At 59.4% G+C, this 115343-nt stretch carries 90 protein-coding genes, 1 other RNA gene and 1 other annotated feature (2 of these 92 running past the window's edge); of the genes, 36 read left to right on the forward strand and 55 right to left on the reverse strand.

From position 1 onward, the window contains the following. On the forward strand, positions 1-317 hold the 3' portion of the coding sequence (gene fldB / locus KOL70_RS20375) for a flavodoxin FldB (RefSeq protein ID WP_010616927.1). Its footprint begins 202 nt before the window's first position; 317 of the gene's 519 nt are visible here — the last part of the coding sequence; its start codon lies off the left edge, out of view; it ends in the stop codon at positions 315-317. On the opposite strand, the gene KOL70_RS20380 is transcribed toward fldB, so the two are convergent. Both KOL70_RS20380 and sdhE read right to left on the reverse strand, forming a co-directional pair. Further along, the gene (locus tag KOL70_RS20380) at positions 314-733 is read right to left on the reverse strand and encodes a protein YgfX (RefSeq protein WP_215481482.1); all 420 of its coding nucleotides are present in this window, start codon (positions 731-733) and stop codon (positions 314-316) included. The two genes, fldB and KOL70_RS20380, sit on opposite strands and share 4 nt — an antisense overlap. Continuing rightward, entirely contained in the window at positions 708-974 is a 267-nt protein-coding gene (gene sdhE / locus KOL70_RS20385; protein WP_010616925.1) for an FAD assembly factor SdhE, read from the reverse strand. The genes KOL70_RS20380 and sdhE overlap by 26 nt, the downstream gene beginning before the upstream one ends. A 228-nt stretch (positions 975-1202) precedes the next feature. On the opposite strand from sdhE, the gene ygfZ reads away from it, so the two are divergent. After that, a complete protein-coding gene (ygfZ, locus tag KOL70_RS20390) occupies positions 1203-2186 on the forward strand; it encodes a tRNA-modifying protein YgfZ (RefSeq protein ID WP_215481483.1) in 984 nt (327 codons plus the stop codon). A gap of 52 nt (positions 2187-2238) precedes the next feature. Here ygfZ and KOL70_RS20395 read toward each other — a convergent pair whose 3' ends face one another. Further along, on the reverse strand, positions 2239-2892 hold the full coding sequence (locus KOL70_RS20395) for a hemolysin III family protein (RefSeq protein WP_215481484.1): 654 nt from the start codon (positions 2890-2892) through the stop codon (positions 2239-2241). Positions 2893-3068: 176 nt separating this feature from the next. Between KOL70_RS20395 and KOL70_RS20400 the strand changes: the two genes are divergently transcribed. Both KOL70_RS20400 and KOL70_RS20405 read left to right on the forward strand, forming a co-directional pair. Further along, on the forward strand, positions 3069-3800 hold the full coding sequence (locus KOL70_RS20400) for a MurR/RpiR family transcriptional regulator (RefSeq protein ID WP_058757092.1): 732 nt from the start codon (positions 3069-3071) through the stop codon (positions 3798-3800). A gap of 124 nt (positions 3801-3924) precedes the next feature. Beyond that, a complete protein-coding gene (locus KOL70_RS20405; protein ID WP_058757093.1) occupies positions 3925-5364 on the forward strand; it encodes a 6-phospho-beta-glucosidase in 1440 nt (479 codons plus the stop codon). A 60-nt stretch (positions 5365-5424) separates the two neighbouring features. On the opposite strand, the gene KOL70_RS20410 is transcribed toward KOL70_RS20405, so the two are convergent. From KOL70_RS20410 to KOL70_RS20445, 8 genes are all read right to left on the reverse strand, one after another. Continuing rightward, positions 5425-6168, reverse strand: coding sequence for an SDR family oxidoreductase (locus tag KOL70_RS20410; protein WP_215481485.1), 744 nt, complete (start codon positions 6166-6168; stop codon positions 5425-5427). Between the two features lie 73 nt (positions 6169-6241). Further along, positions 6242-9115 (reverse strand): aminomethyl-transferring glycine dehydrogenase, encoded by a 2874-nt coding sequence (gene gcvP, locus KOL70_RS20415; protein WP_021506667.1) that lies wholly within the window; start codon positions 9113-9115, stop codon positions 6242-6244. Between the two features lie 98 nt (positions 9116-9213). After that, positions 9214-9600 carry a glycine cleavage system protein GcvH gene (gene gcvH / locus KOL70_RS20420; protein WP_215481486.1) on the reverse strand — a complete coding sequence of 129 codons (387 nt, stop codon included), beginning with the start codon at positions 9598-9600 and terminating at the stop codon, positions 9214-9216. 22 nt (positions 9601-9622) lie between these two features. Then, complete coding sequence (gcvT, locus tag KOL70_RS20425; protein ID WP_215481487.1) at positions 9623-10720, reverse strand: glycine cleavage system aminomethyltransferase GcvT; 1098 nt, start codon at positions 10718-10720, stop codon at positions 9623-9625. Between the two features lie 555 nt (positions 10721-11275). Then, the gene (gene ubiI / locus KOL70_RS20430; protein ID WP_215481488.1) at positions 11276-12478 is read right to left on the reverse strand and encodes an FAD-dependent 2-octaprenylphenol hydroxylase; all 1203 of its coding nucleotides are present in this window, start codon (positions 12476-12478) and stop codon (positions 11276-11278) included. A 20-nt stretch (positions 12479-12498) separates the two neighbouring features. Next, on the reverse strand, positions 12499-13677 hold the full coding sequence (gene ubiH / locus KOL70_RS20435; RefSeq protein WP_215481489.1) for a 2-octaprenyl-6-methoxyphenyl hydroxylase: 1179 nt from the start codon (positions 13675-13677) through the stop codon (positions 12499-12501). After that, positions 13674-14996: a Xaa-Pro aminopeptidase gene (gene pepP, locus KOL70_RS20440; RefSeq protein ID WP_021506662.1), complete on the reverse strand. Its 1323-nt coding sequence runs from the start codon at positions 14994-14996 to the stop codon at positions 13674-13676. Before pepP ends, ubiH begins: the two co-directional genes overlap by 4 nt. Before the next feature lie 50 nt (positions 14997-15046). Continuing rightward, on the reverse strand, positions 15047-15628 hold the full coding sequence (locus KOL70_RS20445) for a YecA family protein (RefSeq protein ID WP_031279479.1): 582 nt from the start codon (positions 15626-15628) through the stop codon (positions 15047-15049). Positions 15629-15798: 170 nt separating this feature from the next. Between KOL70_RS20445 and zapA the strand changes: the two genes are divergently transcribed. The 3 genes from zapA (at position 15799) to KOL70_RS20460 (ending at position 17027) form a co-directional block, all read left to right on the forward strand. Further along, positions 15799-16128 carry a cell division protein ZapA gene (gene zapA, locus KOL70_RS20450; RefSeq protein ID WP_021506660.1) on the forward strand — a complete coding sequence of 110 codons (330 nt, stop codon included), beginning with the start codon at positions 15799-15801 and terminating at the stop codon, positions 16126-16128. A 39-nt stretch (positions 16129-16167) separates the two neighbouring features. Next, positions 16168-16351, forward strand: a non-coding RNA gene (ssrS, locus tag KOL70_RS20455) — 6S RNA. Positions 16352-16421: 70 nt separating this feature from the next. After that, positions 16422-17027: a 5-formyltetrahydrofolate cyclo-ligase gene (locus tag KOL70_RS20460; RefSeq protein WP_058771549.1), complete on the forward strand. Its 606-nt coding sequence runs from the start codon at positions 16422-16424 to the stop codon at positions 17025-17027. A 30-nt stretch (positions 17028-17057) separates the two neighbouring features. Here the strand turns inward: KOL70_RS20460 and serA are convergent, their stop codons facing one another. Together serA and rpiA are read right to left on the reverse strand one after the other, a co-directional pair. Further along, on the reverse strand, positions 17058-18296 hold the full coding sequence (serA, locus tag KOL70_RS20465) for a phosphoglycerate dehydrogenase (RefSeq protein ID WP_021506658.1): 1239 nt from the start codon (positions 18294-18296) through the stop codon (positions 17058-17060). Positions 18297-18575: 279 nt separating this feature from the next. Beyond that, positions 18576-19235, reverse strand: a complete 660-nt coding sequence (gene rpiA / locus KOL70_RS20470) for a ribose-5-phosphate isomerase RpiA (RefSeq protein ID WP_021506657.1) — start codon at positions 19233-19235, stop codon at positions 18576-18578. Positions 19236-19417: 182 nt separating this feature from the next. Here rpiA and KOL70_RS20475 point away from each other — a divergent pair, with 182 nt between their 5' ends. Next, positions 19418-20323 (forward strand): LysR family transcriptional regulator ArgP, encoded by a 906-nt coding sequence (locus KOL70_RS20475; RefSeq protein ID WP_021506656.1) that lies wholly within the window; start codon positions 19418-19420, stop codon positions 20321-20323. A gap of 115 nt (positions 20324-20438) precedes the next feature. Here the strand turns inward: KOL70_RS20475 and KOL70_RS20480 are convergent, their stop codons facing one another. Further along, on the reverse strand, positions 20439-21170 hold the full coding sequence (locus KOL70_RS20480; RefSeq protein ID WP_215481490.1) for an oxidative stress defense protein: 732 nt from the start codon (positions 21168-21170) through the stop codon (positions 20439-20441). A 219-nt stretch (positions 21171-21389) separates the two neighbouring features. On the opposite strand from KOL70_RS20480, the gene KOL70_RS20485 reads away from it, so the two are divergent. Continuing rightward, the gene (locus KOL70_RS20485) at positions 21390-22697 is read left to right on the forward strand and encodes an MFS transporter (protein ID WP_166710971.1); all 1308 of its coding nucleotides are present in this window, start codon (positions 21390-21392) and stop codon (positions 22695-22697) included. Here KOL70_RS20485 and KOL70_RS20490 read toward each other — a convergent pair. Next, positions 22684-23382: an IclR family transcriptional regulator gene (locus KOL70_RS20490; RefSeq protein ID WP_021506653.1), complete on the reverse strand. Its 699-nt coding sequence runs from the start codon at positions 23380-23382 to the stop codon at positions 22684-22686. The genes KOL70_RS20485 and KOL70_RS20490 overlap by 14 nt on opposite strands. A 61-nt stretch (positions 23383-23443) precedes the next feature. Between KOL70_RS20490 and KOL70_RS20495 the strand changes: the two genes are divergently transcribed. Beyond that, positions 23444-25720: an FAD-dependent oxidoreductase gene (locus KOL70_RS20495; protein WP_371824679.1), complete on the forward strand. Its 2277-nt coding sequence runs from the start codon at positions 23444-23446 to the stop codon at positions 25718-25720. Here the strand turns inward: KOL70_RS20495 and argO are convergent. The 6 genes from argO to tkt form a co-directional block, all read right to left on the reverse strand. Beyond that, positions 25699-26322: an arginine exporter ArgO gene (gene argO / locus KOL70_RS20500; RefSeq protein ID WP_021506651.1), complete on the reverse strand. Its 624-nt coding sequence runs from the start codon at positions 26320-26322 to the stop codon at positions 25699-25701. The genes KOL70_RS20495 and argO overlap by 22 nt on opposite strands. A gap of 129 nt (positions 26323-26451) precedes the next feature. Then, the gene (gene mscS, locus KOL70_RS20505; protein WP_021506650.1) at positions 26452-27327 is read right to left on the reverse strand and encodes a small-conductance mechanosensitive channel MscS; all 876 of its coding nucleotides are present in this window, start codon (positions 27325-27327) and stop codon (positions 26452-26454) included. Between the two features lie 188 nt (positions 27328-27515). Continuing rightward, positions 27516-28595: a class II fructose-bisphosphate aldolase gene (gene fbaA / locus KOL70_RS20510; RefSeq protein WP_058757103.1), complete on the reverse strand. Its 1080-nt coding sequence runs from the start codon at positions 28593-28595 to the stop codon at positions 27516-27518. A 104-nt stretch (positions 28596-28699) separates the two neighbouring features. Further along, positions 28700-29863 (reverse strand): phosphoglycerate kinase, encoded by a 1164-nt coding sequence (gene pgk / locus KOL70_RS20515; protein WP_215481492.1) that lies wholly within the window; start codon positions 29861-29863, stop codon positions 28700-28702. 51 nt (positions 29864-29914) lie between these two features. Beyond that, a complete protein-coding gene (gene epd / locus KOL70_RS20520; RefSeq protein WP_104093684.1) occupies positions 29915-30934 on the reverse strand; it encodes an erythrose-4-phosphate dehydrogenase in 1020 nt (339 codons plus the stop codon). Between the two features lie 399 nt (positions 30935-31333). Next, positions 31334-33325: a transketolase gene (gene tkt, locus KOL70_RS20525; protein ID WP_215481493.1), complete on the reverse strand. Its 1992-nt coding sequence runs from the start codon at positions 33323-33325 to the stop codon at positions 31334-31336. A gap of 273 nt (positions 33326-33598) precedes the next feature. Here tkt and KOL70_RS20530 point away from each other — a divergent pair, with 273 nt between their 5' ends. Next, positions 33599-34354, forward strand: coding sequence for a M48 family metallopeptidase (locus KOL70_RS20530; protein WP_021506645.1), 756 nt, complete (start codon positions 33599-33601; stop codon positions 34352-34354). Between the two features lie 137 nt (positions 34355-34491). Here KOL70_RS20530 and speB read toward each other — a convergent pair whose 3' ends face one another. From speB to speA, 7 genes are all read right to left on the reverse strand, one after another. Next, a complete protein-coding gene (gene speB / locus KOL70_RS20535; protein WP_021506644.1) occupies positions 34492-35412 on the reverse strand; it encodes an agmatinase in 921 nt (306 codons plus the stop codon). Between the two features lie 133 nt (positions 35413-35545). Beyond that, positions 35546-36769, reverse strand: a complete 1224-nt coding sequence (locus tag KOL70_RS20540; RefSeq protein ID WP_371824680.1) for an HlyD family type I secretion periplasmic adaptor subunit — start codon at positions 36767-36769, stop codon at positions 35546-35548. Beyond that, positions 36769-38952 carry a type I secretion system permease/ATPase gene (locus KOL70_RS20545; RefSeq protein ID WP_021506642.1) on the reverse strand — a complete coding sequence of 728 codons (2184 nt, stop codon included), beginning with the start codon at positions 38950-38952 and terminating at the stop codon, positions 36769-36771. The genes KOL70_RS20540 and KOL70_RS20545 overlap by 1 nt, the downstream gene beginning before the upstream one ends. Continuing rightward, positions 38949-40400: a TolC family outer membrane protein gene (locus KOL70_RS20550; protein WP_031279469.1), complete on the reverse strand. Its 1452-nt coding sequence runs from the start codon at positions 40398-40400 to the stop codon at positions 38949-38951. The genes KOL70_RS20545 and KOL70_RS20550 overlap by 4 nt, the downstream gene beginning before the upstream one ends. A gap of 71 nt (positions 40401-40471) precedes the next feature. Next, on the reverse strand, positions 40472-53455 hold the full coding sequence (locus KOL70_RS20555) for an Ig-like domain-containing protein (RefSeq protein WP_215481495.1): 12984 nt from the start codon (positions 53453-53455) through the stop codon (positions 40472-40474). A gap of 200 nt (positions 53456-53655) precedes the next feature. Next, positions 53656-54351, reverse strand: coding sequence for an EAL domain-containing protein (locus tag KOL70_RS20560; protein WP_058776232.1), 696 nt, complete (start codon positions 54349-54351; stop codon positions 53656-53658). A 706-nt stretch (positions 54352-55057) separates the two neighbouring features. Then, complete coding sequence (gene speA, locus KOL70_RS20565) at positions 55058-57037, reverse strand: biosynthetic arginine decarboxylase (RefSeq protein ID WP_215481496.1); 1980 nt, start codon at positions 57035-57037, stop codon at positions 55058-55060. Between the two features lie 796 nt (positions 57038-57833). On the opposite strand from speA, the gene metK reads away from it, so the two are divergent. The 8 genes from metK to ruvX all read left to right on the forward strand — a co-directional run bounded on the left by metK (position 57834) and on the right by ruvX (position 65213). After that, on the forward strand, positions 57834-58985 hold the full coding sequence (metK, locus tag KOL70_RS20570; protein WP_215481497.1) for a methionine adenosyltransferase: 1152 nt from the start codon (positions 57834-57836) through the stop codon (positions 58983-58985). A gap of 520 nt (positions 58986-59505) precedes the next feature. After that, positions 59506-60900 carry a sugar porter family MFS transporter gene (locus tag KOL70_RS20575; RefSeq protein ID WP_031279461.1) on the forward strand — a complete coding sequence of 465 codons (1395 nt, stop codon included), beginning with the start codon at positions 59506-59508 and terminating at the stop codon, positions 60898-60900. A 104-nt stretch (positions 60901-61004) separates the two neighbouring features. Beyond that, the gene (locus KOL70_RS20580) at positions 61005-61517 is read left to right on the forward strand and encodes a SprT family zinc-dependent metalloprotease (protein ID WP_088517903.1); all 513 of its coding nucleotides are present in this window, start codon (positions 61005-61007) and stop codon (positions 61515-61517) included. Positions 61518-61594: 77 nt separating this feature from the next. Continuing rightward, complete coding sequence (gene endA / locus KOL70_RS20585) at positions 61595-62302, forward strand: deoxyribonuclease I (protein WP_127834530.1); 708 nt, start codon at positions 61595-61597, stop codon at positions 62300-62302. Positions 62303-62375: 73 nt separating this feature from the next. Next, the gene (gene rsmE / locus KOL70_RS20590) at positions 62376-63107 is read left to right on the forward strand and encodes a 16S rRNA (uracil(1498)-N(3))-methyltransferase (RefSeq protein ID WP_021506632.1); all 732 of its coding nucleotides are present in this window, start codon (positions 62376-62378) and stop codon (positions 63105-63107) included. Between the two features lie 96 nt (positions 63108-63203). Then, positions 63204-64148: a glutathione synthase gene (gene gshB / locus KOL70_RS20595; RefSeq protein ID WP_021506631.1), complete on the forward strand. Its 945-nt coding sequence runs from the start codon at positions 63204-63206 to the stop codon at positions 64146-64148. An 85-nt stretch (positions 64149-64233) separates the two neighbouring features. Continuing rightward, a complete protein-coding gene (locus KOL70_RS20600) occupies positions 64234-64797 on the forward strand; it encodes a YqgE/AlgH family protein (protein WP_021506630.1) in 564 nt (187 codons plus the stop codon). Next, positions 64797-65213 carry a Holliday junction resolvase RuvX gene (ruvX, locus tag KOL70_RS20605; RefSeq protein WP_058757113.1) on the forward strand — a complete coding sequence of 139 codons (417 nt, stop codon included), beginning with the start codon at positions 64797-64799 and terminating at the stop codon, positions 65211-65213. Before KOL70_RS20600 ends, ruvX begins: the two co-directional genes overlap by 1 nt. A gap of 66 nt (positions 65214-65279) precedes the next feature. Here the strand turns inward: ruvX and KOL70_RS20610 are convergent, their stop codons facing one another. After that, positions 65280-66272, reverse strand: coding sequence for a type IV pilus twitching motility protein PilT (locus KOL70_RS20610; RefSeq protein ID WP_215481498.1), 993 nt, complete (start codon positions 66270-66272; stop codon positions 65280-65282). A 16-nt stretch (positions 66273-66288) separates the two neighbouring features. On the opposite strand from KOL70_RS20610, the gene KOL70_RS20615 reads away from it, so the two are divergent. From KOL70_RS20615 to hemW, 4 genes are read left to right on the forward strand one after another with little or no spacing between them, the layout of a single operon-like run. After that, the gene (locus tag KOL70_RS20615) at positions 66289-66996 is read left to right on the forward strand and encodes a YggS family pyridoxal phosphate-dependent enzyme (protein WP_021506627.1); all 708 of its coding nucleotides are present in this window, start codon (positions 66289-66291) and stop codon (positions 66994-66996) included. Positions 66997-67008: 12 nt separating this feature from the next. Then, positions 67009-67563, forward strand: coding sequence for a YggT family protein (locus tag KOL70_RS20620; protein ID WP_021506626.1), 555 nt, complete (start codon positions 67009-67011; stop codon positions 67561-67563). A gap of 20 nt (positions 67564-67583) precedes the next feature. Next, positions 67584-68177, forward strand: a complete 594-nt coding sequence (locus KOL70_RS20625) for an XTP/dITP diphosphatase (protein ID WP_215481499.1) — start codon at positions 67584-67586, stop codon at positions 68175-68177. Further along, positions 68170-69300: a radical SAM family heme chaperone HemW gene (gene hemW / locus KOL70_RS20630; protein WP_058757116.1), complete on the forward strand. Its 1131-nt coding sequence runs from the start codon at positions 68170-68172 to the stop codon at positions 69298-69300. Before KOL70_RS20625 ends, hemW begins: the two co-directional genes overlap by 8 nt. 70 nt (positions 69301-69370) lie before the next feature. Here the strand turns inward: hemW and KOL70_RS20635 are convergent, their stop codons facing one another. The 4 genes from KOL70_RS20635 to trmB form a co-directional block, all read right to left on the reverse strand. Next, positions 69371-71626 (reverse strand): Ig-like domain-containing protein, encoded by a 2256-nt coding sequence (locus tag KOL70_RS20635; RefSeq protein ID WP_215481500.1) that lies wholly within the window; start codon positions 71624-71626, stop codon positions 69371-69373. 210 nt (positions 71627-71836) lie between these two features. Further along, the gene (locus tag KOL70_RS20640; protein ID WP_058757118.1) at positions 71837-72553 is read right to left on the reverse strand and encodes a DUF2884 domain-containing protein; all 717 of its coding nucleotides are present in this window, start codon (positions 72551-72553) and stop codon (positions 71837-71839) included. Between the two features lie 288 nt (positions 72554-72841). Further along, positions 72842-73168: a YggL family protein gene (locus KOL70_RS20645; protein WP_021313105.1), complete on the reverse strand. Its 327-nt coding sequence runs from the start codon at positions 73166-73168 to the stop codon at positions 72842-72844. After that, positions 73168-73887, reverse strand: coding sequence for a tRNA (guanosine(46)-N7)-methyltransferase TrmB (gene trmB, locus KOL70_RS20650; RefSeq protein ID WP_021506621.1), 720 nt, complete (start codon positions 73885-73887; stop codon positions 73168-73170). Before trmB ends, KOL70_RS20645 begins: the two co-directional genes overlap by 1 nt. Before the next feature lie 154 nt (positions 73888-74041). On the opposite strand from trmB, the gene mutY reads away from it, so the two are divergent. The 3 genes from mutY to mltC are packed head-to-tail and all read left to right on the forward strand — an operon-like array spanning position 74042 to position 76533. Then, positions 74042-75127, forward strand: coding sequence for an A/G-specific adenine glycosylase (gene mutY, locus KOL70_RS20655; protein WP_215481501.1), 1086 nt, complete (start codon positions 74042-74044; stop codon positions 75125-75127). Beyond that, on the forward strand, positions 75127-75399 hold the full coding sequence (locus KOL70_RS20660; protein ID WP_010617014.1) for an oxidative damage protection protein: 273 nt from the start codon (positions 75127-75129) through the stop codon (positions 75397-75399). The genes mutY and KOL70_RS20660 overlap by 1 nt, the downstream gene beginning before the upstream one ends. 54 nt (positions 75400-75453) lie before the next feature. Next, positions 75454-76533, forward strand: coding sequence for a membrane-bound lytic murein transglycosylase MltC (gene mltC / locus KOL70_RS20665; RefSeq protein ID WP_021506619.1), 1080 nt, complete (start codon positions 75454-75456; stop codon positions 76531-76533). Between the two features lie 67 nt (positions 76534-76600). Here mltC and KOL70_RS20670 read toward each other — a convergent pair whose 3' ends face one another. Continuing rightward, complete coding sequence (locus KOL70_RS20670) at positions 76601-78748, reverse strand: ornithine decarboxylase (RefSeq protein ID WP_215481502.1); 2148 nt, start codon at positions 78746-78748, stop codon at positions 76601-76603. A gap of 560 nt (positions 78749-79308) precedes the next feature. Here KOL70_RS20670 and KOL70_RS20675 point away from each other — a divergent pair. Next, positions 79309-80301 (forward strand): MDR family oxidoreductase, encoded by a 993-nt coding sequence (locus KOL70_RS20675; RefSeq protein ID WP_159377886.1) that lies wholly within the window; start codon positions 79309-79311, stop codon positions 80299-80301. Between the two features lie 10 nt (positions 80302-80311). Here the strand turns inward: KOL70_RS20675 and KOL70_RS20680 are convergent, their stop codons facing one another. Genes KOL70_RS20680 through KOL70_RS20700 form a run of 5 tightly spaced genes read right to left on the reverse strand, consistent with a single transcriptional unit; the run spans position 80312 to position 86347 of the window. After that, positions 80312-81091 (reverse strand): heme ABC transporter ATP-binding protein, encoded by a 780-nt coding sequence (locus KOL70_RS20680; RefSeq protein ID WP_104188374.1) that lies wholly within the window; start codon positions 81089-81091, stop codon positions 80312-80314. Further along, positions 81084-82085, reverse strand: coding sequence for an iron ABC transporter permease (locus tag KOL70_RS20685; RefSeq protein WP_215481503.1), 1002 nt, complete (start codon positions 82083-82085; stop codon positions 81084-81086). Before KOL70_RS20685 ends, KOL70_RS20680 begins: the two co-directional genes overlap by 8 nt. After that, positions 82078-82902 (reverse strand): hemin ABC transporter substrate-binding protein, encoded by an 825-nt coding sequence (locus KOL70_RS20690; protein WP_215481504.1) that lies wholly within the window; start codon positions 82900-82902, stop codon positions 82078-82080. The genes KOL70_RS20685 and KOL70_RS20690 overlap by 8 nt, the downstream gene beginning before the upstream one ends. Next, positions 82899-83930, reverse strand: coding sequence for a hemin-degrading factor (locus KOL70_RS20695; protein ID WP_215481505.1), 1032 nt, complete (start codon positions 83928-83930; stop codon positions 82899-82901). The genes KOL70_RS20690 and KOL70_RS20695 overlap by 4 nt, the downstream gene beginning before the upstream one ends. Before the next feature lie 50 nt (positions 83931-83980). Continuing rightward, on the reverse strand, positions 83981-86347 hold the full coding sequence (locus KOL70_RS20700) for a TonB-dependent receptor domain-containing protein (RefSeq protein WP_215481506.1): 2367 nt from the start codon (positions 86345-86347) through the stop codon (positions 83981-83983). 342 nt (positions 86348-86689) lie between these two features. On the opposite strand from KOL70_RS20700, the gene KOL70_RS20705 reads away from it, so the two are divergent. After that, positions 86690-86977 carry a SelT/SelW/SelH family protein gene (locus KOL70_RS20705; protein WP_021506610.1) on the forward strand — a complete coding sequence of 96 codons (288 nt, stop codon included), beginning with the start codon at positions 86690-86692 and terminating at the stop codon, positions 86975-86977. A 5-nt stretch (positions 86978-86982) separates the two neighbouring features. On the opposite strand, the gene KOL70_RS20710 is transcribed toward KOL70_RS20705, so the two are convergent. From KOL70_RS20710 to dnaK, 4 genes are all read right to left on the reverse strand, one after another. Further along, positions 86983-87522, reverse strand: coding sequence for a PadR family transcriptional regulator (locus KOL70_RS20710; RefSeq protein ID WP_021314062.1), 540 nt, complete (start codon positions 87520-87522; stop codon positions 86983-86985). Between the two features lie 85 nt (positions 87523-87607). Then, positions 87608-88381: a siderophore-interacting protein gene (locus KOL70_RS20715; protein ID WP_215481507.1), complete on the reverse strand. Its 774-nt coding sequence runs from the start codon at positions 88379-88381 to the stop codon at positions 87608-87610. A 376-nt stretch (positions 88382-88757) separates the two neighbouring features. Further along, entirely contained in the window at positions 88758-89894 is a 1137-nt protein-coding gene (gene dnaJ / locus KOL70_RS20720) for a molecular chaperone DnaJ (RefSeq protein WP_021508663.1), read from the reverse strand. A gap of 103 nt (positions 89895-89997) precedes the next feature. Then, entirely contained in the window at positions 89998-91908 is a 1911-nt protein-coding gene (dnaK, locus tag KOL70_RS20725; protein WP_021508662.1) for a molecular chaperone DnaK, read from the reverse strand. A 297-nt stretch (positions 91909-92205) separates the two neighbouring features. On the opposite strand from dnaK, the gene satP reads away from it, so the two are divergent. Further along, a complete protein-coding gene (satP, locus tag KOL70_RS20730) occupies positions 92206-92766 on the forward strand; it encodes an acetate uptake transporter (RefSeq protein WP_058757128.1) in 561 nt (186 codons plus the stop codon). Between the two features lie 42 nt (positions 92767-92808). Here satP and KOL70_RS20735 read toward each other — a convergent pair whose 3' ends face one another. The 3 genes from KOL70_RS20735 to tal all read right to left on the reverse strand — a co-directional run bounded on the left by KOL70_RS20735 (position 92809) and on the right by tal (position 95898). Further along, positions 92809-94119: an MFS transporter gene (locus KOL70_RS20735; protein WP_058757129.1), complete on the reverse strand. Its 1311-nt coding sequence runs from the start codon at positions 94117-94119 to the stop codon at positions 92809-92811. 113 nt (positions 94120-94232) lie between these two features. Further along, positions 94233-94820: a molybdopterin adenylyltransferase gene (gene mog, locus KOL70_RS20740; RefSeq protein WP_058771520.1), complete on the reverse strand. Its 588-nt coding sequence runs from the start codon at positions 94818-94820 to the stop codon at positions 94233-94235. Between the two features lie 124 nt (positions 94821-94944). Beyond that, the gene (gene tal / locus KOL70_RS20745; protein WP_058757131.1) at positions 94945-95898 is read right to left on the reverse strand and encodes a transaldolase; all 954 of its coding nucleotides are present in this window, start codon (positions 95896-95898) and stop codon (positions 94945-94947) included. A 212-nt stretch (positions 95899-96110) separates the two neighbouring features. Here tal and yaaA point away from each other — a divergent pair, with 212 nt between their 5' ends. Then, entirely contained in the window at positions 96111-96884 is a 774-nt protein-coding gene (gene yaaA / locus KOL70_RS20750; protein WP_058757132.1) for a peroxide stress protein YaaA, read from the forward strand. Positions 96885-97003: 119 nt separating this feature from the next. Here the strand turns inward: yaaA and thrC are convergent, their stop codons facing one another. From thrC to KOL70_RS20775, 5 genes are all read right to left on the reverse strand, one after another. Continuing rightward, positions 97004-98287 carry a threonine synthase gene (gene thrC, locus KOL70_RS20755; protein ID WP_021508656.1) on the reverse strand — a complete coding sequence of 428 codons (1284 nt, stop codon included), beginning with the start codon at positions 98285-98287 and terminating at the stop codon, positions 97004-97006. Between the two features lie 3 nt (positions 98288-98290). After that, complete coding sequence (thrB, locus tag KOL70_RS20760; protein WP_031279903.1) at positions 98291-99220, reverse strand: homoserine kinase; 930 nt, start codon at positions 99218-99220, stop codon at positions 98291-98293. Between the two features lie 2 nt (positions 99221-99222). Beyond that, positions 99223-101685, reverse strand: a complete 2463-nt coding sequence (gene thrA / locus KOL70_RS20765) for a bifunctional aspartate kinase/homoserine dehydrogenase I (protein WP_058781607.1) — start codon at positions 101683-101685, stop codon at positions 99223-99225. Positions 101686-101711: 26 nt separating this feature from the next. Then, positions 101712-101835: a sequence feature (Thr leader region), on the reverse strand. Continuing rightward, positions 101771-101842, reverse strand: coding sequence for a thr operon leader peptide (thrL, locus tag KOL70_RS20770; protein ID WP_128601299.1), 72 nt, complete (start codon positions 101840-101842; stop codon positions 101771-101773). It overlaps the preceding feature by 65 nt. A 171-nt stretch (positions 101843-102013) precedes the next feature. Then, positions 102014-102733: a tRNA/rRNA methyltransferase gene (locus KOL70_RS20775; RefSeq protein ID WP_215481508.1), complete on the reverse strand. Its 720-nt coding sequence runs from the start codon at positions 102731-102733 to the stop codon at positions 102014-102016. Between the two features lie 609 nt (positions 102734-103342). On the opposite strand from KOL70_RS20775, the gene arcA reads away from it, so the two are divergent. Then, positions 103343-104059: a two-component system response regulator ArcA gene (gene arcA / locus KOL70_RS20780; protein ID WP_021508652.1), complete on the forward strand. Its 717-nt coding sequence runs from the start codon at positions 103343-103345 to the stop codon at positions 104057-104059. A gap of 50 nt (positions 104060-104109) precedes the next feature. On the opposite strand, the gene creA is transcribed toward arcA, so the two are convergent. Then, positions 104110-104583: a protein CreA gene (gene creA / locus KOL70_RS20785; RefSeq protein WP_022548913.1), complete on the reverse strand. Its 474-nt coding sequence runs from the start codon at positions 104581-104583 to the stop codon at positions 104110-104112. A 193-nt stretch (positions 104584-104776) separates the two neighbouring features. On the opposite strand from creA, the gene robA reads away from it, so the two are divergent. Continuing rightward, complete coding sequence (gene robA / locus KOL70_RS20790; RefSeq protein ID WP_215481509.1) at positions 104777-105652, forward strand: MDR efflux pump AcrAB transcriptional activator RobA; 876 nt, start codon at positions 104777-104779, stop codon at positions 105650-105652. A 356-nt stretch (positions 105653-106008) separates the two neighbouring features. On the opposite strand, the gene gpmB is transcribed toward robA, so the two are convergent. Then, on the reverse strand, positions 106009-106656 hold the full coding sequence (gene gpmB, locus KOL70_RS20795; RefSeq protein WP_058781605.1) for a 2,3-diphosphoglycerate-dependent phosphoglycerate mutase GpmB: 648 nt from the start codon (positions 106654-106656) through the stop codon (positions 106009-106011). Between the two features lie 51 nt (positions 106657-106707). On the opposite strand from gpmB, the gene yjjX reads away from it, so the two are divergent. After that, the gene (gene yjjX, locus KOL70_RS20800) at positions 106708-107226 is read left to right on the forward strand and encodes an inosine/xanthosine triphosphatase (RefSeq protein ID WP_021508686.1); all 519 of its coding nucleotides are present in this window, start codon (positions 106708-106710) and stop codon (positions 107224-107226) included. On the opposite strand, the gene trpR is transcribed toward yjjX, so the two are convergent. Beyond that, positions 107227-107535, reverse strand: coding sequence for a trp operon repressor (trpR, locus tag KOL70_RS20805; protein WP_021508685.1), 309 nt, complete (start codon positions 107533-107535; stop codon positions 107227-107229). A 43-nt stretch (positions 107536-107578) separates the two neighbouring features. Continuing rightward, positions 107579-109498, reverse strand: coding sequence for a murein transglycosylase (gene sltY, locus KOL70_RS20810; RefSeq protein WP_058757134.1), 1920 nt, complete (start codon positions 109496-109498; stop codon positions 107579-107581). Between the two features lie 256 nt (positions 109499-109754). On the opposite strand from sltY, the gene atzF reads away from it, so the two are divergent. The 3 genes in view from atzF to KOL70_RS20825 are tightly spaced (at most 9 nt apart) and all read left to right on the forward strand, a layout consistent with a single transcriptional unit that may run on beyond the window. Continuing rightward, positions 109755-111551 (forward strand): allophanate hydrolase, encoded by a 1797-nt coding sequence (gene atzF / locus KOL70_RS20815; RefSeq protein WP_211726654.1) that lies wholly within the window; start codon positions 109755-109757, stop codon positions 111549-111551. A gap of 2 nt (positions 111552-111553) precedes the next feature. Further along, complete coding sequence (gene uca / locus KOL70_RS20820) at positions 111554-115171, forward strand: urea carboxylase (protein WP_215481510.1); 3618 nt, start codon at positions 111554-111556, stop codon at positions 115169-115171. Positions 115172-115180: 9 nt separating this feature from the next. Next, positions 115181-115343, forward strand: the start of a protein-coding gene (locus KOL70_RS20825; protein ID WP_021506818.1) for a GntR family transcriptional regulator. 539 nt of this gene lie beyond the right edge of the window; the window shows 163 of its 702 coding nt (coding positions 1-163); it begins with the start codon at positions 115181-115183; its stop codon lies beyond the right edge, outside the window.

Here is a 115343-nt window from a genome sequence, read left to right on the forward strand (position 1 = left end):
TGTGGCAACAGCTGCCGGCGCTCAACCTGCAGGGAAAAATTGTGGCGCTGTACGGCATGGGCGACCAGGTCGAGTACAGCGAATGGTTCCTTGATGCGCTGGGTATGCTGCACGAACTGCTGCTGCCGATGGGCGTGCAGTTTGTCGGTTACTGGCCGCTCGACGGCTACCAGTTTACCAGTAAAAAACCGCTGACCGCCGATGGTCAGCAGTTTGTCGGTCTGGCGCTCGACGACGTTAATCAGTTTGAGTTGAGCGAAGAACGCGTCGAGCAGTGGTGCGAACAGATTCTGACCGAAACCGCCGCGCTGCTTTAATGCGGCGTCGCGCCATCCAGCAAAAAACAGCGGGCGCGTAACGCGCGCCACGCGTCGGGCGGCATGCTGTCGTGCAGCAGCCATAGCCGCCAGCGTTGCCCGCGCCGGTTACGCAGCACCAGCAACACGCCCCACGGTAGCCAGTCCGGCTGCCGTTGCGCCTGCCAGCGCTCACCGCGCCAGTACCAGTCACCCTTGTCATCCAGCATGAGCGCTCCGCAGCGCTGCTGCAGGCGACGCGCGTTACGCCAGCACTGCAGGGTCAGCAGGATCACTACCGCGACCTGAACCCAGCCCCAGCCCGCCGGCCAGCGGCAGCTCAGCAACAGCGCGCCACACAGCCCGAACAGCGTCACATTCAGCGCCCGCGCGCTGCGTGACGCGTGCAGATTACATTGCCACCGGCCCGCGTTCACGGTTGCGCTGCTGAATCAGTTTCACCATGCGTTTGAACTCGGGATCGGCCGGTTCGCCGTGGTTCATCATCCAGTTAAACAGGTCCGGATCGTCGCTCTTCAGCAGCGCGACAAACACCTGCTTGTCGCTGTCGCTCAGCGAATCATACTCATATTTAAAGAACGGCATGATCGAGACATCCAGCTCCAGCATGCCGCGACGGCATGCCCACTGGACGCGCGCTTTGTCATGAATATCCATGTGTCTTCTTCCACAGCTGATAACAGTGGCGCTCAGTGTACCTGCTTTTTCGCCGCGCTGCAGGCGTGCAACCGGACGCTGCGCGCGGTGACGCACAGCAATGCCACCGGTTACAGGGTTATCACGCGATTTGTGCGCCAGATTCCGCAAACAGGTTGCAATGGCGCACTGCTCTTTTAACATTGGTAAGCATATTACTGAATAAACCTTATTGATCAGGACGGACTCATGCCGATTTTCACCCTTCCGCCTCGCCAGCCCGCTGCGGCGTCGCGCCTGCCTTTAACGCTAATGTCGCTCGACGAGTGGGCGCTGGTATCGGTGCAGGGCAAAGACAGCACCTCTTATCTGCAGGGTCAACTGACGCTGGACGTGGCGGCGCTGGACGCAGCGCAGCATCGCCCGGCGGCGCACTGCGATGCCAAAGGCAAAATGTGGAGCAATCTGCGTCTGTTCCATCGCGGAGAAGGTTATGCCTACCTGGTGCGTCGCAATCTGCGCGAGCAGCAGGTGACCGAACTGAAGAAGTATGCGGTGTTCGCCAAAGTGACCATTGCGGCCGATGATGACGCGGTCCTGCTCGGCGTTGCCGGTTTTCAGGCGCGCGCCGCGCTGGCTAACGTTTTCGCCACGCTGCCGGATGCCACAACCCCAGTGGTGCAGCAGGATGACACCACCCTGCTGTGGTTCGCCGAGCCAGCCGAGCGTTTTCTGCTGGTCACCACGCCGGCGCAGGCCGAAGCGCTGCAGCAGAAGCTGGCCGGGGAAGCGCAGCTGAATGACAGCACGCAGTGGCTGGCGCTGGATATTGCGGCGGGCGTGCCGGTGATCGACAGCGCCACCACGGCGCAGCTGATTCCGCAAGCCACCAACCTGCAGGCGCTGGATGCCATCAGCTTTAAAAAAGGCTGTTATACCGGCCAGGAGATGGTGGCGCGCGCCAAATTCCGCGGCGCCAACAAACGTGCGCTCTACTGGCTGGCGGGCAGCGCCAGCAAAGTACCGGACGCGGCCAGTTCGCTGGAGTTGCAGATGGGCGACAAATGGCGTCGCACCGGCACGGTGCTGAGCGGCGTACAGCTGGATGATGGCAGCGTGTGGGTGCAGGCGGTGCTGAACAACGATCTGGAGCCGGACAGCGTGCTGCGCGTTGAAGGCGATGAAAGCGGTAAGCTGACCATTCAGCCGCTGCCCTATTCGCTGGGAGAGTAACGATTACGGCTGGTACGCCGCAGGGTCGCCATCAGCGGCGACCCTTGCCTTGTTACATCACGTAAAAATAGATGGCGCAAAAGTGCAGCACGCTGCCGCCCAGCACGAAACCGTGCCAGATGGCATGATTGTACGGGATACGGCGCGACACATAGAAAATCACCCCGAGTGAATAGACAATCCCGCCCGCCGCCAGCAGCCAGACGCCGCCGGCCGACAGTTTGTTTGCCAGCTGATAAATCACCACCAGTGACAGCCAGCCCATGCTGAGATAGGTCACCAGCGACAGCACTTTAAAGCGATGCGCAATGGTCAGCTTAAAGATGATGCCCGCCAGCGCCAGACTCCAGATCACCACCATCAATCCCTGCGCCAGCGGCGATTGCAGCCCGACCAGCAGAAACGGCGTGTAAGTCCCGGCGATCAGCAAATAGATGGCGCAGTGGTCAAATTTCTTCAGCCAGTATTTGGCGCGCTGGTGCGAAATGGCGTGATACAGCGTCGAGGCGAGGAACAGCAAAATCATGCTGCCGCCGTACAGGCTATAGCTGGTGATGGCGGTGATATTCGCCTGCATTTCAACGGCCTGGGTCAACAGCAACACCAGCCCCACGATGCCAAACACACAGCCCAGGCCGTGGCTGATGCTGTTGGCGATCTCTTCGGCCAGTGAATAGCCCTGGGCAATAAGTCGGTTCTGTACCATGGCGTCGGATTCCTGAACATCGTAACGAAAGTTGTGCTTTTTCTGTGCACCAGAGTAACGAAGAACAATTTCAGAGTACACATGTACGCTAAAATTATTCTGTGAAGAGGTGTGACAACCCAGCGGCAAACCAATCTGTTACACTGAGGCTTCTTTTTGCCGTGAGCGCCGCCCGAATGTTTTCACACAGCGACCTGTCCCGTTTGAATGACCTTGAGATGCAGGTTTATCACTTCATCATCAAACACCGGGAAAGTGTCAGTTATATGACCATCCGAGAACTGGCGGCGCAGGCGGGCGTCTCGACCACCACGGTGCTGCGCTTCTGCCGCAAAATGCACTGTGACGGCTGGTCAGAATTCCGTATCCGTTTTCGCCTGGCGCAGGAGCAAAGCGCGCCGGTGCTGCTGCCCTCCGGTGTCGGTGAAATGCTGAGCTTTTTTAAAAGCATCAATAACGCAGAATTTGATCAGCAGATTGCCACCGCGGCGCAAATGATTATTGAGGCTGAGCACATTTTCTTTATTGGTGCTGGTACTTCAGGCAGCCTTGGCAAATATGGTGCGCGCTATTTTTCTAATATTGGCAAATTCAGCCATCACATCGATGATCCTTATTACCCGGTGAGTAAGAGCGCCTGGGAAAATGCGCTGGCGATTATTTTATCCGTCTCTGGCGAAACCGAAGAGATCCTGCGCTTTGCCAGTCAGTTCAGTCTGCATCACTGTAAAATCATCTCCATCACCAATCACGACAACTGCTCGCTGGCGAAAATGGCGGATTTCAATCTCTCCTATCATGTGCCGCAGGAGAAACTGCCTGACCGCTACGATATTACCACTCAGGTACCGGTGATTTATATTCTGGAGACGCTGGGCCGTTATATTGCCCGCCTCACGCAGGTATAAAACAGCCTGTTTTTCGGCGGTAACAAGTCACATTTCCGCGCCGGTGTTATAGCGTGACTTTGCTATTTCAGTTGTTACACTGCGGGCAGTATTATTTTCGCCAACAGCGTGACGAGGTATTGAAATGAGTGAAGGATTGCAGTTACCCAGCGGATTTCTCTGGGGCGGCGCGGTGGCAGCCCATCAGGTTGAGGGCGGCTGGGATCAGGGCGGCAAAGGCGTCAGTATCGCCGATGTTCTCACCGGCGGCGCACACGGCGTAGATCGCGTCATCACGCCCGGCGTTCAGCCCGGCCAGCACTATCCCAACCATCAGGCGGTGGAATTCTATTCGCACTACAAACAGGACGTGGCGCTGTTTGCCGAGATGGGTTTCAAATGCTTCCGCACCTCGATTGCCTGGACGCGCATTTTCCCCAACGGCGATGAACTGCAGCCCAATGAAGCCGGCCTGCAATTTTACGATGACCTGTTTGATGAACTGCTGAAATATGGCATCGAACCGGTGATTACCCTGTCGCACTTTGAGATGCCTTATCATCTGGTTAAAGAGTACGGCGGCTGGGCTAATCGCAAAGTGGTCGATTTCTTTGTGCGCTTCAGTGACGTGGTGATGACGCGCTATCGCCACAAGGTGAAGTACTGGATGACCTTCAATGAAATCAATAATCAGCGCAACTGGCAGTATCCGCTGTTCGGCTACTGCTGCTCCGGCGTCGTGTTCACAGAGCATGAAAAGCCGGAGCAGACGATGTATCAGGTGATGCATCACCAGTTCGTTGCCAGTGCCAAAGTGGTGAAGCGCGGCCACGAAATCAACCCGGATTTCCAGATTGGCTGCATGATCGCCATGGTACCGGTCTATCCGTTCTCCTGCCATCCGGATGACGTGATGCGCGCGCAGGAGTCGATGCATCAGCGCTACGTGTTCAGCGACGTGCAGATGCGCGGCGCGTACCCGGCTTACACGCTGAAAGAGTGGGCGCGCAAGGGCTATCACATTGCGATGGAAGCCGATGACGCCGAAACGCTGCGTCAGGGCTGCTGCGACTACATCGGTTTCAGCTACTACATGAGCAACGCGGTGGACACCAAAGCCAGCGGCGTCGACGACCCGATCACCGGCTTCGACGGCGTAGTGCCTAACCCGCATGTGAAAGCGTCTGACTGGGGCTGGCAGATTGATCCGGTCGGCCTGCGCTACGTGCTGAATGCGCTGTATGAGCGCTACCAGAAGCCGCTGTTTATCGTTGAGAACGGCTTTGGTGCCATTGATAAAGCCAATGCTGAGGGCGTGATCGAAGATGACTACCGCATTGATTATCTGCGCGCGCACATTGAAGAGATGAAAAAAGCGGTGGCGCTGGATGGTGTCGATCTGCTGGGCTATACGCCGTGGGGCTGCATCGACTGCGTCTCCTTTACCACCGGCCAGTACAGCAAGCGCTACGGCTTTATCCACGTCGATAAAAACGATGACGGCAGCGGCAGCTTTGCCCGCTCGAAGAAGAAGAGTTTCGCCTGGTATCAGCAGGTGATTGCCAGCAATGGTGAAGTGTTGTAACCGCTAATGGCGCGCGACGTATAGATGTGCGCCGCGCGCAGACAGGCTGTGAAGTGCGGCTCAACGGCCGCCTGATGCATCAATAAAGCTGCCGGTGACGTATGAAGCGGCGTCACTGGCCAGCCAGGCGATGGCGGCAGCGACCTCCTCCGCCTGGCCGCCGCGCTGCATCGGCAGCGATGCCGCGAGACGATCAACGCGCCCCGGCTCGCCGCCGTCGGCATGCATATCGGTGTAGATCAGCCCTGGCCGCACGCTGTTGACGCGAATCCCCTGCGCCGCCACTTCCAGTGACAATCCTCTGGTCAGCGTGTCCATCGCGCCTTTCGACGCCGCATAATCGACATACTCATTGGGCGAACCGGTACGCGCGGCCGCTGACGAGACGTTAACAATGGCGCCGCCCTGACCGCCGTGTGCGGTGCTCATGCGTTTTACCGCTTCGCGGCAGCAGATAAACGTGCCGGTGACGTTAGTTGCCAGCACGCGCTGAATGCGCGCAGCATCCAGATCCTCAACCCGGCACTGGGAGAAGAGAATTCCGGCGTTATTCACCAGCACGCGCAGCGCGCCCGGCTGCTGATCCAGCTGGCGGAACATGCGCACCACCTGCGCTTCATCGGCAATATCCGCCTGTAAGGCAAACGCGCTGCCGCCCTGCGCTTCGATATCTGCTACTACCTGCAACGCTTCTGCTTCGCGCTGCCGGAAATTGATTGCCACGCGATAACCTGCCTGCGCCAGCAGCAGCGATGTTGCCCGTCCAATTCCGCGGCTACCGCCGGTGACCAGTGCCAGATCCATATGCTTCTCCCATAAAAAAAGGCCGACAAATCGGCCTTGAGTATTACTGAAGGGTTTGGATTATGCCTGCTGATTACTGGTATTCGCTCATCGGAACGCATGAACAGAACACATTGCGATCGCCAAACACATCGTCGAGACGCTTAACGGTCGGCCAGTATTTGTTGGCGCTGCCGGCCGGGAAGACCGCCAGCTCGCGGCTGTACGGATGAGTCCAGTCGCCGACGATTTCCATCTGGGTATGCGGTGCATTCACCAGCGGGTTGTCGTCAGCCGGCCATTCACCGTCGGCCACGCGATCGATTTCCATGCGGATCGCCAGCATCGCGTCAATAAAGCGGTCCAGCTCGATTTTGCTCTCAGATTCGGTCGGCTCGACCATCAGCGTGCCGGCGACCGGGAACGACATGGTCGGCGCATGGAAGCCATAGTCGATCAGGCGTTTCGCGATATCCAGCTCGCTGATGCCGGTCTGCTCTTTCAGCGGACGAATGTCGAGAATGCACTCATGCGCCACGCGGCCGTCGCGGCCGGCGTACAGAATCGGGTACGCCGACTGCAGCCGGCTGGCGATGTAGTTGGCGTTGAGAATCGCCACCGAGCTGGCCTGCTTCAGCCCTTCGGCACCCATCATGCGAATGTACATCCAGCTGATGGGCAGAATAGATGCGCTGCCGAACGGCGCCGCAGAAACCGCGCCCTGCTGGGTCAGCACGCCGTCAATCTGCACCACGCTATGGCCCGGTACGAATGGTGCCAGATGCGCTTTTACCCCGATAGGTCCCATGCCCGGACCGCCACCGCCGTGCGGAATGCAGAAGGTTTTGTGCAGGTTGAGATGCGACACGTCAGCGCCAATGTAGCCAGGCGTGGTGATCCCGACCTGCGCGTTCATGTTTGCGCCGTCGAGGTACACCTGGCCGCCGTACTGATGCACGATCTGGCACACTTCGCGAATGGTCTCTTCGTAGACGCCGTGCGTCGACGGGTAGGTCACCATGATGCACGACAGCGCGTCACCGGCCTGCGCTGCTTTTTCACGCAGATCGCCGAGATCGATGTTGCCCTGCTTATCACAGGCCACCACCACGACTGCCATGCCCGCCATCTGCGCGGACGCCGGGTTGGTACCGTGCGCCGAGCTCGGAATCAGACAGATCGTGCGGCCCGCTTCATTACGGCTCTCATGATAGCGACGGATGGCCAGCAGACCGGCGTATTCGCCCTGCGCACCAGAGTTCGGCTGCATGCACAGCGCATCGTAACCGGTGAGCTGGACCAGCCACTGGGACAGCTGACCGATCATCTGCAGATAACCGCTCGCCTGCTCTGCCGGACAGAACGGGTGCAGTTCAGCGAATTCCGGCCAGGTGATCGGAATCATTTCGGCGGCGGCATTCAGTTTCATGGTGCATGAGCCGAGCGGGATCATCGCCTGATTCAGCGCCAGATCCTTTTTCTCCAGGCTGTGCATGTAGCGCATCATCTCAGTTTCGCTGTGATGACGGTTGAACACCGGATGGGTAAGGAATTCGCTGGTACGCTGCTGGCCTGCCGGAATAGCGCTGTTTTCCGCCGCCACCGCGGCGTCCAGCGCCTCGATATCCTGACCGTGCGCGTCACCCAGCAGAATGGCAAACAGCGCCAGCACGTCTTCACGCGTGGTGGTTTCATCCAGCGTGATACCAACCGCATTGAGGATATCGCTGCGCAGATTGACTCCGAAGCTCAGCGCACGGTTTAGCACCGCCGCTTTGTCCGCGACTTCAACGGTCAGCGTATCGAACCAGCTGTGATGGCGCAGCTTCAGGCCGCCGTTTTGCAGGCCTGCTGCCAGAATCGAGGTCAGGCGGTGAATGCGCGAGGCGATGCGCTTCAGTCCAGCCGGGCCATGGTAAACCGCGTACAGGCCGGCGATATTCGCCAGCAGCACCTGGGAAGTACAGATGTTGGAGTTGGCTTTCTCACGGCGGATGTGCTGTTCGCGCGTCTGCATCGCCATGCGCAGCGCGGTGTTACCGGCGGCATCGCGTGACACGCCGATGATACGGCCCGGCATGGAGCGCTTGTGCTCATCACGGCTGGCAAAGAAGGCCGCGTGCGGACCGCCGTAGCCCATCGGTACGCCAAAGCGCTGGGCGGAACCGAAGACGATATCAGCACCCTGTTTGCCCGGCGCTTCCAGCTGCACCAGCGCCATGAAATCCGCCGCCACGCTCACCACCACTTTGCGGCTTTTCAGCTCAGCAATCAGTTCACGGTAGTCGTGCACTTCTCCGCTGGTACCGACCTGCTGCAGCAGCACGCCAAACAGATCGTCGTGCTCGCGGGCTTTTTCGGCGCGATCGATAATCAGCTCAAAGCCAAAGGTTTCGGCGCGGGTGCGCACCACATCCAGCGTTTGCGGATGGATGTCATCGGCGATAAAGAATTTGGTCGCGTTTTTCAGCTTGCTGACGCGTTTAGCCATCGCCATCGCTTCGGCGGCCGCGGTGGCTTCATCCAGCAGCGAAGCTGAAGCAATATCCAGCCCGGTGAGATCGAGCGTCAGGGTCTGGAAGTTGAGCAGCGCTTCCAGACGGCCCTGCGAAACTTCCGGCTGATACGGCGTGTACGCCGTGTACCAGCCCGGGTTTTCCAGCATGTTGCGCAGAATCACCGGCGGGGTGATCACGGCGCTGTAACCCATTCCAATCCAGGATTTGTAACGCTGATTCTGGCTGGCAATGGCTTTCAGCTCTGCCAGCGCCTGCTGTTCAGTCGCGGCATCGCCTACCGCCGGCGGGCCTGGCAGCTGGATATCAGCAGGCACAATTGAAGCGATCAGCGAAGCCAGCGAGCTGGCACCAATCGCTTCCAGCATGGTGGCCTGCTGCGCGGCATCAGGACCGATATGGCGCTCAATAAAAGCACCGTTATGTTCGAGCTGGCTGAGAGTCTGGGTCATTTACAGTACATCCTGAATCGGGCTGGGTGACAAAATGGCATTAAATCAGGCAGATAAAAAAGAAGGCACCGCAGTGCGGCACCTTCAGAAACTACCGGTTACTCGTCGATGGACTTTTTATAGGCCTCGGCATCGAGCATCGCGTCGAGCTCGGACTCGTCGCTGGCTTTGATGCGGAACAGCCAGCCGGCGGCGTACGGTTCGCTGTTCACCAGCTCCGGGGCATCGCCCAGCTCTTCGTTGACCGCCACGATTTCACCGCTCAGCGGGGCATAGATATCCGATGCCGCTTTCACGGATTCGGCTACCGCACAGTCGTCACCGACGGCAAAGCTGGCGCCCACGTCAGGCAGGTCGACAAACACCATGTCGCCCAGCAGTTCCTGCGCGTGTTCGGTGATGCCCACGGTAAACGTACCGTCAGCTTCTTTACGCACCCACTCGTGGCTATCACGGTACTTCAATTCATTTGGCACATTGCTCATCGCCATTTCTCCTGAAAAAAAATTACTGAGCGACCGGCTTGCCGGCGCGAACAAAAATAGGTTTAGTCACTTTCACCGGCATTTCACGATTGCGGATTTCAACATTCGCCTGCTCACCGATACTGGCCGGCACGCGCGCCAGCGCAATGCTGTAGCCCAGCGTTGGCGAGAAGGAGCCGCTGGTAATGATGCCCTGCTGCGGCTGGCCCTGCGCATCGGTAAAGCGCACCGTCAGACCGTTACGCAGCACGCCTTTTTCGGTCATCACCAGCCCGACCAGTTTTTCCGTGCCGTTCTCGCGCTGCGCTTCCAGCGCTTCACGGCCAATGAAATCACGGTCGCCGGGCTCCCAGCTGATGGTCCAGCCCATGTTGGCGGCCAGCGGCGAAACGCCTTCATCCATCTCCTGACCATACAGATTCATGCCAGCTTCGAGACGCAGCGTATCGCGTGCGCCCAGTCCGGCTGGTTTCACGCCCGCGGCCAGCAGCTGCTGCCAGAAATCTGCGGCCTGAGCGGCAGGCAGGGCGATTTCATAACCGGCTTCACCGGTATAACCGGTCGTGGCGATAAACAGATCGCCGGCCTGTACGCCAAAGAACGGCTTCATGCCTGCAACCGCGTCACGATGTGCCGCGCTAAACAGGCTCTGTGCTTTTTGCTGCGCGTTCGGTCCCTGTACGGCGATCAGCGCCAGATCGTCACGCTCGGTGAGCGCAACCCCAAACGGCTGCGCATGCTCAGCGATCCACGCCAGATCCTTCTCGCGCGTGGCGGAGTTGACCACCAGGCGGAAGAAATCTTCGCTCATAAAGTAAACAATTAAATCATCAATGACGCCAGCTGAAGCATTCAGCATGCCGGTATAGAGGGCTTTGCCGGGCTGAGTCAGTTTGGCGACGTCGTTGGCTAGCAGGTAACGCAGAAATTCACGGGTGCGCGCGCCGTGCAGATCGACAATGGTCATGTGGGAAACGTCAAACATTCCGGCATCGTTGCGCACCGCATGGTGCTCATCCATTTGCGAGCCGTAGTGCAGCGGCATCATCCAGCCGTGGAAGTCCACCATGCGGGCACCGCAGGCCTGATGCTGTTCGAATAGAGGCGTTTGCTGAGTCATAACCATCCTGTGAAGACAAGTGAGTGTGACGCGCCTGCGCCGTCAGTTTTGAGCGACGCAAACGTTCTCTTTACGCTGAAGTTACCACCGAATCCGGCAATTAACCATAAGGAAAACGAGGGTGAAACCTTATCATCCTTTGGGCTGCCCCGGCAGTGACACCAGCACATCTCACTGCATTTATGTGATTTACCGCGCATATAATTCACCTGTCGCGCAGTAATTCAGCCGAATAATGGAACCTGTGCCGCAGACAAGGGAAATGGTTCGGGAGCAAAAAGCATTTTGGATTAGTTAAAGTAATGCGAATTGAGACCTGAAATTAGAATAAATCAAATGAAGGGCAATTTGGGTGCAGCGATGCACAATAATGGTGCCGGGGCGGGTTTTGCAGTGGCGTTACCGGGTGCGCACAGGGTCGCGATGGATGGCGACAACGCTGTGCAGTTCGGTGATTCATGAGCGGCAGCCGACTGCCACGCCCACCCTTGAGGGCGATCGCGTAACGTCAGTGCAGGAAAAACGGCACCTGAAAGGGTGCCGTAATAAGGAGGGTTAGCGGATCCAGCCGGGCAGGTCGTTGAGGCCCATGGCCTGCTTCAGCAGTAACGGCTTCACGCCAGGCAGCGTGTCGGCCAGCTTCAGCCCGACGTCGCGCAGCAGTTTTTTCGCCGGATGGTGCCCGGCAAACAGCTCACGGAAACCCTGCATTCCAGCCAGCATCAGCGCTGCGCTGTGCTTGCGGCTGCGTTCATAACGCCGCAAATAGAGATGCTGGCCGATATCTTTGCCCTGCTGATGCAGACGGCGGATTTCGCCAATCAGCTCGGCGGCATCCATAAAGCCGAGGTTAACCCCCTGCCCGGCCAGCGGATGGATGGTATGCGCCGCATCGCCCACCAGCGCCAGCCGGTGCGCAGCAAAGTTGCGGGCGTAACGCGCCATCAGCGGGAAAGTTTTCCGTTCGCTTTCCACCTGGCACAGACCAAGGCGCATATCGAATGCCACCGACAACTGCTGGTTAAACAGCGCTTCCGGCATGGATTGCAGTCGCGTCGCTTCCTGCGGTGACAGCGACCAGACGATGGAGCACAGGTGCGGATCCTGCATCGGCAGGAAGGCCAGAATGCCGTCGCCGTGGAACACCTGGCGCGCAATGGCATCGTGCGGCATATCGGTGCGTACGTTGGCCACCAGCGCGTGATGTTCGTAATCCCAGAAAGTAATCGGGATATCCGCTTTGTCACGCAGCCACGAGTTGGCCCCGTCCGCAGCAATCAGCAGGCGCGCGCTCATCATGCTGCCGTCCTGCAGGGTAATAAAGGCTTCGTTATCGCCAAACGCCACCTGCTGCAGCTGAGCCGGTGCAATCAGCGTCACCTCGTTGCACTGGCTGGCGCGCTGCCACAGCGCACTGTGAATCACCTCGTTTTCAATGATATGTCCGAGGTGCGACAGCCCCTGCTGCTCGTCATCAAAGCTGATCGAGCCAAAGCTGTCCTGATCCCACACTTCCATGCCGTGATACGCGCTGGCGCGCAGCGCGAGAATGGTGGACCAGACATCGAGTTTTTGCAGCAGACGCTCGCTGGCGGCGTTGATGGCCGAGACGCGAACCGACGCTGGCGCCGCCGCATCAAATTGTGGCTCAGGCGCTTTTTCCAGCACCGCAACGCGCAGGCCGCTGCCCTGTAAGCCACAGGCCACCGCCAGACCGACCATGCCGCCCCCGGCAATCGCCACATCAAATGTTTGCATTGCTGCCCCTTAATTCATGCTTAACGCTTAACCCAGCCGAGCGTGCGCACGGCAAGTGGGTTTCGCAGCCATGGCAGGTGGTCCATTGCCACCAGCCCAAGATTTCGTCCTGCCACCAGCGGGGCATAACGGTTGGCGAATAGCCGCACCAGACCGTCGGTGACGCCAATGGTCGCCGCGCGATCCGGCTGGCGGCGCGCAGCAAAATGGTGCAACACCGCGTGGCTGCCCGGATCCTGCTGGTGACGATGCGCCGCCGCAAGGGTTTCCGCCAGCGACATCACATCGCGCAGTCCGAGGTTAAAGCCCTGCCCGGCGATCGGATGCAGCGTCTGCGCCGCATTGCCGACCAGCGCCAGCCGGTGCGTCACCTGACGCTCTGCGGTCTGTAGCGCCAGCGGATAGATTTCGCGCTGGCCGGCGTGAGTAAAGCGCCCCAGCCGCCAGCCAAAGGCGCGCTGTAATTCATGCAGGAAGGTGGCATCGTCCCACTGCTTAACCGTGGCTTCGGCCGTCGCCGGATGACACCACACCAGCGACAGACGGTTGCCGGACATCGGCAGCAGCGCCAGCGGGCCATGCCGGGTGAAGCGCTCAAACGCGCGGCCCTGATGCGGCAACTGCGTCGCGACGTTGGCAATCACCGCCAGCTGCTGGTAGTCGTCGCGCTGCCAGCGCATGCCGCAGGATGCCGCCAGCGGCGAGCGTGCGCCGTCAGCGGCCACCAGCAGCGCGCCCTGTAACGTTGCGCCGCTGCTGAGCGTCGCCTGCACGCTATCGGCGCTGCGGGTTACTGAGGTCACGTGATCCGGGCAGCACAGCGTCACGCCGGGTGCCTCACGCAGACGTTTAAACAGGCGCTGTCCCACGTCATACAGCTCGACCACGTTGCCCAACGCCGACAGCTGATAATCCTCAGCCTGCAGCTGAACAAACCCGCTGTGCCCGCGATCGGAAACGTGGATGTGGGTAATGGGCGTGGCGCAATCCGCCAGCGAACGCCACAGGTCAATTTCCGCCAGCTGCTGACATGTGCCCGCCGCCAGCGCGATGGCGCGCCCGTCAAAGCCCGGGTGCGCGCGGCTGTCCGGCTGATGACGTTCAATCAGCGTCACCGGCAACTGGCCCTGCGTCAGATGCGAAATCGCCAGTGCCAGCGTGGCGCCGGTCATACCGCCGCCTGCAATCAGGATACTCATACGCTGCGCGCCGCCGCCATCAGTGCTTCGATCGCCTCAGCGTCTTTTACCACGCTGTCGGTCAGGTTTTCATTACCGTCGGCGGTGATGACGATGTCGTCTTCGATACGGATACCGATGCCGCGATACTGCGCCGGCACTTTGGCATCCGGCGCGATATATAGGCCCGGTTCAACGGTGAGCACCATGCCAGGCTCAAGCAGGCGGTCGCGGCTGGGCGTGCCGTAGTGGCCGACGTCATGCACGTCCAGCCCCAGCCAGTGACCAAGGCCGTGCATAAAGAACGGACGGTGCGCCTGCTCTTCAAACAGCGTATCGATATTGCCTTCCAGAATGCCCAGATCGACCAGACCGGTGATCATGATACGCACCACTTCGTCGTTGACTTCATGGATGCTGATGCCCGGGCGGAACATCGACAGCGCCTTATACAGCGAGGCGAGCACGATGTCGTAGATCTCGCGCTGCGGCTGGCTGAATTTACCGTTAACCGGGAAGGTGCGGGTAATATCGCCGGCGTAGCCATGGAATTCGCAACCGGCATCAATCAGCACCAAATCGCCGTCGCGCATTTCGCTTTCGTTTTCGGTGTAGTGCAGAATGCAGCCGTTCTCACCGGAGCCCACAATAGTGTTGTACGACGGAAAGCGCGCGCCGTGGCGGGTGAATTCGTGATGGATTTCGCCTTCCAGCTGATACTCAAACATGCCGGGACGGCACGCCTGCATCGCGCGGGTATGTGCCAGCGCGCTGATTTTTCCTGCGCGGCGCAGAATGGCGATCTCGTCTTCGCTTTTAAACAGGCGCATCTCATGCACCCAGGGACGCCAGTCGGTCAGCGTCGCCGGCGCGCTGAGGTTTTGCCGGAAACCACGGCGCAATTTCTCCAGCGCGCTGAACACCAGCGTATCCGCTTCCGCGTATTCACCCTGTGCGTGATAGACCACATCGAGTCCGTTGAGCAGTTGGTGCAGCTGCTCGTCAATCGCATCCCACGGCAGCGCGCGGTCAACGCCCAGCTTCGCCGGTGCGGCTTCCTGACCAAGCCGACGCCCGAACCAGATCTCTGCCGTCAGGTCGCGTACGCGGTTAAACAGCACGCTGTGGTTATGATTGTCATCGCTCTTGATTAATACCAGCAGCGCCTGCGGCTCGTTGAAGCCGGTGAAGTACCAGAAATCGCTGTTCTGGCGAAAGGGATATTCGGTGTCGTTGCTGCGCGTCACTTCAGGTGCAGCAAAAATCAAAGCCGCGCTGCCGGGCGCCATGCGGGCGATCAGCGCCTGACGACGTTGCCGGAAGGTTTCCAGTGTAATCATATTTGCACTCCCTGTAGAAAACGGGCAGCGACCTGCCCACGATGACGCGCTTAGTGTAGCGTAGGTTTTTGTACTTCCGGTGCGGTCGGCGTGCGTGGCCGGGTGAAGGTGTCATGGCACAGCAGCGCGGCAACGCGTACGTACTCAATCACCTCTTCCAGCGACTGTTCGAGCTCTTCCTGATCTTCATCTTCATCGTAGCCAAGTTGCGCAATGGTGCGCAGATCGTCAATCGCTTCGCCGGTCTCACCGGTCACTTTTTCCAGCTTCGGCTGCGTCACGCCCAGGCCCAGCAGGAAGTGATTGACCCAGCCGGCCAGCGCGTCAGCACGATCGAACACCGTGATGTCCTCCTCATCCGGCAGCATCAGCTGGAACAGGAAACCCTCTTCATCCAGCGTGTTGGCCAGGTTTTCATGCAGCGCCTGCAGCGGCTGCGACAGGCTTTGCGAGAACGCCATGCCCTCGTTAGTCAGGTCGTGCACCAGGGTTTTCCAGCTGCTGTCCTGATTGCCGCCGCACAGAATGCCACACAGCAGTCCGTGCATCTCGGCGGGCGTCATGCCTACGCCCTGCTGGGAAAGTGCCGCGGCCAGCGCGTTGTAAGTGGGTGTTGCGTTCTGTAAAGACATAAGCTTTGGTCGTCGTTGGCAGAATAAGTTCGTGTTATGCTACCACCAGGTGCCTCAGGGTTTCCAGAAAAGGGGTTGTAACTTATCACGCGGGTCTATATAGTTGCGCACCTCCCAACCCATTGACAGGTAAGGGAGATGCGAACGAAGTAATCAGTCAGGATGGTGGCATGTCTGCACAACCGGTAGATATTCAGATTTTTGGTCGTTCATTGAGAGTTAATTGTCCGCCTGAACAGCAAGATGCGCTGAATCTGGCCGCAGAGGATCTCAATCAACGGTTGCAAGATTTAAAAGTTCGCACTAGAGTCACAAATACAGAGCAGCTGGTGTTCATCGCCGCGTTAAACATTTGCCACGAGCTGGCACAAGAGAAAGGTAAAACGCGCGATTACGCAGCCAATATGGAACAACGCATCCGTATGCTGCAGCAGACCATTGAGCAGGCATTAGTTGAGCAAGGTCGCATAACTGAACGTCAGGGCCCTAAATTCGAATAACACTTCATGGTACTCGTGTTAGAGTAACGGTGAAGTCAATTTTCTCTGAGATGTTTGCAAGCGGGCCAGTCCCCTGAGCCGATATTTCATACCAACAGAGTGTGACGCTCTGTAACCTGTGAGCATGCTCGGTCCGTCCGAGAAGCCTGATGGTTACGACGGCATACTCACCTTGAACCAAGGGTTCAAGGGTTACAGCCTGCGGCGGCATCTCGGAGATCTCCTCTTAGTTCCACCCTGTTATTCCCGGTGTGATAATGTGGCTATCAACAGCCTTATCAGCCGGGGACATCATGCCAGCACCTTCTCTTCTCGACCGACAGGATATTCGTCAGCATGTGCGCCATCTGCGTCGCAATCTTACGCCTGAGCAACAGGTTGAGGCCGCCGATCTGCTGGCTGAACATGCCATCAATTTTGCCCCGCTGGCCAGCGCACAACGCATCGCGCTGTTTCTCTCCGTCGATGGCGAAATCAATACACGACCGCTGATTGCCAAACTGTGGCAGCAAAAGAAGCAGGTCTTTCTGCCGGTGCTGCATCCGTTTGCGCCCGGTCACCTGCTTTTTTTGCGCTACACGCCAGAAACCCCGCTGCGACCTAACAAGCTGCGCATCCCTGAGCCGCCGCTGGATATTACGCAGCTGGCCACACTCGATCAGCTGGATGTGATGCTGGTACCGCTGGTGGCGTTTGACGCGCAGGGACAACGCTTAGGCATGGGCGGGGGTTTTTACGATCGCACGCTACAACACTGGCAGCAGCATGGCTTTTTACCGCTGGGTATTGCGCACGACTGCCAGCGCGTCGATGCGCTGCCGGTGGCGGCCTGGGATGTGCCATTGCCGGCGATTCTGACGCCGTCAAAGCTGTGGCAGTGGGAAACGCTGGCAGGATAAAGACAGGGCGCCCAGCGGCGCCCTGCACTGTCAGTACAGCAGACGGGCGCGCATGGTGCCCGGAATCGCCTTCATCAGCTGCAGCGCTTTCTCCGCCACATCCTCTTCGGCATCAATATCGATAACCACATAACCCATCACTGGCGAGGTTTGCAGATACTGAGCGGCAATGTTGATGCCCTGCTCGGCAAAGATCTGGTTGATGGCGGTTAGCACGCCCGGGCGGTTCTCATGGATGTGCAGCAGGCGGCTGGCGCTGGCGGCGTGCATCGGCAGCGAGACTTCCGGGAAGTTTACTGCGGAGAGCGTCGAGCCGTTGTCAGAGTACTTGGCCAGCTTGCCAGACACTTCCAGACCAATGTTCTCCTGCGCTTCCTGCGTTGATCCGCCGATGTGCGGCGTCAGGATCACGTTGTCGAATTCGCACAGCGGCGAGTTAAACGGATCGCTATTGGTTGCAGGTTCAACCGGGAAGACGTCGATGGCGGCACCAGCCAGGTGCTTGCTGGCCAGCGCATTACACAGCGCCGGGATGTCGATCACGGTGCCGCGCGCGGCGTTGATCAACAGCGCACCAGGCTTCATCAGCGCCAGCTCTTCGCTGCCAATCATGTTCTGCGTGGACGGCGTTTCCGGCACGTGCAGGCTGACCACATCACTCATGTTCAGCAGGTCAGAGAGATGGCGCACCTGGGTGGCATTGCCCAGCGGCAGCTTGTTTTCGATATCGTAGAAAAATACGTGCATACCGAGGCTTTCCGCCAGCACGCCGAGCTGCATCCCGATATGGCCGTAGCCAATGATCCCCAGCTTCTTACCACGCGCTTCGTACGAACCGGTGGCGATTTTATTCCAGATGCCGCGGTGTGCTTTGGCGTTGGCTTCCGGAATGCCGCGCAGCATCAGCAGCATTTCGCCGATTACCAGTTCCGCGACCGAACGGGTATTGGAGAACGGGGCGTTGAACACCGGCACGCCGCGTTTCGCTGCCGCGCTGAGATCAACCTGGTTAGTACCAATACAGAAGCAGCCAACCGCCACCAGCTTTTCAGCCGCCGCGAAGATCTCTTCAGTCAGTTGGGTACGGGAACGGATACCAATGAAGTGGGCATCGCGGATGGAGGACTTCAGCGTCTCAGCATCCAGTGCGCCTTTGTGGAACTCGATGTTGGTGTAACCTGCGGCGCGCAGATTATCCAGCGCACTCTGGTGAACGCCTTCCACCAGCAGGAACTTAATCTTGTCTTTTTCCAGTGATACCTTTGCCATTTCCCGACCCTATTCAGAATTCAACGAGGACTACCATAAGGTAGCCTTCTGTCAAAATATCAAAATTTTCCGGCGCGGCAATACAAACGATTGCCTGCACGCCAGCACGCGCCCACGTGCAGACAACACAAATCCACACAAAATCGTGAGATGACGAGAGCGCAAAGTACGAACCTGCTGTTGATGAATCATTTGTGACATAAGTCACCAAATTTCACTGCAGCAAGAAAAGATGTTTTGCGGATGGAAATAACCGGCGCTGGCGGCGCGCCGGTGAGATCAATTGGTGATGGTTTTCACGCCGTCCGGCGTGCCAATCAGCGCAATATCCGCTCCGCGTGCGGCAAACAGCCCCACGGTGACGACGCCCGGCAGCGCATTGATGGTTTTTTCCAGCGCAATCGGGTCAAGGATGCGCAGATTATGTACGTCGAGAATAATGTTGCCGTTATCCGTAACCACGTGCTGACGATACTCCGGCAGGCCGCCCAGCTTTACCAGCTCCCGCGCCACATAAGCGCGCGCCATCGGAATCACCTCCACCGGAAGCGGGAAGTTGCCCAGCACATCGACCTGCTTGGACGCATCCGCGATGCAGATAAATTTCTGCGCCACCGCCGCGACAATTTTCTCGCGCGTCAGCGCCGCACCGCCGCCCTTGATCATCTGCATCTGTGGATTGATCTCATCAGCCCCGTCGACATACACCGACAGCGCATCCACGTTGTTGAGATCGAACACCGGAATACCCAGCGATTTGAGCTTTTCGGTTGAGGCTTCCGAACTGGAAACCGCCCCCTCGATCTGATCCCTGATCGTACCAAGCGCGTCAATAAAGTGCGCCGCCGTTGAACCGGTGCCTACGCCAACAATGGTGCCTGGCTGCACGTACTGCAGCGCTGCCCAACCTACCGCTTTTTTCAGTTCATCCTGGGTCATGGTATGTTTAAAACCTGTGCGACATCGAAGTGCGCGTAGTATAAAACAAGGCGCTGTCAAAAAGCGCGGCTGACCGACGTTGGATGTAAGCCTTTGGAAGCCAGCCCGCAAAAACGCGTCGGCCGCACAGCTTCGCCGTTTTATGGCATAGTAGTTTCCACCCTGAACGAGAGAGAACAACAATGAAACGCCCGGATTATCGAACGCTTCAGGCGCTGGATGCTGTGATTCGCGAACGCGGCTTTGAGCGTGCCGCCCAAAAGCTGTGCATCACGCAGTCTGCGGTGTCGCAGCGCATTAAACAGCTGGAAAATTTATTTGGTCAGCCACTGCTGGTGCGTACCGTGCCGCCGCGACCGACCGAGCAGGGACAAAAATTGCTGGCGCTGCTGCATCAGGTGGAGCTGCTGGAAGAGGAGTGGCTGGGCGATGATAACGGTGGCACCACGCCGCTGCTGCTGTCGCTGGCGGTGAACGCCGACAGTCTTGCGACCTGGCTGCTGCCGGCGCTGAAAGATGTGCTGGCCGACTCGCCGGTGCGCCTGAATCTGCAGGTGGAAGATGAAACCCGTACGCAGGAGCGTTTACGGCGCGGTGAAGTGGTCGGCGCGGTGAGTATCCAGCCGCAGCCGTTGCCAAGTTGCCTGGTGGATCAGCTGGGTGCGCTGGACTATCTGTTCTGCGCCTCGCCGGAATTTGCCGCGCGCTATTTCCCCAATGGCGTGACGCGCTCGGCGCTGCTGAAAGCCCCGGCGGTGGCGTTTGATCACCTCGACGATATGCATCAGGCCTTTTTGCAGCAGAACTTTGATTTATCGCCGGGCAGCGTGCCGTGCCACATCGTGAACTCGTCAGAGGCTTTTGTGCAGCTGGCGCGTCAGGGATCGGTGTGCTGTATGATTCCGCACCTGCAGATTGAGCGCGAGCTGGCGCAGGGAGAGCTGGTTGATTTGACGCCGGGTCTGTATCAGCGCCGGATGCTGTACTGGCACCGTTTCGCGCCGGAAAGCCGTCTGATGCGCAGCGTGACCGATGCGCTGATTGCCCACGGCCACCGCGTATTGCGCCAGGATGAAGTTGCGGCTTAGCGCCCTTCAGATTAGCGCACAATAGTCGTAGCTGCGCGATTCATCGCGCGTTTTAACAGCGGTTCTGCTGCTGGAAAGCGCGATGAATCGCGCCGCTACAATTTTACAGGCTAACTTACTGCGCCGTATTCGGTTTGATTTCGAACACCACATCCACCTGATCGTCAAAATGGATGCTCTGTTGTTCGTAGGTCTGCTGCGCGGTGGTGTCCGCTGCGGCACCGGCCGCTTTGTACATGCGCGCCATCGGCATCGGCTGGTAGTTAGCCACGTGATAGCGAATGCTGTACACCGGGCCCAGTTTGGCATTGAAGCCTTCCGCCAGGGCGCTCGCCTGCTGTGTGGCATTGGCAATCGCCGCTTTACGCGCCTGATCTTTGTAGCTGTCTGCGTTAGCCACGCCCAGCTCGACAGAACGAATCTCATTCAGGCCCGACTTCAGCGCGCCGTCCAGCAGCTCATTCAGCTTATCCAGCTGGCGCAGCGTCACTTCCACCTGACGCACCGCACGGTAGCCTTTCAGCACCGATTTACCCTCTTTGGTGTAGTCATACTCCGGCTGGGTGCTGAGATTAGCCGCATCAATATCTTTCTTCTCGATGCCGTTCTTTTGCAGGAAATCAAAATATTGCGCCACGCGGTCGTCAGCCTGTTTTTTTGCATCCGCCGCGTCTTTCGACGAAACATTCACCACGATGGAGAGCGTAGCCATATCCGGACGGGCATCCACGCTGGCCTGTCCTGATGTCACCACGTGCGGTCCGTTCGGCACTTCTCCCGCCTGGACCAGACCGGACAGTGCGCCCGTGTTCATTACGGCGGCCAGCGCCAGTGCTTTCAGTTTCACGAAAGTCCTCCTTGAAGGGTTCAATTTGCAGGTCGCCACTATGGCGAAACCCAAAACACATTACTATGCGTGATGGTCTGAGTTTGAAATTAGCAAAAAGTTCGGCTTTGCTCAGGTTTAACGTATCCGCGATCGCAAATTTATCGCTACAGATTCGCTGAAAAGCGCCGCCTGCGTTTCTATTAAAGAAACACTTCTGCCCCTCGGGAGAGTTGTATTATGACAGAACAGCCACTTAGCCAAAGCGCGGTCAGCGTGCGAGCCGGACGCACACGCTTTATGATGCTGGCACTGGTGTTTATCAACATCATCATTAACTACATGGATCGCACCAACCTGTCGGTGGCCGCCACGCAGATGGCCGGTGAACTGCGCTTCTCGCCGCTGGAGATGGGGCTGATCTTCTCGGCGTTCGGCTGGATCTATGCGGCGCTGCAAATTCCCGGCGGATTCCTGATCGATCGTCTCGGTGCGCGGCTGGTATACGGCGCGGGGCTGTTTGCCTGGTCGCTGATCACCGCGCTGCACGCTTTTGCCAGCAGCTTCGGCGCGCTGTTCGGTCTGCGCCTCGGCGTCGGCGCCTTCGAGGCACCGGTGATGCCGGCTAACAATCGGGTGATTTCCAGCTGGTTCCCCGAGCAGGAGCGTGCCAGTGCAATTGGCATCTACTCGTCCGCACAGTTTGTTGGCCTCGCCTGTATGACGCCGCTGCTGTTTCACGTGCAGGCTGCGTTTGGCTGGCGCGGGCTGTTTCTGATTACCGGCGTGGCGGGCATGATTTGGGCGCTGGTGTGGTATCTGCTGTATCGCGAGCCGCACCAGCACAAAGGTGTATCAGAGGCTGAACTTAACTATCTGCGTGACAACGGCGCACTGCTGGAAAATCGCCAGGGCAGCCAGGCGCCGCGTGCACGCTGGGCCGATCTGGCGCAGATGTTTCGCAGCCGCAAGCTGGTCGGCATCTATATTGGCCAGTTCACCATCTCCGCCACCTTCTGGTTTTTCCTAACCTGGTTTCCCACCTATCTGGTGGAGTATCGCCACATGGACTTTATCAAGAGCGGCTACGTGGCGTCGCTGCCCTACTTCGCGGCGTTTTGTGGTGTGCTGCTGGCTGGCTTTGCCTCAGACCGCATGATCCGGCGCGGCGTGTCAGCCAGCGTGGCGCGCAAGCTGCCGGTGATCCTCGGCCTGTTCCTCACGCTGTTTATTCTGGGTGCTAACTACACCGAAGATTCACGGCTGATCATCCTTTTTATGTCGCTGGCGTTTTTTGGTAATGGCCTGGCGACCATCACCTGGGTGTTTGTTACCGCGCTGGCGCCGCGCCATCTGATCGGTCTGGCCGGCGGCGTATTTAACTTTACCGGCGCGCTGTCATCAATCGTGGTGCCGATCGCCATCGGCGCCCTGATTGACGGCAGCAACTTCGCGCCGGCGCTGGCCTTTATCGCCGTGCTGGCCGCTATTGGCATCTGCAGCTATCTGTTTGTGGTAGGAAAAATTGACCATGTCAGCGCGCGCTGATGAGCCGTTTCGCCAGCGCGTGCAGCTGTTGCAGACGCTGCGCCAGCTGGGCTTCATCGGCCTGCCAGATTTTGGCGAAGGCCAGCGCCGCACGATTGTTATTGATCGGCTGCGCCATACTGATTTCGCCGTCCTCGCGATGCCACACCAGATAATCCCCGGTGCGTTTGCGCGCCAGCAGCGGCGCAATCTGCGCCCACTGTTCGTCACTGAAGCGTGGCCGCAGCACCTCGTCACTCTCCGCCGCCAGCAGCGCGACGCCAATCACCGACTGCCACGCGGGCAGCATGCGGAATCCGGCCAGCGCCTGGCTGGTACTGGTGCGCTCGCCGGGCTCCGAGTGCCAGATGTAGATGACCTGGTCCTCCCACAGCACGCCAAGCGCCACCACGATATCGCGCGGCGCGTGCGCCTCCAGCTGCGGCAGTGCCGAAGCAAACAGCGACGATCCACGAATGGCCTGCGCCGCCAGCGCATGAATGCCCGGGCCCGGCAGATAGCGCCGGTGTTCATCCTGAATCGTCAGGCCGATGGACGCCATGGTCATCAGCAGACGATTTACCCGCGTGCTGTTCATCCCCATCTGGCGCGCCAGTTCACGGCCGCCGACCGCTTTGTCACTGGAGACCAGATATTGCAGGCAGCGAATTCCGTCAATCAGGCTCTGGTTGGGTTGCGAAGACATAAATCACCTTGTGACGGTAAAAATTCAATCTTAGCAGCCTTCAGGCGGGAGTAACCTCATGATGCAAACTTTCTCTTCTCAGGCCGCGCGTGCCTTTCCGTTGCAGTCGTTACACGCCGATGTGCTGGTCGCCGGTGGCGGTCTGGCTGGCGTCTGCGCCGCGCTGGCTGCGGCACGCGCGGGCCAGCAGGTGGTGCTGATTCAGGATCGCCCGGTGCTCGGCGGCAACGCCTCCAGCGAAGTGCGGCTGTGGGCCAACGGCGCGACGTCGCATATGGGTAATAACAACCGCTGGGCGCGTGAAGGCGGCATCATGGGCGAGATCATGGAGGAGAACCTGTGGCGCAACAAAGAGGGCAACCCGGTGCTGTTCGACATGGTGCTGCTGGACATCGTGCAGGCGCAGCCGCGCCTGACGCTGCTGCTCAATACCGTGGTCAGCGACATCGAAAAATCCGCGCAGCGCCTGCAGGCGGTTCAGGCTTTCAACGCCATCAATCAGACCCGCTATCGCGTGACGGCCGACCAGTTTATCGATGCCAGCGGCGACGGCGTGCTCGGCTATCTGGCCGGGGCAGCGCACCGTGTCGGCGCAGAATCACCGCAGGAGTTTGGCGAAAAAATGGCGCCGGGCGAGCAGTTTGGCCACAAGCTCGGCCACTCGATTTATTTTTATACCAAACGCAGCGCGCAGCCGGTGCGCTTTGTACCGCCATCCTTCGCGCTGAAAGAGATCACCGCCATTCCGCGCTATAAACGCCTGAGCTCCGATCTCAACGGCTGCGATCTGTGGTGGCTTGAGTGGGGCGGCCGGCTGGATACCGTGCATGAAAGCGAAACCATCAAGTGGGAGCTGTGGAAGATTGTCTGGGGCGTGTGGGATTACATCAAAAACTCCGGCGAGTTTGCCGATGCCGACACGCTGACCATTGAATGGGTCGGGCTGATTCCCGGCAAGCGTGAGAGCCGACGCTTTCTCGGCGATGCCCTGCTGTGTCAGCAGGATATCATCGCGCAGCGCGACCACTACGATGCGGTGGCCTACGGCGGCTGGTCGATTGACCTGCATCCGGCCGACGGCGTGTACAGCGCTCACGACGGCTGCCGCCAGTTCCACAGCAAAGGCACTTACACCATTCCGTTTCGGGCGCTGTACAGCCAGTCGCTGGATAATCTGCTGCTGACCGGCCGGCTTATCTCTGCCACGCACGTAGCCTTTGGCAGCGCGCGCGTGATGTGCACCTGTGGCGTGCTGGGCGAAGTGGTGGGCCGCGCGGCGGCGCTGTGTCAGCAGCATAACCAGACACCGCGTCAGCTGGCGCAGCCGGAGCATATTGGTCAGCTGCAGCAACAGCTGCTGCGCCACGGCGCGTACATTCCGCGTCAGCAGCTGGCGCATCCGGCCGGTGCCGCTCAGGTCAGCGCCAGCAGCACCTTCGCGCTGCACGCCCTGCCCGCGGATGGCGGCTGGCACGCCCTTACCTCACGCTGCGCCCTGCTGCTGCCGCTTAAAGCCGGAGAACGCCTGCCGGCGCTGACGGTGCGGCTGCGGGCGTCATCCGCGCAGACGCTGCAGGTTTCACTGCTGACCAGCGACAATCCGGCCAATACCTGCGGCGATCGGCTGCTGGCCACACACAGCCTGCAGATTAGCGGTGAAGAGGCGTATTCGCTGCCGTTTGACTACCGTGCGGAGTGCGATCGCTACCTGTTTATCGCCTTTGAAGAAAATCCGGCGGTTGAAGTGGCGCTCACCCGCCAGCGCCTGCCGGGCATTATGATGGTATTTAACAGTCTCAATCCGCGCGTCGCGAAACGCACCCGACAGATAAACGACGGCGATTACGGCGTGGATGAGTTTGATTTCTGGCTACCGCGCCGCGCGCCTAATCAGATCCTGATCGCGTTTAGTCTGGCGACGCCGCTGCGGCTGTGGCACTGCGACTATTTGCTCAACGGTAAACTGCGGCCGGAAAGCCACACCAACGGCTGGCTGCCGGCGGCGGACGATCGCCAGCCGTGGGTGTGCTGGCAGTGGCCGGACGCGCAGCGCGCCAGCCAGATTACGTTGCTGTTCGATAACGATTTCGATCATGCGATGGAAACGGTGCAGATGGGCCATGCGCAGGCGGTGACGCCGCACTGCACTACCCACTATCGCCTGTGGCTGGATGACAGGCTGCTGGCCGAGGTCAGCGATAATCATCACTCGCTGTGCCATCATACGCTGCCCCCGGATACCGCGTTCCGCCAGATTCGGCTGGAGCTGCTGGCCAGCGCAGGCGCCCTGCCCGCGTTTTACGGCCTGCATGTGCATCACCAGCCGGCGATGCCCTGACGCGCCAGCTGCAGGGCGATAAACCACATCACGCCGCCCACCAGCAGATTTATGATGCGCTGCGCCCGCACGGTGCGCAGGCGCGGCGACAGCCAGGCGGCCAGCAGCGCCAGACCGAAAAACCACAGCAGCGAGGCGCTGGCGGTGCCGAAAGCGAACCAGCGGCGCGCCTCCGCCGACGGCAGCTGACTGCCGAGGCTGCCGAGCACCACGAAGGTGTCGAGATAGACATGCGGATTGAGCCAGGTCACCGCCAGCATAGTGGCGACAATGCGCCAGCGCCCCTGCTTCAGTGCCGCCTCTGACGCCAGCGTGACATCGCCCTGCCAGGCACTGCGCAGCGCGCCCCAGCCGTACCACAGCAGAAACGCCACGCCAGCCCAGGTGATCAGCATCAGCAGAACCGGCGACTGCTGCAACAGCGCGCTGCCGCCAAATATTCCACCACAGATCAGCGCAATATCGCTCAGTGTGCACAACGATGCGGTCATCAAATGGTAATGGCGCTTAATGCCCTGGTTCAGGACAAAGGCGTTCTGCGGGCCTAACGGCAGGATCAGCGCAGCACCAAGGGCAAGCCCTTGTAAGTAAACAGATAACACAGAAGAGTTCCTGAAAAAGTGGTGTTGCTGTGCAGTATAGTGAGGCGCGGATATTAGCGGAAATGGAAAGAATTAATCGGTCATTAGCGGAACTGATAAAACAAGGGCACCCGCCGGTGCCCTGATAACTTACTCGCTGCGCGCAGGCTGCTGCGCCTCGCTCTGCACCTGATGCAGGTGCACGTCCATCTGCGGATAAGGAATACCGATACCGTGCGCATCCAGCGTGCGCTTGAAGTTCTTCATCAGATCCCAGTAGACGTTTTGCAGATCACCGCTTTTGCTCCAGCAGCGCACCACAAAGTTCAGCGACGATGCCGCCAGTTCGTTCAGGCCAATCTGGATACCCAGATCTTTCAGCACGCGCTCGTCCGCTTCCACCACTTCACGCAGCAGATCGATCACCTGATCGACATCCGCATCGTACGCGACGCCAATAATGAACTCGTTGCGGCGGATAGGTTCGCGCGAAAAGTTAACGATGTTGCCGGCGATGATTTTGCCGTTTGGCACCACCACGATTTTGCCGTCAGCGGTTTTCAGCGTGGTCGAGAAGATCTGTACATTCTGTACGGTACCCATCACGCCACCGAGATCGACGAACTCACCGGTGCGGAATGGACGGAAGGTCACCAGCAGTACGCCTGCCGCCAGGTTGGAGAGCGACCCCTGCAGTGCCAGACCGACGGCCAGACCGGCAGCACCGAGCACGGCGATCACCGAGGCAGTCTGCACGCCGACGCGGCCCAGCGCGGCAATAATCGTGAAGGCAATAATACCGTAGCGCACCAGCGCCGAGAGGAAATCAGCCACGGTGGCATCAATATGACGCGCGACCAGCAGGCGATTGACGCCGTTCGATACCACACGCGCGATAATCATCCCGACAATAATGATGGCGATAGCCGCCACGATGTTCACCGCATAGCTGAGGATCAGCGCCTGGTTGCGCACCAGCCAGCCACCTGCGTTGTTAATGCCGTCAACGACGTTAAGATCTTCCATTTGTTAGCCCTGTTGTTGAGTTTCCCGCAGGAAAGTACAAAAACTGCCAGATTCAATCCGACACTCCCGAGTACAAGGGTAAACAATAATGGGGCGAAGCGCCAAAAATGTGCTGTATAAACCGGGATTTCCAGACGGGACGCATAAAAAAAGGCCCTTTCGGGCCTTTTTTGTACGGTAAGCAAAAATTACAGTACGTCGACAGCGTTCAGCTCTTTGAAAGCCTGCTCTAAGCGCACAACCATGGAAGATTGTGCCGCACGCAGCCAGACGCGTGGGTCGTAGTATTTTTTGTTCGGGCTGTCAGCACCGTTCGGGTTGCCAAGCTGACCCTGCAGGTACGCTTCGTTGGTTTTGTAGTACTGCAGGATGCCGTCCCAGGTTGCCCACTGGGTATCGGTATCGATGTTCATCTTGATCACGCCGTAGCTGATAGACTCTTCGATTTCTGCAGCAGAAGAACCGGAACCGCCGTGGAACACGAAGTCCAGCGCGTTGTGCGGCAGGCCGTGTTTCTCTGAAACGTATTTCTGCGAATCACGCAGAATGGTTGGAGTCAGTTTCACGTTGCCTGGCTTGTACACGCCGTGCACGTTACCGAAGGACGCAGCGATGGTGAAACGCGGGCTGATTTTGCTCAGCTCGGTGTAAGCGTAATCTACGTCTTCTGGCTGAGTGTACAGTGCAGAAGCGTCCATGTGGCTGTTGTCCACGCCATCTTCTTCACCACCGGTGCAGCCCAGTTCGATTTCCAGCGTCATATCCAGTTTCGCCATGCGCGCCAGATATTTAGAAGAAATCTCGATGTTCTCTTCCAGTGACTCTTCAGACAGGTCGATCATGTGTGAGGAGAACAGTGGCTTACCGGTTTTTTTGAAGTGCTCTTCACCAGCGTCCAGCAGACCGTCGATCCACGGCAGCAGTTTTTTCGCACAGTGGTCGGTGTGCAGGATTACTGGCACGCCGTACTGTTCAGCCATCAGATGCACATGATGTGCACCAGCGATTGCGCCGAAAATCGCAGCGCCCTGTGGTTTGTCGGTTTTGAAACCTTTACCGGCGATGAAGGCAGCACCACCGTTGGAGAACTGAACGATGACCGGCGCTTTAACTTTAGCCGCAGCTTCCAGTACCGCGTTGATGGAATCCGTGCCGACGCAGTTAACGGCTGGCAGAGCGAATTTGTTTTCTTTCGCTACTTTGAAGATTTTCTGAACGTCATCACCAGTGACAACGCCGGGTTTTACGAAATCAAAAATTTTAGACATGGTTGTGTCCTGTTTCGTTTATCGTCCACTCCCCAATGGGAATGCGATCTGTTCGCCCACAGCGGGCAAGCCTTCAGACAGCGCCGAAGCGCTGCCCCCAAAAATTACTGCTTCGCGCGCTCTTCCAGCATGGCTACTGCCGGCAGTTTTTTGCCTTCCACGAACTCGAGGAACGCACCGCCACCGGTAGAGATGTAGGAGATTTTGTCCTCGATACCGAACAGGTCGATAGCCGCCAGGGTATCACCGCCGCCGGCAACAGAGAACGCGTCGCTGTCTGCGATAGCGTTGGCAACGATTTCGGTGCCCTTACGGAAGTTCGGGAACTCAAACACGCCAACCGGACCGTTCCACAGAATGGTTTTTGCGTCTTTCAGCAGCTTCGCCATGTTCTGTGCGGTTTCGTCACCGAAGTCCATAATTTCTTCGTTATCCGCTACGTCGGAAACCTTTTTCACGGTTGCCGGGGCAGTTTCGGAGAATTCCGTGCCGACGCGTGAATCGGTCGGTACCGGAATGCCGTACTGGTCGCGCAGGCCTTTAGCGGCCTCAACGAAGTCTGGCTCGTACAGCGATTTGCCGACGTTGTTGTCGATCGCCACGAAGGTGTTAGCGATACCGCCACCGACAATCACGGTGTCAGCGATTTTCACCAGCGACTGCAGCACGTCGAATTTGGTCGACACTTTAGAACCACCCACCACGGCGACCAGCGGACGCTGTGGATTGCTCATCACTTTGCCCAGCGCTTCCAGTTCGGCAGACAGCAGCGGACCGGCACAGGCGATAGGAGCGAATTTGCCCACGCCGTGAGTAGACGCCTGCGCGCGGTGCGCGGTGCCGAATGCATCCATGACGAACACGTCACACAGCGCGGCATATTTCTTCGACAGGGTTTCGTCGTCTTTTTTCTCGCCTTTGTTGAAGCGAACGTTTTCCAGCACCACCAGTTCACCCGCGCCCACTTCAACGCCGTCGAGGTAGTCTTTCGCCAGGGTCACGTTAGTGCCGTTCAGTTTTTCTTTCAGGTAGTTAACAACCGGCAGGAGCGAGAACTCTTCGTTGTATTCACCTTCGGTCGGGCGACCCAGGTGAGAGGTAACCATCACTTTCGCGCCCTGTTTCAACGCCGCTTCGATGGTAGGCAGAGAAGCACGAATACGTGCATCTGACGTCACTTTCCCTTCTTTCACTGGTACGTTGAGATCGGCACGGATCAGAACGCGTTTACCAGCAAGATCCAGATCGGTCATCTTAATTACAGACATGGTGAACCCTCTCGTTGATTCTCATAAGTTTTGCCAGACGCAGTCCGCGTCTTACCTGAAACCGCTTGCGGCCATTGCTAACGTGGTGTCGATCATGCGGTTAGCAAAGCCCCATTCGTTGTCACACCAGACCAGGGTTTTGATCAGGTGGTGACCGCTGACCCGCGTTTGCGTGCCGTCCACTATGGCACTATGCGGATCGTGGTTAAAATCTACTGAGACTAACGGTAATTCCGTATAGTCAACTATACCACGAAATGCCCCCTCTGACGCGTTTTGCAGCAACGCGTTGACCTCACACGCCTTCACCGCCTGGCGCACCGAAACGCTCAGATCAATGGCGGTCACGTTGATCGTCGGCACGCGCACCGCGATAGCCTCGAAGCGATCGTTAAATTTCGGAAAAATACGGGTAATGCCAGCGGCAAGACGCGTATCGACCGGAATGATCGACTGACTGGCGGCACGGGTACGGCGCAGGTCGCTGTGATACGCGTCAATCACCTGCTGATCGTGCATCGCCGAGTGAATGGTGGTCACGGTGCCCGACTCAATGCCAAAGGCGTCATCCAGCAGCTTGATCACCGGAATAATGCAGTTGGTGGTGCAGGATGCGTTGGAGACAATGCGGTCAGTTTGTTTAAGAGCCTGTTCGTTAACGCCGAACACTACGGTGGCATCCAAATCGTTGCCGCCGGGATGCGAGAACAACACTTTCTTCGCGCCAGCCTGCAGATGCGCTTCGCCATCGTCGCGGCTGCCGTACACGCCGGTGCAGTCCAGCACGATATCGACATTCAGCTCGCGCCACGGCAGCGCGGCAATCTCCGCCTGATGCAGGATACGGATGGTATCTTCGCCAACCCACAGCTGATCGCGCTCCTGGCGTACCTCAAAGGCAAAGCGGCCGTGGCTGGTGTCGTACTTCAGCAGATGCGCCATGCCAGCCGCTTCCGCCAGTTCGTTAATCGCCACTACGGTGATTTCCGCCCGGCGACCGGTTTCATACAGCGCCCGCAACACGTTGCGCCCGATACGACCAAAACCATTTATTGCGATACGAATGGTCATCTCACTTCCTACAGCCACACCTGAAAAAAACGTGCCAAATACCTTGAGCGTTTCGCTGCGTTTTGTACAGGGAATTCTTGCCCGGTTACGGTTGCTGACGGAGAGCACACGGCTGCAACTGAAACGGTTCAGCGAGAATAAAGCATGGAAGGAATAACAGGAATGATTGCGATCAACTGTGCTGCTGATTATTGGATCTGCGTCACAAATTCAGGCAATGACAATTATTACTGCAGGAATAATTGAACCGTTTCAGGTTCAGGCGATAACAGGGCCGCCGATCTGCACATCGGTGTCGCGGCGCAATTTATTGCGCGTGGTAAAGCATAAGGATGGCAGCAGAAATGCGCGATGAATCGCGCCGCTACAACGCGCAGCGGCGCGACTTGTTACGCGAAATTACAGAATCGATTTCGCGGTTTTCACCACGTTGGCCACGGTGAAGCCGAACTCTTCGAACAGCTTCTCAGCTGGCGCTGACTCACCGAAGGTGGTCATGCCAACGATGGCACCGTGCAGGCCGGTGTATTTAAACCAGTAATCCGCAATACCGGCTTCGATAGCAACGCGTGCGCCAACCGCTTTCGGCAGCACAGACTCACGATAAGCCGCATCCTGCTTATCAAACGCATCGGTAGACGGCATGGACACCACGCGCACCTTACGACCTTCCGCGCTCAGCTGCTCGTAAGCGCCGACTGCCAGCTCAACTTCAGAACCGGTCGCAATCAGAATCAGCTCCGGCGTGCCGTCGCAATCTTTCAGCACGTAACCACCGCGCGCCACGTTAGCCAGCTGCTCAGCGCTACGATCCTGCTGCGCCAGGTTCTGACGCGAGAAGATCAGGGCTGATGGGCCGTCAACGCGCTCGATAGCGTATTTCCATGCCACCGCAGACTCTACCTGGTCACACGGACGCCACAGGCTCATGTTCGGGGTGGTGCGCAGGCTGGCCATCTGCTCAACCGGCTGGTGCGTCGGGCCATCTTCACCCAGACCGATAGAGTCGTGCGTATAAACCATCACCTGACGGATTTTCATCAGCGCCGCCATACGTGCTGCGTTACGCGCGTATTCGACGAACATCAGGAAGGTTGCGGTGTACGGCAGGAAGCCACCGTGCAGCGCAATACCGTTGGCGATGGCAGTCATACCAAACTCACGCACGCCGTAATGAATGTAGTTGCCTGCGGCATCTTCATTGATCGGCTTCGAGCCAGACCACATGGTCAGGTTGCTTGGTGCCAGGTCAGCCGAGCCGCCCAGATATTCTGGCAGCAGCTTACCGAAAGCTTCGATGGCATTCTGCGACGCTTTACGGCTGGCGATTTTTGCCGGATTAGCCTGCAGTTGCTCGATGAACTTCTGCGATTCCGCCTGCCAGTTAGCAGGCAGCTCGTTGTTCACGCGGCGTTTGAACTCTGTGGCCAGTTCCGGATGCGCAGCGGCGTAAGCAGCAAACTTCTCATCCCAGGCTTTCTCTTTCGCCTGGCCGGCTTCTTTGGCATCCCACTGTGCGTAGATATCAGAAGGAATTTCAAATGGCGCGTAGTTCCAGCCCAGCTGTTTGCGGGTCAGCGCGATTTCGTCGTCACCCAGCGGGGCACCGTGCGAATCGTGCGTACCGGCTTTGTTCGGGGAACCGAAACCGATGATGGTTTTGCACATCAGCAGCGATGGCTTGTCGGTGACCGCTTTGGCTTCTTCTACCGCTTTTTTGATCGCGTCGGCGTCGTGACCGTCCACGCCACGCACCACGTGCCAGCCGTAGGCTTCGAAGCGTTTGGCGGTGTTGTCGGTGAACCAGCCATCCACGTGACCGTCGATAGAGATGCCGTTGTCGTCATAGAACGCCACCAGCTTGCCGAGCTTCAGGGTACCGGCGATGGAGCACACTTCGTGTGAGATGCCTTCCATCATGCAGCCGTCGCCCATGAACACGTAAGTGTGATGGTCTACGATGTCATGGCCCGGACGGTTGAACTGCGCCGCCAGCGTGCGCTCAGCAATGGCGAAGCCCACGGCGTTCGCGATGCCCTGACCCAGTGGGCCGGTGGTGGTTTCTACGCCTGCGGTGTAGCCGTATTCCGGGTGGCCTGGGGTTTTAGAGTGCAGCTGACGGAAGTTCTGCAGCTCGCTCATCGGCAGGTCATAGCCGGTGAGGTGCAGCAGGCTGTAAATCAGCATTGAGCCGTGGCCGTTGGACAGCACGAAACGGTCGCGATCTGCCCACAGCGGGTTAGTTGGATTGTGGTTCAGGAAATCACGCCACAGCACTTCAGCGATATCGGCCATGCCCATTGGGGCACCCGGATGTCCCGATTTCGCTTTCTGTACTGCATCCATACTTAACGCGCGAATGGCGTTGGCAAGCTCTTTACGAGAGGGCATCTTCTACTCCAGGTCGGATTAATGCTCCGCCACGCTTAACTGATTGTAATTAATGAGTTATAAGGCGAAGCGAGAAAAAAGTCGCACATCAATGTACATGAAAATCGGGGCAAAAGTACATGTATCAGGATGCTAAATCTGCGGTTCAGGGTTGCATTTCGGGGCCTGTCTGCTAGCCAATCCGCCCCTGGCACGCTATAACCAATGCGTTTAAATACCTGCGTGGTTTTTCAGGTGTTTGTTTTCTCTACTTGTTACTCAAAGGATGCTGATATGAAAATTCGCGCCATGGTTGTCGCGCTGGGAATGGTTTCGCTGCTGAGCGGCTGCGAAGGAATGGATAATAACGCACTGTTGCAGTCTGGCGCGCAGGCGTTTCAGGCTTACTCGTTGAATGATGCCCAGGTTAAAGAGCTGAGCGATCAGTCATGTGCCCAGATGGATAAAGAGAATCAGCTGGCGCCGGCCAACAGCAGCTATCAGCAGCGGCTGAACAAAATCGCCGCCGCGCTGGGCGATAACATCAACGGCGTACCGGCCAACTACAAGGTGTATCTGACCAAAGACGTCAACGCCTGGGCGATGGCGAATGGCTGTATCCGCGTTTATAGCGGTCTGATGGATATGATGAGCGACAACGAAGTGGAAGGCGTGCTCGGCCATGAAATGGGCCACGTCGCGCTCGGCCACACGCGCAAAGCGATGCAGGTGGCTTTCGCCACTACGGCGGCACGCAATGCTGCGGCGTCGGTGGGTGGCGTGATTGGTTCGCTGTCGCAGTCACAACTGGGCGAAATGGGCGAGAAGCTGGTTAACGCGCAGTTCTCACAGACCCAGGAGTCGCAGGCGGATGACTATTCGTACGATCTGCTGAAGAAGCGCGGCATTAATCCGCTTGGTCTGGCGACCAGCTTCGAGAAGCTGGCGAAGCTGGATCAGGGCCGCCAGAGCTCGATGTTTGACTCGCATCCGGATTCTGAGTCGCGCGCGCAGCATATTCGCGACCGCATCGCGGCGGATGGTAAGTAGTCGCCGGTCTTCCCCTCACCCCAGCCCTCTCCCGCTCGCGGGAGAGGGAGCAGTCCGTGCTGTTCTCACCTCCCGCTCGATCGGTTCCCTCTCCTGGGGGAGAGGGTCAGGGTGAGGGCAGCCGCCCGCACCGCCGCTTAACCTTTATTCGCCGCCTGCACGTGCAGCATATCCAGCGCCAGCGTGGCAGCAGCCAGTGAGGTCAGGTCGGCGTGATCGTAGCCCGGTGCCACTTCCACCAGATCCATCCCCACAATGTTCATGCCCTGCAGGCCGCGAATCAGCTTGGTGGCTTTATCGCTGGTCAGGCCGCCAATCACTGGCGTACCGGTGCCTGGCGCATGGGCCGGATCGAGGCAGTCGATATCAAACGTCAGGTACACCGGCAGATCGCCCACGGTGCGCTTCACTTCGGCCAGAATGTCATCCACGCTGCGGTCATTAACCTGCGCGGCGTCCAGCACGTTGAAGCCCAGGCTCTTATCGAACTCAGTACGGATACCAATCTGCACCGAATGTTGCGGATCGATCAGCCCTTCCTGCGGCGCAGTGTAGAACATGGTGCCGTGGTCAAAAGTCGGGCCGTTGGAGTAGGTATCGGTATGCGCATCGAAGTGCACCAGCGCCATCTTGCCGAAGTGTTTGGCGTGCGCGCGCAGCAGCGGCAGCGTGACATAGTGATCACCGCCAAAAGTCAGCATGCGCTTGCCGTTCGCCAGCAGCTTTTCCGCGTGCGCCTGCAGCTTGTCGGACAGATCCTGTGAATCACCGAAGGCGTACACCAGATCGCCGCAGTCCACCACGTTGAGGCGCTGACGCAGATCGAAATCCCACGGCCAGCGGCAGCCTTCCCACGCCAGGTTAGTGGAGATCTGACGGATCGCGCCCGGCCCTAAACGGCTGCCCGGCCGGCCTGACGTCGCGGCATCAAACGGCACACCGGTAATCACCCACTCGGCATCGCTGTCGTAAGGCTGGAAGTTCAGCGGAAAGCGCATGAAACCGAAGGCGTTAGAAACCAGGGAGTTGTCGTACTGATTGCCCAGCGTGTTGTACATAACGAGTCCTCTTAAATCCTTAAATCGGTTAGCCAGTTAAGGTATAGATGAAAAAAATCCCCTCCGCGTCGTTAGGCCCGACGAGGAAGGGATTGATGGGCGTGATTATCGCCGAGATTGCCGCGCATCGCAATTAGCGCTCGCGCATCGCCTCTTTGGCCTTGTTAAACGGTTTGACCAGATAATCCATGATGCTCTTCTCGCCGGTTTTGATATCCACGGTGGATACCATGCCCGGGCTGATGGAAAAGCGCCTGCCAGCCTTGTTCTGCACATAGTCGTTATCAGTACGAATAAACACGCGGTAGTAGTAAATCTCCGGTTTGACTTCGTCCTGGATGGTATCCGGCGAAATGCTTTCCACCACGCCGTTCAGGCCGCCGTAGATGGCGTAATCGTAAGCGGAGATTTTTACCACCGCGCGCTGGCCGGGATGGATAAAAGCAATATCGCGCGGCGACAGGCGCGCTTCAATCAGCAGCCGATCGTTCATCGGTACGATGTTCATCAACTCACCGTTGGGCGGAATCACCCCGCCCAACGTCGAGACTTTGATGTTTTTCACGATGCCGCGCATCGGCGCGCGGATGGTCAGACGCGTTACGGTATCTTCGCGTCCTTTAATCACCTGCGCCAGGCTGTCGGCTTCGGCGCTGGCCTTCGCCAGCTCTTCGCGCGCCTGCACATAATACTGCGAGCGCATATCGGTGAGCTTCAGCTCCAGGTCGGACTTATCGCGCTGTAAGCGCAGCACTTCCACGCTGCTGGCGGCACCGGTTTTCGCCAGCCGCTGGGTGATCGCCAGTTCGCGATTAGCCAGCGCCAGCGACTCCTTAAACTGCCGGGTTGCATCATTGAGCTGGGCGCGTTTGGTGTTATACAGCCGGGTTTCCGCCGCGATAAGATCCGGGTAGCCCTTCAGCTCGGCGGGAAACGTAAGCGGATCATCGTTCACTTCCGCACGCAGGCGCGAGGCCGCTGCCAGCGCGGCCCGGTAGCGCGCCGCGCTCTCGCCGACGCTGGACTGCGAGCGCGTGGCATCCAGTTTCGCCACGATCTGCCCGGCCTGCACGCGATCGCCCTCATGCACATACAGTTCCGTAAGAATGCCGCCCTCCAGCGACTGCAGCACCTGCTCGCGCGAACTGGGGATCACCTTCCCGGTGCCGGTTGAGACCTCATCCAGCATGCCAAACCACGCCCACACCAGCGCCACCGCGATCAGCGCCGTGCTGATGACGATCAGCCGCACTGCGCCGGTGTAGTGGCTTTCCGATTTCAGTTCACCGAGCAGATCGTCGGACGAATCCACTTCCGCGGCGGTCACCAGCCGCAGTTTTGCCGGCAATTGTTTCATCATGCCTGTCCCTCCCCCGCCGCTCCGCTGGCGCGCGGTGCCGGCAGCGCGTTCTCTTTCGGGCTGTCCATTACCAGCTGCCCCTCTTTCAGCACCAGTATGCGATCCACCAGCGACAGAATCGCCGCGCGGTGCGTCGCCACGATCAGCGTGCGGCCATTCAGCCAGGCACCCAGCCGCTCAATGAAATCCTTCTCGGTATGATCGTCGAGCGAAGCGGTCGGCTCATCCAGCAGCACGATATTAGGATCGCGCAGCAGCATGCGCGCCAGCAGCAGCGACTGGCGCTGGCCGCCGGACAGCCCGACGCCGCCCTCCATGACCGGATGATCAAGCCCGAGCGGCAGACGGCGAATGAAATCGGCCCCGCCACTGACCGTCAGCGCGGCAAAAATCGCCTCGTCGGTGGCGTGCGCCGCGCCCATGGTGAGGTTTTCCCGCAGCGTACCGTGGAACAGCCGCGCGTTCTGCGTCAGCAGCCCGACGTTGCGCCGTACGTCCGCGACATCAATATGCGGCAGGCTAAGATTGTCCAGCCGCAGCTCGCCGCCCACCAGATCCATGCCGCCGGCCATCGCCTGCAGCAGCGTGGATTTGCCAGAGCCGTTGCGCCCCAGCACGGCGATGCGCTCACCCGGCTTGATGGTCAGCGTCTTGATGCGCAGCGCCACCGTCAGCGAATCGCTGTAGTAGCGGAACATGGCATCGGTGAACTGGTAGTGGCCAAACAGCACCGGACAGTGAATGCGCGTTTCGTCTTTACTGTTCTCCACCGGCAGATTCATCAGCGCATCGAGGCTGCTCTTCGCCGCTTTAACCTGCTGCCAGCGCGCCAGCACGCCACACAGCGTTGCCATCGGCGCAATCATGCGCGAAGACAGCAGCGACGCGGCGACAATCGCCCCGGTGGTGATATCGCCGTTGATCACCATCGGCGCCCCGACCACGATCACGCTGGCGTACACCAGTCCCTGAATGGTGACGCCCCAGCTGATCAGCGCATGCATCACTTTGCGCATCTCGACGCCCGACTGCGCGGTGATGCGGATATAGCTGTTCCACTGCTGCAGAAAGCGGTCCTCCGCCTGCATCAGCTTGATATCTTCCAGCCCCTGCACGCTCTCCACCAGCACCGCGTTGCGCAGCGTCGACTCTTTCAGGTTTTGCTGCGCCAGCTTCGCCAGTTTTTTCTGGCTCAGCACGCCGGGCAGGATCATCAGCAGCACCGCCACCGGTGCGATCCACGCCAGCTGCGGCGCGATGATCGCCATCACCAGCATAAACAGCAGGAAGAACGGCATATCGACGATCGCCGTCACCGTGGTCGACGTCACCATTTCGCGCACCGCCTCCAGCTCGCGCAGCTGCGAGATAAAGGTGCCGGTCGATCGCGGCACCGCGCTGTTACGCAGCCGCAGCGCGTGGCCGAACACGCGATCGGAGACGCGCATATCGGCGCGCTTGCCGAGCAGATCGGTGACGTGATCGCGACCGACGCGCAGAATATAGGTGAACACCACCGAGAGGATCACCCCGATATACAGCACGTACAGCGTGGGGTACGACTGCGCCGGAATCACCCGATCGTACACCTGCATCGAGAAGATGATGCCGACCAGCGCCAGCAGGTTGATCAGGAACGATCCCAGCATCACGTAGCCGTAAGGACGCATGTCGTGCAGCACCAGACGGCGCAGCCAGTCGGGCCTGACCGTGGCGAGATAGCGATCGACACGGCTATCTTTGGCGGCCGTCACCGGACGCAGCGCCGCGGCGTAGCGGATCTGCGGCAGCAGCGTGTTCAGCGCGATCGGCGCCGGTTGTTCATCGCCAGCCAGGTGCACGCGCACCGTGTCATCACCATCAAAGCTGGTGATGACGCCGACCTGGCCGTCGCTCAGTTCCACCGCCAGCGGCAAGCGCCAGCTGCTAATCTCCCACTGATGCTCTTCATACAGCTGCAGCGACAGCCCGGCCTGACGCGCCAGATGGCGCAGCGCTTTATCACGTGACTGTTTGCCCTGCCATTCGCTGGCAGCCATGATCATGCCCGGCGAGCACGGCAGACGATAATGGGTCGCGATGAGAATAATGGCGGTGGCCCAGCCGTGTAGCGGCACCTCGCCACCGGCGGCGCTGGCGGGATTGCCATTGGGGGCGTCCGGAATCTGTAATTGCGTCATGGCTGGATCTCCACGGACTGGATGCGCTGGTTATTCAGCGCAAACGCTGACCGCATCTGCCCGGTGCTGTATAAGCAGTCGAGCTGCAGTGAACGTAACTGACTGATGGTTTGCTGCATGGCGAAGCGCGTCTGAAACACTTCCTGTTCGGCGTTGAGCACGTCCAGCAGCGGACGGGTGCCAAGCTGCAGATACTGATCCTGATACAGCTGCTGCGTCTTCTCGCCCAGCGTCTGCTGACGCGACATGATCGCCAGGCTCTGCGACAGGCTCAGCGCTTCGGTTTGCGATTCGCTGAGCTGCTGCTGCGCTTTGAGACGCGCCGAGTTCACCGCCGCATTGGCCGCCTGCAGCGCGCTGGCCGCCGCATCGCGCGCCGCGGTAATGCCGCCGCCCTGATACAGCGGCATCTCAACTTTGACGAACGCGGAATACTGGGTGCGGTCGAGCGTTTCGCTGCCGGAGTAGTGATTGTTGAGGTAATGCGTGACCTGCGGTTCCAGCGAAATAGTGGGTAAATTCTGCGCGTTGGCGTTATCCAGTTTAGCCTGCGCCTGCCGTGCCTGCGCCCACGCCGCCAGCACCGCCGGATTGGATTTGTCGTCGGCTTTGCCCACCGCGCAGGCGCGCGTCAGGCTGGGCGGAAACGCATCGCTGACCTTTTTCACCAGTGGCCAGCCGAGATAACTTGCCAGCGTGGCACGCCAGCGGTTGAGGCTGGCCTGATACTGGGTCAGCGTGGTGCGCGCGCCTTCGATACGCGCGTCGGTCTGCGTGGCGTCCGAGAGCGATGCCGCCCCCTCTTCATTGCGCTGACGCGCCAGATCGCCAATCTTACTCAGCGCCGTCAGCTGATCCTGGGCGATCTTCACCAGCTGCTGATAGCCCTGCACCTGAACCAGTGCGGCGGCGGTGTCGTGCGCGACGGTATCAATACTCACCAGCACGCTGGCCTGCTCCTGCGCCACCCCGGCTTCGGCGGAGCGCACCGAACTGCTGACTTTGCCGAAGTCATACAGCATCTGCGATACCGACAGCACAAATGACGGGCTGAAGCCTTTCTCGCTGTAGGCGTTGCTGTAGCCGTTGTTCATGCCGGCGCTGATTTGCGGATAGTATTTGGCCTGCGCCACATCGACCTGGCTGGCCTGCTCCAGCATTTTGCCAATTGCCTGCGCGATGTCCGGATGCCACTGGATGGCACGCTGTACTGCCTGGTTAAGGGTTAAGGTATCCGGCACGTTAGCCAGCGCGGGTTCGGCCACCTGACCGGTTAAGGAGGGAAGATCCTGCTGCTGCGCCAGACCGGCTGAGGTTATGCGCCCCGCCTGCGTCACGGCATCACTGGCAGCCATAAGATGAGAACTGTGAAAAAACACAATGCCAGCACACAGGGCGCTAAGCTTACAGGTACGGCGAGTTGTTGCGCCTGATTGCATCAGATCCATCGATTGTTCACCAGTAAAAGAGAGAAAGGGGCACCTCCCTGTGCCCGTTATGCTTCCCTGCGTTACACCCACTAAGCCGTGTGGTTTTGATGCGGTTGCTGCAGCAACTCCTCCAGTGAGACGTTTACGCCTTCCAGGGTAATCAGCTGCGTACTGCTGTACCCCGTGCCGCTGCCGTCACGGTCAATCGACAACACCGTATTGCCGTCCGCGGTATGATCCACTTTCACAAAGTCATTGATATTACTGGTGGAATCATTCCAGCCGATCAGCAGACTGCTGACGTCGATCTTGTCACCCTGCGCGACGTTAAAGTCGGTCCAGGTGTCGTGACCGTTGCCGCCGGTGGCATCTGCGCTGCTCAGCAGGTGGTAAACCAGCGTATCTGCGCCGGCACCGCTGGTAATGGTGTCGTCGTAGGCGCTGCTGGTGAGGCTGTCAGCCGCGGCGCTGCCCGTGATGGTCGGGTGAAGCTCAATGGTAAAGGTGTTGCTGGTGATGGTGCCGTCGGACGACGCCAGGGTGTAGGTAAACACCTCCTTATGCGTGATGTTCTGGATATTCACATCCGCGTTCAGGGTATAGGTATAGCTACCGTTGGCGGCGATGGTCAGCACACCAAAGTCCCCGGCCACCGCCGTGCTGCCCACGCTGCTCACGGTGGTGAGATCGCCGTGCTCATTGAGGATGCTCAGCGTGCCGCTGTGGCTGACGTTGCTGTCTCCCCAGATGCTGCCGCTGGCATCGTGCTCGCTGCTGGTGGTGGTTTCCGCCGCCAGACTGGTGGTGGCGAACAGCGCGGTGGCCGCACCGTTATGCAGCGTCACCGTCAGCGTCGCCGAGGTCACTGCACCGCTGGCATCCCGCACCGAGTAGGTGAAGGTGTCTGCGGATGGCAGGGTATCGATATCCAGCCCGGCCTTCAGCGTGTAGGTGTAGTTACCCTTCGCATCAATGGTCAGCGTACCGTAGGTGGTGTTGATCACCGTATTGCCGCTGGACGCCACCGCGCTGCTGCCCACCGACGCCACCGCCGTGCCGGACGGAATCGTCCCGGCGATCGAGCTGGTGTCGTTGGTCAGCAGGTTACCGGTGACCGTCGCAGCGGTGGTGACCGCCAGCGTGGTGAAATCCGACACCGTGCTTACCGTGGTGGTTGGCAACACGCTAATGTTGGTGGTGGCTGCCACCACCACCGCATAGTTGCCGGTCCCCAGTCCGGTATAGGTGACGTTTGCCCCTTTCAGCGTACCGATCGTCAGCAGCGCGTTAATGTAGTTGGTCTTAATACTGATCAACTGCCACGAGCCGTTCGCCTGCTGTTCGTACAGGTTTAACGAATAGTTGGCGGCCACGCCGAGACTGGTCACCGAACCGTTGAGCGTCACGGTACGGCTGTCATCGTTACCCACGCTGAACAGGTAAGCATTACCGTTGTTCAGTACGCTGGCATTGAGCACCGTACCCAGCCCCACGGTCAGCAGCGCGGTGTGCGACGAGTTGACCGTACCGTTGTTCACCGTTGCCTGCGTGCTGGTGTAATCCACCTCGTTGCTGTCGTTGGTCGCTACGATGCGAATCGCACCGGTCAGCGAGGCCCCCGGCGAGACGTTACCGGCGCGATCCGTCTGGATCACCGAGAGCGGCGCACCGGTGATCTGCGCGGTGGTGAGCGTCACCGACCAGTTGCCGCCGCTGCCGACCGTGGTGGTGCCGAGCGCGTTGCCGCTGGCATCGCGCACCGTCACCGTGGCCCCCACTTCACCGCTACCGGTGACAAGGGTACCGGCGCTGTTGATCGCCAGCCCGCTTACCGCCGCCGGAGGCAGGGTATCGACATTCACCGTCGCCGTGATGTTGCCGGTGCTGACGTTACCCGCCGCATCGGTCACCGTGGTGCTCAGCGTGTGCGCGCCGTTCGCCAGCGTGGCGGTGGTGAAGCTCCAGCTGCCATCACTCCCCGCGGTCACAGAACCAATGGCGCTGGCACCGTCGTAGATGGTGACCACGGCACCCGCTTCCGTGGTGCCGCGCAGCGTTGGCGTGGTATCGCGCGTAAAGGCGCCGTTCGCCAGCGTCACCGGCGTACCGCTGATGTCATCAATAATGGTCAGCGTACTGGCGACCGGCACCACGGTGTCGACGATCAGCGTGGTCGACACCTGCGGGCTGACGTTGCCCGCCGGATCGGTCTGCGTCACGTTCAGCGTGTGGCTGCCGTTGCTCAGCGCGTTGCCCACCACGAAGCTCCAGCTGCCGTTGCTGCCCACCGTGGTGCTGCCCAGCAATGTAGTGCCGTCGTACACCGTGATGCGCGCGCCCGCCTCGCCGTTGCCGCTCAGCAGCGGCGTGCTGTCGTTGGTGACGCCATTATTCGGAATGGTCACCGCCGTGCTGCCGTTGTTGTTGAGCGCCAGCAGATTGGTGATGGCCGCTGGTGCCGTGGTATCGATGATCACCGTGGCCGCGGTGGTGCCGCTGACGTTACCTGCGGCATCCGTTACCGTCACCGTGATCGGGTGCGGACCGGCGCTCAGCGCCGCCAGTGGCGTGAAGCTCCAGCTACCGTCCGCCTGTACAATCGCCGTGCCCAGTGCCAGACCGTTGTCCAGAATGGTGACGCGTGCCCCGGCCTCCGCCGCGCTGACGCTGCCGCGCAGCGTTGGCGTGGTGTCGTTGGTCGCACCACCGTTGACGATGGTGGCACCGGTCGCATCATTAATAATGGTGAGACTGGTGTTCGCTGGCGCCACCGTATCCACGGTGAGGTTAATCACCTCGGAACGGGGACTGACGTTGCCCGCGCTGTCGGTCACCGTCACGCTCAGCGCGTGGGCGGCATTGCTCAGCGTCGGCGAGACGAAGCTCCAGCTGCCGCTGGCGTTAGCCTGCACCGTTCCGAGCAGCGTGTTGCCATCGTAAACCGTGACAATTGCGTTCGCTTCCGCCGTGCCCTGCAGCGTCGGCGTGCTGTCGTTGGTGACTCCGTTATTAACGATAGCCACACCGGTGACGTCGTTGGTCAGCGTCAGTCCGGTTGCCGCCAGCGGCGGCGCGGTGTCGACGGTCAGAGCCAGGGACGCTGCGGGACCGGTATTGCCTGCCGCATCGGTGGCCGTCACGCTGAAGGTGTGTAAACCGTCAGACAAGGTGCCAGTGACGAAGCTCCAGCTGCCGTTGCTGGCCGCGGTTACCGAACCCAGCACCGTATCACCATCGCGGATGGTCACGATGCTGTTGGCTTCCGCCGTACCGCTCAGGCGTGGCGTGCTGTCATTGGTGACGCCACCCGCCGCAATCGCCACCGGCGTGCTGCCGTTGTTGTTCACCGCTGCCAGCCCGGTGATAGCCACCGGCGGCGTGGTGTCGATCACCAGCGTGGCGCTGGTGGTGGCACTGACGTTACCGGCCGCATCGGTGACCGTGACGTTGAGCGTATGGAGCGTTTCGCTCAGCGCCGTGGCTGGCGTCAGCGTCCAGTTACCATCACTGCCCACCAGCGCGGAACCGACCAGCGTGGTGCCATCCAGCACGGTGACGATGCTGCCCGCCTCCGCCCGGCCACTCAGCACCGGCGTGCTATCACTGGTGACGCCGCCATTCGGGATGACGCTGCCGCTGACGTCGTTGGTGACCACCAGCGTGGCCGCGCCCGGCGCAACGGTATCGACGGTAATGGTCACCGGCGTGGTGCGCGGGCCGGTATTGCCCGCCGCATCGGTGACCGCCACGCTCAGCGCATGCGCGCCGTTACCCAGCGTCGGTGAGACAAAGCTCCACGCGCCGTTGCCGTTCACCTGCGCCGTGCCGAGCAATGTGTTGCCGTCATAAACGCTAACCGTGGCGTTGGCCTCGGCGCTGCCGCTCAGCGTTGGCGTAGTGTCGTTAGTCGCGCCGCCAGCCGGTATGCTGACGCCGGTAACATCGTTAGTGATGGTCAGGTTGGTGGCCACCAGCGGTGGCGTCGCATCAACGATCAGCGTCACGCTGAGCGCCTCGCCGGTGTTACCCGCCGCGTCCGTTTCCGTGACGCTGAAGGTGTGACTGCCGTCGCTCAGTGCCGCAGAGGTGTAACTCCAGTTACCGCTGCTGCCGACCGTTAACGAGGCCACCACATCGCCATCGAGGCGAATGGTCACCACGCTGCCCGCTTCTGCCACACCGCGTAACAGTGGCGTGTTGTCATTAGTGGTACCGCCGTCAGCAATCGTCACCGGCGTGCTGCCGTTGTTGTTGCTGGCCGTGAGCGTCAGATCGTCCGGCGCCAGGGTATCAACGATCACCGTCGCGCTGGTGCTGGTGCTGACGTTGCCCGCCGCATCGGTCACCGAAACGCTCAGAGTGTGCGAACCTTCAATCAGCGCTGTCGCTGGCGTGTAGCTCCAGTTGCCGCCGGACGGCACGGTCAGCGTGGTCAGCACATCACCATTGTTGAGGATGGTGACCGTGCTGCCTGCTTCCGCTACGCCGCTCAGGGTTGGCGTGGCATCGCTGCTGAAGCCGCCGTTGAGCACCGGCTGCGCGGTATCATCGTTGGTGATGACCAGCGTCGAAGCGTTCGGTGCGATGCTGTCCACAGTGAAGTTAAGTGCCGGGGTGAGAGCACTGCTGTTACCCGCCGCATCGCTGACGCCCACGCTCAGCGCGTGCGCCCCTTCGCTCAATGCAGGCGTGGTCAGCGTCCAGCTTCCACCCGCGCCCACGGTAACCGACGCGATAGCGGTGTTGCCATCGTACACCGTGACCAGGCTGCCCACTTCGGCGCTGCCGCTGAGTACCGGCGTGTTGTCATTGATGACGCTGCCGTCGCTAATCGGCACCGCCGTGCCGCTGCGATCGTTGCTGATCACCACATCAGCAGCCACCGCCGGCGCGGTGATATCCACGGTGAAGCCGAGGGTAGCCGATGGCGTCCCCTCATCACCGCCAGGGTTTTGCGCGGTAATGTAGTATGCGTAGCTGCCTTCAGCCAGCGTCGGCGTATAGCTCCACTGGCCGTTAGCATCCGCCGTAACGCTGGTGATTACCGCATCCGTATTAGCGTCATAAATACGAATCAGCTGACCGGCTTCGGCAAAGCCGCTGAGCGTTGGCGTGGTGTCGCGGGTTACCGCGCCGTCTGCCAGCGTCACCAGCGTCGTGCCCGTGTCGTCAGTGATTTGCAGCGTCGAGGTAGCTGGCGGCAGATCGGCCTGCACGTTAAGGCTGAACGCCGGCGTCGCCGTGCTGACGTTGCCCGCCGCATCGGTCACGGTCACGGTGAAGCTGTGAGGTCCGTTGTTGAGCGCTGCGGTCGTAAAGCTCCAGGCCCCGCCCGAGCCGGCCAGCGCAGTGCCCAGCAGCGTGGTGCCATCGTAGATGCTCACCGTGCTGCCGGCTTCTGCCGTGCCGCTCAGGGTTGGCGTGTTGTCATCGGTCGACGCGCCGTCATCCAGCGGGCCCGTCGTGCCGCCCACGTTATCGGCGACCACCAGGTCAGGAACCGCGTCTGGCACCAGCGTATCGATGGTGACATTCACCGGACCCACCGGCTCGCTGACGTTGCCAGCGGCATCCACCACCTGCACCGAGAAGGCGTAGCTGCCATCCTGCAGCGCGCTGGTTTCAAAGCGCCATACGCCATTGGCATCGGCGACCACCGAGCCAATCACCGTATCGTCCTGCAACAGATTGATGATGGCACCGGCCTGCGCCGTTCCGCTCAGTACCGGCGTGGTGTCGTTGGTAAAGCTGCCATCCACCAGCGGCAGTGCGGTCGGACCGTTATTGGCGTTGACCTCAAACGACAGCACCGGATCCGGCCCGACGGTGTTAACCGTCACGCCAACGCTCACCGGGTCGCTGACGTTACCCGCGCTGTCACTGACGACGACCGTCAGCGTATAGCTGCCGTTATCCAGCGGCGACGTATTCAGGCTCCAGTTGCCTTCGCTGTCCACCGTCGCCGACCCCACCAGCACGTTGCCGTTGTACACGTTGACGAGACCACCCGGCTCACCGCTGCCGCTCAGCAGCGGCGTGTTGTCGTTGGTGGCGCCACCGTTGGCGATGGTGACAAGGTTATCCGGATCGTTGTCATTCTGCAGCAGCACGGCGCTGACCGGCTGCGGCGGCGTGGCATCAACCTGAACGGTGAAGCTGGAAGACGGCGCACTGACGTTGCCGAGGCTGTCCGTCACCGTGGCCGTCAGGGTGTGCTGACCATCGGTGAGCACGGGCGACAGGAACACCCATTCGCCGTCCGCATTGGCGGTGGTCGAACCCAGCACCACATTGCCATCGTAAATAGTCACCAGGCTGCCAGCCTCCGCCGTACCGCTCAGGCGTGGCGTGTTGTCATTGGTAAAGGTGCCATCGGGCACCAGTACCAGATCGGTGCCGTTGTCGTTATTCACTTCCAGCGTGGCCTGGGCCGGAGCCTGGCTATCCACGGTAAAGGTAATCGGTGCCGACGCCGGTCCGGTGTTACCGGCCGCATCGGTGACCGTCACCGTCAGGCTGTGCGCCGCGTTGGTGAGGGTTGGCACGTTGAAACTCCACGCGCCGTCGCTGCCCGCAATCGCCGTACCAATCGGCGCGCCATTATCCAGAATGTTCACCGTGCTGCCCGGCTCAGCAACGCCCGCCAGCAACGGCGTGGTATCGCTGGTGGTCGATCCCGACGGAATATCTACCAGCGCACTGCCGTTGTCATTGGAGAGACTGATTTCCGTCACCTGATCCGGTGCGGTGGCGTCAATCACCAGCTGTGCCGTGACCGGCGCGCTGACGTTGCCCGCCGCGTCGCGCGCCACAACGGTTAAGGTGTAGCTGCCGTCACTCAGCGCGCTGGCCGGCGTGAAGCTCCAGCTGCCGCTGCTGCCCACAGTGACGCTGCCCACCGGACCGTTCTGCGAGGTAATCACAATCAGGCTGCCCGGATCGCCGCTGCCGCTCAGCACCGGCGTGTTGTCACTGGTTAAGCCGCCGTTCGGGATGATGACCGGATCGCCGTTGCCATTGTCGCTGGCGACGCTCAGCTGGGTGACCGCCGACGGTGCTACGGTATCGACGGTGATCGCCACGCTGGCGCTCGGTGCGCTGACATTGCCGGCGACGTCAGTAACCGTCACGCTGAGGCTGTGCGAGCCATCGGTCAGTTCAGGTGAGAAGGTCCATGCGCCGTCGTTATCTGCCGTCGCCGTGCCGATCGGCGTCTGTCCGTCATAGACGATGATGATGCTGTTCGGCTCCGCCGTTCCGCTGAGCAGCGGCGTGCTGTCATTGGTGTTGCTGCCTGAGGTGATTGGCGTGGCCGGATCGACATTGTTGTTCACCAGCAGCAGATCGACGACCGCGTCCGGCGCCGTGGTATCCACGATAAAGCTAATTGGCGCGGAAGGATCGCTGACGTTACCCGCCGCATCAGTCACCGTTACCGTCAGGCTGTGATCGCCCTCGTCCAGCGTACCGGTAACAAACTGCCAGCTGCCATCGGCGCCCACGGTCACAGAACCGATCGGCGTTGTGCTGTCGCCATCGTAGACAGTGATGATACTGCCCGCCGTGGCGCTGCCGGAGAGCTGCGGCGTGGTGTCGTTGGTCGCGCCATTGGCGGCAATCGCCACCAGCGTGCTGCCATCGTTATTGCTCAGCACCACGTCCACTGGTGCTGCCGGTGGCGTAAGATCAACGGTGAAGGTGTACGGCGCGGACTCCGGCCCGACGTTGCCTGCCGGATCGGTGACGCTGGCCGTCAGGCTGTGACTGCCCGCTTCCAGGGCGGTATCAGGCGTGAAGCGCCAGCTGCCGTCATTGCCGGCGGTAGCCGAGCCGATGATCACGCCGTTGTCGCGCACGATCACCACGCTGTCAGGCTCGGCGCTACCGCTCAACACTGGTGTGGTGTCGTTGGTCGCCCCGCCAGAGGCCACCGGTACGGCCGGATCAACCTCATCGTTCACCAGCAGCAGGCCGGTCGGCTCGGCCGGTGCCGTGGTATCCACGGTAAAATCAATTGCCGCTGACGGTGCGCTAACGTTGCCCGCCGGGCTGGTAACCGTGGTGGTCAGGCTATGTTCGCCCTGGCTCAGCGTCGGTACCGCATAGGTCCATGTGCCACCGGCACCCACCAGCACGCTGCCCAGTACCGTGTTGCCATCGAGGATGGTGACGGTACTGCCGGCATCGGCGGTGCCGCTCAGCTGCGGCGTGGTGTCGTTGGTCGCGGTGCCGCTGTTAATCGGCTGCGGCGTCTCGCCGTTATCGTTGTTCAGCACGACATCAACGGCGGCAGACGGCGTGGTGAGATCGATAGTGAAATCAAACGCATCAGACGCCGGCCCGCTGTTGCCCGCCGTGTCGGTGACAATGGTGGTCAGGCTATGCGTGCCCGCCTCCAGTGCCGGATCCGGCGTGAAGCTCCAGTTGCCGTTTGCATCGGCCTGCGCCGAGCCAATCACGCTGCCATTGTCGTAAATCGCGACGAGGCTGCCCGGCTCCGCGCTACCGCTGAACAACGGCGTGGTGTCATTAGTGACGCCATCCGCCGCGATCGGCAGCGGCGTTGCGCCCTGATCGTTAACCAGCAGCAAGTCTGCGGCGGGCGCCGGATCGGTGAGATCGATGTTCACCTCCAGCGGAGCAGAAGGTGCGCTGGTATTGCCAGCCGGACTGGTTTCGGTCGCCGTCAGGCTGTGCTGCCCCTCGCCCAGCGCAGTGGCTGGCGTGAAGCTCCAGCTGCCGTCGTCGTTAACCGTGGTGGTGCCCAGCACGGTATTGCCATCCGAGACGGTGATGGTGCTGCCGGCGGTGCCGCTGCCGCTCAGGACCGGCGTGGTGTCGTTAGTGGCACCGCTGGTGATCAGCACCGGCGTGCCGCTCTGATCATCACTGAGCTGCACATTGCCCGGCGCGGCTGGCGTGGTGGTATCGATGGTAAAGCTGAGGGCGGCCGAGGGTTCGCTGGTATTGCCAGCGGTATCGGTCACCGTCGCCGTCAGGCTATGGTCGCCCGCTGCCAGCACCGGTGCAGTGAAGCTCCAGCTGCCGTCGTTGCCGACGGTGGCGGTGCCCAGTACCGTATCGCCATCGGAAATGGTCACGGTGCTGCCCGGTTCCGCGCGGCCACTGAGCACCGGCGTAGTGTCATTGGTGAGGCCATTGCTGACCGGCACCGGTGTACCGCTCTGGTCGTTGCTGAGCAACAGCTCGCTGGCCACGGCAGGGGCGCTGGTATCGACGATGACAATCACCGCCGTGCTGCCCGGCCCGGTATTGCCCGCCGTGTCGGTAACGGTGGACGTCAGGTTGTGCTGCCCTTCGCTAAGCGGATCGGTCGGGGTGAAGCTCCAGCTGCCGTCGCTGCCTGCCGTCGCCGTGCCCAGCACCGTATCGCCGTCGCTGACGGTCACGGTGCTGCCAGGTTCAGCGGTACCGCTCAGGGTTGGCGTGGTGTCATTAGTGCTGCCGCCTGCGGCAATCGGTGTGCCGTCGCCATTGCTGAGCTGCAGATTGCCTGCCGCCGCCGGTGCCTGCGTATCGACGGTGACGGTTACCGGTGTTGACGCCGGTCCGGTGTTGCCGGCCGCATCGGTCACGGTGCTGGTCAGGCTGTGGCTGCCATCGCTGAGGGGCGGCGTGGTGAAGCTCCAGTTGCCATCGTTGCCCACCGTGGTGCTGCCAATCACCGTACCGCCATCAGAGATAATGACCACACCGCCGGCTTCGCCGCTGCCGCTCAGGGTTGGCGCAGAGACGTTAGTGCTGCCAGTGCCCAGCGGATCGCCGTCATCGTTGGTCAGCTGGATGCCAGTCGGTGCTGCGGGCGCGACGGTGTCGATGGTGATGGTGATTACCGGCGAATCCGTCACCGTGCCGCTGCCGTTATCGGCGCTGGCGCGGAACGCGTAGGTGCCGTCGGCCAGCGCCGCTGGCGTGAAGCTCCACTGTCCGTTGCTGCCCGCGACCACGCTGCCCAATACCGTGCTGCCGTTGTACAGGGTGACGAGATCGCCCGCCCCGGCCTGGCCGCTGAGAATCGGCGTGCTGTCGGTGGTGCTGTCGTTATTGGCCAGTTCGACCAGCGTGCTGCCGTTATCATCGGTGACAATCAGCAGGCTGCTGGTGGCTGGCACGCCCGCCTCGATGTTGACTGTGAACACCGGCGATGCCGGACTGACGTTGCCGGCCGCGTCAGTCACCGTGGTGGTCAGGCTGTGCTGCCCGTTGGTGAGCGCATCTGGCGTAAAGCTCCAGCTGCCGTTGCTGCCGGCGGTAACGCTACCGAGCAGCGTGGTGCCGTCATAGATACGCACCACCGCGCCCGCTTCTGCCGAACCGCTCAGGGTTGGCGTGCGATCGTCGGTGGTCTGGCCGGAAGCCAGCGCGCCGGTGGCGCTGCCCGCGTTATCCGTCACCTGCAGGCCGCTGACGGCGGCAGGGGCGGTGGTGTCAACGCTAAAGGCGATCGGCGTTGATGCCGGGCTGACGTTGCCGGCGGCATCGGTCACCGTAGTGCTCAGGCTGTGATTGCCCTCGCCCAGCGCTGGCGTGGTGAAGCTCCAGCTGCCGTTACTGCCCACGCTGACGCTGCCGAGAACGGTGTTGCCATCGCGAATCGTGACAATACTGCCGGCTTCCGCCGTGCCACTCAGCAGCGGTGTCGCATCGTTGATCGCGCTGCCGCCCGTCACCGGCTGTGCGGTACTGCCGGCATCGTTCAGCAGTGCCAGATCGCTGGCTGCCGCCGGTGGCGTGGTATCAACCGTAATGTTCAGGGTGACGGTGTCAATCACATTGCCGTCAACGTCGGTAATGGTGGCGCTGAACGCGTGGCCGCCCTCACTCAGGTTGCTCAGGGCAAAGCTCCACTGCCCATTGCCGTCGGCTGTGGTGCTGCCGAGCAGCTCGCCGCCGTCAAAGATGCGGACGAGGCTGCCCGCCCGGGTCAGGCCGGCGAGGGTCGGGCTGTCGTCATTGGTGACGGCGCCGTTTTGCAGTGAGACGAGGGTATTGCCGCTGTCGCCCACCAGCTCAATGCTGGCGCTGGCGGGTGGCAGTGCAGCGTCCACATTGACCACAAATTCCGCGGTCGCGCTGCTGACGTTGCCCGCCGCATCGGTTTGCGTAACGGTCAGGCTGTGGCTGCCGTTGCTGAGCGCTGGCGTGGTAAAGCTCCAGCTGCCGTTGGCCCCGACAAGAGTATTGCCCAGGAGCGTGCTGCCGTCGTAAATGCTGATCAGCGCACCGGCTTCGCCGCTGCCGCTCAGGGTAGGAGTGTTGTCATCGGTGGTAGCGCCCGACGTCAGCGGGCCCTGGCTGGCACCCACGTTGTCGATCACCTGCAGATCGCCGATCGCCGCCGGTGCGGTGGTATCGACGGTGACCACGATAGCCGCTGATGCCGGACCGGTGTTGCCGGCGCTGTCGGTTACCGTGGTAGTCAGGCTGTGATTGCCGTCGCTGAGCGCTGGCGTGGTGAAGCTCCAGCTGCCGTTACTGCCGACGATAGCCGTGCCGAGCACGACGTTGCCATCGCGTACCGTAACGGTGCTGCCGGCCTCTGCCGTGCCGCTCAGCACCAGCGTGTTGTCATTGCTGCTGCCGCCGGCGGCAATCGGCGTCACCGTGCCATTGCTGTCGCCGGTCAGCAGCAGATCGCCTGCCGCGCCGGGCGCCACGGTATCAATGGTGACCGTCAGGGTGACGGAGGTGGTGACGTTACCGGCGGCGTCGGTGGCAACCGCGCGGAACGCGTAAGTACCATCTGCCAGCGTGGCGGGAGTGAAGCGCCACTGACCGCTGCCGTCGGCAATAGTACTGCCCAGCAGCGTGGTGCCGTTGTACAGCGTGATGACGGCGTTAGCGCTCGCCAGGCCGCTCAGCACCGGCGTGCTGTCTTTGGTACTGGCGCCATCGCTCAGCGTGCGCAGCGTGGCATCGCTATCGTCGGTAATTTGCAGCGAACTGCTGGTTGACGGCAGGCCCGCCTGAATCGTCACCACAAACGGCGAGGACGCAGCGCTGACATTGCCGGCAGCGTCCGTCAGCGTCACGGTCAGGCTGTGGCTGCCATTGCTCAGCGCTGGCGTGGTAAAACTCCAGTTGCCGTTCGCGCCCACCAGCGCCGTGCCGAGCAGCGTCTGACCATCGTAAACGCTGACCACAGCGCCCGCTTCACCGCGGCCGCTCAGGGTCGGCGTGTTGTCATCGCTGCTCGATCCGTTTGGTACCGGCGTGGTGCTGCCGCCGCTGTTGTTGGTCAGGGACACGTCCGTGGCCACTGCCGGTGGCTGCGTATCGACAGTGAAATCAACCGGGCTGGTGGCCGGACTGGTGTTGCCGGCAGCATCGGTAACGGTAACCGTCAGGCTGTGCTGCCCTTCACCCAGAGCGGGTGTCGTGAAGCTCCAGCGGCCATCGGCACCGACGGTGACCGTACCCAGCAGCGTGGTGCCGTCGTAAATACTGACAATGGTCCCCGCTTCGGCCGTGCCGCTTAGCGTAGGCGTGTTGTCATCGGTGCTGGTGCCGCCCGTGATAGCGCCCTGCACGCTGCCCGCGTTATCCGTGATCAGCAGATCGCTGACTGCCGCCGGTGCCGTGGTATCACCGCCGCCGCCATTGTCGCCGCCGCCGTTATCCCCACCGCCGCCGCCGCCACCGCCGTTGTTACCGGCGATCAGCGCACCGATACCGGCCAGCGCGGCGCCGGCGATACCAAAGGCGGTCAGTGTGCCGTCACCCGTGACGTTTTCCGCTAACAGCCCTTCCGTGCTGTCGATAGAGACAAACTGGAAGCCTTCTGTGCCGGGATCTTCCACCCACCACAGCGCGCCTTTGTCGTCCTGCAGCACCAGATCGCTGTCGCCGTTAGCATCGTAGAATTTATGAATAACAACGACTTCACCGGATTTAGTGGTGACCACTAAATCACTACCATTGCGTGTGAAAGACTTAATATCAGCCTGATTAAGGTTGAGCTTAACCACACTGGGAGCAGTCAAATTAACCTGATTACCGCTCACTTCAGTAGCAATCGTTCCGCCTTTAGGCGTTACAGAGATATTGTTCATTTTATCGATATCCCGCGCAGTTATAAGCTTAATGGCATCCATAAAAATGCCCGGTATCGCCAGACACCGGTATTCTTCGCGAATAATTCAATGAATTACTCACATCCTCTCCAGGCCGGTTTCATCTGCCAGAGGCACAGTGAAAACGCGCTGAGTCGTTATTTGCCGCCCGTGCGAAAAATAGCTCTGCCGAACTCTTTTCAGACTTGCGCCAACAAATCAGTGAGATAGACGCTCTTCCAGTGGTAGCCTTGCATGCCGTAAATTGATTTTTGCGACAGCAAATCAACCTGACGTTGATGTTCAACGCCCTCAATAATCACGCCGCGACATAATTGATTGAGGTGGTCGAGCAGAATGTCGAAAGTGCGATCTTCGCCAAATTGCCAAAAAAATTTTTTATCAATCTTGACGATGTCGAATATTCCGCTATCGAGCATGGTCAGGTTGGAATAACCCGGACCAAAGTCATCGAGCCATAACGGGGCCGGCGTGATTTTGGCTACGCCTTTCAGGATCAACAGGTCGGCGCTATTAAAGCGTGCGGTGAAGAAGGCAGAGATTTCCAGCCGTAATCGCGTCAGCGCGGCCAGTTTTCTTTGTATTTCAGCATCTTTAAAAATGCCTGAAACAATATCTCTGTCTACATTAACGCTGATGACCTGCTCAAACCCCGCATGGTAAAGCTGAATAAGTTTTTCGACCTGGTGGAGGAATAACTGCCATTTTTCGTCAGCAGAAAGCCGACTGAAGAACCCTGCATCCCTGTCAGGGTTACGCTTATTATTGGTATCTGCATCATCTGCGAAACGCGTCAACAATTCCCATGCCACCACTTCACCGGAAATAGCGTGAACCGGCTCCAGCATCAGAATGTAGTCGGATTTGCAGCGCATTTTACGATCCTTACACTGGCTGATAGCGCGTTAAACCGTCAGCTTTTCTCATGTGATTCGTAAGGGAAACATCGATAAAACTTAACACCTTAACTGAAGGTTAACTTACAACTTACATTTTGAAAAATAGATTTCAGTGAACAACAGCGTGAACTTTAATCGTTTAAACCAATCAATAAAGCTTCATTTTCACTGCATGTTTCACATAAAGATCAGATAATTCTTAGGATCTGAATTTTTACTTATCGGCCTTGACAAAAAATAAAATCCATACTCAATTGATTAATAAGCAATAAATTATACGGCGTTGGTATAAATTCTGGCTTTGCGCTTAAGATGGGATATTGCACTGCTTAAAGCGGGATTCCAGAAAGCGCCAAAAAAACGACAGACTGCACAGCGCTCACCCAACGCCTTATGCTTAAATTTTTATTATAGATAGCCAGAAACTCATAAAAGAAAGATTGGTCATTTGCGGGCAGGTGCAACACTAAGCCGCAGATTTAAAAAACGTTTTTTTTGCTGCCGATGCGCTTTCGCTGCTGAATTAAGCAGATAGGTTTTGTTAATAAACGGTTTGAATTTGCTGTTTCGGCCGGGATAATTTCAGAGTGATAGCGATCACGAATTGAATAAATGACAGGAAGGATTGTCAGGGAAGGTGATAATAACGGGCTCCAGCCGGAGCCCGTTGCGGGAAATACACTTACTCGTCTTCGAGATAGGTGTAGCCGTAAAGCCCACTCTCAAACTCTTCAAGGAACTGCGCCCGCAGCTCTTCGTCAATATCCTGCTGCTGTTTTACCTGATCGCGGAATAACGTCATCAGATCGTTAGGATTGAGCTGCACGTATTGCAGCATATCCGCCACGGTATCCCCTTCATCAGACAGCTGCACTTCTACGCTGCCATCCGGGAAGGCGAATACGTCAACCGCTTCGGTATCGCCAAACAGGTTGTGCATATTGCCGAGGATTTCCTGATACGCCCCGACCATAAAGAAGCCCAGCATCGGTGGATTATCCACATCGTATTCCGGCATTGGCATGGTGGTGGCAATACCGTCGCCGTCAACGTAGTGATCGATGGTGCCATCGGAATCACAGGTGATATCCAGCAGTACCGCACGACGCTGCGGAGTTTTGTTCAGTCCTTCCAGCGGCAGCACCGGGAACAGCTGATCGATGCCCCACGCATCCGGCATCGACTGGAACAGCGAGAAGTTGACGTAAATCTTATCCGCCATGCGCTCCTGCAGCTCATCAATGATCGGCCGATGGGCGCGGTTGCTCGGGTCAAGGTGCTGCTGAATATAGTGGCAGATGCTGAGATACAGCTGCTCTGCCCAGGCACGCTGACCGAGATCGTAGGTGCCTGACGAATAGCCGGTATGGATGTCGAACAGGTCCATCTGGCTGTCATGCAGCCATTCGCGCAGCGAACGGCGTACGCTTGGCTCGTGCATCTCCTGCCAGGTATCCCACAGGCTCTGAATCGGGCGCGGTGAGTCGGCATCCGGTGCGACCGGCGTACTGAATTCATTGCGCTCAACGCCGATGATGTTGGAGACCAGCACGGTATGGTGCGCGGTCACCGCACGCCCCGATTCCGTAATCACGGTCGGATGTTCCAGACCGTGCTCTTCACAGGCGTCGCCGATGGCCCAGATCACGTTATTGGCGTATTCGTTCAGGCCGTAGTTGACCGAGCAGTCTGACTGCGAACGCGTGCCTTCGTAGTCAACCCCAAGCCCGCCGCCGACGTCAAAGCACTTGATGCTGACGCCCAGCTTCGCCAGCTCAACATAGAAGCGCGCCGATTCACGCACGCCGGTGGCGATATCGCGAATATTGGACATCTGCGAGCCGAGGTGGAAATGCAGCAGCTGCAGACTATCGAGACGACCCGCTTTGCGCATGATATCGACCAGCTGCAGCACCTGCGATGCCGCCAGACCAAATTTGGATTTCTCGCCGCCGCTCGACTGCCACTTACCGGATCCCTGCGATGCCAGACGGGCGCGAATGCCGAGGCGCGGCACCACGTTCAGCCGCTCGGCTTCTTCCAGCACCAGGCGCACTTCGGTCATCTTCTCAATCACCAGATAGACTTTATGGCCGAGCTTTTCACCAATCAGCGCCAGACGGATATATTCGCGGTCTTTGTAGCCGTTACACACAATCACCGAGCGGGTTTTTCCGGCGTGCGCCAGCACCGCCATCAGCTCAGCTTTGGAACCCGCCTCCAGCCCCAGCGGCTCGCCGGAGTTGACCAGCGATTCAATCACGCGCTTATGCTGGTTAACTTTGATCGGGTAAACCAGGAAGTAGTCGCCCTTATAGCCGTAAGATTCACGCGCGCGTTTAAAGGCGGCATTAATCGAACGCAGACGGTGCTGCAGAATTTGCGGGAAGCAGAACAGCGCAGGCAGGCGCTGGCCGTCGGCCTCGCGCTCTTTAACCAGCTTCGCCAGGTCAACGCGCACTTCCGGCTGATCCGGATCCGGGCAGACGCTGATGTGGCCGAGTTCGTTGACGTCGTAATAGTTGTTTCCCCACCAGGCAATGTTGTAGGTGCGCAGCATTCTGCTTGCGTCCTGATCGTTCATCGCCACCTCCTGCATCGAGCGGAGTACACCCTGTTCGCCAGCTGACGAACCCTTGATATTCTTCATGTCGTCAGACATCACGAACCTCAATTTTCCGTTGAAATATGAAAAAGTTGCCGGATTTTGCTGCTACTGCGCCGGATGGAAATTTCCTCATTCTGCTTATCTTGCCTCAGCAGGTTACCGTGCGCCTTACTGAGGTTAAGTGTAAAACACCGTGCCGGAAGCGGTGCACAACGGGGCAAAATCGTCCCGCATCACCTCACCACAGGCGAGTGAAACACAGCAGAGAAACTGGGGGAATAGCTTAGCCGGCGCTCGTGTCGGGATAATTACCGCAGCGCAGAAAACTTCGACGAGAGAAAAGAGCAGAACTGGAAATGGAAAGGCGTGCCAGCGCGCCAGAACGGCGCCGTGAACCGAAGAGAGCGAAAATGTGGTTCATTGTTTTTATCACCTCCAGCGCCTGCTAACAGCATGCGGAAACGGAGTGGATGAAAATCAGATCAACAGCCTCTGACAGCGCGACGCACGGGGGCGTCATCCATGGGACAACTGCGGCGTTTTATACAGTCTGACGCGGCAAAATGCAAAATCTTTGTCGGCGCGCTGCGGCGGGTGTCAGGAAAATATTCCAGTTGATCTGTAGCGATAAATGCGGATGGCGAAAAAGCACTGGAAAAACGCGCACTGAGTGACCTAAAATAGCCGTCCAGATGGTTTTCCATCTAAACTGATTAACATCCAGGCGGTGTGAGCCTGGTACGCTGACACTTCCTACTGCTTGCGGCTTTGCCTGAAGGGGCGTCGAGCTGGCATCATCCCGCTTACGCTATGCAGTCGAATTCAAACCATTTGCAAGGTAAAGAACAGAATGGCTAAACACCTTTTTACATCCGAGTCCGTATCAGAAGGACATCCTGATAAAATCGCCGATCAGATTTCCGATGCCGTGCTGGACGCCATCCTTGAACAGGATCCTAAAGCACGCGTCGCCTGCGAAACCTACGTAAAAACCGGTATGGTGCTGGTTGGCGGTGAGATCACCACCAGCGCCTGGGTCGATATCGAAGAGATCACCCGTAATACCGTACGTGAAATCGGCTATGTTCATTCCGATATGGGCTTTGATGCTAACTCCTGTGCGGTGCTGAGCGCGATTGGTAAACAGTCGCCGGACATCAACCAGGGCGTAGACCGTACCGATCCGCTGGAACAGGGCGCGGGCGACCAGGGCCTGATGTTTGGTTACGCCACCAATGAAACCGACGTGCTGATGCCGGCACCGGTGACCTACGCGCACCGTCTGGTGCAGCGTCAGGCTGAAGTGCGTAAAAACGGTACGCTGCCATGGCTGCGCCCGGATGCCAAAAGCCAGATTACCTTCCAGTACGACGGCGGCAAGATTGTCGGTATCGATGCGGTAGTGCTGTCAACTCAGCATTCAGAAGAGATTTCACAGGCCGATCTGCGTGAAGCGGTGATGGAAGAGATCATCAAGCCGGTACTGCCGACCGAGTGGATTAACGCCAGCACCAAATACCACATCAACCCAACCGGTCGTTTCGTGATCGGCGGCCCGATGGGCGACTGCGGCCTGACCGGTCGTAAAATCATCGTCGATACTTACGGCGGCATGGCTCGTCACGGCGGCGGCGCGTTCTCCGGTAAAGATCCGTCGAAAGTTGACCGCTCAGCGGCTTACGCTGCGCGCTACGTGGCGAAAAATATCGTTGCCGCTGGCCTGGCCGATCGCTGTGAAATCCAGGTTTCTTACGCGATTGGCGTGGCAGAACCGACCTCTATCATGGTGGAAACCTTCGGTACCGAGAAAATTTCAACCGAACAGCTGACGCTGCTGGTGCGTGAGTTCTTCGACCTGCGTCCATACGGTCTGATTCAGATGATGGATCTGCTGAAGCCAATCTACAAAGAAACCGCTGCCTACGGTCACTTTGGTCGTGAACACTTCCCGTGGGAACAGACCGATAAAGCCGCCCAGCTGCGCGAGGCCGCAGGCCTGTAATCTACGCGGGTGCGGGCAACGGCTCTCACCCCGCTCTTCTCTTAGCGGAGAAGGTAAATCGAGCCCGCGCAAGCGGGCTTTTTTACCGGCGAAATTTCCACTCTTTCGTCCCTGACCGCTTCCCCTATCCCGCCTTTGCACCATCACACTTTTTGTCTATACCACCGCAGGCGCATTTTTCAGCGCTGTCTACACTGTTAGCACTGCGCTTACAACAAAGTGTTAACGATTACATTTTGAAATCCTTTTAATATCTTCAATTTAGAGATTTTTCAGCGTAGTAACGGTGATGAAAATGCGTTATTTTCAGCGTCGTCTGATAGCCGATATTTATAGTGATGTCAGAAACTTAAAGGGTGCTATACCTTACTGGTTATGTGACTGATTCGGGCAAAAAATGCTGGATTACAGGGTTTCAGCGTGTGTAACCGATTACATCGATGTGATCGCACTCACTTTTTCCCGCAGGCAGCTTACTTAACATTGATAAAAACAAAGATGGATAAACTTCGGAGGCAATATGCCTGGTAATACTCACAAAAGCAGAACCTCAAACAAGGCGATGACCCTGTTTGTCTGCTTTCTGGCCGCTCTGGCGGGCCTGCTGTTCGGTCTGGATATCGGCGTTATCGCCGGTGCCCTGCCCTTCATCGCGAAAGATTTCAACGTTACCGCACATCAGCAGGAGTGGATCGTCAGCTCAATGATGTTCGGTGCTGCGGTCGGTGCTGTGGGCAGCGGCTGGATGTCTTCGCGTCTCGGCCGTAAAAAGAGCCTGATGGCCGGTGCCATCCTGTTCGTTATCGGTTCACTGTGGTCGGCGATGGCGCCAAACCCGGAAATGCTGATTGCCGCACGCGTGGTGCTCGGCCTTGCCGTCGGCGTTGCCTCTTATACCGCCCCGCTGTATCTCTCGGAAATCGCACCGGAGAAGATCCGCGGCAGTATGATTTCCCTGTATCAGCTGATGATCACCATCGGTATTCTCGGCGCTTACCTGTCTGACACCGCGTTCAGTGCCTCGGGCGACTGGCGCTGGATGCTGGGCATCATCACTATTCCGGCGGTGCTGCTGCTGGTTGGCGTGGTGTTCCTGCCAAACAGCCCGCGCTGGCTGGCGGCGAAAGGTGACTTCCGCGATGCACAGCGCGTGCTGGATCGCCTGCGTGACACCAGCGAGCAGGCGAAACGCGAGCTGGATGAGATCCGCGAAAGCCTGAAGATCAAACAGTCCGGCTGGCAGCTGTTCCAGAGCAATAGCAACTTCCGCCGCGCGGTGTTCCTCGGCGTGCTGTTGCAGGTGATGCAGCAGTTCACCGGCATGAACGTCATCATGTACTACGCACCGAAAATCTTCGAAATCGCCGGCTTCGCCAATACCACGCAGCAAATGTGGGGCACCGTGATCGTAGGTCTGGTGAACGTGCTGGCCACCTTTATTGCTATCGGTCTGGTGGATCGCTGGGGCCGTAAACCCACGTTGGTGCTGGGCTTCCTGGTGATGGCAGCCGGCATGGGTATCCTCGGTACCATGCTGCACATTGGCATTAACTCTGCCGGTGAGCAGTACTTTGCTATCGCCATGCTGCTGATGTTCATTGTTGGCTTCGCGATGTCAGCCGGTCCGCTGATTTGGGTACTGTGTTCTGAAATTCAGCCGCTGAAAGGGCGTGATTTTGGTATCACCGTCTCTACCGCGACCAACTGGATTGCCAACATGATCGTTGGTGCCACCTTCCTGACCATGCTGAACTCGCTGGGCAACGCGCCGACTTTCTGGGTCTACGCCGCGCTGAACGTGTTCTTTATTCTGCTGACGGTCGCGCTGATTCCGGAGACCAAAAACGTCTCGCTGGAGCACATCGAGCGCAACCTGATGTCGGGCAAAAAACTGCGCGATATCGGCCAGCAGTAAGGCCAGATGCGTTAACCGGGGCTGCCGCAGGGCGGCCCTTTTTTTATCTGCCGCCTGTGCGCATGCAGTTGCGTACCCCGCGGCAACGCCTTATGCTGCCGCACATGAAAACGCCACGTCTGCCCATCGCCCTGCAACAAGCCGTCATGCGCTCGCTGCGCCATTTTTTGCAGCTGGCTCAGCAAAAACTCGAACGTCATTTCGAAGAGCCGACGCTGGTTTATCAGCAGCGCGGCACGGCCGCAGGCACCGCGTGGCTGGAGCAGTGGCAAATTCGCCTCAACCCGGTGCTGTTGCTGGAAAACCAGCAGGCTTTTATTGATGAAGTGGTGCCGCATGAGCTGGCGCATCTGCTGGTGTGGAAAACCTTCGGCCGCGTGCCGCCGCACGGCAAAGAGTGGAAGTGGATGATGGAGGACGTGCTGGGCGTGCCCGCCCGCCGCACCCATCAGTTCGCAATCACTTCGGTGCGCAGCAATACCTTCCCCTATCGCTGTCGCTGCCAGCAACATCAGCTGACGGTACGCCGCCATAACCGCGTGGTGCGTGGTGAGAGCGAATATCGCTGTGTGCATTGCGGTACGCTGCTGCAACCCGGTGAATACGCAGCGGATTAGTCCGCGATTCTCATTCCCCGCGCCCGGCCATTCTGTTACGCTGCCGCCCTTTTCGGTACCAGGTTATTTTTTGGAATATGTCTCGCAAAACGCTGTTATTACTCTCTCTGCTGGTCGCGCCGCTCAGCGCGTACAGCCTCAGTCTCACCCATTACAACCAGAACAATTTTCAGCAGGCGAAAGTGGTCGCGGCAAAGATCAACGCGGATGCGCCGGCGGATTTTTATTGCGGCTGCAAAATCAGCTGGCACGGTAAAAAAGGCGTGCCGGATCTGAGCAGCTGCGGCTATAGCGTGCGCAAGAACGCCAACCGCGCGGAACGCATCGAGTGGGAACACGTCATGCCGGCATGGGAGTTTGGTCATCAGCGTCAGTGCTGGCAAAATGGCGGACGCAAAAACTGCAGCAAAGACGCAGATTACCGCCGCATCGAAAGCGATCTGCACAACCTGCAGCCAGCCATCGGCGAAGTGAACGGCGACCGCAACAACTTCCAGTACAGCCAGTGGAACGGTGGCGAGCAGCCGTACGGTCAGTGCAGCATGAAGATCGATTTTAAGCAGAAGCGCGCCGAGCCTCCCGAGCGCGCGCGCGGCGCCATCGCCCGCACCTACTTCTATATGCGCGACCAGTATCATCTGCGCCTGTCACGCCAGCAAACCCAGCTGTTCACCGCGTGGAACAAGCAGTATCCGGTCACACCGTGGGAGTGCGAACGTGACCAGCGCATCGCCGCGGTGCAGGGAAATCACAATTCCTGGGTACAGCAGGCTTGCCAGCGCTGAAAGCGCTACCCTACACTAGCTTTTTTCGATTGGGCCGCATCGCGCGATGCGGCATAACGCCGGCAGGAACCGCATGCGCATACCCCGCATTTATCACCCCGAAGCTCTAACCGTTAACAGTGAAGTTCTGCTTGATGAGGATGCCGCCAACCACGTCGGCCGCGTGCTGCGCATGAGCGCCGGACAGCAGATCGAGCTGTTTGATGGCAGTAATCTGACTTTTAGCGCCGAAATCACCCAGGCCGACAAAAAGCGTGTAAAAGTAAAGGTCCTTGCCAGCCAGCCTGACGATCGCGAATCCCCGCTGCACTTACACCTCGGTCAGGTGATGTCGCGCGGTGAAAAAATGGAATTCACTATCCAGAAATCGATCGAACTGGGCGTGAATGTGATTACGCCCTTGTTTTCTGAACGCTGTGGCGTAAAGCTGGATGCCGAACGCCTGGCGAAAAAGATTCAGCAGTGGCAGAAAATTGCCATCGCCGCCTGCGAGCAGTGCGGTCGTAATCGCGTGCCGGAAATCCGCGCCGCGATGACGCTCGAAGCCTGGTGCGCCGAAGCGGATGACGGCCTGAAGCTCAACCTGCATCCGCGCGCCAGCCACAGCATCAATACGCTGCCGCAGCCGGTTGAACGCGTACGGCTGCTGATTGGCCCGGAAGGCGGCCTGTCGGCAGAGGAAATTGCCATGACGGCGCAGCACGGCTTTACCGATATCCTGCTCGGTCCGCGCGTTTTGCGCACCGAAACCACGGCGCTCACCGCCATCACGGCACTTCAGGTGAGGTTTGGTGACCTCGGTTAAGGGATACTTTCAGCCCGAAGACACACGCAGATAACTGACCAGCACAACGCTTTCGCACGGAACGGGGTGGCTGAATTCCCCTTTGAGGAGAGAATAATGATTAAGCTTGGCATCGTTATGGACCCGATTTCGTCCATCAACATTAAAAAAGACTCCAGCTTCGCCATGTTGCTGGAAGCACAGCGCCGCGGTTATGAAATTCACTACATGGAGATGGGCGATCTGTCGCTGCGCGGTGGCGTGACTTACGCGCGCACCCGGCTGCTGAGCGTCGAGCAGAACTACGATCAGTGGTACACGTTTGGCAGCGAGCAGACTATCCCGCTGGCCGATCTTAACGTGGTGCTGATGCGTAAAGACCCGCCGTTTGATACCGAGTTTATCTACGCAACCTATCTGCTGGAGCGCGCGGAAGAGCAAGGCACGCTGATCGTTAACAAACCGCAGAGCCTGCGTGACTGCAACGAAAAACTCTACACCGCCTGGTTTGCCGACCTGACGCCAGACACGCTGGTGACGCGCAACAAAGAGCAGCTGCGCGCGTTCTGGCAGGAGCATGGCGATGTGATCTTCAAGCCGCTCGACGGCATGGGCGGCGCGTCGATTTTCCGCATCAAAAAAGATGACGCCAACTTCGGCGTGATCACCGAAACGCTGACCAACCACGGTCAGTTCTTCTGCATGGCGCAAAATTATCTGCCGGCGATCAAAGACGGTGATAAACGCGTGCTGGTGGTCGATGGTGAACCGGTGCCATACTGCCTGGCACGCATTCCGCAGGGCGGCGAAACCCGTGGCAACCTCGCCGCCGGTGGCCGCGGCGAAGCCCGTCCGCTGAGCGACAGCGACTGGGAAATTGCCCGCCGCGTAGGTCCGACATTGAAAGCCAAAGGGCTGATTTTTGTCGGCCTCGATATTATCGGTGATAAACTGACAGAAGTTAACGTCACCAGCCCAACCTGCATCCGCGAAATCGAGGCGGCGTTCCCGGTCTCCATCACCGGCATGCTGATGGACGCGATTGAAAAACGTTTGGGCTGAGGATGCCGCAGGAGTGAGAGCTCCGTGAACCACCCAAAGCCGGTGCAGCCGTTCAGCACCGGCTATTTTTGGTAAACGAGTGAGAATGAATTTACAGCACCATTTCTTGATTGCGATGCCGTCGCTGCAGGACCCTTTCTTCAAACGCTCGGTGGTGTATATCTGCGAGCATAACGAAGAGGGTGCCATGGGTTTGATCGTTAACAAGCCGATGGACAACCTGACGGTCGAAGGCATCCTGAAAAAACTTAAGATCAGCCCATCAGAACGCGATCCTGCCATCAAACTGGACAAACCGGTGTTTGCCGGTGGTCCGCTGGCGGAAGATCGTGGCTTTATTCTGCACTCGGCCCAGCGCGTGTTCTCCTCCAGTATTCGCATTTCTGACAATACGGTGATCACCACTTCACGCGATGTGCTGGAAGCGATCGGCACGCGTGAACAGCCAGAGAACGTGCTGGTAGCGCTGGGTTATTGCGCATGGGAGAAGGATCAGCTGGAAAATGAGCTGCTGGAGAATGCCTGGCTGACCACGCCGGCCAATACGCAGATCCTGTTCCAGACGCCGATTGCCGAACGCTGGCGTGAAGCCGCGCGCAGCATGGGTGTGGACATCCACAACATGACCAGCGATGCAGGGCACGCCTGATGGCCAGTGAAACGCTGCTCGGCTTTGACTTCGGTACCAAAAGCATCGGCGTTGCCATCGGGCAACAGCTGACCGGCACTGCGCGCCCGCTCACCGCGCTGAAAGCGCAGGACGGCACGCCGGACTGGGAGCTCATTGGTAAGCTGCTGAAAGAGTGGCAGCCGGATTACGTGGTGGTTGGCCTGCCACTCAACATGGACGGCAGCGAACAGCCGCTGACGGCGCGCGCACGCAAGTTTGCTAACCGGCTGCACGGCCGCTTCGGCGTGCGTGTGGAGCTGCAGGATGAGCGCCTGAGCACCGTTGAAGCGCGTGCCGATCTGTTCGAACGCGGCGGCTATCGCGCGCTGCAGAAAGGCCATATCGATTCGCAGTCCGCGGTGATTATCCTGCAGGACTGGTTCGAGACGCATTAAATCAGCCCGGACACGGCCGCGCGGTTTCGCGCCGCCGTGTCGACGGTTCTCAGGGCACGTCGCCGCTCAAATTAATCCCGCCTCACGCCGGGCCTGCTCGCTCTGAGCGAAAGTCTGCATCCCTGCCTGCGCGCCGGTCTGCAACACACCGGGCAGCTGATGCATTTTGCCTTCGCGGATCAGGTTAGCGACCGCCGGCGTCGCCACCAGCACTTCAAACAGGCCAATGCGGCCACCGGCTTTGGCGGCGACTAAACGCTGCGCCAGCACCGCTTTCAGGCTGCCGGCCAGCTGCGTGCGTACGAGGTTTTTCTCCTCGGACGGAAACACATCCACCAGCCGGTCCACCGCCTGCGTCGCGCCGCGCGTATGCAGCGTGGCCAGCACCAGATGGCCGGTCTCAGCAGCGGTCAGCGCCAGGCGGATGGTTTCGCTGTCGCGCAGCTCACCCAGCAGGATCACATCCGGGTCTTCACGCAGCGCCGCTTTTAATCCGAGCTGAAACGAAGCGCAGTGCGCGCCGATTTCGCGCTGCTGAATCAGCGAACGCTGGCTGTGATGGACGAACTCGATCGGATCTTCCAGCGTGATAATGTGGCGCGCCTGCTGACGATTAAGGCTATCCACCAGCGCCGCCAGCGTGGTGGATTTGCCGCTGCCGGTCGCGCCGGTGATGAGGATAAGCCCTTCCTCCAGCTGCAGCAGCGAGCGCACCACGTCCGGCAGCTGCAGGCGCGCTATATCCGGTGGCTGACTGGCAATCAGCCGCAGCGCCAGCGCCAGTCCGTGACGCTGGCGGAACAGATTGGCGCGCAGCCGGCTGCCGTTGCCGAGCATGATGGCGAAATCGACGTGACCGCTGCCAGCTAACTCGCTGCGCTGCGCGGCGCTAAGCCACTGCTCGCTAAAGGCCTGCAGCCAGCGCTCAGGCAAGCTGTGCTGTTGCGGTATTGGCTCCAGTACGCCCTGCCGGCGCCAGTGCGGTAAATGTCCGCTGCAAAGGTGCAGATCGGCCGCATTATGCTTTACACTAAGCGCCACAACGTCATCCAAATCCATTTAACTTCTCCTGACTATGACTTCCATTGAGCACAACTTACAGCAAGTGCGCGAGCGGATCGCTGCTGCCGCCGCGCGTTGCGGCCGCGCGCCAGAAGAAATTACGCTGCTTGCAGTGAGCAAAACCAAACCTGCGAGCGCTATCGCAGAAGCCATTGCCGCCGGACAGCGCGCCTTCGGTGAAAATTACGTGCAGGAAGGGGTTGAAAAAGTTGCCGAACTGGCCGCACATCCTGATCTGCAATGGCACTTTATCGGGCCGTTACAATCCAATAAAAGCCGTCTGGTGGCGGAAAACTTTGCCTGGTGCCATACCGTTGACCGTCTGCGTATCGCGCAGCGGCTGAACGATCAGCGTCCGGCCGCGCTGCCGCCGCTCAACGTGTTAATTCAGGTAAATATCAGTGACGAGCACAGCAAATCTGGCATCATGCTGGAGGCCGTCGCCGGGCTGGCACAACAGATTGCCGCCCTGCCGCGTTTGCGCCTGCGTGGGCTGATGGCGATTCCGGCGCCCGAGCAGGATTACGCGCGCCAGCTGGCGGTGTGCCAGCAGATGGCCAGCGCGTTTCGCGCCTTGCAACAGGACTATCCAGGCGTCGATACGCTTTCTCTGGGAATGAGCGACGATATGGATGCGGCGATTGCCGCAGGCAGTACGATGGTGCGCATCGGCACCGCGGTATTTGGCGCGCGGGATTATGCACGCCCTTCACAACAATAATTGAGGAACCTCATGTTAACACTGACGTTTTTAGTCAAAACGCTGATTGATCTGTACGTGATGGTGCTGCTGCTGCGCATCTGGATGCAGTGGTCACGCTGTGACTTTTACAATCCGCTGGCGCAGTTTGTCGTGAAGATCACCCAGCCGATTGTTAAACCGCTGCGCCGCATTTTGCCGGCGCTGGGACCGATTGACACCGCGTCACTGCTGCTGGCATTCGTGCTGACCACGCTGAAATATCCGATTCTGCTGCTGATTCAGGTCGGGGTGTTCTCCGTCGATCCGACCAACCTGCTGGTGGGCCTGCTGTCACTGGTCAAATCCGCCGGCTATCTGGTGTTCTGGGTGATCATCATTCGCTCGCTGATGAGTTGGATCAGCCAGGGACGCGGTGCGATGGACTATGTGCTGATCCAGCTGACCGAACCGCTGATGGCACCGATTCGCCGTATCCTGCCGGCGATGGGCGGCATTGATTTCTCGGCGATGATCGTAATTCTGGTGCTGTATGCGCTGAACTTCCTCGGTATGGATCTGTTCCCGGGTCTCTGGTACCTGCTGTAATTCGTTAATCTGGAACTGTTATGCAAAAAGTTGTGCTCGCCACCGGTAATCCGGGCAAAGTACGTGAACTGGCCGATCTGTTAGCGGCCTTCGGCCTGGATATCGTGGCGCAAACCGAGCTGGGCGTAGAGTCTGCCGAAGAGACCGGGCTGACCTTTATCGAAAACGCCATCCTGAAAGCGCGTCACGCTGCGCAGATCACCGGCCTGCCGGCGATTGCCGATGACTCCGGGCTGGCGGTCGATGCGCTGGGCGGCGCACCGGGCATTTACTCGGCACGCTATGCCGGCGTTGATGCCAGCGACCAGCAGAATCTCGACAAACTGCTGCAGGCACTGGAGCTGGTGCCGGACGGCGAGCGCCAGGCACAGTTCCACTGCGTGCTGGTGTACGTGCGTCACGCCTCCGACCCGACGCCGCTGGTGTTCCACGGCAGCTGGGCCGGGGAGATTACCCGCGCAGCTGCCGGTGAAGGCGGTTTCGGTTATGATCCGATCTTCTACGTGCCGGCGCTGGGTAAAACCGCCGCCGAGCTAAGCAAGGATGAAAAGCGTGCCGTGTCGCACCGGGGTAAAGCATTGACGCTGCTGCTGGAAGCGATGCGCAATGCCTGAGTTACCACCGTTAAGCCTTTATATCCACATCCCGTGGTGCGTGCAGAAGTGTCCGTACTGCGACTTCAACTCGCACGCGCTTAAAGGCGAAGTGCCGCACAGTGAGTATGTGCAGCATCTGCTCAACGATCTTGACCAGGATCTGCCGCTGACCGCCGGGCGCGAAGTGCGCACCATTTTCATCGGCGGCGGCACGCCCAGCCTGCTGAGCAGCGAAGCGATGCAGCAGCTAATGGATGGCGTGCGTGCGCGCCTGCCGCTGGCGGCGGACGCCGAAATCACCATGGAAGCCAATCCGGGCACGGTGGAAGCCGATCGCTTCAGCGGCTATCAGCGGGCGGGCATTAATCGGATTTCGATTGGCGTGCAGAGTTTCAGTCCGCAAAAGCTGACGCGCCTGGGGCGCATTCACGGTCCGGACGAGGCGGTCCGCGCGGCACAGCTGGCGGCCGGTCTCGGCCTGCGCAGCTTTAACCTCGACCTGATGCACGGCCTGCCGGATCAGTCGCTGGAAGAGGCGCTGGACGATTTGCGCCAGGCGATTGCCCTCAATCCGCCGCATCTGTCGTGGTATCAGCTGACCATTGAGCCCAACACGCTGTTTGGTTCACGCCCGCCGGTATTGCCGGATGACGATGCGCTGTGGGATATCTTTGAGCAGGGTCATCAGCTGCTGAGCGCCGCAGGCTATCAGCAGTATGAAACCTCGGCCTACGCCAAACCGGGCTATCGCTGCGAGCATAACCTGAACTACTGGCGCTTCGGTGATTACCTCGGCATCGGCTGTGGCGCGCACGGCAAGCTGACGCAGCCGGACGGGCGCATTGTGCGCACGGTGAAAACCCGTCATCCGCGCGGTTTTATGAAGGGCAACTATCTGGATAAGCAGCATGACGTGCCGGACGAGGACAAGCCGTTCGAGTTCTTTATGAACCGGTTCCGCCTGCTGGAAGCCGCGCCGCGCGCCGACTTTCAGCGCTACACCGGGCTGGACGAGGCAGTGATTCGCCCGCAGATCGACGCAGCCATCGCCGCCGGTTATGTGCAGGAGCAGCCAGAGCACTGGCAGATTACCGAAAAAGGCAAACTGTTCCTGAATTCGCTGCTGGAGCTGTTCATGTAAATTCAGCGGAGAAGGCGCGCGCCTTTTCCGCTGGCAGCCGTGCTGTGCGGCACGGCTGCATCTGTTACGCTCAGGCGACCATCACCTCATTATTGATTAACAGCGTCGCGCTGTGGTCGAGACTCTCAAACACCTGCCACACTTTGCCACCGCTCTGCTGCGTCCCCTGCTGCTGCCACTGCTGATAAAATTGCGTGCTATCGCTGAGCTGTACCACGTCGCCGGCATCACCATCAATCAGCCAGCTGCGCGTGCGCTCTGGCAGCAACACATCCTGATGCGCCTGCTGCAACAGCTGCTGCGCATCCAGCTGCAGCAGATTGTCTCCTGAGCCAGTGAGATCGATATGCTGCAGGCCGCTGATATGCTGCGTCAGCTGCTGATAATCAAGCTGCTGATGTTCTCCTTCCAGCACCAGCGCAGAGAAGCCCTGCAGCGGTTGTCCGCTGTGCGCCGCCAGCCACTGCTGCACATCATTCAGATGCAGCTGCGCGCCCTCCTGTTCCTGCGTTTCCGGCAGCGTATGGTGCTGTACCAGGCTCTCGTCTTTGCCCCAGCGCACAGTATCAATAATCCAGCCGACATCGCGCTTCACCAGCACGTTCCAGCACAGCACTTTTTTATAGGTATCCGGATCTTCGCCCGAATGGACGTCAATATAGCCAATCTGCTGGCCCGCCGGAGCCTGCCAGCTAAAGGTGTTCAGGCCCTGCTCAGACCGGCTGGCGCCACCGGGCTGCAGGTATTCGCGCCCCAGCAGCTCGCCGCTGGGGGAGAAGATATCCACGTAGGTATCGCAATTGTGGAGATAGCCATAATTGAACTCCACGTAATTGGTGGCGCCAAAATCAAACTGCACGACCGAATGATCCAGCATCTCAATCGCTTTGCTTTCATAGCCATCTGGCCGGTTCATGATGCCGGTATAGAAACAGTTGTTGGTGGTGCCATGTTTCAGTTCGGTGACTTTCAACCCGCCGTACTGATACACACGGCCGGTTTGCCAGCTGGTATTGGCGCGACAGTTCCAGTTCTCTTCGCCAGAACTGTGCTTTACGCCAGAGTCATAGTTAATCGCCCAGTTGGGCGCATAGTCACTGACGTTACCCGCCACATCGACCGCTTTTACCGTAAAGTTGTTGCTGCCCGGCTGCATGTCGCGGTCCGGGGTAATCTGCCAGCGCCCATCGGCCCCCACCGTCGCGCTGCCGGCTGCCACGCCGTTCTGGTACAGCGTCACCTGACTGTAAGGCTCAGCCTGTCCGGAAAAATCGAGCCGCTTATCGTCGGTGGTCTGGCCCGGCAGCACCGGCTGGATGGTGCCGACGTCATCGATAGCCTGCAGGATGGTGGGCGTGTTGATACGGGTGTCGATGGTCAGCGTCCAGCTGTCGCTCCATTGACTGACGTTGCCGGCTTTATCGCTGCTGCGGCTGCGAAAACGCCAGTCGCCGTCCGGCAGCAGATCCTGCGGCGGCGTCCAGTGCCAGTGGCCGCTGCTGTCGACGGTGGCCGTACCGCCGACAATCCACTTTCCGCCCGGTGCGGCATACTGAATGCGCACCACGCTGCCGGGCTCGGCTTCGCCGTGCAGTTCCGGCCGGACATCATCGGTGGGTTTGCCGCGGCCAAACTGGCCCTGATACAGCCCGCGATTGTCGTCGTAATAGCTGAACGTCGGCGTTTCCGGGGTAAGCGTATCGAGATGAAAGGTCCACTTCGGCGACGGCTGACTGCGGTTGTCGGCGCGGTCCTCGGCCTGCGCCGTCAGGTTATAGGTTCCGTCCTGCGGCAGATCGAGTTGTGCCTGCCAATTGCCCTGCGCATCGGCACGGACAGAGGCGAGAAGTTGGTTGCCATTATAGAGATAAACCAACGCGTTGCCTTCGGCCTGCCCGCGTACCACCGGCTGATCATCGTTGGTATAGCCGTTACGGCGGATGCTGTTACCGTCCTCCACGCCGCCGGCAACGTGGTCTTCAATCGCTTCGATGATCGGTCTGGCGGGCGGATGGGTATCGATATTGTAATCCACGCGCGTGGGTGCGCTGTGATTGCCGGCGGCATCCACGGCGGTAAAGGTGAGCTGGTATTCACCATCGGCCATCGGCTGCGGCGGCATCCACTCGAAGTGGCCATTGATCACCGGCACGTGTAGCGGATTGCCACCGTTAACCGTCACGATGACTTCAACGGCGTCCGGCGTTTGTACCGTTCCCTGCCAGCGTTTTTGCGGATCGTTGTACCAGCCGCGTTCGGCAACGATAACCACAGGGGGTGATAAAACCGGGTGTGAACTGGAAGCAGAGGTGTCAGAAAATAACATAAAATTTCCTTAAAAATTAATAAGTTCAATAGGCTGAATGCCCGTTGATATAGTTATTAATGCGGAAATTTTGTCGTTATCAGATTCGTCCCGAATCTAAGACAACCCGTTAAATCTTGGCTTAAAAGTTGCGGGGATAAAAAAGGCGCCACTGTTCAGAAGAACAATGACGCCGTGATGTTCCGTGCATTCAGCGGCAACGCGGCTGGCTTAGCCCTTTACGTTCTGCATCAGCGTCTTGCGCTGGCTCTCCAGTGCGGTCACCCGGTTACACACTTCATGACCGAAGTTCTGGAAATCCTGCTCCTGATTGTTCCATTCAGTCTGAATCGACTGCTGTAGCCCGCCGAGGTTGCCCATCAGCGCCTGTAACGGATTGCTGCCGCTGGCGGCCTGTTTGGTACCCATCTCGTTCAGGCTATCCTGCAACACCCCGCCCAGCGTGCTCTGCACCAGCTTCTCGCCGTCGGCGCGCACCTGCTCAATGGCCTGATGGTGGAAAGTCAGGCCATCCGGGCGATGCTCGATGATGCGGTTCATCTGCTGCTTCAGCTGACCGTTCAGCGTGGTCAGGCGATTGCGCACATTGCTGTCCGAGCCGAGTTTTTCGACAATCACTTTATCCAGCGCCACGCGGCCCCGCTCCAGACGGGTGGTTGCGCCGCTGTCGACCCACGGCAGATCGCGACGCAGCGCGTTCTGGTAGTCAATCGCCTGCTGGCGCGTGGCGTTATCGACGCTCACCGACTTGCCGTTGAACTGCACATCGCCCTGCGGCGTGATTTCAAGGTTGCCGTTGCTGCCCACCACCTGCACGCTCTGGGGTTTGATGATCACATCATCCTTTGGATTGACGCTGCACTGATAGTCAGCATGCGCCTGAGCCGCCGCCAGCAGCAGCGCGGCGAGAAGAGCCTTACGAACCATGAAATCTCCTGAGTATTCTGTGCGGGAAAGAGCAAGACAGTTTGCGGTTGTTACCAGGTCGCCATAAATGGCGACCCTACAAAGGACCATCCCCCGCAGGGTGCGCATTTATACGCTTCAGCATGCGGTCCAGGTCGCCATAAATGGCGACCCTACAAAGGACCATCCCCCGCAGGGTACGCATTTATACGCATCAGCATGCGGTCCAGGTCGCCATAAATGGCGCCCCCGTAAGGGCAATCCCCTGTAGGGTGCGCATTTATGCGCACCAGCATACTGTAATAAAACTTAGTCCCACCAAACGTCGAAGAGTTCAGTGACCTGAATATCGGCGAGATTTTTCTTTTCCAGCCAGTTACGCACCAGCTCGCGGTGCGCGTCGGTGCATTTGCCGGTCTGCTGCAGACACACCAGCCCTTCCCACACCAGATAGCCGCTGCCGTCATAGGCCAGACCATTCGGATCGATCACCTCATTGATGAACTGATCGAGCGTGGCATCCACCTCTTCCTCACTGGTGCCTTCGGCAAAACGCCAGGCAACAGAGAAGCCCAGCTCCTGAAACTCATCAACATGCAACTTTTTACGTAAACGGCGGCTACGTTTTACAGCCATTATTTCACCCTCTCAAACATCAGATCCCATACGCCATGGCCCAGTCGCTGCCCGCGCTGCTCAAATTTGGTTAACGGACGCGTTTCCGGACGCGGCACGTAATTCTGGCTCTCCGACTGATTGCTATAGCCATCGATGCTGCTCATCACTTCAAGCATGTGCGTGGCGTACTCTTCCCAGTCGGTCGCCATGTGGAACACGCCGCCCAGCTTCAGCTTGCGCAGCACCAGCTCGGCAAACGGTACCTGGACGATGCGGCGCTTGTTGTGGCGCGCCTTATGCCATGGATCCGGGAAAAACAGCTGCACCATGCGCAGCGAATTGTCCGGCACCATGTTCTCCAGCACTTCCACCGCGTCGTGACACATCACGCGCAGATTCTGCACGCCTGCCTCTTTGGCCGAGGCCAGACAGGCACCGACACCCGGCGCATGCACTTCAATGCCGAGGAAGTTCTGATGCGGATTGTTCTGCGCCATGGTCACCAGCGAGGCGCCCATGCCAAAACCAATCTCCAGCACCAGCGGCGCTTCGCGGCCAAACAGCGCGACCATGTCCAGCGGCTGCGGCTGATACTCGACGCCCATCTCCGGCCAGTAATTGTCGAGCGCGAGCTGCTGTCCTTTCGTTAAGCGCCCCTGGCGGCGCACAAAACTGCGGATACGGCGCAAAGGCCGCCCGTTCTCATCAAATTCCGGGGTGATGACGTCATTAATCATGTTGAAACCTGCTGGTTAGCCTGTTCAGGGAAACGGGCATTATGCAAAGTTAAGTAACAGAAGCAAGCCTTTGCAATCTTCCGGTTTACACCCTGATGTCTCTGTGCTGGAATTCCTGCCTGATTGTAGAGTAAACACGGAAAATTTCCTTCTTATGATGCAGGCGCCGCAGTTCGCGCAACAGGTGCTGGAGTGGTACCAACGCTTTGGCCGTAAAACTCTGCCGTGGCAGCTGGAGAAAACGCCCTATAAGGTGTGGCTCTCCGAAGTGATGCTGCAGCAGACGCAGGTTGCCACCGTTATTCCCTATTTCGAACGCTTTATGGCGCGCTTCCCCACGGTTGCCGACCTGGCCGCCGCGCCGCTTGATGAAGTGCTGCATCTGTGGACCGGCCTCGGCTATTACGCACGGGCGCGTAACCTGCACAAGGCGGCTAAACAGGTGGTTGAGCTGCACGGCGGCGTATTCCCGCCTCATTTCGATGACGTCGCGGCGCTGCCGGGCGTCGGCCGCTCCACGGCGGGCGCGATCCTGTCGCTGTCGCTTGGCCTGCATTTCCCGATCCTCGACGGCAACGTAAAACGCGTGCTGGCGCGCTGCTATGCAGTGAGCGGCTGGCCGGGCAAAAAAGAGGTGGAGAAGCGCCTGTGGCAGATCAGTGAAGACGTCACGCCAGCGGAAGGCGTCAGCCAGTTCAATCAGGCGATGATGGATCTCGGCGCGTTAGTGTGTACTCGCTCCCGCCCGAAATGCGAAATCTGCCCGCTGAATAGCGGCTGCGCGGCCTATGCACAAGGCAACTGGGCTGATTATCCCGGTAAGAAACCGAAAGTCACGCTACCAGAGCGCAGCGGCTGGTTCCTGATGCTGCAACACGGCGATGAGGTGTTTCTGGAGCAGCGTCCGCCAGTGGGTTTGTGGGGCGGCCTGTTCTGCTTCCCGCAGTTCACCAGTGAGCAAGCGCTGACTGACTGGCTGGCGGCGCGCGGCATCCACGCGAAACCGCAGCAGCTTACCGCGTTTCGCCACACCTTCAGCCATTTCCACTTAGATATTGTGCCTATGTGGCTGGCGTGGCCTTCCTCCGGGTCGCTGATGGATGAAGCCGGCGGTCTCTGGTATAACTTAGCGCAACCACCGTCAGTGGGGCTGGCCGCGCCGGTAGAGCGCCTGCTGCATGAGCTGCGCCATCCCCGGCAGCTTCAACTGCGAACCCGTTTGACCGAAGAGGAAGAGTAATGAGCCGCACCATTTTTTGTACTTATCTGCAACGCGACGCTGAAGGCCAGGACTTTCAGCTCTATCCTGGCGAACTGGGTAAGCGCATCTACAATGAGATTTCCAAAGAAGCCTGGCAGCAGTGGATGTCCAAGCAGACCATGTTGATCAACGAGAAGAAGCTCAACATGATGAACCCGGAAGATCGCAAAGTGCTGGAGAAGGAGATGGTGAATTTCCTGTTCGAAGGCAAAGATGTGCACATTGAAGGTTACACCCCGCCAGAAAAATAAACGTTCAGGGCCTCCCTTTGAGGCCCTCTTTTTCGAGTCAGGCACGCATTCACAATGAATAAAAAACTGATAGCACTGCTGGTCATCGCACCCCTGTTAGTCTCCTGCTCCGGACAAAAAAAATCGCAGTACCATGAAGAGTGGGTTAAGGACACCAACGGTTTTGACATTCTGATGGGGCAATTTGCCGCCAACATCGAGAATATCTGGGGAATCAATGAGGTTCTGATCGCCGGACCCAAGGACTACGTCAAATACAGCGATAACTATTACACCCGCAGTCACATCAACTTCGACAGCGGTAGCATCACCATTGAGACCATTTCCGGCACCGATCCGATGGCCAGCCTGCGTCAGGCCATCATCACCACGCTGTTGATTGGTGACGATCCAGGCAACGTCGATCTCTACTCCGACGCCAACGATATTCAGATCAGTAAAGAGCCGCTGCTGTACGGCCAGGTGCTGGATAATACCGGTCAGCCGATCCGCTGGCAGGGACGCGCCGGTAACTTTGCTGATTACCTGATCCAGAACAAACTGCAGAAACGCACCTCCGGGCTGCACGTTATCTGGTCGGTGACCATTCCGATGGTGCCTAACCACCTCGACAAGCGTGCGCATAAATATCTGCCGCTGGTGCGCAAAGCGGCCGAACAGTATGGCGTTGATGCCTCGCTGATTCTGGCCATCATGCAGACCGAATCGAGCTTTAACCCCTATGCGGTAAGCAACGCCGATGCGCTGGGTCTGATGCAGGTGGTGCAGCATACTGCCGGGGTCGATGTGTTCCGCATGAAGGGCAAATGGGGTAAACCGAGCCGCAGCTATCTGCTCGATCCGGCCAATAACATTGATGCCGGTACCGCTTATCTGTCGCTGCTGCAGAAGAGCTATCTCGGCGGGATTCAGGATCCGCTGTCGCGTCGTTACGCAGTGATCACCGCTTATAACGGCGGGGCGGGCAGCGTGCTGCGCGTGTTCTCCAGCGATAAAGACCGCGCCTTCGCCACCATCAACGGCATGTCACCGAGCCAGGTGTATCAGACGCTGACCACCAACCATCCGTCGGCCGAGTCGCGCCGCTATCTGTACAAAGTGAGCCAGGCACAGCGCAGCTACCACCGTTATTGATTAGCGCTCATCGCCACCTTCTCCCGCCTGCGGGAGAAGGTGCCGTGCGGTAGGGAACAGCCCCCTCCTACAACATCATATTCGCCACTAACCGCTTGTGCCCGCTGTCATCCTCCTCGGTGTAAACCCCCTGCAACTCCGGTGAAAAGCCCGGCAGCAGATTGATACCCGCTTCCAGCGCGAGGAAATAGCGCTGCACTGCCCCGCCCCAGGTTTCGCCTGGCACCACGCACAGCACACCCGGCGGATACGGCAGCGCTCCCTCAGCGGCAATGCGCCCTTCGGCGCTGGCGATCGGCACCAGCTCAACGTCACCGCGAATATACGCCTGATGCGCATCCTGCGGATTGACCTCGACTTTCGGGAAACACGCCTGACGGAACATGTCGCGCTGCAGATCCTTAACGTCGTAGCTGACGTACAAATCGTGCATCTCCTGGCACAGGCGACGCAGCGTGTAGCCCTGATAGCGCTCGACGTGCCTGCGATACACGCTCGGCAGCACTTCGGCCAGCAGCGCATCTTCCCGCACGTGCTGTTCAAACTGCTCCAGCATCGCCACCAGATGCGCCATTTTTTCCGGCGTTTCCGCTGGGGTCAGCAGGAACAGGATTGAGTTGAGATCGCACTTCTCCGGTACGATACCGTTCTCGCGCAGATAGTTGGCAAGAATGGTGGCCGGAATGCCAAAGCGGGTGTATTCGCCGCTGGTGGCATTGATGCCTGGCGTGGTGAGCAGCAACTTGCACGGGTCCACCAGATACTGTCCGGCATCGTAACCGGCAAAACCGTGCCACTTCGCGCCCGGTTCGAAGCTGAAATATGCAGGATCGGCGGCGATGGTGGCGGTTTCTGCCGCCTGCCATGGCTTGCCATGTACCTGCTCCGGCAGGAAGGGCTGAATCAGGCTGCAGCGCTCGAGGATTGCTTTGCGTGCCTCAATGCCCAGCGTGACGCAGTCGTGCCACATGCTGCGCCCCGCTTCGCCCTGATGCATTCTGGCGTTGATATCCAGCGCAGCGAACAGCGGATAGAACGGGCTGGTTGAGGCGTGCAGCATAAACGCGTTGTTCAGCCGCTTGTGTGGGCAGAAACGTTTCTGGCCGCGAATATGGTTATCTTTCTTGTGAATCTGCGAAGTCTGCGAGAAGCCCGCCAGCTGCTTATGCACCGACTGGGTGACAAAAATCCCCGGATCGTTCTCATTGAGCTCCAGCGTCAGCGGCGAGCAGCCGGCCATCAGCGGAATAAACTGCTCATAACCCAGCCATGCCGAATCAAACAGAATGTAGTCACACAGATGCCTGATGCGATCCACCACCTGGCGCGCGTTGTATACCGTGCCATCGTAGGTACCAAGCTGGATGATCGCCAGCCGGAACGGACGCGGCTGATCCACGCGCTGTGGCGCGACCTGGCGCACCTGCTCGCGCAGATACGTCTCGTCGAAACAGTGCGCATCAATGCCGCCAATAAAACCAAACGGATTACGCGCCGCTTCCAGATAAACCGGCGTGGCGCCCGCCTGGATCAGCGCACCGTGGTGGTTAGATTTGTGGTTATTGCGGTCAAACAGCACCAGATCGCCGCGCGTCAGCAGCGCATTGGTCACCACTTTGTTGGCGCTGGAGGTGCCATTCAGCACGAAGTAGGTTTTATCGGCGTTGAACACGCGCGCGGCATATTTCTGCGCATCCTTGGCCGAGCCTTCGTGGATCAGTAAATCGCCCAGCTTGACGTCCGCGTTACACATATCGGAGCGAAAGACGTTCTCGCCGTAGAACTCATAAAACTGGCGTCCGGCCGGATGGCGGCGGAAAAACGCCCCGCCCTGATGGCCCGGACAGGCAAAGGTGCTGTTTTGCATATCGACATAGCGCGTCAGGGTGTCGAAAAACGGCGGCAGCAGTTCCGCCTCGTACGCCTGCGCCGCCTGCTCCAGCGCCTGCCACTCTTCCGCTGCGCCGTTGATCTCTCCGGTCACGCCCGGCAGCGTCAGCACCGTGTCATCAAAGGCGTTCGCGACAAACACCGGCAGATTGAAGCCAGTCTGGCGCAGCAGCGTCAGCACGCCGCTGCGTGTATCGGCCAGCGAGACCACTACCGCGGCCACGTCGGTGAAATCGGTATTATCCAGCGTCACCACGTCGCGCGCGGTGTTGAGACTCAGGCTTGGCGCTACCGCTACGCTGGCAGCAATTTTCAATGGGTTCATAACACAAATCCCCGTAATGAAGGATGAGTGGGTGCCAGTGGCACAGCAATGAGGAAATTTCCCCGGCGAATAACGTCCGGCGGCCGCAACCGATAGACATCAGTAAAGCCAGATCGCGTCTGTCTTTACTCATATCCAACAGCGAACGGGGCGTAGCCTCACCGCATGGTGAGCGGGAAATGCGAACAACAGATGACAGAGGCGCGCTTGTCATGAAGCGCACGGCGACAAGTGCAGATGTGCATTGTACCGGACATGGCGGCGTCCTCAGCGATGAAGATGGGGAAGAAATTCGGGCGACATGATGGCATCTTTTTTTACCGGGAACAACCAATCAGCGCGGAATTTTGATGCAGAACGCCAATGCGCCACTTCATTGATTTACATGAATAATAGTTAAGGCGTCTATTTTTAACTGCCTGAATAGTCGAAGATTACGCAAAGTTATGCAGAATGTAACACCGGTGCGATAGCGACCGCCTGCCGCGCCCATCCGCCTGGCACTCCCTGCGGCAGAAGCGTACTATGGAGCGCACTTCTCCCAACCAGCCGGAGGCTGCATGTTCAAGGCACTGGTCATTGAAAATGATGAACAGGGATACCGCACATCCCTGCAGGATCTGTCAGAGCAACAATTACCCGATCAGGATGTTACCCTCGAAGTAAGCTACTCCACCCTCAACTACAAAGACGCGCTGGCCATCTGCAATAAAGGGCCGATTGTGCGCCAGTTTCCCATGGTGCCGGGCATCGATTTTGTTGGCCGGGTGATCCACAGCCGTCATCCGGAGTGGCAGCAGGACGATGTTGCGCTGCTCACCGGCTGGGGCGTGGGTGAAAAACACTGGGGCGGGCTGGCGCAGAAAGCCAGCGTCTCCGGCGACTGGCTGGTCAAGGTCCCGGCGGCGCTCAGCCCGCTGCAAACCATGGCGATTGGCACCGCCGGCTTTACCGCGATGCTGTGCGTACTGGCGCTGGAAAAACAGGGCATCACACCGCAGCACGGTCCGGTACTGGTTACCGGTGCCAGCGGCGGCGTGGGCAGCTTCAGCGTGAGCCTGCTGGCGCGTCTCGGCTATGAGGTGGTGGCATCCAGCGGCCGCGCCAGCGACAGCGCCTACCTTCTCGATACGCTCGGCGCCTCCGCGATTATCGACCGTAACGAACTGAGCGCGCCCGGCAAACCGCTGGCGAAAGAGCGCTGGGCCGCCGCGATCGATAGCGTCGGCAGCCACACGCTGGCCAATGTGTTAGCCGGGATCCAGCGCGACGGCGTGGTCGCCGCCTGCGGCATGGCGCAGGGCCTCGATCTGCCCACCAGCGTTGCGCCGTTTATTCTGCGCGGCGTTACGCTGGCCGGCGTGGACAGCGTGATGTGCGCCAAACCGCTGCGTCAGCAGGCGTGGCAGCGTCTGGCGGAGCTGGTTGACGGCGCGCAGCTGGAGCAGATGACCAAAGTGATTCCACTGAGTGAGGCGCGCGCAGGCGCAGAACAACTGCTGGCGGGCCAGGTGCGTGGTCGGCTGATTGTCAATTGCCGCCAGGCGCCCTGACCCGGTGCAGTTATGGCCGCAGCTGTATCTGCGGCCGATCCTGCGCTGGCGGCGTAACCACCTGCAGGTCGGCCTGATACCAGCGTGTCAGAATCGGTTCGGTCATCACCGCGTGCGGCGCGCCCTGCGCCACCAGCTGGCCGTGGTGTAACAACAACACCCGATCCGACCACAGTGAGGCCAGATTCAAATCGTGCAGCACCGCGCAGACGCTGAAGCGGCCATTGCGCGTCAGCCGGTGCAGCAGGCGCAGAGTGGACTGCTGCCAGTAGAGATCGAGCGCGGAGGTGGGTTCATCCAGCAACAGCCAGCCGCGCGGGCCGTCGTCATGCCACAGCTGCGCCAGCACCCGGGCCAGCTGCACGCGCTGCTGCTCCCCGCCCGACAGCGACCGATAGTCGCGCTGCGCCAGCGGCGCGCTGCCGGTTAACTGCATCACCTCCTGCACCACCGCCTGGCAGTTACCGGCCGGCCAGGGTGCGCGCCCCATCGCCACCACGTCGGCAGCCGGCAGCGGAAAGGTGACGCTGTTTTGCTGGCGCATCACCGCGCGGCGCTGCGCCAGCGGTTCACGCGGCCAGGCGGCCAGTGGACGATCGCCCAGCCAGCATTCGCCGGCGTCCGCGTGCAGAAAGCCGGTCAGCAGCCGCAGCAGCGTCGACTTACCGGCACCGTTAGGACCGATCAGGGCAACCATTTCGCCCGGCGGCAACGTCAGGGAAACATCATCGATTAAGGTACGCGTTCCCCGGCAAAACCGCAGTCCGCGCGCCTGCAACTGCTCACTCATTCAGCCCCCTTTGCTGGCGCAGAATCTGCCACAGGAACCACGGCCCGCCCAGCAGACTGGTTAGCAGCCCGACCGGCATTTCGGCCGGAATCACCACGGTGCGCGCCAGCGTATCCGCCAGCAACAGCAGAATCGCTCCCGCCAGCGCCGCGCCCGGCAGCAGCCAGCGGTGGTCACTGCCGAGACAAAAACGCATCACGTGCGGCACCACCAGCCCGACAAAACCGATAATGCCGCTGACCGCCACCGCCGCGCCCACCAGCAGCGCACTCAGCACCAACAGCTGGCGCTGCGTGCGTTTAACATCGACGCCCATATAGTGCGCGTCCTCTTCGCCCAGCTGCAGCAGATTGAGGCGACGCGCGCGCGTCTGTACCAGCAGCAGCACCGGAATAATCAGCAGCGCGCACACCAGCAGGCTCGGCCACTGGGCACCCGTCAGGCTGCCCATGCCCCACAGCGACAGCTGACGCAGCTGCTGGTCGTTGCTCAGCCACGACAGCACGCCAACCGCCGCGCCGCATAGCGCATTGATAGCAATGCCCACCAGCAGCAGGCGCGCCAGCTGGCTCTGCGCCAGCCGGCTAAAGCTGAAGATCAGCAGCGTCACTACCAGGCTGCCGGCAAACGCTGCCAGCGAGGGCAGCCACAGCGCCAGCAGCGGCGGCAGGCTGAGCGGCAACACCACTGAGAGCGCCACCGCCAGCCCGGCACCGCTGCTGATACCCAGCAGTCCGGGATCGGCCAGCGGATTACGAAACAGCCCCTGCATCACCGCGCCGGACACCGCCAGCGCCATGCCAGTCAGCACCGCCAGCAATACGCGCGGCAGGCGAATTGTGAGCCAGATTTGCCAGGCCAGATCGCTGAGCGGCGCCTGCCACAGCGTGCGCAGCGACAGCGGCATCGCGCCGAGGTTGGCCGCCAGCAGCATGCACACCAGCATGCTGATACTCATTAACATCAGCCAGCGCATCATCAGGCGGTTAATCATGCTGCACGGCTTCCGCCGCATGGCGCAGGCGCAAAAGCGCGCCCGGCGTATCGAGGCCGAAACTCAGCAGCGCCATCTCATCAATCACCAGCAGCGCGTGATGCTGGCCGGCCGGCGTCAGCTGCAGGCCCGGCAGCGCCCACACCGCCTGTTCGCCACCCAGCGTGCGCAGCCCCTCTTCGCCGACCACCACCAAATCCGGTGCTGCCGCCACGACGCCCTCCTGCGACAGCTGCTGATAGTGCGGCACCGCGCCCATGGCATTGACCAGGCCGGCAGCGCGAATTGCGCCGTCAGCGCCGGTCTGCGCACCAGCCGCCTGGGTGCGTAAGCCGCCGTGCGCCATGATAAACAGCACTTTCACCGGCAGCGGCCGCTGCGGTAGCTGCGCACGCTGTTTGTTGACCTTGTCGATCAACGCGCGGGCCGCCTGTTCACGCTGCAGCGCGTTGCCAATGGTGGCGATTTTGTCCGTGATGGCATCGAGGCGGTTATCCCCACTGACCTCCACCACCGTTACCCCGGCGTCCGCCACCTGCTGCAACACCAGCGACGGTTTAGCCAGCGCGCTGGCCAGTACCAGCGTCGGTTTCAGTGCCAGAATGCCTTCCGCGTTGAGCTGGCGCATATAGCCGATATCCGGCAGCCTGGTGGCCGCAGCCGGATGCTGGCTGGTGCTGTCGCGCGCCACCAGCTGCGCCTGCGCATCCAGCGCGTAGACGATCTGCGTTACATCGCCCCCGATAGTAATGATGCGCTGCGCCGCCCACGCCGGTAGCGTCAGCAGAGCAAGCAGTGTCAGGATCAGCGCTTTCATGCGGCGGCTCCTGTCGGCGTCAGCGCCATCACCTGCTCGCGCCAGCGTGCCTGTTCCGGCGTGCCCTCGCTGCGCTGGCCGTACAGCTGGGCAATCTGCGTGCCATCGGCAGCAAACAGCTCCAGACTGGTGACGAAGCCATCGCCGCCCGGCTTGCGCGTCACCCAGCTCTCGTGAATGCGATCCGCCATAAGATGCAGCGTGAACGTGGGGTTAAAAACGTTAATCCAGTTATCCAGCGGCACCACTTTCCCGATAGTGCCGGTAAAGATCTGGGTACAGCCGCGATTGCCGACGAAGATCATGATTTCATTGCCATCCTGCTGTACCTGGGCCAGCAGCGTTGCCAGCGCGGTGTTGCTCACCTGACGCGCTAAATCATCCGGCACCGCGCGAAATGCCTGCGGCCGCGAGAGATGGTGACGCTTCAGCAGGCCAAAGAACTGATGCGCATCGGTCATGGCACGCCACTCCGCTTCGACAGTGCCGGCATCCACCCTGTCGCTGAACGGCGTGGCGCTGACCGGCTGCGGCTGCAGCTGAGGCGCGTGCGCCAGCCGGAAGCGCTCAATCAACGCCTGCCACGCCGGCATCTCCGTGTGCGCGGTGGTGTAAATTTTCAGCACCGCATCGGCGTGACGATCGAAAATCTGTATGCTCTGCCGTTCACCGTGCGCGGTCTGCTCGCGCAGGAAGAAAGCACTGTGCCACTGCGCGGGAAACAGACGCTGGTCGAGCGCACGCGGATTAAGCACCAGCCCGCCATGTTCGCCGAGATGCAGATTGCTGTAGGTTCCCACCTGTTCGTGCACCGCCCAGGTATTGCGCGTAATACTTTTGGTCTCACCCACTGCCGCCAGCGCCGTCAGCAGCGCCGGAAAATCGGCGCGCAGCGGCTGCGCGTCGTGGCCCACGCGCGCTTCGCATAGCTGTGCTTCCCCTATGCCCATCAGCGCGGCTAAATCACGCGCGTACATTTTTGGCTGCTGGCCTTTCAGCGCCAGATAGTGTTGATAGCGTTGATGCATTGCGCTTGCTCACGTGAAAATGCCCTGCGCCACCGCAGGGCGAAAAGTGATTAGAAGTCGACGTTCACGCCCAGTTGCCAGGTGCGTCCCGGCATCACGGCCAGATTGATGTCGTTGCGCTCCTGCGCGCTGGCGCTGGTCAGCGTGCGGCTGCTGAGGTAATCCCAGTATTTACGATCGGTAATGTTGTAGACACCGCCGCTCAGCCTGACGTTTTTCGTCAGCTGCCAGTACGCGGTGGCATCGATCAGGCCGTAGCCCGGCACGCGCATGTATTCGCTGCTGGCGTCACTGATGGCCGCCCCGCTGTTGCTGTAGCTCTCACGGTTGGTGGCGCTGGCCTGTTTGCCTTTGACGAAGGTGGCGGTGAGCGCCGCGCCGTAACCGCGCGCTTTGTCGTCCCACGCGACGCCGACAATCGCTTTCAGCGGCGCGACACTGTCGAGATCGATGTATTTGTCGCCCAGATAGCGGGATTTCGCTTTCCCCTCGCTGTAGCCGAGCGCGAACGTGCTGCTCAGGCCATCCACGGTCGGGAACCAGCTGCCGTAGTTGACGCGGGTGCTGATCTCCGCCCCATAAATGTAGGCTTTGTCGCGGTTCTCAGCCTGATAGCTGGTGTAGATGTTGGCCGGAACATTGACGAACATCGCCGGGTTGGTGGCGCGGCGATAGCGGGTGTAGGCAATAAAGTTTTTGTAGGTGTTGTAGAACACCGAGGTATTGAGGGTGATGCCGTCGGTCGGCTGTCCTTTCAGACCCCACTCAAAATTGTTGCTGGTCTCGGTTTTCAGATCGGCATTACCAATCAGCGCATACTGCGCGCTGCCGGCGTAGCTTGAACCAAGGTTCCACGAGCCGTACAGCTGGCTGGTGGTCGGGAACTCCACGCCGCGCTTATATTGCAGCCAGGTGGTGAGCGCCGGATTGATATCGTACTGGAAGGTCAGTGACGGCAGCACTTCGGTGTCTGAATTGGTCTTGCCGTACAGTTTTTCAACCTGCTCTTCGGTCAGTACCGTGCTGCCGTTGGTCAGATCGCCGAGGTTCTTCGGTTTGGTGCTTTGATGAATAACGCGCACGCCGGGAATCACCGCGAAATTGTGGCTATCGAGATCGAAATTGATTTTATCCTGCAGATAACCGGCCACGGTCCAGGAACGGCTGTCTGACTGCGGCTGGGTAATGGTGCCGAAGGTGCCCGGGTTCGGCGCCTGGCGGAACGGACGCTCGCTGTTCTCCACGCGCGCGTTGACGCCGCCGCTCAGCTCGTGGCGGCCGAGGGTTTTGCTGGCGCGCGTGTCAAACCCTAAGGTATCGACGTTGTAGTCAGAGTAGACGAAACCGTACTGACTGGCGCTGGTCGGTAACCAGGTGGTGTCGTGCGCCTGGGTTTGCTGCCAGTAAACCCGCGTGGTCAGCGTATCGATCATCTCGTTGTACGGCGTCCACTCGTCGGCAAGGTTAATGCCCCAGCGGCGCGAATCGCTCTGCTGTTGCGCAGTGCCCCAAATAGTGTTGCCGCTGCTGCTGTCCCAGGTATCGTAGTGGGTGTGATTGGTTTTGTGGTAGTAGTCGAAGGTGGCGCTCAGCTTGTGCTGATCGTTTGGCTGCCAGATGCCCGACGTCATAAAGGCATCCGAGTGCCAGTTGGCCGGGTAGGCGTCTTTTACGCCGCTGTTGTTGCGCGTCTGCTGGCCGTCGCGGCGGCTGTAAACAAACAGGCCGCGCAGTTCATCATCCCCTGCCGCCGCGGTGATGCCGTTGTGCCAGCTGCGATCTGCCGAACTGTAGTCGCTCTGATAACCGAAATAGTGGGTTTTATCGCTGCTGAGGTAGTCGTCCGGCGACTTGTTATGAAACGATACGTTACCGCCGATGGCGGTGTTAGGTTGTTCCACCGATGTAGCGCCCTTCTCAATTTCGACGCTGCCAAACATATACGGGTCGATGTAGTCGCGACCGATACCGAAGGTATTGTTACCGGCGCGACTGACGTACGGACGACCGGTGGCGTCCGGTACCGGAATGCCATCAATATCCAGACCGACACGGTTACTTTCCAGACCGCGAATGTTGTAGCCGGTATAGCCTGCACGGTCAAAGCCGCTTTTACCGGCTGACGAACCGCCCGCCGCGCCAGTGGCGCTGACCAGCGGCTCATAACGCATAATCGAACCGAAGTCATTGGCGCCGCGTTTTTGCAGATCGCTGGCGGTGAGCGTGGTTTTGCTGCCGGCCTGCTGCTTAGGTGCGGTAACGGTCATTACCGGTTCATTGCTGCTGTTGTTCTCTGCGGAACGCGCCAGCGTACTGCTGTCGCTGGCGGCATAGCTGCAGGCTGCGTGAATGGCTGAAGCAAGAACAGCGACTTTACACAGACGCTGCTGAACAGTTCCCTGAAGGTTGAAAGACATGCGCGAAATACCTGGTTAATTGTTAGTATTCGCTCACTTATTTGCTGCCAGAAAACCACGGCTCTATGCTAAAAACCGTGAAACAGCGCGTCACGCTGGCCAGATAATGTTATCGATCCCGGCACCTGTGGCACAGTGTCATGCGCGCTTCAGTGCACAGCTGCCGTATATAACTGGCCGCGGTGCCGCAGGGATGCCTGTGGTATTTATAGAGAGTAAAATGATGGCGAAAACAATTTAATGCAATTGGTAATCATTATCAATATCATTTGCATCAAGATGTATCTTTGTGCGCACAATTTGTTAACCCATGATTAATCAAGCACTAACAGGAGGGATAGGATGGCAGATAAACCGGCAGTAACCATTCACTACTGTACTCAATGTAACTGGCTGCTGCGTTCGGCGTGGATGGCGCAGGAGCTGCTGCATACCTTTGCCGGCGATCTCAGCGCGGTCACGCTCCAGCCCGGCAGCGGCGGCGTGTTCGAGATCAGCATTGATGGTCAGGTAATTTGGGAACGCAAACAGGAAGGCGGCTTTCCCGATGCGGCAGCACTGAAGCAGCGGGTGCGCGATGTCTGCTGGCCGGATCGCGAACTGGGGCACGTGGACAAGAAGAAACCGTAACGCGCTTAGCTGTTGGCGATCTTCTCTGCCGCGTCCTGCAGCGCCGCCACGACAATTTCCACCGTGGCCGGTGAAATCTGCTCCTGCGACAGCCGGTGATTGAGCGTATAGCGAAGCGTATGGATTGCCTGCTCTACCTGCGGAATGCTGCGGTTGTTGACCAGGATCGCCAGCGAAGTGAGCCGCCCGATAATCACCGCCACGTTTTCGCCATTTTCCGCCAGCAGCGCGCGGCCCGCATCGTTGAGCGCGTAGGCTTTGCGCGTGGCCTGGGCATCCACCACGCGAATGGCGTCCATCTCTTCCAGCAGCGTCAGGTTGGGATAAATAATGCCGGGGCTGGGGGAATATTCGCCTTTCGACAACTCTTCCACCGATTTGATCAGCTCATAACCGTGCGCCGCGCCGCTGGCCAGAAAGTGCAGCATCAGCAGGCGAATATCACTGGCATCCAGCATCCTTTCGCGCCGCTTTCTGCGTGCGCCGGCACAGCTGGCACGCTGTGCCGCATCGGCGTGCTCTGGAACATCCCGCTGCTGTTTCATCGCCTTCCCGGGGTCAGTTGAGGGAGGTTGATAGTAGTCTGGTGCCTAGTAAAATTCAACACAGGCGGCAGCGGGCGGGCGCCGGTTATTTCTGATGCCAGTAAGCGACGGCGCGCACCAGGTCGCTGTGCGCCGCACGTTGCTGAGTAAAGTAATCGCTCAGCTGTTTCACCGCCGCGCCTTCGCCGGTCAGCCAGATGAAGTAGTCATCAGCAGGCAGCACAATCGGGTCCAGCAGCGGCGTCAGCGCCTCAGCCTGCATGTTGCCGCTGCCGAGCCAGCTCACCGTGACATCCGGCAGGTCACCAAGATACGCGCGGCCGACTGGCTCATCAACACAGGCCAGCAGATGAATCTGTTGTGCATGCATTTCCTGATAGCGGCGCTTAAATGCCGGCAGACCGGTCTCATCGCACACATAAATCTGACAGGCATAATCCACCGGCACGACGCATGAGCCGCGCGGGCCGCCCATCGCAATGCGATCGCCCGGCTGAGCGGCACTCGCCCAGCTGCTGGCGACGCCGCCGTCGTGGATGTAAAAATCCAGCGTCAGCGAATCGCTGCCGTTAAAGGCCAGCGGCGTATAGTCGCGCGCCGCCGGACGTACGCCGTCAGGCCAGACGATGCCTTCGTCGGTCATGTGTGGCAGCGCCAGCGCACCGCCCGGCGTATCCGGGAAAAACACTTTGATGTGGTCGTCAAAAGAGGGCGAGTGAAACCCCGCCAGATCGCTGCCGCTAAAGACGATGCGCCAGAAGGCATCGGCCACCCGCGTTTTGCTGGCGACGGTGATGTGACGGAAGCGTAATTCATTGCGCACGCGTTGTGGAGCGCGATAGTGAGTCGGGTTTGGCAACGTTTCTCTCCCTGCAGCGACGGTCCCGCGCTACTGCGCTGCCGCACACCGCTGATGGTGCATGTTATCGAAAATCATTCTCATTAAACGCCTTGCAAGATACCTATGATATATTTTCGACGCAATGCCGAAAAATGCTATTGGCGAAAACGGAGCCGGTTTTTGCAAGGTGAGGAAGCGTTTTTTAGTGGAGATTTTCACGGCTTGAGGTCGCCATAAATGGCGACCCTACAGCGTGTCAGCGTATTTTTGAAAGGTAACGGCTGTCGGGGATGTGAATGACGAAAAACAATGCCGTTGAATATCTGCATGGCAGAACTGCGCATAAAAAAAAGCGGAGAGTCGCCTCTCCGCTTGTTACTGTCTGCGCACCCGATTAGCGGGTCAGATCGTCAAAGAACTTCTTTACGCCGTCGAAGAAGCTTTTCGAACGCGGGCTGTTTTTCTCGCCGGTAGGTCCGCCGAAGCTCTCTTCCAGCTCGCGCAGCAGCGCTTTTTGCTTGTCGTTGAGGCTGACCGGGGTTTCCACCACCACGCGACACAGCAGATCGCCGACCGCACCGCCGCGCACCGACTTCACGCCTTTGCCGCGCATGCGGAACAGCTTGCCGGTCTGGGTTTCTGCCGGCACTTTCAGCTTCACGCGACCGTCGAGCGTCGGCACTTCAATCTCACCGCCCAGCGCTGCCATGGCAAAGTTGATCGGCACTTCGCAGTACAGGTTGTTATCTTCACGCTCAAAGATCGGGTGTTTCTTCACCGAAACCTGCACGTACAGATCGCCAGCCGGTGCGCCGTGTTCGCCCGCTTCACCTTCTCCGCTGAGGCGGATACGGTCGCCGGTATCGACGCCTGCCGGGATTTTCACCGACAGCGTTTTCTGGCGCTCAACGCGGCCATGGCCGTGACAGGCGTTGCACGGATCTTTAATCACCGAGCCGCGACCGTGACAGGTCGGACAGGCTTGCTGCACGGTAAAGAAGCCCTGACGCATCTGTACCTGGCCCGCACCGTGACAGGTCGGACAGGTCTGCGGCTGGGTGCCCGCTTTGGCGCCGCTGCCGTGGCAGACATCACACTCTTCCAGCGTTGGAATGCGGATCTCTTTGGTCACGCCGCGTACCGCTTCTTCCAGCGTCAGTTCCATGTTGTAGCGTAAATCGGCGCCACGTGAGGCGCGCTGACGGCGACCACCACCAAAGATATCGCCGAACACGTCGCCAAAGATATCGCTGAAGTCGGCACCGCCGCCACCAAAGCCGCCGCCGAAGCCGCCACCACCGCCCTGCTCAAACGCCGCATGACCGTACTGATCGTAAGCTGCACGCTTCTGCGCATCGGTGAGGATCTCGTAGGCTTCCTTGACCTCTTTGAATTTCGTCTCGGCCTCTTTATCGCCCGGATTACGGTCCGGGTGATACTTCATCGCCAGGCGCTTATAGGCCTTTTTGATTTCGCGCTCATCGGCGGATTTTGAGACGCCTAAGATCTCGTAAAAATCACTCTTAGCCATTTTTCTCTGCCCTTAACATGATCGCACGGGCGTGGAGAGATCTCCGACGCCCGTGCTGGTTTCAACGGCTGTCAGGCCAGCCGTCGCGCCCGGTCAGGGGCAATTATTTTTTATCTTTCACTTCTTCGAATTCAGCATCGACAACGTCGTCATCTTTCTTCGCCGAAGCGTCGCCGGCATCCGCTGCGCCGGCCTGAGCCTGTTGCTGCGCCAGTTCCATCAGCTTGCTGGACACTTCCATCAGCGCCTGCATTTTGGCTTCGATTTCTGCTTTATCTTCGCCTTTCAGCGCGGTGTTCAGCTCGTTCAGGGCAGACTCGATCGGTGCTTTGTCTTCCGCTGACAGTTTGTCACCGGCTTCGTCCAGCTGCTTACGCGTGCTGTGCGCAATCTGGTCGCCCTGGTTACGCGTCTGCACCAGCTCTTCGAATTTACGGTCTGACTCGGCGTTAGCTTCCGCGTCACGAACCATTTTTTCGATCTCTTCCTCGTTCAGGCCAGAAGAAGCTTTGATGGTGATCTTCTGCTCTTTACCGCTGTTTTTGTCCTTCGCAGACACATGCAGAATACCGTCAGCATCGATGTCGAAGGTCACTTCGATCTGTGGCATACCGCGCGGCGCAGGCTGAATACCGTCGAGGTTGAACTGGCCCAGCGATTTGTTATCCGCCGAACGCTTACGCTCACCCTGCAGCACGTGAATGGTCACGGCAGACTGGTTGTCTTCAGCAGTCGAGAACACCTGGCTGTGCTTGGTTGGGATCGTGGTGTTCTTGCTGATCAGCGACGTCATCACGCCACCCATGGTTTCGATACCCAGCGACAGCGGGGTCACGTCCAGCAGCAGAACGTCTTTTACTTCACCGGCCAGCACGCCGCCCTGTACCGCAGCACCCACAGCGACCGCTTCGTCCGGGTTCACGTCTTTACGTGGCTCTTTACCGAAGAACTCCGCCACTTTCGCCTGCACCATTGGCATACGCGTCTGACCACCGACCAGGATCACGTCGTTGATGTCAGAAACCGACAGGCCAGCATCGTTCAGCGCCACTTTCAGCGGCTCAATCGAACGGGTAACCAGATCTTCCACCAGTGATTCCAGCTTCGCGCGGGTCACTTTAATGTTCAGGTGCTTAGGACCAGTCGCATCCGCCGTGATGTACGGCAGGTTAACGTCGGTCTGCTGCGCAGAAGAGAGCTCAATTTTCGCTTTCTCTGCGGCTTCTTTCAGGCGCTGCATCGCCAGCGGATCGTTGTGCAGATCGATGCCCTGATCTTTCTTGAATTCGGCAACCAGGTAGTTGATCAGACGGCTGTCGAAGTCTTCACCACCCAGGTGGGTATCACCGTTGGTCGCCAGTACTTCAAAGGTTTTCTCGCCGTCGACTTCGTCGATCTCAATGATAGAGATATCGAAGGTACCGCCACCCAGGTCATATACCGCGATGGTGCGGTTGCCCTGACCTTTATCCAGGCCGTAAGCCAGTGCCGCTGCGGTCGGTTCGTTGATGATACGTTTTACGTCCAGACCCGCGATACGGCCGGCGTCTTTAGTCGCCTGACGCTGTGCATCGTTGAAGTAGGCTGGTACGGTGATAACCGCTTCGGTTACCGGCTCACCGAGGAAATCTTCCGCGGTTTTCTTCATTTTTTTCAGCACTTCTGCAGAGATCTGCGGCGGTGCCATTTTCTGGCCTTTCACGTCCAGCCATGCGTCACCGTTGTCAGAACCGATGATTTTGTACGGCATGATTTTGATATCACGCTGCACTTCTTCGTCCTGGAAACGACGGCCGATCAGGCGCTTGATTGCAAACAGGGTGTTCTGCGGGTTGGTCACCGCCTGACGTTTAGCCGGTTGACCGACCAGAGTTTCGCCATCCCCGGTATATGCAATGATTGACGGTGTGGTGCGATCGCCTTCGGCGTTTTCAAGCACGCGTGCTTTGCCACCGTCCATAATCGCCACACATGAGTTGGTTGTACCCAGGTCAATACCAATAATCTTACCCATCTAAACGTCTCCCACTTAAATTCTTTGCCAAATTGGGTTGTGAAGCAGAGATGCGGTCACGCTGACCACTTTCAACTGCTGCGGCAGATTTTTTTGCTGCCTCACAATGCTTGATGACAACTAAATGGGGCCGCTTCGAAGCGCATCAAGGGTTAAAACTAAAAAAAATTTAGATTCTCTTACCGCGTGAGATCAAAGTGCGGCAAAAGCCACCTGATTATGATGCAGCGCCCCGCGCCCCACCGCTGTTGGCGCGGGCGTTAAACCAATAAACAATAACGCTGCTGCTGAGGAATTATGGGCAACACCACGCTGGCGAATCCCGCCCCACTGGGCCTGATGGGTTTTGGTATGACCACCATCCTGCTCAACTTACACAACACCGGTCTGTTTGAAATGGATGTGATTATCCTGGCGATGGGCCTCTTTTATGGCGGCATCGCGCAAATCCTTGCCGGGCTGCTGGAGTATAAAAAAGGAAACACCTTCGGCCTGACCGCCTTTACCTCCTACGGCAGCTTCTGGCTGACGCTGGTGGCGATTCTGCTGCTGCCAAAAATGGGACTGGCTGCCGCCGCCGATGGCCATTTCCTCGGCGCTTATCTGGCACTGTGGGGCCTCTTCACGCTGTTTCTGTTCTTTGGCACGCTGCGGGCCGCAAAAGTGCTGCAGTTTGTGTTTGCCAGCCTGACGCTGCTGTTTGCGCTGCTGGCTATCGGCCATCTGCTGGATCACGCGGCGCTGCTGCGCATCGCCGGCTGGGTGGGCATCGTCTGTGGTGCCAGCGCCTTTTATCTGGCGATGGGCGAAGTGCTGAACGAGAAGTTTGAGCGCAGCGTGTTGCCGATTGGCGAGTAATCAACGGCGCGCGGAGCCGTCATGCCGCTCCGCGCGCTGCCATTACGATGAATGCAGCGAAACATCCAGCTGCGCATTAGCCTGGCGGCTGTCATGCCATAACCACAGCGCCACCAGCATGCCGATCAGCGCCAGCGCCAGCACGTACCAGGCCGGCGCCATCGGCGTCAGCGACATCATCAGCGTCACGCTGATCGGCGTCAGACCGCCAAAGATGGCGTACGACACGTTGTAAGAGAAGGAAATGCCGGTGAAGCGCACCGCCGCCGGAAACGCCCGCACCATAACAAACGGCACCACGCCGACCACGCCCACGCTCAGTCCCGCCAGACCGTACCAGATGAACAGCATCTGCGGCGTGCCGCCAAGCTGCTGGAAAAAGCTCCAGCTGCACAGCGCCAGCAGCAGCGAACCAATCAGTAAGGTACGCGCCGCACCGTAGCGATCGACAATCCAGCCCGCCAGCACGCAGCCGATCAGCAGCATCACGGTCGCGAAACTGTTGGCCTGCAGACTGAGCGCCGCCGGCACGCCATGCTGCTTCTGCATCAGCGTCGGCGCCATCAGAATCACCACCACAATACAGGCTGATAATAGCCAGGTAAGCAGCATCGACACCGCAATGCCGCGCTTATGGCTGGCGAGAATGGTCTGTAGCGGCAGCTTTTCCGCCAGCGCTTTGCGCTGCTGCATCTGACGAAATACCGGGGTTTCATGCAGCCAGCGACGCAGATACATCGCCAGCAGGCCAAACAGGCCGCCGAGGAAGAAAGGAATGCGCCAGCCGTGATCGCGTATCGCCGCCGGCGAGAGCGAAGTATTCAGCACCGTCGCCACCAGCGAACCGAGCAGAATGCCGGCGGTTAAGCCTGCAGTCAGCGTGCCGCAGGCAAAGCCGATGCGTTTCTCCGGCACATGCTCAGCAACAAACACCCACGCGCCCGGCACCTCGCCGCCAATGGCCGCGCCCTGCAATACGCGCATCAGCAGCATCAGTAACGGTGCGGCAATGCCAATGCTGGCGTAGGTGGGCAGCGCGCCCATCGCCAGCGTCGGCAACGCCATCAGCAGAATGCTCAGGCTGAACATCTTCTTACGCCCGACTTTGTCGCCAAAGTGCGCCATGATGATGCCGCCCAGCGGGCGCGCCAGATAACCCGCGGCGAAGATGGCAAACGTCTGCACCTGACGCAGCCATTCCGGGATGTCTGGCGGAAAGAACAGCTCGCCAATCACCGCAGCGAAGAAGACGAAGATGATAAAATCGTAGAATTCCAGCGCCCCGCCCAGGGCAGCCAGCGCCAGGGTTTTGTAGTCCTGGCGGTTGAGTCGACGCGTTGTCAGCGAATCCATAAGAGTGCGGTATCCAGAGGCCATGTCAGTATAGTTGTAAAGCTGAGGTTACTATACCGTCAATATTTTGCCACACCAGTCACTCTGCATTTTATGCCTGAAAACGGCAATTTTCAGACGTTTGTCTCACGTCGTGCGCTTTTCGGGCGAAAAGCTGCTACCACCTCCGGGTGGGTTTCGACGTAAGGCCCTTCCAGCAGCTGTAAACAATAGGGTACAGCCGCGAAAATCCCTGGCACTTTCACCGTGCCGTCATCCGCTTTCAACCCTTCCAGCGTCTCTTTGATCGATTTCGGCTGTCCCGGCAGGTTGAGGATGAGCGACTGCTTGCGGATCACGCCCACCTGGCGTGACAGAATCGCGGTCGGCACAAACTGCAGGCTGATCTGCCGCATCTGCTCGCCAAAGCCGGGCATCTCGCGGTCGGCTACCGCTAAGGTCGCATCCGGCGTGACGTCGCGCCGGGCCGGACCGGTACCGCCGGTGGTCAGCACCAGATGGCAAAAACGTTCGTCGACCAGCTCGCAAATCGCCTGCTCAATCATCGGCTGTTCATCCGGAACCAGGCGGGTTTCAATCTCAAACGGTGTCGCCAGCGCAGCGCTAAGCCAGCTTTCCAGCGCCGGAATGCCCTGATCCTGATAGATGCCGTTAGCGGCCCGATCGGACACGGAAATTAAGCCAATACGTAAAGTATCCATAGAGTTATCGCTGTGTTGACCGCGGGGCGGTGAGAAAAAGGGGAATGGCAGAAAGGATAATACAAAGCATCAGCGAGGGAAACGCGAAAACCGTGGCGACCGGCAGCCGCCACGGCACATCACCTTACAGCAGTTCGGCGATCATCTTCTCAAGTTTGCCCTGGTCGATGGCAAAGTTGCGGATACCTTCGGCCAGTTTGGTCACCGCCATTGGATCCTGGTTGTGCTGCCACAGGAATTCCGCTTCGGTCATTTTAGCCGGACGCGCTTTCACTTCGCCGCTGTAGCTCAGTTTACGCTCTACGCTGCCTTCGCTCTCGGCCAGCTCTTTCAGCAGGCCCGGAGAGATAGTCAGGCGGTCGCAACCGGCCAATTCAATGATTTCGCCGACGTTACGGAAGCTGGCGCCCATCACCACGGTTTCATAGCCGTGCTGCTTGTAGTAGTTGTAGATTTCAGACACTGATACCACGCCTGGATCTTCATGCGCTGCGTACTCTTTCTTGTCGGTGTTCTGCTTGTACCAGTCGAGGATACGGCCAACAAATGGCGAAATCAGGAACACGCCCGCTTCGGCACAGGCACGCGCCTGGGCGAAGGAGAACAGCAGCGTCAGGTTACAGTTGATGCCTTCTTTCTCCAGCTGCTCCGCCGCGCGGATGCCCTGCCAGGTTGAGGCCAGTTTGATCAGGATACGATCGTTGCTGATGCCGGCATCGTTGTACAGTTTGATCAGGCTGCGTGCTTTCGCGATGCTCGCTTCGGTGTCGTAAGAGAGACGCGCGTCAACTTCAGTAGAGATACGTCCCGGGATCAGTTTGAGAATTTCCAGACCAATGTTGACGGCCAGCTTGTCAGAAACCAGCGCCAGCTGCTCTTCTTTGTTGCTGCTCTGCTGACGTGCCCAGCTAATGGCTTCGTCAATCAGTTTGCGGTATTCAGGGATTTGCGCAGCGTTGAGGATCAAAGAAGGGTTAGTAGTGGCATCCTGCGGTTGGTAGAGTTTCATTGCCGCGATATCACCGGTGTCGGCGACCACAGTAGTCAGCTGACGCAAGGAAGTAAGTTTGTCCGTCATGGTTCTCTTTTCTCTTAAGTTGACTGTCAGGGTGTAAAAGGCTGTTGCGATAATATCACGCAGGCTAAGCGGCGCAACATCGCCGCGTGCCCTTTACGATAGCGCTAACAAATGGGAGCAATTTGCCGATCCGTGCAGCTTTTTTGCTACACTCGTCGCGACATTTTTCCCATCCATCCCCTGAAAACAGCGGGTCAACGAGGACAGACACAATGCTGATGGTTATCTCGCCAGCCAAGACACTGGATTATGAAAGCCCGCTGGCAACGTCACGGTTTACTCAACCGGCGCTGTTAGAAAAATCACAGCAGCTGATTGACGTGGCGCGCGATCTTTCCCCGGCGCAAATCGCTTCGCTGATGGGCATCAGCGACAAACTGGCGCACCTCAACGCCGACCGTTTCAGCCAGTGGCAGCCGCCTTTCTCACCCGATAATGCGCGTCAGGCAATTCTGGCCTTCAAAGGTGATGTTTATACCGGTTTGCAGGCAGAAACCTTCAGCGAAGCCGACTTTGATTTTGCCCAAAAACACCTGCGCATGCTTTCGGGCCTGTATGGCCTGCTGCGCCCGCTGGATTTGATGCAGCCGTACCGCTTAGAGATGGGCATCAAACTGGCGAATCCGGCCGGCAAAGATCTCTACAGCTTCTGGGGCGACCTGCTGACGCAAAAGCTCAACGACGCGCTGGCGGAACAGGGCGATGACGTGCTGATCAACCTCGCCTCCGATGAGTATTTTAAAGCCATCAAGCCGAAGCAGCTGAATGCCGAGCTGGTTAAGCCGGTGTTCCTCGATGAGAAAAACGGTAAGTTCAAGGTGATCAGTTTCTACGCCAAGAAGGCGCGTGGCCTGATGAGCCGTTATGTGATTGAGAAGCGCCTGACGAAACCGACGCAGCTGAAGAAGTTTGATGTTGACGGTTATTTCTTTGATGCGGCGGAGAGTAAGGGTAACGAGCTGGTATTTAAGCGCCGCGAGCAATAACGCCAGCTTCACCTGAATCGTAGCGGCGCAAATCATTGCGCGTCTGTTAAAAACCCGCGCGTTAAATCGCGCCGCCAGAAAAATGCATAACGGGCCGATGTGACCGGCCCGTAAGATATTTACTTCAGCAAAAACGCCCGCAGCGCGGCGAAATCCGCCTTCATGGCATGCGACAGCAGCGGCAAATCGGCGCGCGCGGCCAGCGCTTCCGGCAGCGGCAGCGGCTGGCCGAGAATCTCTTCCACGCTCTCCTTAAACTTCGCCGGATGCGCGGTGCCGAGGAACAGGCCAAACTCCCCTTCCTGCAGCTGATCGCGCAGCAGACGATAGGCAATCGCCGCGTGCGGTTCTGACAGGTAACCCAGCTCTGCCAGCTCGCGCATGGTGGCTTTGGTGGTCTCATCCGACACCGCGCCGTAGGCCAGATCGGTCAGGCGCCAGGTTTTGCGGCGGAACAGCTCTTCCACACGCGGCCAGTTGTTAGGCTGGCTGACATCCATCGCGTTCGACAGCGTTGCCACGGTCGCGTTCGGCTGCCACTGACCGTCGGCAAGGAAGCGCGGCACGGTATCGTTGGCGTTGGTCGCGGCGATAAAGCGCTTGATCGGCAGACCGAGCGATTTCGCCAGCAGACCGGCCGTGAGATCGCCAAAGTTACCGCTTGGCACCGACACCACCAGCTGATTACGTTTCTCCTGCGGCAGTTGCGCGACCGCCTCGAAGTAATAGCAAATCTGTGCCAGCAGACGGCTGATATTGATGGAGTTAGCCGAGTTCAGGCCGATGGCTTTCTTCAACTCTTCGTCATCGAACGCCTGCTTAACCAGCGCCTGGCAGGCATCGAAGTCGCCGTCGATCGCGATGGTTTCAATGTTGCCGCCCAGCGTACAGAACAGCTTCTCCTGCAGCGGACTGATTTTGCCCTGCGGATACAGGATGACCACGCGCACGTTTTCCATGCCGTAGAACGCGTGCGCTACCGCTGCGCCGGTATCGCCGGAGGTCGCGGTCAGAATGGTGATCTGCTCATCCGCGCCAGACACGTACGACAGCATCTGCGCCATAAAGCGCCCGCCGAAATCTTTAAACGCCAGCGTCGGACCGTGGAACAGTTCGAGGCAGGCCACATCGTCGCTCACCTGGCTCACCGGTGCCGGGAAAGCAAAGGCGTTCTTCACGCGCTCGGCCAGCTGGTGCGCGGCAATTTCATCGCCGATGTAAGCAGAGAGAATCTTGCTGCTGCGGCTGACGAAATCCATCTCCAGCATCGCATCAATGTCGGTCAGCTCGAATTCCGGCAGTTCCAGCGGGAAAAACAGCCCCTGCTGCGAGCCGAGGCCCTGTTTCACGGCCTGCGCGAAGCTAACCTGCTCGTTATGATCCTTAAGGTTGTAGAGTTTCATGCGTTATCCCAGTTTACGTGCGCCAGCCGTATCAAGACGGCAGATATGGACGAAGCCTTCCTCATTCTGCAGATAGTGCTGGCTCAGCCAGTCCGCCATCCGCTGTGCCGTTGCCATCTCGTTGCAAACGGCGAAAAGTGTCGGGCCAGAGCCCGAAATACCGCAGGCCAGCGCGCCAATGTCGCTGGCCGCCTGCCGCGCCTCAGCAAAGCCCGGCAGCAGTTTGGTGCGATACGGCTCGGCGATCACATCCTGCATCAGTTTAGCCGCCAGCAGCGGCTGACGGGTGTGGCAGGCGTGAATAAAGCCGGCCAGCAGACGACCATGTTTGATGGCATCCTGCTTGCGATACTGCGCCGGCAGGATGGCGCGTGCTTCCGCCGTGGAGACTTTGATGCCCGGATAAGCCATTACCCATAGCCAGTCATCAAAGCACGGCACCTCCTGGCTGATGATCCCGTTCTCTTCAATCATCAGCTGTACGCCGCCGAGGAAGCACGGCGCGACGTTGTCATAGTGCACGCTGCCGGAGATGCGCCCTTCCAGCTCGCCCATCAGCGCCAGCAGCTCGGTGTCGTTAAGCGGCTGGCCGCAGAACTCATTCATCGCCATCAGGCCGGCCACCACCGAGCAGGCGCTGGAACCGAGGCCTGAACCAATCGGCATGTTTTTCTCCAGCGTCATCGCCACCGGAACGTCTTTACCAATCGCCTGGCAGAAACGCTGCCAGCACTGGTAAACGATGTTGTCCTGCGGATCGGCGGGCAGTTTGCTGACAAAGCGCCCTTTATTCTGCAGGCTGAACTGGTCTGCCGCTTCGACCGACACGCAGTCGCCCAGCAGCGAGCCATCCACCGGCGAAACCGCCGCGCCCAGCACATCAAAGCCGACGCTGACGTTACCTATCGAGGCCGGTGCATAAATTTTTACCATCATTAAACTCCCAACTTCCACGTCAGCGTGCGCAGCAAATCGGCAAACACACCCGCCGCGGTGACATCATTCCCCGCGCCATATCCGCGCAGAACCAGCGGGATCGGCTGATAATAGCGGCTGTAAAACGCCAGTGCGTTTTCGCCGTTCTTCACTTTGTACAGCGGATCGTTGCCGTCCACCGCATCGATTTTAACTTTGCAGGCGCCGCCCTCTTCAATCGCGCCGACGAAGCGTAACACTTTACCCTCATCACGCGCTTTGGCAACGCGCGCGGCAAAGGCGTTGTCCAGCTCCGGCAGCCGCGCCATAAACTGATCGACATCGGCGATCTCCGTCAGGCTGGCGGGCAGCAGCGGTTCGATATCGATGTCGCTCAGCTCCAGCTGATGACCCGCCTCACGCGCCAGAATCAGCAGCTTACGCGCCACGTCAGTACCGGACAGGTCGTCACGCGGATCCGGCTCGGTAAAGCCCAGCTCGCGCGCCATGCGGGTAGCTTCGGACAGCGTCACGCCCTCATCCAGCTTGCCAAAGATAAACGACAGCGAGCCCGACAGGATGCCGGAGAATTTGATCAGCTCATCGCCGGCGTTCAGCAGGTTCTGCAGGTTTTCAATCACCGGCAGACCGGCACCGACGTTGGTGTCGTAAAGGAACTTACGGCGCGATTTCGCCGCCGCCGCACGCATCTGCTGGTAGTAATTCCACGACGAGGTATTGGCCTTTTTATTCGGCGTGACCACGTGGAAACCTTCGGCGAGGAAGTCTGCGTACTGATCGGCCACCGCCTGGCTGGAGGTACAGTCGACGATCACCGGGTTGAGCAGATGGTACTCTTTCACCAGACGAATCAGCCGGCCGAGGTTAAACGGCTCTTTGGCTTCCGCCAGCGCCGCCTTCCAGTTGCTGAGGTCGATGCCGTGCACGTTGGTCAGCAGCGCATGCGAATTGGCGATGCCGCACACGCGCAGATCGATATGCTTGCCCTTCAGCCACGCCTGCTGACGGTGCAGCTGCTCAAGCAGCGCGCCGCCGACGCCGCCGACGCCCACCACAAACACTTCGATCACCTGATCGGTGGCGAACAGCATCTGATGCACCACGCGCACGCCGGTGGTGACGTCATCATTGCTGACCACGACCGAAATGGAGCGCTCAGAGGAGCCCTGGGCAATCGCCACGATATTGATGTTGGCGCGTGCCAGCGCCGAGAAGAATTTAGCGGAGATGCCGCGCAGCGTGCGCATGCCGTCGCCCACCACCGAAATCACCGCCAGCTGCTCCAGCACGTCGAGCGGATCGAGCAGGCCATCTTTCAGTTCGAGGTAGAATTCCTCTTCCAGTACGCGACGCGCGCGCGCCTGCTCGCTCTGCGGCACGCAGAAGCTGATGCTGTATTCGGAAGAGGATTGGGTAATCAGCACCACAGAAATGCCGGTGCGCGACATCGCGGCAAACACGCGCGCCGCCATGCCCACCATCCCTTTCATGCCCGGACCGGAGACGTTAAACATCGCCATGTTATTCAGATTGGTGATGCCTTTTACCGGATTTTCATCCACTTCGCCTTCGCCGCCAATCAGAGTGCCCGGCGCCTGAGGATTGGCGGTATTTTTGATTAAGCACGGAATCTGGAACTGAGCAATCGGCGCGATGGTGCGCGGGTGCAGCACTTTGGCGCCAAAGTAGGAGAGCTCCATCGCCTCCTGATAGGACATCGACTTCAGCAGACGCGCATCCGGTACCTGACGCGGATCGCAGGTGTAAACGCCATCGACATCGGTCCAGATTTCACAGCAGTCCGCGCGCAGACACGCCGCCAGCACGGCCGCCGAGTAGTCGGAGCCGTTACGCCCCAGCACCACCAGCTCGCCCTTCTCATTGCCGGCGGTGAAGCCCGCCATCAGGATCATGTGATCGGTCGGGATCTGGCTGGCCGCGATACGCCGGGTGGATTCGGCGATATCCACAGTCGATTCAAGATAGTGGCCCACCGCCAGCAGTTTCTCGACCGGATCGATCACCGTCACTTTGTGGCCGCGCGCCTGCAGCAGCGCTTCCATGATGGCAATCGACAGCTTCTCACCGCGACAGATAATGGCGGCGTTCACGGCATCCGGGCACTGCCCCAGCAGGCTGATGCCGTGCAGCACCTGTTTCAGCTGGGCAAACTCCAGCTCAACGCGGGTTTTCAGGCCATCGTAATCGAAACCTGGCTGAGCGTCGGCCAGCCCCTGCAGCAGTTCGGCAAAAATGCGTTCGGCATCGCTGATATTCGGCAGCGCATCCTGGCCGCTGATGGTTTTCTCAATCATCGCTACCAGATGATTGGTGATTTTCGCTGGCGCAGAGAGCACGGTGGCAACCTGTCCCTGTTGCGCATTGCTTTCCAGAATATCTGCCACGCGGAGAAAACGTTCCGCATTGGCTACCGAGGTTCCGCCGAATTTCAGCACTCGCATGATTGAAGCTCTCCTGAATTTTTGCCGAAAAAAAAGCCCGCACTGTTGAGGTGCGGGCTTCTTTCTTTTGTTTTTCCTGTATGCGTCAGCCCGCACCGTTACCTGTGGTAATGGTGGTGGTAATAATAATGGTGGTGTTCAGGCTGTGGTTACGCATTGAGATTTTTTCTGTCTGTCTTTGTCTTGTCCGTCTGCCTTCCAGAAGTAAAGCAAAGCGCACGTTAAGTCAACGAATTTGTCTTTGCACCCGAATGGTGCTACTGCGCAGTGCTGCGCCGCAGACGCCGAAACGGATTGCGATCGTTCAGGCAGCGTTACAGACGCCCGATCACTCACTGTCCGGAGCCGGTTTTCCCGAGCAATTATCTATAAGTTTTTTTTCTACGTCGTGCAGCAAACGGTGCAGCATGGCGCTGTCGCGCCGCTCCAGCAGACCGATGCGCTGATCGATCCAGTCCGCCAGCTTGGCATCATTGCTGACGTCCAGCGTCACCAGCAGCTGATGAAAGCGCTGGCGCAGCGCCTGCAGCTGCTGCGCGTTAGCCGCCTCAACCGGCGCGGCCGCTACCTGGTGCAGCGCCGACAGCTGATAGCAGTACACCATCACCGCCTGGCCGAGATTCAGTGAAGGATAGTCCTGCGCCATCGGAATGCCGGTCAGCAGATCGACCTGTTCCAGCTCCTCATTAGTCAGCCCGCTGTCTTCACGGCCAAACACCAGCGCGATGCGATTCAGCCACTGACGTTTCTCCTGCAGGATGGTTTCGACCTGCGCCGGCGTGGCGTAATAGCGAAACTTCGCCCGGCTGCGGGCGGTCGTGGCCACGGAAAAATCGACATCCGCCAGCGCAGCGCTCAGCGTGTCATAGGTTTTCACGTGGTCAAGAATCTCACCGGCGCCGTGGGCCACACGCCGCGCGGCCGGATCCTGCCAGGCGTCACTGGCGACAATACGCAACTCGCTAAATCCCATGGTTTTCATGGCGCGGGCGGCCGCGCCGATATTCTCCGGGCGAGCGGGTGAGACAAGGATCAGGGGGAAATGCATGATTTTTCCATCGAACGGTTAATAACCCGACCTATGTTGGCATGCAGGCGACAAAATACCAACCGCACGGGCCTGAGAAAATAAGATGTTAAGGATGTTAAAACAGGGCAAAAATGCCGGGCAGGCGTAATTATGCGTAATAAGCAAAATTTATGCGCTAAACCCATATTAAAACATTATTTTTCATACAATTGAAAAGTTATTGCCTGCAGGTTTTACTTTTGCGCTGATGCAGCTGAAATGTAGCGAAAATGCTGCTTTTTGTGAGCTAAGCTGGCATTCCAGTAGAAGTTTTTCATAAAAGTGTTAACGTGCTACACTTGCATTTGATATAAGTCAACGAAGCGTTGTTTTTATGCTTATCGGTTGTTGTTGGTGCTGTTAGGTTGCTGTTAATACGGTTAGGATAAGCGCCAGTCCGATACCCACGGGGCACGCAAATATTCATCCTGACTGGCTGAGCTAACACTGAAGTTGACGTAGATGGATGGTGTATTCCGAAGATCATTTCGTACACCGGTTGCGAACGGCCCACTGTTCAGTGGAACAGTTATGGCAACCGCCGTACGCCCTGTTTTCGATTTGTTGGCAAATTTTAGGTAGCGAAACATGCAGACCCCGCACATTCTTATCGTTGAAGACGAACTGGTCACGCGTAACACCCTCAAAAGTATTTTTGAGGCCGAAGGTTACGTGGTCTATGAAGCCACCGACGGCGCCGAGATGCATCAGGTTTTGACCGATAACGACGTCAATCTGGTGATTATGGATATCAACCTGCCGGGCAAAAACGGTTTACTGCTGGCGCGTGAATTGCGCGAACAGGCTAACGTCGCCCTGATGTTCCTCACTGGCCGTGATAACGAAGTGGATAAAATCCTCGGTCTGGAGATCGGTGCCGACGACTACATCACCAAGCCATTTAATCCACGTGAGCTGACGATCCGTGCGCGCAACCTGCTGTCGCGTACCATGAATCTGGCGATGCCGAGCGAAGAGCGCCGTCAGGTTGAGAGCTATCGCTTCAACGGCTGGGAACTGGATATTAACAGCCGCTCGCTGATCAGCCCGAACGGCGATCAGTACAAGCTGCCGCGCAGTGAGTTCCGCGCCATGCTGCACTTCTGTGAAAACCCAGGCAAAATCCAGACGCGTGCTGACCTGCTGAAGAAGATGACCGGTCGCGAGCTGAAGCCGCATGACCGCACGGTGGATGTCACCATTCGCCGCATCCGCAAACACTTTGAGTCGACGCCGGATACGCCGGAAATCATCGCCACTATCCACGGCGAAGGCTACCGCTTCTGCGGCGAGCTGCAGGATTAAGCGTCCGTCGCGAAACAAAAAAACGCCCGTCAGGGCGTTTTTTTATCGGCTCAGTGCCACGGCATAATCGGCACCGCGCTCAGCGCATTTTTCGGTGAGCCATCGACCACTTTATCCGAATAGCTCAGGTACACCAGCGCATGACGTTTCTGGTCAAAGAAGCGCACCACCTGCAGCTTTTTAAACACCAGCGAAGTGCGTTTGCGGAACACCACTTCACCCTGCGCCTTGCCCTGCGCGATTTTATCGCTAAGCTCTATCGGTCCCACCTGCTGACAGGAGATGGCCGCGTCGGAAGTATCTTCCGCCAGACCCAGTCCGCCCTTAATACCGCCGGTTTTTGCCCGGCTGATATAACAAGTTACATTTTTAACGTCGGGGTCGTCGAAGGCTTCCACCACGATCTTATGATCGGGGCCAAACATCTTGAATACGGTGTCAACGGAGCCGATCTCCTCGGCCAGCACGCTCTGACTCAACATAAATGTTGCCAGCGTGACTATAAGATTGCGAGCTATTGTCATTGAGTTACCATTGCAAACGGAATAGATGTGAATGTAATGTACTGTTAATCGAACCGAGAACCAAACCTAACGGGTTTCAACCCGCATTGATGTAGCACAGTTAACTGGCAAACCACCCCCGCGCCGTTGTGCAATTCGTGCTACTATTCGGTGACTTCATCGTTGCGCCACCAGAGAGTTATGAGGATGTTTTATGGACCAAGCCGGTATCATTCGCGATTTGCTTGTCTGGCTGGAAAGCCATTTGGATCAACCCCTTTCGCTCGATAACGTTGCGCTAAAAGCGGGCTATTCCAAGTGGCACCTGCAGCGAATGTTCAAGGAAGTTACTGGCCACGCCATCGGCGCGTATATCCGCGCCCGCCGGCTGTCCAAGGCCGCCGTCGCGCTGCGTCTCACCAGCCGACCGATCCTCGACATTGCGCTGCAGTATCGCTTCGATTCGCAGCAAACCTTTACCCGCGCGTTTAAAAAGCAGTTCAATCAGACACCTGCGTGGTATCGCCGCTCGTCGGAGTGGAATTCGTACGGCATTCACCCGCCGATTCGCCTCGATGATTACCCGATGCCGCAAGCGCAGTTCGTCACGCTGCCGGAAACGGTGCTGGTGGGGCAAACGCAAAGCTATACCTGTACGCTGGAGCAGATCTCCAGCTACCGAGACGAAATGCGCATCCACTTCTGGAAGCAGTTCCTGCTGGAGACCGATACCGTGCCGCCGGTGCTGTATGGCCTGCATCAGGTACGCGCCAGCCATGAGAAGGATGATGAGCAGGAGATTCTGTACACCACGGCGGTGCCGGCCGACCAGCAGGCGCTGAGCATGCAGTCAAACCAGAGCGTGATTCTGGAAGCCGGGGATTATGTGCAGTTCAGCTATCAGGGACCGCGCACTGCGCTGCAGGAGTTTATTCTGCTGCTGTACGGCACCTGTATGCCGACCCTCGGCCTGGTGCGCCGTCAGGGCCAGGATATTGAGCGTTTCTATACGCACGGTGGCAAGAAGCGCAGCGAGCCGCCTATGGAGATTCGCTGCGAATATCTGATTCCGATTCGTCCGCAGCAGTAACGGGCGTTGTCGATGGTCGCCATGAATGGCGACCCTACAGAAGCATCACCGTTTGTCGCCGATGCCTACTGACCGTGCTCCCGTAGGGTGCGCATTCATGCGCACCGATATGCGATCATTTATACGCACCGATTCAACCGCAGCAACAACCCCCACCGTTTGTCGCCGATGCGCATTGCCCGTGCACCCCGTAGGGTGCGCATTCATGCGCACCGATTCAACCGCAGCAACAACCCCTACCGTTTGTCGCCGATGCGCATTGCCCATGCCCTCGTAGGGTGCGCATTCATGCGCACCGATACGCGAACATTGATACGCACCGATACGCGGTCATTCTGCGCCATGCGCTACCGCGCTTAACGCTGCAGCTCATCCAGCGCCGGGGCATCCAGATGCGACACATCGCCTGCCGTCTCCACCACCCAGCCGGCGGCGAGCCAGGCGCTTTGCTGATGATCGACGCGCGAAATCGAGCAGTTACGCAGACGCAAACGGCGCTCCGCATGGGCCGGCAGCCCGAGAATAGTACTCACCAGCACGCCCAGCGCCATGCCGTGGCTCACCAGCAGCGGGCGGCTACCCGCCGGCAGATCGAGACAGGCATTGAGCGCGGCATGCATGCGCGTCGCCATCTCCTCCATCGACTCGCCGCCCGGAATCCGGCCGCCTTCGGTGCCATCCACCAGCGCTTTACGCCAGCTCTCCTCTTCCGCCGTCAGGCCGTCGAGCGGACGCTGCTCCAGACAGCCCATATTGAGCTCGCGCAGGCGGGCATCGAGCGTCACCTTACAACCGCAGGCATCAGCGATAATCTCCGCGGTGCGCCGGGTACGTCCTAAATCGCTGGCAATCACGTGAGTAATGCCCAGCGATTTCACGCGCTCGCCCACCTGATGCGCCTGCTGCTCACCTTTATCCGTCAGCGGACTGTCGGACTGCCCCTGAATGCGTCGGGCCGCATTCCAAACCGTTTCACCGTGACGAACAAGATAGACCTGTAACATGCTTAATTTCCGTTATACTGCGACAAATTTGTCTTGAGGGTTCAGGTAATTATGTACCATGTTGTCGCAGCCACCATCAATCCGGCAAAAATCCGCGCAATTGCTCAGGCGTTCAACGACGTTTTCGGCGAAGGATCCTGCCATATTGAAGGGGTCGAGGTCGAGAGCGGCGTCGCCGCGCAGCCCTTAAGCGATGCCGAAACGCGAACTGGCGCACGCCAGCGCGTGGCGAACGCGCGCCATGTGCGGCCACAGGCGGATTACTGGGTGGCGATTGAAGCCGGCATCGAAGGCGACTGCGCCTTTGCCTGGATGGTGGTGGAGAATGCGCAGCAGCGCGGCGAATCCCGCTCTGCCAGCTTTACGCTGCCACCGGTGGTGATGGCCGGTCTGGCTGCCGGGCATGAGCTCGGTGACGAAATGGCGCGCTTAACCGGCGTGGAGAATATCAAACACAAGGGCGGTGCGATTGGCGCCTTCACCCACGGCCTGCTGAGCCGCTCCAGCGTCTATCATCAGGCCCTGATTCTGGCGCTCTGTCCGTTCACTCACCCGCTGTATCAGCAGTGATCAGCTGCGCCCGAGGCGCGCTTCCAGCCAGCGTTTCAGCTCGGGCGGCGCCTCTTTCAGGCTATTGGATCCACGGGTGATGGTGGCAATCCCGACGCCCAATTCGTTTTTCAGCTCGCGCTGACTGATATCACCGTTGATCAACGCTTCGATAATGCGCAGGCGCGTGCCCAAGGCTTCGCGCTCGTCCGGCGTCATCATCAGCTGCAGCAGTGGCAGCGCTACGTCATCGGAAAACGCGTTGTGCATCAGGTCGATGAAACGCAGCCAGTTGTCTTCAACCGGCTGTGGGGAAAGGGGTTGGCTCATGAAGGCTTCCGTACTCATTAACGAGTACGGAAGCATAACACAGTCAGTAACGGCGATTCCACTCGCCGTCGGCGAGAATCTTATCCGGCTTACCCATGAAGTAGCGGTAATAGGCATCGTAGGCCAGCACGTTTTTCACGTAGCCACGGGTTTCCGAGAAGGGAATGGTTTCGATAAACGCCACCGCATCCAGTTTGCCGCCGCTGGTATTCAGCCAGCTGCGCACCCGCCCCGGGCCGGCATTATAGGCGGCAGAAGAGAAGATGCGGTTCTGACCAAACTGCTGATAGACATACTCCAGATACTGCGTACCAATCTGAATATTGGTCTGCGGATCGAGCAGCTGGCTGCTGTTAACGTAACCCGGAATGTTATACATCTTCACGGTATGGCTGGCGGTGCCCGGCATCACCTGCATCAGGCCACTGGCGCCAACTGGTGAGCGCGCTTTCGGGTTCCACGCGCTCTCCTGGCGGGAAATCGCCATGGCGTAGCTTGGCGTGATGCCTTTATCACTGGTGTATTGCTGATACAGATTGCGCCACGCCAGCGGGAAACGCTCTTTCAGGCTGTCCCACATTTTCGCGGTGATGGTGGCCTGCACGCTAAGATCCCACCAGTCCTGCTCGTTGGCGTAGCGCGCCAGCATCTGCTGCTGGGTACGGGTTTTGCTGCTGATCAGGTTGGCCCACTCGCTGCGCGCCAGGTTATCCAGCCCCCAGTACATCAGCTCGCGCACGCGCGCCATTTCCGGCCCCTGCACCACGCTATTGTCCGCCGCCGGTGCCTGATCCACCTGCAGCGGATACTCGACGCCCAGCCGCTGTGCCGCCACCATCGGATAGAAGCCGCGCTGCTGCATCAGCTTACGCAGAATCTCTTCCGCTTCCTCTTTGCGCCCCTGCGCCATCAGTAAATCGGCCTGCCAGTACTGCCACTCATCTTTCTCTTTGGCTTCCACCGGCAGCCGGGCAATCCAGGTGTTCAGACCGCGACGGTCGTTTTCACTCAGCGCCAGCCGCACGCGCCGCTCAATCAGCGCGGTGGATTCGCTGTTCATCACCACCGCATCGCGCCAGCGCGCCTGCTCCGAGGTGAGATCGGCACCCATCATGCGCCACACCACCGTCTCTTTCAGATCCTGCTCTTCCGCCGGGCTCATCTTCTGCGCCTGAACCAGCTGCGGGATCATCATGCGCGCATTGTCCATATCCTGACGCGCCACGCGGGCAAAGGCGTAGCTGGTGGCCATGCGGGTAAAATCGGTCGGGCCGAGGGTGCTGGCAAAGGTGGTGACGGTCTGGGGATTTTGCTGCAGCGCAATCAGCGCGCTGGCGGTGGTTTGATAATCCGCCGGCAGCATTTTCGCCAGGTAATTAACCAGGCTGTCGTTGCCGGCTTTCATCGCCAGGCGGATGCGTTCGAGGATGGTGATCGGCGACAGCTGCCCTGACGCCTGCCACACCGAGAACAGCTTGTCGCAGTCGTTCGGTAACGCGGTCCCGCGCAGCCAGATGGCTTTGGCCCCGTCAAACGCCGCCTGCTGCTGACCAGTCGCCCATTTGGCGTAGTACCAGTTACAGCGCGCCTGCACCGGCTTCGGCTCATCCGGGCTGAAGCTGAGCACGCCCGGCCAGTCCTGGCGGTGCGCCAGCACGTTAACAAAGCGCGTCTGCAGCGAGCGCGCCGGCGGCAGCGTCGGATATTGCTGAATAAAGTTTTTCACCGCCAGCCCGGTCTCCTGATCGAGATCCTGCGCCAGCAGGCGGTACTGCAGGTACGGATAGAGCGGATAATCCTGCAGCGTTGGCATCAGCTGCTCAACCTGGTCCATCTGTTTGTTGTCCCAGGCCTGTTTGATTTGCGCATAGCGCTGTCGTTGCTGATCCAGCGAATCGGCCCACACGCTGCCGGCCGTGCTGACCAGACAGATCCCTATCATCCAGTTACGCCACTTCTCCACTCCGCTCTCCTCATTGCTGCGCTCCAGCTTATGCCGGACTCCCTTCATGCTAACCAGGCCAACCGGCTCTTGCCACGTTCTTCACAAAATTTACCCAGGCGCACCGTGATTGTTCAGCGCCTGCGCCGCAATTGTGCAAATAATCATCAGAGAAACTTATTACCCATCAAATAGCTACGTTTTTTCATTCAGTTACAACTCTGGCACGTGCTTTGCTCTGTTGAATTCCATCTTGTATACCAGCTGGAATTCACTCATGGCATCGACCTTCGGTTTTACGCTTCAGGATTGGCAACGTTGCGCACAGCAGGATGCACAGCAGATCCCTGCACTGCTGGCCGCACATCTCGACGCACTCGATAACCAGGATAATGCCTGGCTGTACCTCGCTTCGCCGGCCCAGTTGCTGGCGCAGGTTGAACCGCTGCTGGCGGCGTATCAGCGCAATCCGGCCGCGCTGCCGCTGTTTGGCGTGCCGTTTGCCGTCAAAGACAACATCGACGTGGCAGGCTGGCCGACCACTGCCGCCTGCCCGGCGCTGACGTATCAGGCCGCAGCCGATGCCTTCGTGGTGGCCAGGCTGAAAGCGGCAGGCGCTATCGTCATCGGTAAAACCAACCTCGACCAGTACGCGACCGGTCTGGTTGGCACCCGCTCGCCGTATGGCGCGGTGAGCAACACCTTTAATCCGGCCTACGTCAGCGGCGGCTCCAGCTCCGGCTCCGCGTCCGTGCTGGCGCGCGGCCTGGTCGGCTTCTCGCTCGGCACCGATACCGCCGGCTCCGGCCGCGTGCCGGCAGGTTTTAACAATATCGTCGGGCTGAAGCCGACCAAAGGCTGGTTCTCGGCCAGCGGTGTGGTACCGGCCTGCCGCCTCAATGACACCATCTCGGTGTTTGCCCTGACGGTTGCCGATGCCTTTAGCGTCGCCAGCATCGCGGGCGGCTACGACGCCGGTGACGCCTACGCGCGCCAGTCGCCACGCAGCGCACCGGCCAGTTTCCAGCCGCAACCCTCGCTGGCGATCCCTGCCGCACCGCAGTTTTACGGCGATCAGCAGGCGGAAGCGGCGTGGCTCAGCGCGCTGGAGCAGCTCACGGCGAGCGGTGCGACGCTGCACCCTATCGACTTCGCCCCTTTCCATCAGCTGGCAGAGCAGCTCTATTACGGCCCGTGGGTGGCCGAGCGCACCGTGGCGGTCGGCGAGATGCTCGACCGCCCGGAAGAGATGGATCCGGTGGTGTACGGCATCGTCAGCAGCGGCCGCCAGTACAGCGCCGTCGAGGCGTATCAGGCCGAATACCTGCGTGCCGAACTGACGCGCCAGATCCAGCAGACACTGGCCCGGTTCGATGCACTGGTGGTGCCGACCTCGCCCACCATCCATACGCTGGAAGAGATGCAGCAGGAGCCGGTGCACTACAACTCGCAGTTCGGCACCTATACCAACTTCACGAACCTGGCCGACCTCAGCGCGCTGGCGCTGCCTGGCCCGTTCCGCGCCGATGGGCTGCCTGCAGGCATCACACTGATCGCCCCGGCGTGGCACGACCGCGCGCTGGCGACGTTTGGCCTGCGCTGGCAGCAGCAGCTGGCGCTGCCGCTCGGGGCCACCGGCAAAGCGCTGCCGCCGCAGCCCGCCGCGCTGCCGCCGTCACCTGACCACGTGCGCGTGGCGGTGGTCGGTGCCCATCTCACCGGCATGCCGCTGAATTTCCAGCTCACCACGCGTCAGGCGGTGTGGGTCGAAGAGACGCAAACCGCCAGCCACTATCGCCTGTTCGCCCTGCTTGATGGCCCGATCAAAAAGCCCGGCCTGCTACGCGGCGACAGCGGTGCCGCCATCACCGTCGAACTGTGGGACATCCCGCTGGCGCGCTTTGGCGAATTCGTCGCGGAAATCCCGGCGCCGCTCGGCATCGGTTCGCTGACGCTGGCGGATGGACGCATCGTGAAAGGCTTTATCTGCGAACCGGCAGCGCTGACCCAGGCGCTGGAAATCACTGAATTCGGCGGCTGGCGCAACTGGCTGACGTCACAGGGGAATCACTAATCATGTTCAGCACCGTTCTGATTGCTAACCGTGGCGAAATCGCCTGCCGCGCCATCCGCACCCTGAAGCGCCTCGGCGTTACCAGCGTGGCGGTCTATTCGGATGCCGACCGCAACGCGCGTCACGTTACCGAAGCCGATGTGGCCATCGCCCTCGGCGGTGACAAAGCCAGCGACAGCTATCTGCGCATCGACAAAATTCTGGCCGCCGCGCAGCAAGCCGGCGCGCAGGCCATCTGGCCCGGCTACGGTTTTCTCTCCGAGAGCCTGCCGTTCGCCGCCGCCTGTGAAGAGGCCGGCATCGCGTTTGTCGGCCCGACCGCGCAGCAGATCGGCGAATTTGGTCTCAAGCATCGCGCCCGTGAGCTGGCGGCCAGCGCCGGCGTGCCGATGACGCCGGGCACGCCGCTGCTCAGCTCGCTGCAGGACGCACTCAGCGCGGCGGAAGATATCGGCTATCCGGTGATGCTGAAAAGCACCGCCGGCGGCGGCGGCATCGGTCTGACCCGCTGCGCCGACGCCACGGCCCTGGAGAACGCGTGGGAGAGCGTGCGCCGTCTGGGCGAGCAGTTTTTCAGCGATGCCGGCGTGTTTCTTGAACGCTGCATCGACCGCGCGCGCCACGTGGAAGTACAGATTTTTGGCGACGGCAAGGGCAAGGTGATTGCGCTGGGCGAACGCGACTGCTCGCTGCAGCGCCGCAATCAGAAAGTTGTGGAGGAGACGCCGGCCCCTAATCTGCCGCAGGCCACGCGTGAAGCGCTGCTGGCTTCAGCGGTGCGGCTTGGCGAGCTGGTTAATTACCGCAGCGCCGGCACCGTGGAGTACATCTATGACGCCGCGCAGGACGCGTTTTATTTCCTTGAAGTGAACACCCGCCTGCAGGTGGAGCATCCGGTGACCGAGTGCGTCACCGGCCTTGACCTGGTGGAGTGCATGCTGCAGGTGGCGGCGGACGATGCCATCGACTGGGATCGTCTGCAGCAGGCACCGCACGGCGCATCGATTGAGGTGCGGCTGTACGCCGAAGATCCGCTGAAAAACTTCCAGCCGAGCCCGGGCGTGTTAACCCACGTCAGCTTCCCGCCGGGGGTGCGCGTCGACGGCTGGATCGAGACCGGCAGCGAAGTGACGGCGTTTTACGATCCGATGGTAGCCAAACTGATCGTGCATGGCGAAACGCGCGACGCCGCGCTGGCGAAGCTGCAGCAGGCGCTTAACGCCACCCAACTGCACGGCATCGCCACCAATCTCGATTATCTGCGTCAGATCGTGGCGACCGACGCCTTCCGCAGCGGTAACGTCTGGACGCGCTTCCTTGACGGCTTTACGCCGGCGGCCAGCGTCATCGAAGTGCTGCAGCCCGGCACCTTCAGCAGCATTCAGGACTTTCCCGGCCGCCTGGGCTACTGGGACATCGGCGTGCCGCCGTCCGGCCCGATGGATGACTTCGCCTTCCGCCTGGCCAACCGTATCGTCGGCAACCACGCCAGCGCCGCCGGGCTGGAGTTCACCCTGCAGGGCCCGACGCTGCGCTTCCACAGCGATGCGCTGATCGCGCTGACCGGTGCCGACTGTCCGGCCGATCTCGACGGCAGCGCGGTCAACTACTGGCAGCCGGTGGCGGTGAAAGCCGGACAAACCCTGACGCTGGGCCGCGCGCAGAGCGGCTGCCGCACCTATTTAGCGGTGCGTAATGGTTTCGACGTGCCGGAGTATCTCGGCAGCCGCGCCACCTTCTCGCTGGGCCAGTTTGGCGGCCACGCCGGACGCACGCTGCGCGTCGCCGACATGCTGCCGATCTCCCAGCCAGCGCTCGCCGCCTGCACCACGCCAGCCCCGGTCAGCGAACCTGAAGCGCTGGATCGCGCGCTGGTGCCGCACTACGGCAGCGAATGGCGCATTGGCGTGCTGTACGGCCCGCACGGCGCACCGGATTTCTTCACCCAGGCCGCCATCGATGAGTTCTTTGCCAGCGACTGGCAGGTGCATTACAACTCCAACCGGCTGGGCGTCCGTCTGGTCGGGCCTAAACCCAGCTGGACGCGCGCCAATGGCGGTGAAGCCGGGCTGCATCCGTCTAACGTACACGACTGCGAATACGCCATCGGCGCGGTGAACTTTACCGGTGACTTCCCGGTGATCCTGACGCACGACGGCCCAAGCCTTGGTGGCTTCGTCTGCCCGGTCACCATCGCCAAAGCCGAGCTGTGGAAAGTCGGCCAGGTCAAACCGGGCGATCGCATCCGCTTCCACCCGATCAGCGCCGACGAAGCGGTCGCGCTGGAGAAAGCTCAGGCGCACAGCGTAACCACGCTGCGCAGCCAGCACGCACCGGCCTTCGCGGTGCCGTCGCTGGCGGCGAGCGACATCGGTTCTGCCACCCTGTTAGCGGCGCTGCCGGCGACCGCCACCACGCCTGCGGCGGTCTACCGCCAGGCGGGCGACAAATATGTGCTGATTGAGTACGGCGATAACGTGCTGGATCTGGCGCTGCGCCTGCGCGTACACCTGCTGATGCAGGCGCTGCGCCAGCGTGCAGAGCCCGGCATTGAAGAGCTGTCGCCCGGCGTGCGCTCGCTGCAGGTGCGCTATGACAGCCTGGTGATCGGTCAGCAGCAGTTGATGACGCTGCTGCTGGAGCTGGAAGCCGGGCTGGGCGACGTCAGCGCGCTGAAAGTGCCGTCGCGCATCGTCTGGCTGCCGATGGCGTTTGAAGACAGCGCCACGCTCGGCGCGGTGGAGCGTTACCAGGAGACGGTTCGCGCCAGCGCGCCGTGGTTGCCGAACAACGTTGACTTCATTCAGCGCATCAATGGGCTGGCGAGCCGCGAAGCGGTGCGCGACACCCTGTTTGCCGCCAGCTATCTGATTCTCGGTCTCGGCGATGTCTATCTCGGCGCGCCGTGCGCGGTGCCGATCGATCCACGCCATCGCCTGCTGAGTTCCAAATACAGCCCGGCGCGCACCTTTACCGCCGAAGGCACGGTGGGCATTGGCGGCATGTACATGTGCATCTACGGCATGGATTCACCGGGCGGCTATCAGCTGGTGGGGCGCACGCTGCCTATCTGGAATAAGTTCCTGCAAAACGATCAGTTTGCCGCCGGCGAACCCTGGCTGCTGCGCTTCTTCGATCAGGTGCGTTTCTATCCGGTGAGCGAAGCGGAACTGACGCAGCTGCGCGACGATTTCCGCGCCGGTCGTGCCCGCATCCGCATCGAACACAGCGAGTTTGATTTCGCGGCCCATCAGCAATTCCTCACCGACAACGCGCCGGAAATCAGTGCTTTCCGTGAACGTCAGGCCGCGGCGTTTGAGCAGGAAGTCACGCTGTGGGCGCAGGAAGAGCAGGAAGCGCCGCTCACCAGTGAAGAGACGCTGGTGGTCACCGACGCAGAGGACGATGCGCTGGCGGTGTGTGCAGACATGAACGGCAACATCTGGAAAGTGCTGGTTGCGCCGGGCGATACGGTGCAGGCCGGCCAGACGCTAATCATCGTGGAAGCGATGAAGATGGAGCTGGCGATTGTCGCGCCGCAGGCCGGCACGGTGAAACGCATTGTCTGCCAGGCGGGCCGTCCGGTAAGTCCGGGCGACACCCTGCTGTGGCTGGCTTAAGGAGCAGGTATGAACAGTAGCGCGCCCCGCAGCAAAGGCCGTCCCGAAGCGCTGGCCGAAAAGGTTTATCAGGCGCTGAAGCAGGACATTTTTGAATTCCGTCTGATGCCGGGCGACCGCTTCAGCGAAAACGAAATCGCCGAGCGGCTGGCGGTGAGCCGCACGCCGGTCC

The sequence above is a fragment of the Pantoea sp. B270 genome (assembly GCF_018726825.1).
Classification (GTDB): Bacteria; Pseudomonadota; Gammaproteobacteria; order Enterobacterales; family Enterobacteriaceae; genus Pantoea; species Pantoea dispersa.

Bases quoted from the DNA above. Each gene is read 5' to 3' on its own strand.
- KOL70_RS20610 (WP_215481498.1), bottom strand. From the start codon at position 66,272: ATGGATTTGGATGACGTTGTGGCGCTTAGTGTAAAGCATAATGCGGCC.
- gpmB (WP_058781605.1), bottom strand. From the start codon at position 106,656: ATGTTACAGGTCTATCTTGTTCGTCACGGTGAAACGGTTTGGAATGCG.
- KOL70_RS20580 (WP_088517903.1), top strand. From the start codon at position 61,005: ATGAAAACGCCACGTCTGCCCATCGCCCTGCAACAAGCCGTCATGCGC.
- mog (WP_058771520.1), bottom strand. From the start codon at position 94,820: ATGGATACTTTACGTATTGGCTTAATTTCCGTGTCCGATCGGGCCGCT.
- ygfZ (WP_215481483.1), top strand. From the start codon at position 1,203: ATGCCGATTTTCACCCTTCCGCCTCGCCAGCCCGCTGCGGCGTCGCGC.
- mutY (WP_215481501.1), top strand. From the start codon at position 74,042: ATGATGCAGGCGCCGCAGTTCGCGCAACAGGTGCTGGAGTGGTACCAA.
- rsmE (WP_021506632.1), top strand. From the start codon at position 62,376: ATGCGCATACCCCGCATTTATCACCCCGAAGCTCTAACCGTTAACAGT.
- zapA (WP_021506660.1), top strand. From the start codon at position 15,799: ATGTCTGCACAACCGGTAGATATTCAGATTTTTGGTCGTTCATTGAGA.
- tal (WP_058757131.1), bottom strand. From the start codon at position 95,898: ATGACGGACAAACTTACTTCCTTGCGTCAGCTGACTACTGTGGTCGCC.
- KOL70_RS20445 (WP_031279479.1), bottom strand. From the start codon at position 15,628: ATGTCTTTACAGAACGCAACACCCACTTACAACGCGCTGGCCGCGGCA.
- KOL70_RS20475 (WP_021506656.1), top strand. From the start codon at position 19,418: ATGAAACGCCCGGATTATCGAACGCTTCAGGCGCTGGATGCTGTGATT.
- KOL70_RS20705 (WP_021506610.1), top strand. From the start codon at position 86,690: ATGGCAGATAAACCGGCAGTAACCATTCACTACTGTACTCAATGTAAC.
- KOL70_RS20485 (WP_166710971.1), top strand. From the start codon at position 21,390: ATGACAGAACAGCCACTTAGCCAAAGCGCGGTCAGCGTGCGAGCCGGA.
- gcvT (WP_215481487.1), bottom strand. From the start codon at position 10,720: ATGACTCAGCAAACGCCTCTATTCGAACAGCATCAGGCCTGCGGTGCC.
- trmB (WP_021506621.1), bottom strand. From the start codon at position 73,887: ATGATTAATGACGTCATCACCCCGGAATTTGATGAGAACGGGCGGCCT.
- mltC (WP_021506619.1), top strand. From the start codon at position 75,454: ATGAATAAAAAACTGATAGCACTGCTGGTCATCGCACCCCTGTTAGTC.
- KOL70_RS20460 (WP_058771549.1), top strand. From the start codon at position 16,422: ATGCCAGCACCTTCTCTTCTCGACCGACAGGATATTCGTCAGCATGTG.
- sdhE (WP_010616925.1), bottom strand. From the start codon at position 974: ATGGATATTCATGACAAAGCGCGCGTCCAGTGGGCATGCCGTCGCGGC.
- KOL70_RS20600 (WP_021506630.1), top strand. From the start codon at position 64,234: ATGAATTTACAGCACCATTTCTTGATTGCGATGCCGTCGCTGCAGGAC.
- KOL70_RS20670 (WP_215481502.1), bottom strand. From the start codon at position 78,748: ATGAACCCATTGAAAATTGCTGCCAGCGTAGCGGTAGCGCCAAGCCTG.
- ruvX (WP_058757113.1), top strand. From the start codon at position 64,797: ATGGCCAGTGAAACGCTGCTCGGCTTTGACTTCGGTACCAAAAGCATC.
- mscS (WP_021506650.1), bottom strand. From the start codon at position 27,327: ATGGAAGATCTTAACGTCGTTGACGGCATTAACAACGCAGGTGGCTGG.
- creA (WP_022548913.1), bottom strand. From the start codon at position 104,583: ATGACAATAGCTCGCAATCTTATAGTCACGCTGGCAACATTTATGTTG.
- KOL70_RS20555 (WP_215481495.1), bottom strand. From the start codon at position 53,455: ATGAACAATATCTCTGTAACGCCTAAAGGCGGAACGATTGCTACTGAA.
- KOL70_RS20560 (WP_058776232.1), bottom strand. From the start codon at position 54,351: ATGCGCTGCAAATCCGACTACATTCTGATGCTGGAGCCGGTTCACGCT.
- KOL70_RS20625 (WP_215481499.1), top strand. From the start codon at position 67,584: ATGCAAAAAGTTGTGCTCGCCACCGGTAATCCGGGCAAAGTACGTGAA.
- KOL70_RS20620 (WP_021506626.1), top strand. From the start codon at position 67,009: ATGTTAACACTGACGTTTTTAGTCAAAACGCTGATTGATCTGTACGTG.
- serA (WP_021506658.1), bottom strand. From the start codon at position 18,296: ATGGCAAAGGTATCACTGGAAAAAGACAAGATTAAGTTCCTGCTGGTG.
- KOL70_RS20530 (WP_021506645.1), top strand. From the start codon at position 33,599: ATGAAAATTCGCGCCATGGTTGTCGCGCTGGGAATGGTTTCGCTGCTG.
- KOL70_RS20735 (WP_058757129.1), bottom strand. From the start codon at position 94,119: ATGGATTCGCTGACAACGCGTCGACTCAACCGCCAGGACTACAAAACC.
- KOL70_RS20640 (WP_058757118.1), bottom strand. From the start codon at position 72,553: ATGGTTCGTAAGGCTCTTCTCGCCGCGCTGCTGCTGGCGGCGGCTCAG.
- epd (WP_104093684.1), bottom strand. From the start codon at position 30,934: ATGACCATTCGTATCGCAATAAATGGTTTTGGTCGTATCGGGCGCAAC.
- tkt (WP_215481493.1), bottom strand. From the start codon at position 33,325: ATGCCCTCTCGTAAAGAGCTTGCCAACGCCATTCGCGCGTTAAGTATG.
- dnaJ (WP_021508663.1), bottom strand. From the start codon at position 89,894: ATGGCTAAGAGTGATTTTTACGAGATCTTAGGCGTCTCAAAATCCGCC.
- rpiA (WP_021506657.1), bottom strand. From the start codon at position 19,235: ATGACCCAGGATGAACTGAAAAAAGCGGTAGGTTGGGCAGCGCTGCAG.
- KOL70_RS20410 (WP_215481485.1), bottom strand. From the start codon at position 6,168: ATGGATCTGGCACTGGTCACCGGCGGTAGCCGCGGAATTGGACGGGCA.
- yaaA (WP_058757132.1), top strand. From the start codon at position 96,111: ATGCTGATGGTTATCTCGCCAGCCAAGACACTGGATTATGAAAGCCCG.
- speB (WP_021506644.1), bottom strand. From the start codon at position 35,412: ATGTACAACACGCTGGGCAATCAGTACGACAACTCCCTGGTTTCTAAC.
- KOL70_RS20680 (WP_104188374.1), bottom strand. From the start codon at position 81,091: ATGAGTGAGCAGTTGCAGGCGCGCGGACTGCGGTTTTGCCGGGGAACG.
- KOL70_RS20660 (WP_010617014.1), top strand. From the start codon at position 75,127: ATGAGCCGCACCATTTTTTGTACTTATCTGCAACGCGACGCTGAAGGC.
- trpR (WP_021508685.1), bottom strand. From the start codon at position 107,535: ATGAGCCAACCCCTTTCCCCACAGCCGGTTGAAGACAACTGGCTGCGT.
- KOL70_RS20615 (WP_021506627.1), top strand. From the start codon at position 66,289: ATGACTTCCATTGAGCACAACTTACAGCAAGTGCGCGAGCGGATCGCT.
- KOL70_RS20540 (WP_371824680.1), bottom strand. From the start codon at position 36,769: ATGAAACAATTGCCGGCAAAACTGCGGCTGGTGACCGCCGCGGAAGTG.
- KOL70_RS20575 (WP_031279461.1), top strand. From the start codon at position 59,506: ATGCCTGGTAATACTCACAAAAGCAGAACCTCAAACAAGGCGATGACC.
- KOL70_RS20690 (WP_215481504.1), bottom strand. From the start codon at position 82,902: ATGAAAGCGCTGATCCTGACACTGCTTGCTCTGCTGACGCTACCGGCG.
- KOL70_RS20645 (WP_021313105.1), bottom strand. From the start codon at position 73,168: ATGGCTGTAAAACGTAGCCGCCGTTTACGTAAAAAGTTGCATGTTGAT.
- gcvP (WP_021506667.1), bottom strand. From the start codon at position 9,115: ATGACCCAGACTCTCAGCCAGCTCGAACATAACGGTGCTTTTATTGAG.
- thrA (WP_058781607.1), bottom strand. From the start codon at position 101,685: ATGCGAGTGCTGAAATTCGGCGGAACCTCGGTAGCCAATGCGGAACGT.
- pgk (WP_215481492.1), bottom strand. From the start codon at position 29,863: ATGTCTGTAATTAAGATGACCGATCTGGATCTTGCTGGTAAACGCGTT.
- KOL70_RS20490 (WP_021506653.1), bottom strand. From the start codon at position 23,382: ATGTCTTCGCAACCCAACCAGAGCCTGATTGACGGAATTCGCTGCCTG.
- robA (WP_215481509.1), top strand. From the start codon at position 104,777: ATGGACCAAGCCGGTATCATTCGCGATTTGCTTGTCTGGCTGGAAAGC.
- KOL70_RS20635 (WP_215481500.1), bottom strand. From the start codon at position 71,626: ATGTTATTTTCTGACACCTCTGCTTCCAGTTCACACCCGGTTTTATCA.
- arcA (WP_021508652.1), top strand. From the start codon at position 103,343: ATGCAGACCCCGCACATTCTTATCGTTGAAGACGAACTGGTCACGCGT.
- speA (WP_215481496.1), bottom strand. From the start codon at position 57,037: ATGTCTGACGACATGAAGAATATCAAGGGTTCGTCAGCTGGCGAACAG.
- KOL70_RS20675 (WP_159377886.1), top strand. From the start codon at position 79,309: ATGTTCAAGGCACTGGTCATTGAAAATGATGAACAGGGATACCGCACA.
- gshB (WP_021506631.1), top strand. From the start codon at position 63,204: ATGATTAAGCTTGGCATCGTTATGGACCCGATTTCGTCCATCAACATT.
- endA (WP_127834530.1), top strand. From the start codon at position 61,595: ATGTCTCGCAAAACGCTGTTATTACTCTCTCTGCTGGTCGCGCCGCTC.
- KOL70_RS20700 (WP_215481506.1), bottom strand. From the start codon at position 86,347: ATGTCTTTCAACCTTCAGGGAACTGTTCAGCAGCGTCTGTGTAAAGTC.
- KOL70_RS20685 (WP_215481503.1), bottom strand. From the start codon at position 82,085: ATGATTAACCGCCTGATGATGCGCTGGCTGATGTTAATGAGTATCAGC.
- fbaA (WP_058757103.1), bottom strand. From the start codon at position 28,595: ATGTCTAAAATTTTTGATTTCGTAAAACCCGGCGTTGTCACTGGTGAT.
- KOL70_RS20545 (WP_021506642.1), bottom strand. From the start codon at position 38,952: ATGACGCAATTACAGATTCCGGACGCCCCCAATGGCAATCCCGCCAGC.
- KOL70_RS20405 (WP_058757093.1), top strand. From the start codon at position 3,925: ATGAGTGAAGGATTGCAGTTACCCAGCGGATTTCTCTGGGGCGGCGCG.
- gcvH (WP_215481486.1), bottom strand. From the start codon at position 9,600: ATGAGCAATGTGCCAAATGAATTGAAGTACCGTGATAGCCACGAGTGG.
- pepP (WP_021506662.1), bottom strand. From the start codon at position 14,996: ATGATTACACTGGAAACCTTCCGGCAACGTCGTCAGGCGCTGATCGCC.
- KOL70_RS20550 (WP_031279469.1), bottom strand. From the start codon at position 40,400: ATGGATCTGATGCAATCAGGCGCAACAACTCGCCGTACCTGTAAGCTT.
- dnaK (WP_021508662.1), bottom strand. From the start codon at position 91,908: ATGGGTAAGATTATTGGTATTGACCTGGGTACAACCAACTCATGTGTG.
- KOL70_RS20495 (WP_371824679.1), top strand. From the start codon at position 23,444: ATGCAAACTTTCTCTTCTCAGGCCGCGCGTGCCTTTCCGTTGCAGTCG.
- KOL70_RS20395 (WP_215481484.1), bottom strand. From the start codon at position 2,892: ATGGTACAGAACCGACTTATTGCCCAGGGCTATTCACTGGCCGAAGAG.
- uca (WP_215481510.1), top strand. From the start codon at position 111,554: ATGTTCAGCACCGTTCTGATTGCTAACCGTGGCGAAATCGCCTGCCGC.
- metK (WP_215481497.1), top strand. From the start codon at position 57,834: ATGGCTAAACACCTTTTTACATCCGAGTCCGTATCAGAAGGACATCCT.
- ubiI (WP_215481488.1), bottom strand. From the start codon at position 12,478: ATGCAAACATTTGATGTGGCGATTGCCGGGGGCGGCATGGTCGGTCTG.
- KOL70_RS20695 (WP_215481505.1), bottom strand. From the start codon at position 83,930: ATGCATCAACGCTATCAACACTATCTGGCGCTGAAAGGCCAGCAGCCA.
- atzF (WP_211726654.1), top strand. From the start codon at position 109,755: ATGGCATCGACCTTCGGTTTTACGCTTCAGGATTGGCAACGTTGCGCA.
- KOL70_RS20710 (WP_021314062.1), bottom strand. From the start codon at position 87,522: ATGAAACAGCAGCGGGATGTTCCAGAGCACGCCGATGCGGCACAGCGT.
- ubiH (WP_215481489.1), bottom strand. From the start codon at position 13,677: ATGAGTATCCTGATTGCAGGCGGCGGTATGACCGGCGCCACGCTGGCA.
- thrC (WP_021508656.1), bottom strand. From the start codon at position 98,287: ATGAAACTCTACAACCTTAAGGATCATAACGAGCAGGTTAGCTTCGCG.
- satP (WP_058757128.1), top strand. From the start codon at position 92,206: ATGGGCAACACCACGCTGGCGAATCCCGCCCCACTGGGCCTGATGGGT.
- thrB (WP_031279903.1), bottom strand. From the start codon at position 99,220: ATGGTAAAAATTTATGCACCGGCCTCGATAGGTAACGTCAGCGTCGGC.
- KOL70_RS20775 (WP_215481508.1), bottom strand. From the start codon at position 102,733: ATGCATTTCCCCCTGATCCTTGTCTCACCCGCTCGCCCGGAGAATATC.
- hemW (WP_058757116.1), top strand. From the start codon at position 68,170: ATGCCTGAGTTACCACCGTTAAGCCTTTATATCCACATCCCGTGGTGC.
- yjjX (WP_021508686.1), top strand. From the start codon at position 106,708: ATGTACCATGTTGTCGCAGCCACCATCAATCCGGCAAAAATCCGCGCA.
- KOL70_RS20400 (WP_058757092.1), top strand. From the start codon at position 3,069: ATGTTTTCACACAGCGACCTGTCCCGTTTGAATGACCTTGAGATGCAG.